This window comes from Nonomuraea sp. PA05, from assembly GCF_008086045.1.
In the GTDB taxonomy this organism is placed as follows: Bacteria; Actinomycetota; Actinomycetes; order Streptosporangiales; family Streptosporangiaceae; genus Nonomuraea; species Nonomuraea monospora.
The window spans coordinates 1-114477 of the sequence record NZ_VSEY01000028.1 but is presented as its reverse complement, the minus strand read 5'-3'; the positions used below and the strand labels follow the sequence as shown (position 1 = coordinate 114477).

Genomic DNA, 114477 nt, shown 5'->3' with positions numbered 1-114477 from the left:
CCTGGCCCGCGAGGACGCCGCGCTGGAAGGCCGCCCCTGGCAGGAGCCCGACGGCGGGTTCGCCGCGTCCGGACGCGTCGACCTGCACGTCGAGGTGGACACCACGGGCCGCACGAACGACCGCCGCGACGACTTCGACCACGTCTACGGTGACTGGGACGCCCTGCGCGAGCGCCTTGGCAGCACGGTCGCCGCCACCCCCAGCGACGTGCGGCAGGCGCTGAAGCGGGCCGAGGCCGACCCCGCGGGGCTGACGGACGCCGAGGCCGTGGCGCTGCTCGGCGCGGAGGGTGAGGCGCTGGACGAGCTGGCCGCCATCGCCGACGCGCTGCGCAGGGAGGCGGCGGGCGACGACGTCACCTACGTGGTCAACCGGAACATCAACTTCACCAACGTCTGCTACACCGGCTGCCGCTTCTGCGCCTTCGCCCAGCGCAGGACGGACGCGGACGCGTACACGCTGAGCATGGACCAGGTCGCCGACCGGGCCGAGGAGGCGTGGGCGGCCGGCGCGACCGAGGTGTGCATGCAGGGCGGCATCCACCCCGACCTGCCCGGCACCGCCTACTTCGACATCGCCAGGGCCGTGAAGGCCAGGACGCCGGGCATGCACGTGCACGCGTTCTCCCCGATGGAGGTCATCAACGGCGCGTCGCGGATGAACCTGTCGATCCGCGACTGGCTGGAGGCCGCCAAGGAGGCGGGCGTGGACTCGCTGCCCGGCACGGCGGCCGAGATCCTCGACGACGACGTGCGCTGGGTGCTGACCAAGGGCAAGCTGCCGGCCAAGGAGTGGATCGAGGTCATCAGCACCGCGCACCGGGTCGGCATCCCCACCACCTCGACCATGATGTACGGGCACGTGGACAACCACCTGCACTGGGTCAGGCACATCAAGCTGATCAGGAAGCTGCAGGAGGAGACGGGCGGCTTCTCCGAGTTCGTGCTGCTGCCCTTCGTGCACACCAGCGCCCCGATCTACCTGGCGGGCGTGGCCAGGCCGGGCCCGACCGCGCAGGAGAACCGCGCCGTGCACGCCCTGGCCAGGATCCTCCTGCACGGCGCGATCAGGAACATCCAGTGCTCCTGGGTCAAGCTCCAGGACGACCTGTGCCGCCAGGTGCTCCAGGGCGGGGTCAACGACCTCGGCGGCACGCTGATGGAGGAGACGATCAGCCGGATGGCCGGGTCGGAGAACGGCTCGTACAAGACGATCAGCGAGCTGCGCGCGATGGTCGAGGTCACCGGCCGGCCGGTGCGGCAGCGCACCACCGAGTACGGCGTCCCTGACGCGGAGCGGCTGGCGGCCTCGGCGGCCAGCGACGGCGTCTGCCAGAGCGTCAGAAGGGTCCTGCCGCTGGCCTAGTTGTAACATGTTCTAACAAGCACTTGCGCCCGCCCTGTGAGGCGCTGGGAGAATCGTTCCTCCCCGTGGAGAGAGGTTCACCGTGCGGTTGGGTCGGCACCGCGCCGCGTTAGCCCCCGAGCAGCGACGCAGGAAGGCGTTACAGCGCGGCATGCTGGCAGGGCTGACGGCCGTGGCCATCGTCGCGGCCGGCCTCGTCGTGATCTTCGGGGGCGGCGGGGTGCTGTGCAGCACACGAGAGCCTGTTCTGGTCAACGTGGCCGCCGCGGTGGACGTGGCTCCGGCGGTCATGGAGGCGGCGGGCCGGTTCAACGAGACGAAGACGGCCGTGGGCGGCCGGTGCGTGCTGGTCCAGGTGACCGAGCAGCCGCCGGCCACGGTCCTGCGCACGCTGATCGGCGACCGGGCGGGCGTGCTGGCCGAACGGCCCGACGGCTGGATCGCCGACTCCTCCGCCTGGATCAGGCTGGCCCGCCAGCAGGGGGCCAGCTCGCTGCCGGCGGGGGAGAGCGTGGTGGCGACCTCGCCGCTGGTGTTCGCCACCCGGTCGTCGCTGGCCCAGCGCTTCTCCGTGGGCAGGACCGAGATGAACTGGCGGATGGTCTTCCCCTCGACCGTGCGCGGGCGGCTGACGCCCAACGCCGACGAGCCGGACGTCGTCCGGGTGCCCGACCCCTCCCTGGCCGGGGCGGGCATCGCCACCGTGGCCGCCGCCAGGGACGTCGTCGGCACCGGCCCCGACGCCGACAAGGCGCTGACCGCGTTCGTGCGCTGGGCGCAGGCCGGGTCGGCGCCCGACTACCGCAGCATGCTGGCGGCCGTGGACGATCACACGTTCTGGCAGCGCCCGGTCGTCATCGTGCCTGAGCAGTCGGTGTGGAACCACAACCTGCGGCCCTCCTCCGACCCCGTCGTGGCCCTGCACCCGCGCGAGGGCACGATCAACCTCGACTACCCGTACGTCGTCACCGCCGCCGACCCCGACGTCGCCGAGGCCTCCACCGTCTTCGCCGACTGGCTGAGGGGCGCGCAGGCGCAGGAGATCGTGCGGCGGGCCGGCTTCCGCTCGGGCGACGGCACCCAGGGGCCCCTCTCGCCGGGGCCGCAGATCCCCTCCGCCACGCCGAAGACCAGGTCGTCGGTGTCGCCGCAGGACATCGACGAGGCGCTGCGGGCCTGGAGCCGGCTCGCCCCGCCGACCAACATCCTCGTCCTGGCCGACACCTCCAAGCACATGGCCGAGCCGCTCAACGGCCGGACCAGGGTCAGCGTGGCGCTCGACGCGGCCAAGATCGGGCTGCAGCTCTTCCCCGACTCCACCCACATGGGGCTGTGGGAGTTCGCCGACAAGGTGGGCGGCATCAGGAACCATCGCCAGCACGTCGGTCTCGGGCCCATCAACGAGCCCGAGACCGGGCAGGTCATCCGCCGCAGCCGGCTGGACCAGCTCACCAGCACCATCGCCGCCCACCCCAAGCGGGACAGCTCGCTGTACGACTCGATACTCAGCGGGTTCCGCACGATGAGCAGCGGCTACCGCGAGGAGATGAACAACGCGCTGCTGGTGATCACGGCGGGGCGGGACGACGGCAAGGGCACCGGCCTGGCTCAGGTCCTCGACCGGCTGAAGCGGGAGTGGAACCCGGACCGGCCGGTGCAGATCATCGTGATCGCGTTCGGCAAGGGGGTCGATCGGGCCAGCCTGACCCAGATCACCTCCGTCACCAACGGGTCCCTGCACGAGGCGGAGGAGCCCGGGGAGATCATCGACGTCTTCCTGGCGGCCCTGGCGCGGCGCCTGTGCCACCCGACCTGCAAGCCGACCGCCTAGGGCTCAACGGTTACGGCGGGCGATGGAGGCGTTGAGGGCGGTGGCGAACGCCGTCCACGCCGCGTAGGGCAGCAGGAGCAGCCCGGCCGTGCGGTCGGCGCACAGGGCCCGGCGGATCAGCACCACGTTGGACGCGTTGAGCAGCACGAGCTCCGCCAGGGCCAGACGCGGGGCTCTGGCGCGGAAGAACAGGGCGGGCCAGGCGGCGTTCAGCACCAGGTTGCCGGCCAGGGCGCGGGCCACGGCGTCGCGCTCCGCGCCGGGCTCCTGGTTCAGCGCGCGGGCTCCGCCGTACGCGATGAGCCCGTACAAGGGGGTCCACACCAGGGGGAACGCCTGCGAAGGGGGCTGCCAGGAGGGCTTGCGCAGCCGCTTGTACCAGGTCGTTCCCGGGGCGGTGGCCAGCGAGCCGGTCAGGGCGGCGGCGCCGGTCGCGAGCGCGGTGGCGAGCAGGGTCTTGTTCATGGCACGTGCCCCTGCCCGCCCCGCGGCGCTTTTATCGGTGTTACACGCGTGCCCAGAGGGCCGGCACGTTCGGCGGCTCCCAGCCCGCGAGCGCGGTGTGGGCCTGGAGGCACCGGTAGGTGGCGCCGTTGTAGGTGACGGTGTTGCCGGTGGCGTACGCCGTGCCGGCCTTCCACGTGCCGGAAGGCGTGGTCGTCGTCGGGGTCGGCGTCGGGGTGGGAGTGGGCGTGACGGTCGGGGTGGGCGTCGGGGTCGGGTTCCCGCCGCCGCCGCCGATGTTCAGGTCGATGCAGGAGTAGAAGGCGTTGGTGGTGTCGGAGATGTTCCAGATGGCCAGGACCTTTTGCCGGCCCGAGTAGCCGGAGAAGTTGACCGTGTGCGAGATCGTCGCCGGGGGCTGCTGGCCGTTGCCGGCGAAGCTCTTCACCAGGGTGTTGCCGATGTAGTACTCGTAGCTGGCCGTGGCGTGCCGGGCGGTGAACGTCCAGGTGAAGGTCACCGAGGTGCCGACGGAGGCGACGGGCCAGGCCTTGCTCTCGTCGCTGAGCTGGGCGAACTGGCCGAGGTTGGCGTGACAGCTACGCAGGCCCTTCGGGCCTTCCACGCTCTGCGGCTCGTAGATGATGTTGCCGCAGCCGGAGACCTTGCCCTGCGCGCAGTTGGCCTGGCGGGAGGGCGGTGTGAGCACGTAGCCGTGGGCGAACGCCGGGGTGGTGTTGAACACCGTGGTGGCGACCGCGATCACCACCACGGCGACTAACGTGAGGGTCCTTCTCATGAAGTGCTCCTTCACATGGGGGGTTGGCCCCAATGTAAAGGAAAGTTTCCTAACGGTAAACGCCTCGCTGACCGCCTGTCAGCGCGTGACGATGAAGTCGGCGGGATCGCGGGGCGCCCTGTCGCGCGGCGGCGCGGCGGCATGGCCCACGGCCACGCAGCCCATCGGATCCCACGACTCGGGCAGGTCGAGCACCTCGCGGACGACCGGGCGGCAGAACATCGTGGAGGACACCCACGCCGAGCCGAGCCCCTCGACGGCGAGCTGGATCAGGAAGTTCTCCACCCCGGCGCCGGTCGCCACGATGAACATCTCCCGCTCCGAGGCGTTGCGCCGGTCGTCCCTGTAGGTGTGCGAGCCCTCCATGACCAGGCACGGCACCACCAGGTAGGGGGCGTTGCGCAGCACGTCGCCGCGCCTGACCCGCTTGGCGATCGACTCCTCGGAGAAGCCGTCGCCGCGCAGGTCCTCGATCCACGCCTCGCGCATGGCGTCGAGCAGCTTCGTCCTGACCTCCGGCGTCTCCAGCAGCACGAACCGCCACGGCGTCGTGTGGTGCGGCGCGGGCGCCGCGATGCCCGCCGCGACCGCCCTGCGCACCGCCTCGGGATCGACGGGCCGCTCGGCGAACTCCCTGATCGTCCGGCGGGCGAACACCACGTCACGCGACCCGTAACGGAACAGGTCCTCGTCGGCGCCCCGCACCAGCGGCCGGACCCCCGGCCCGTCGTCGTCGGTCACCAGGTGGGCCAGCCCGCGCACGATCGCCACCGGCACCCCGGCGAGCTTGCCCTTGACCAGCTCGGCGGCGCTCGCGATCTCGTCGGCCAGGGCCGTGACCGTGGCGCTGAGCTGGTTGCCGTAGGAGTCGGAGGCGCCGCGGAAGTCGTCGAGCGGCTGCACGCCGGCCGCGCCGATGGCCACGTCGGTCAGCCCGTTGCGCCACGGCCGCCCGAACGTGTCGGACACGATCACCCCGACGCGCCCGCTTAGGCCCGCCCTGATGCGCCTGGCGGAGGCGTCGGAGTCGTCCGGCAGGAGCAGCACGGTGCCCGGCTCGGTGTTGGAGGCGTCGACCCCGGCGGCGGCCATCACGAAGCCGTGCCTGGTCTGGGAGATCACCGTCTCGCCGCGCCTGGCGACCACCCGCTCGGTCTCCTCCATGATGGCCGCCGTGCGGTCGGGCGCCTGGCGCACCCGGCCCTCGGCCTTGCTCACGATCTTGGAGGTGATCACCACGATGTCGCCGTCGCGCAGGTCGGCGCCCGCCAGCAGCGCCGCCACGTCGTCGCCCGGCCGGACCTCGCCGAGGCCGGTCACGGGGATCACCTCGACCCGTGTCACATCACTCACCGGAAAGCTCCTGGGCCAGGTCGAGGGTCGTGCGGGCGATGTCGGCCGCGGCCTGCGCGTCGTGCATGAGGATAGGACGGGCGAGCACGCGCACGCCGCCGAGCGACACCCCGGAGTCCTCCTCGGCGACCAGCCAGCCGTCGATCAGCTCCGAGCCGTACAGCTCCAGCACGGCCTGCGCGGTCGTCTCCACCCCGATGGCGGTCAGGCAGGCGTCGGCCATGCCCCGCACCGGAGCGCCCCCGATGATCGGCGAGACGCCCACCACGGTCTTCGGCGACAGCGCCTCGCGGATGCCCGGGACCTGGAGGATCGTGCCGATGCTCACCACGGGGTTGGACGGCGGCAGGATCACCACGTCGGCCTGCTCGATCGCCTCCAGCACGCCGGGGGCGGGCTTCGCGGAGTCGACCCCGACCAGGGCGAACGACTGGGCGGGCACCGAGGCGCGCAGCCGTACCCACCACTCCTGGAAGTGGACGGCGCGCTTGCCGCGCTCGTCCTCGATCACGACGTGCGTCTCGCAGCGGTCGTCGCTCATCGGCAGCAGCCGCACGCCCGGCTGCCAGCGCGCGCAGAGCGCCTGCGTGATCTGCGAGAGCGGGTAACCGGCCTCCAGCATCTGGGAGCGGACGATGTGGGTGGCGAAGTCGCGGTCGCCGAGCCCGAACCACTGCGGCTCGACGCCGTACGCGGCCAGCTCCTCCTTGACGACGTGGCTCTCCTTGGCCCGGCCCCAGCCCTGCTCCTCGTCGATGCCGTTGCCCAGGGTGTACATCACGGTGTCGAGGTCGGGGCAGACCCGCAGGCCGAACAGGGTGATGTCGTCGCCCGTGTTGCCGATGACGGTGATCGAGGCGTCGGGTGCGGCGGCCCGCAGCCCGCGGAGGAAACGGGCGCCGCCGATGCCGCCGGCTAGTGACACGATGTGCATGCGGCCCAGTCTTCCATCGGGCTCTGACAAGCCCGTCTCCGGACCGGTTTTCCGGTTTTCGTCAGCCGTGTACTGCCAGGTATTGGGCGATTTGATATGGAAGAGGTTCCTGGGACTCCCCGCAGGTGAGTCAGTGATGTGGCAAACTCCCTTCGGGCTAAAGGGTCCGATGGGGGTACTTGTGAGCAAATTTGACGTTGCCCGGCTCAGAGAGCCGGCCGCCTGGATCATGCTCGTCGCTGGCTTGCTGAACGTGGTGCTGGCGATCGGGCACATATTGATCGGCTCGTCCGGCTCGTCCTTCACGGAGCGTGCCGCCTCGAACTTCTCCGATCTGACCAGCCCGGTCGTGACGGCGTTGATGCTCGGTGCCGTGTTGCTGGTCACCAAAGTGGGCGAGCCGTCCGCCAAGGCCAAGCCCATCGCGTACGGCGCTGCGGCGGGGCTGCTGCTCGCGGCGGTGTTCGGCATGCTGGCGCTGCTGAGCGGGCTGTTCGCCGGCGCCGGGGCGCGCGTCACCATCGAGTACGTGCTGCTCGGCGTGCCCACCCTGGCGTTGACCGCCCTCGCGCTGGTCTATCTGCTGCCGCAGGTGCTGCCCGAGCGGCCCGCCGCCCAGGTGTACCACGGGCAGTTCGGGCCGCAGCCCGGGTTCTTCGAGCAGCAGCAGTACAACCCCCAGGGGCAGCCGCAGGCGGGGCCTGGTTACGGGCAGCCCGGCTTCCCTCAGGATCAGCCCTACGCCGCTCACGGGCAGCAGGCGCCGGCCGGGCAGCAACCCGGCTTCGGCGGGCCTCAGGACCCGCAGGCGGCCGGGGCGTACGGTCAGCAGCCCCCGTCCGGTCAGCAGCCCGGTTACGGCCCGCAGCCTCCCTCCGGCCAGCAGCCCCCGCCCGGCCAGTCGCCGTCCGGCCAGTCCCCGTCCGGCCAGGTCCCGTCCGGCCTGCAGTCTCCTGGTCAGCAGGATCCGCAGGCGGCGCCCGGTTACGGCCAGCAGCCCCCGTCCGGCCAGCAGCCTCCGCCCGGCCAGCCCGGCTACGGCCAGCAGCCCGCCTCGGGCTACAACCAGCAGCCGCCCTCGATGCCCGGTTACGGTCAGCAGCCCCCCTCGACCCCCGGCTACGACCAGCAGCCGCTCTCCGCCCCCGGCTACGGCCAGCAGCCGCCCAGCTACGGCGGCCAGCCCGAGCCCCAGGCCGCGGCGTACACCCCGCAGCCGGCGCCCCAGATCAGGGGCGCGCTGCCCGCCGCCCCCTCCGACCAGCAGCCGCAGCCCGAGCCTTACGCCCCCGAGAGTTTCGGCCAGTACGTCCCCGCCGACACGGCCCCCTCGACCCCGTCGGAGTACAACACTCCGCCCGCCGGCGAGTACACCCCCGCCCCTTACGTCCCGGCCGACAGCCAGCCGAACCTGTACGGCCAGCCCAGCCCGAACCCGTACGCGCCCCCCGCGAACGACCCGTTCCCCACGCCCGCGGAGCAGCCCGCCCCCTACGCCGCCGCGGACCAGCAGGCCAATCCGTACGCCCCTGCCGACCCGTACGCCCCTGCCGACCAGCAGCCCAACCCCTACGCGCCCCCGGCCGAGCCGGCCTACCCGTCGGGTGAGACGGCGCCGAACGTGCCGTACCCGCCGCAGGCCGCCGAGCAGCCACAGCCGTTCGGCCAGCAACAGCCCTACTTCGGGCAGAGCGCGTTCGACCAGCAGCAGCAACAGGGCGGGCAGCCGTTCACGGGGTACTCGGGCCACGAGTACGCCACGCCTCCCGCGTACCAGGAGCCCGACCCGCCGGTGGACCCGCGCTCGCAGCAGCTCATGGACGCCTACCAGCAGGCGGAGACGTACCAGTCGAACGTCGGCACCCAGCCCGAGCTGCGCGTCCCCGATTACGGCGCCCAGCAGAGCAGGCAGTACGACGACCCGTTCGGCCACCCGCAGCAGGCCCAGCAGGCCGCCGCCCCGCCGCACGCGCCCCAGCACGCCCAGCCGCAGCACGTCCAGCCCCAGCAGCCCCAGCACGGCGGCTACGAGCAGCCGGGCGGGTACGAGCAGCCGGGCCAGCCGCAGTACGGCGGCGAGCAGCCGGGTCAACCGCAGTACGGCGGCGGCGAGCAGCCGGGTCAGGTCCAGTACGGCGGCGGGTACGAGCCGCAGCAGGGCCAGTACCAGCCCACCCACCAGGCCCCCCAGCAGCAACAGCAGCAGGGCGGCTGGCCGGACGCGCAGGGTGGCGAGTCGACGATGCGGATCGACCCCGCGTCGCTGGGGGGCAACTTCGGTGGCGACCAGCGCCGTCCGGGAGACGACCCGATCGACCCGACCGCCATATACACCCCCAATGAGCCACGCAGGTAACGGACCGGCAATGAACGGCTAGAGAGAAGGTGGGCCACGGGCGGGTGTCTGTCTCGCCCTGGTACGGTTCCGACCGCTGAGAGCTTGAAAACGGGCCAGGCCGGCGCCCCGCTTGCGGGGTGCCGGTCCGGTGCGAACATCACATGCCGAGCACACCGGGGCGAGATCTGGTCTTTCCCCGGATAGCTGCATGCCGCTTGACGCCACGTGCGGCACACGCGTGTAATTACAACCATGTTGTTACGCCTTCCCGTGGGTGGGTAATAAGGAAGGCGTCCATGGGGGGCTCCATTGCGGGCGGGCGGCAGGGAGGTGTGCAGTGACCGATCCGGTCATCGCACAGGATCAGCTTGACGCTGAAGAACTCGGCTGGCAGGAGCGTGCGTTGTGCGCTCAGACGGATCCGGAGGCGTTCTTCCCGGAGAAGGGCGGCTCCACCCGAGAGGCCAAGAAGGTCTGCCGATCGTGCGAGGTCCGTGCAGAGTGCCTGGAATACGCACTCGAGCACGATGAGCGGTTCGGCATCTGGGGTGGGCTGTCCGAGCGGGAGCGCAGACGGATCAAGCGCCAGGCGGTGTAGCTATAGGGGGGAAGGGGTCACGCGGAAAGCCGTGTGACCCTTTTCGCATCTCCTGAACCGCTTGCACCTGTATGGTGGGGCCGCCTGATCTTCCCCCCAGGAGTCACCTGCCCATGTCGTCCCGTCCCTACGTGACCGCGATCGTCGTCGCTCATGACGGCGCGCGCTGGCTAGGGGAGACACTGCGCGCGCTGATCAACCAGAGCCGCAGGCCGGACCGCGTCGCGGGCGTCGACAACGGCAGCAGGGACGGCTCGGCCGACCTGCTGGGACAGACGCTCGGCCCCGGCAACCTGATCTCCCTGCCCCGTTCCACCGGTTTCGGCGAGTCGGTCGCCAAGGCGCTCGACCGGATGCCGTCCGCCGGGCGCGAGGAGTGGATCTGGCTGCTCCACGACGACTGCGCCCCCGACAGGCGCGCGCTGGAGATGCTGCTGAGCGCGGCCGAGCAGGATCCCAAGGCCGCCGTGCTCGGCCCCAAGCTGCGCGACTGGATCGACCGCAGGCGGCTGCTGGAGATCGGCGTCACCGTCGGGCGCACGGGGCGCAGGGACACGGGGCTGGAGCCGCGCGAGTTCGACCAGGGGCAGCACGACGGGACGCGGGAGGTCCTGTCGGTGTCCACGGCCGGGATGCTGATCCGGCGGGACGTGTGGGAGAAGGCGGGCGGGCTCGATCCGTTCCTCCCGCTGTTCAGGGACGACCTCGACCTGTGCTGGCGGGTGCGGTACGCCGGGCACAAGGTGGTGAACGTGACCTCCGCCGTCGCCTGGCACGCCGAGGCGGCGGCCCGCAGGCGGCGGCGCATCGCGGTCAGCGGCGACCATCCGCGCCGCCTCGACCGGCGCAACGCGATCTTCGTGGTGATGGCGAACCTGCCGTTCATGGCCATGTGGTGGGCGCTGCTCAGGAACGTGCTCGGCTCGTTCTTCCGTACGCTGCTGTTCATCGTCAGCAAGCAGCCCGCGAACGCGCTGGACGAGGTCGTGGCCATGGGCTCGGTGCTGGTGCACCCGTTCAGGCTGCTGCGGGCGCGGCGGGCCCGCCGTCACGGCCGCAAGAAGGGATATATCCGCATAAAGCGGTTTATGACCCCTCGGGGTGCGGCCTACCGGCGCGTCACCGACATGGTGCAGAGCTTCCTCGCCGGCGAGGCCCCGGTCGACGCGGCCGGACAGCACCACCACCACGTGGCCCACGGAGAGGAACAGGACGCCGTCCCGCCGTCCGACACCGGCGCCTTCCAGCGCTTCATCGGCAGGCCGGGCGTCATCCTCATGTTCGCGCTGACCGTCGTCTCCCTCGTGGCCGAACGGTCGGTGCTGGGCGGCGAACGGCTCGGCGGGGGCGCACTCGTCCCCGTGACGGGCGGCGCCGCCGACCTGTGGGCGTTCTACCTGGAAAGCTTCCACGACGTCGGCCTCGGCTCGACCGCGCCCGCGCCGCCGTACGTGGCCGTGCTCGCCGCCCTGTCCACGCTCGCCCTCGGCAAGACGTGGCTCGCCGTCTCCGTGCTCCTGCTGGGATCCGTGCCGCTGGCCGGCGCCACCGCCTACCTGGCCACCCGGCACCTCATCCCATCCGTGCCCGCCCGGGCCTGGGCCGCGGGGACGTACGCGCTGCTGCCGGTCGCCACGGGGGCCATCTCCTCGGGGCGGCTGGGGACGGCCGTGGTCTTCGTGCTGCTGCCCGTGTACGCGTGGTTGCTCGGGATCATCCTGCTGGCGCCGGATCGGCGGAGGGCTCGGCGGGCGGCCTGGGCGTTGGGGCTGTGGCTGGCTGTCGGGACGGCGTTCGTGCCGGTGGTCTATCCGCTGTTCGCGGTGCTGGGGGTTGTGGGGGCGGTTTGTCTGGGGGGTGTGGTCGGCGGTCTTCGGGGTCAGGGCGCGGACGATGCCGCAGAGGCGCGCGGCGGCAGTGGGGTCGGCGGGGCCGCCGGGCCTGACGCCGTCACCGGCGCAGCCGCCGGTCCTGGCGCCGCGTTCGGGCCGGCCGCTGGACCGGGCGCCGCGTTCGGGCCGGCCGCCGGTCCTGGCGGTGCCTTCGTCCCTGCCTCCGCCAGTGGCGCGGGCACCGTCACCTTGCCTGCGCACGGCGGCGGGCCGGTGGCGGTCGATGACGGTGGCAGTCGTCGTGGGCGAGGCGGCGGCAGGCGAGGACGAGGGCGCGGCGGCCCCCCGGCCGTCGGAACCCCGAGCGGCGGCCCCTCGGCCGCCGGGACCCCAGGCGGCGGCATCTCGGCCGTCGGGACCCCAGGCACCGGGAGCGGCGGGGCGCGAGGCGGCCGGGCCAAGGGCGGCGTGCGCGTCCGGGTGAGCCGCGAAGTCCTGATCTCCATGCTGATCACCCTCGCCGTCCCCCCGATCCTCCTGCTCCCCTGGACCTTCGCCCTCCTCACGAACCCCGGCAGGATCCTCCTGGAAGCGGGCCTCAACGACCCGTCCCTCGTGACCCCGTCCCTCGCCCCGGAGAGCCTCCTGTCCCTCAGCCCAGGCGGCCCCGGCCTCCCCCCGTTCTGGGTGACGGCGGGCCTGGTGGCGGCGGCGCTGGCCGCACTGCTCATGCGCCGCCAGCGCCTGATCGTCGCGATCGGCTGGGCGGTGGCCCTGTACGGGATCCTGGCGGCCATCCTGGTCAGCCGCATCACCGTCGAAGGGACGAAGGTGTGGCCGGGGGTGCCGCTGGCGTTCGCGGGCACCGGGCTGGTGGTCCTGGTGGGCCTGACCGCCCACCGCCTCGCCGAGCTGCGCGCCGGAGGCGGCATGCGGCGGCTGGGCGCGACGGCCATGGTGGTGGTGGCGTTCAGCACGCCGCTGCTGGCCGCCGGTCACTGGGTGGCGACCGGGGTGCGGGGGCCGCTCGTGGGTGACGCGCGCGACGTGATGCCCGCCCTCGCCGCCGCCCGTACGACGCAGGGGGAGCGCACCCTGGTGATCAAGGGGCCGGGGTTCACGGTGCTGCACGGGCGTACCCCGCTCATCGGAGAGGCGGAGCTGCCCGTCGCGTCGCAGACCCGCGACCGCGTCACCGCCGCCGTGCAGGGCCTGGTCGGCGGCCGGGGCGGCGACGCCGCCACGCTGGCCGCCCAGGGCATCGCGATGGTCGCCGTGGCGCCCCCGGTCACGCCCGAGCTGGCCAGAACCCTCGACTCCCAGCCCTCCCTGGAACGCATGAGCCTGTCGGACACGGGCGGCGGCCTGTGGCGCCTGGCCGAGCCGGTCACTCGCGTCCCCGTGCAGCCGGTGAGCGTCCCGCACGCGGTGTGGTTGTGGGTGCAGGGCGCGTTGCTGCTGGTGGTCGCCCTCCTGGCGTCACCTGGCCGCCGCCGTACCGAGCCCGCCGAGGCACCGGCCGTCGCGCTGGCGGGTGCGTGATGAAGAGGTTCGTGGACAACAGGTTCGGCCTGATGGTGCTGGTCGTCGTCTCCCTGGCCGCCATGTACGGCATCGCGTACGTCACCAGGCCCGCCGTCACCCCGCCCACCCCGGCGGGCCCGCGCAAGGTGGCCGTGGAGTCGGTCACGGCGGTGTGCCCGGGGACGAAGGGCGAGCAGGTCAACGTGTACCTGCCCGGCACCCTCAACGGCGAGACCATGGAGAGCGGGAAACCGTACGTCACCAAGGGGCCGGGCGGCCTGGAGGCCGGCTACCTCACTCGCGCCACCGCCGGCGCGGCGCGCGGCCTGGCGGGCGTCCGCTGCACGGAGCCCGCCCCGCAGACGTGGCTGGTGGGCCCCGGCCCGGCCAACGCCGACGTCCGCCTCCACCTCACCAACGCCGACAAGGCGCCCGCGCTGGCGGACGTTCAGGTGTACGCGGCGGAGGGCCGCATCTCCAGCGACGCGGGCCTCGGCCTGGAGATCGCGCCGGGCGAGCACAAGGAGATCGACCTCAGGACCTTGGCCCCGTCCGCCGACATCATGGCCGTCAGCGTCACCACCACCTACGGCCGCGTCGCCGTCGCCGCCAAGGCGACCCTGGAGACGGGCGGCGTGGACTGGCTCCCCCCGGCCGCCCTCCCCGCCACCCGCGTGGTCGTCCCCGGCATCCCCGGAGGCGGCGGCCTGCGCCGGCTCCTCGTCGCGACCCCGGGCGACACGGACGCCGTCGTCGAGATCAAAGCGGTCAGCCAGGACGCCCAGTACGCGATGAAGGGCAGGGAGACGCTCGACGTACCGGCGGGCAGCGTCACCGCCCTGGACGTCACCACAGGAGTGGCGGGCTCCGCCGCCGCCCTCGTCCTCACCTCACAGACCCCCATCGTCGCCGGCGTCATCGCCACCGGCACCGGCGAACGCTCCGACGTCGCCTTCACCGCCGGCACCCCGTCCCTCGCCCTCGGCAGCGCCGTCGCCCGCAACGCCACCGGCTCCCAACTCCTCCTCACCGCCCTCGGCACCCAGCCCGGCAAGCTCCGCGTGCAGGTGGTGCCGGGGAAGGGGGCGGCGGAGACGCCGTACGAGGTGGAGATCCCGGCGGGACGGACCAGGGCCGTGAAACTGAAGGCCAGGGGGGATTTCGCGGTGGTGGTGACGCCGGTGGCGGGGGAGGTCTACGGGAGCAGGCTGGTGGAGGAACGCCAGCGGACAGGTGTTCTCCTGACCACACAGCCGTTGGCTCCGGCTCGGATGTTCACGATGTTGCCGCCTTTGACGGACACGTACGAGGTGGTCCTGCCTTGAGCGAGGGGGCTCCGGGGGGAACTGCAAGGTCCTCCCCGGAGACGCGCTTCGCGCGACGGGGCTCGGGCAGCGCCCTGTGGGGGCACGCCCCCACACCCCCGGGCGAGGGGCCTGCCGGCCCCTCGCGCTCCCCGGACGCGAGCCCGTGTACCAGGGCCGGCTCAAGGTGACGATGGATCGACCAGCTCAGTTCGCGTCCGAAGCCGATCACCGGAAGGGCGCGGTCGGATCTCCTTGATACGAGCACGCGACATGGATTCTCGGATGTGGCGGCACGACCCCGAGGGCCCACCCTCCGGCCGCGTCCGGATTCGCCCGTGTGATGTTCCTCGTGGCGTAGGTGGGCGGGGTCGTGGTCGGATCAGCGTCCCCCGGCCATACTCCCCACCCGTTCCCCCACCAGGCGACCCGCCACAACTGCTCCTCGACCTTCGACGCCGGATCGTCCTCCCAGTCGTCGCAGGCCTCGGCCCGCTGCCACCACCATCTCCGGCGGCTCGGCTTGTAGAAGAACTCCTGCTCGCCGCCGTGCCGACGTCGCGCGCTGTGACGGAACATGTCCTGAGCATCGCAGACGGTAGCGGCCCGCGGATGACGCTTACGTCCGAGACGCCAGAAATCACGGCCGAGCCGCCTAACGTGGGAGGGCACGAGGACCGTCGACCGACATCGGGGAAGCCAGCGCATGAGCGACCTCAACACCCCACCCGGCGAGGAAACGATCGGACGGCGCATCGCCCAAGCGCGCAGACTGCGCGGCCTGACGCAGCAGCAACTGGCGGACCGGGTGCCCTGCTCGAAGAGCCTGGTCTCTCAGGTGGAGGCGGGACACAAGCCGGCCACCCAGGCACTGATCACCGCTGCCGCGCGCGCACTCCGGGTCGAGGTGGGCCACCTCACGGGGCAGCCGTACCGCGATGCCGACGAGCGGAGGGCGCGCGTGCATCGGCGGATTCCCGAGTTGCGCCGCGCGCTCCTGGCCTGGGATCTGCCTGACGAGGAGCTTCCCGCGCCGCCGGCCGAGCGGTTGCGGGCGGATGTGCGGCGGGCCTCGGCGCTGGGCAGGGACGCCCGTTACATCCAGCTCGGTGACATGCTGCCCGGACTGCTGGAGGAGCTGACCCGGGCCGTGCACGCGGCCGAGGGCGGCCGGCGTGAGGAGTTGTTCGCGATGCTGGCGGAGGCTTACACCGGGGTCACCGCCATCGCCTACACGCTCGGCTACTTCGACCTGCGGAGCCTTGCCATGGACAGGGTCGGCTGGGCTGCCACGGAATCGCAGGACCCGCTGCGCGTGGCCCGTACGCAGTGGCAGCGGTCGACGTTGTTCCTCGCGGCCGCCGCCCACGACAGGGGCCTGCTGTTGCTGGAGCGCATCCGTCACGGCATGGGGGACCATCTCGACCGGCTCACCGGCCCTGAGCTCAGCGTCTACGGTGCGACCCACCTGCGGTCCGCCGTGTTCGCGGCACGTGCGAACGACCGGCAGGGCGCGTTCGAGCACATCGAGCACGCGCGCAGGGCGGCACGCCTGCTTGGCGGGGACGCCAACCACTACGGGCTCGAGTTCGGGCCGTCCAACGTGGTGATGCACGAGGTCGCGGTGGCGGTCGAGATGGGTGACGGCGCGGGGGCCGTCGAGCGGGCGCGCCGTGCGGTCCTTCCGCCCACGGTCGCGCCTGTGCGGCTCGGGCACTTCCAGATCGATCTGGCCAGAGGCTGGCTTTATCACGGTGATCGCCGCAGGGCCCTTGAGGCGCTCTACACCGCCCGTCGGATCGCGCCTCAGCAGACGCGCAACCATCCCATGGTGCGCGAGACGGTCCGCATGCTGAACCAGCTCGAACGACGGCCGTCCCGGCTGCTGACCCGGTTCGCGGCCTGGCTGGACATGCCGTAGCGACTGCCGTAACGACTGCCGCAGCGAGTGCCGGGGCGGCGCCTCGGCGGCGGAGTTTCACGCGAGTGTGACACCTCGGCGCGGGTCTCAGGCGGGACGTTGTCCGACGTGTGCATCGAGTGCGCGCCACTCGCGGGACGGCCCGGTGCCGTCTTCCCCGCCGTCCGGCACACAGGCGCGGGCCGGGTTCCCTGCCCTTCCCGGCCCGCGCCCGCACCGCTCCCAGCCCCGCCCGAGGTTGGCTCAGGCCGGCCCGATGCCATCCAGCACAGTGCTCACCAGGTCGTCAACGAACTCCACGCGCACATCCGAAGCACCGGAGGCGCCATACAACAGCGCAGCCAGCACCGTCTCATGACAAACCCCCACGATCATCGCCACAGCCGCATCGACCTTCGCACCGGGGGAGAGCCGCCCCAACTCCACCTCACCCCGCAGATACTCACGAAGCTGATCCCGCCAGTCCTCCCCGGAGACCCCGCTGGCGTTGAACGCGTCGAGCACCTTCGGCTGCCCGATCAGCCCCGCGAACGCCGGCAGCACAGCCTTGTGAAACGCGATCCCGTACAGGAAATGCGCCCGCAGATTCGCGCGGACGGAGCCGTCGCCCGGCCGGGGCAGCTCGCCCAGGGCCTGCCCCACCGTCCGGAGGTGCGCCCGCACGGCGAGCGCCAGCAGTTCCTCCTTGTCGGCGAAGTGGTTGTAGAGCACGCCGTCGGCCACCCCGGCCTCGCGGGCGATGGCGCGGACGGTCAGACCGGTGGTGCCGCGTTCGGCGATGAGGCGTTCGGCCGTGGCGACCAGGTGTTCGCGCAGGCTGAGGTCGGTCCCGTGGAGTGCCGGCGCTTTTCTCGGTGACACCAGGACACCGTATCGGGGACGTAGGCCGCTGATGCCGCGAAAGGTCAGCGTTCGGCGCGTACCAGCCAGGCGGTGTTCCTGAGTCGCACGGCGGTGCCGTCCTCGAAGTCGCGGAACGCGGCCTCCAGGGCCGTGCGGACCGGTGCCGGGTCGGCGCCGCCGAGGTGGAAGTGGATCGGGCCCCAGCCGCTGAAGAACTCGGCCGCGTCCGAGGCGTTCCTGCCCATCTCGGCCACGGCCTCCGTGTGAGTCACGGTGATGTGGCCGAAGCCCGCCCGCGTGAGCACCTCGCGGATGCGGTCGGGGTCGGCGAGGGAGAGCGGGCCGGAACGGTCCGGGGTGGACGCGGATCGCCAGCCCGGTAGGAGGCCGGCGATCGCGGCGAGGACTTTGCCGAGGTCTGTGCCGTGCGGGTCCTGCATGGACACGAAGGCGAGGCGGCCACCGGGCCGGAGGGCCCTGGCGACGTTGGCGAAGGCGGCGACCGGGTCGCTGAAGAACATCACGGCGAACCGGCTGACCGCCACGTCGAACGAGGACTCGGGGAAGGGGTGGACCTGGACGTCGCCCTGCTCGAAGGTGACGTTCGTGACGCCCTGCGCGGCGGCGGTCGTACGGGCCCGCGCCAGCATCGGGCCCGACAGGTCCACTCCCACGGCGTGCTGGGCGTGGCGGGCGGCGAGCCGGGTGATCTGGCCGTTGCCGCAGCCGAGGTCGAGCACGCGATCACGCTCGCCGATGCCCGCGGCGTCCAGCAGGGGCTGGTTGAAACCGCTGTTCGTGGCGTCGTAGCGGTCGTGATGGTCGGCCCAGTGCCGGCCCTCGTAGCCGTTCCATGCCTCTGCCTGCCCGGTGTTGACGATCGACTCCATCGGTGCTTCCTCTCGTATGAACGCACGTTCATGAACCTATGTTCATAATGAGGAACAGGCGGGGCCGCGTCAACCGCACTAAGCTTTTGATCATGTCGATGCGGTTGAACCTCGCGAAGATCGAGGATGCGCTGCTGGCGTCCGTGCGGGCCGACCCCGCCGCCCTGATCGGCGCCGTCTTCCTCGACGACGGGCGGGCGCGGCAGGGGTTCTCCCGCGAGGCCGACATGTTCGTCGACGACTATCGGACGCTGATCGCCGTCGCGGAGGGCAGGGCCGAGGCCGAGCACGGCACCGTGCGGTGGAAGAAGTGTTACCCGTGGCTGGCCACGGCCACCGGCGAGAGCGGCGAGAACGACGTGGCCGGATCCGTGCTCGGCTACGGGCCGGCCTTCGTGCTCGATCCGGCCGGGGTCACGGCGGTGGCGCAGGGGCTGGTGGGCGAGGGGTGGGGGGTCGGAAAGGTCGGAACCGGCCGCTTCGAGGGCTTCGAGGCGCTCGTGCCGTTCTATGTGGAGGCGGCCCGCCAGGGCAGGGCGATCGTGGGTGGAGTGAGCTGATCGCTCAGGGTCTCGCGTCACCTGTGCGGTCAGAGATCCACCGCGACAGGGATAACCCAACGTAACCAGTTGTTCCTTGTGTGGCGCCGACTTGGTGACGGAGGGTGATAGTCCGCATACATGTCGAGGAGGTTCTCGTGCAGACTTTCCGCCTTGGGATCGCCGCCGCCACGACCGGGCTGGTGCTGCTGGGCCCGGCCGCCGCCGCCCATGCCGTGGTCGATCCGTCGAAGGTCGCGGTTCTGGAGTCGGTGCAGAAGATGGATCCGGTGGTGATGGCCAACTGCACGACCGGCACGGCCGCCGACCCTGCCGCCGCCGTGGTCGTTCCGCCTGAAGTTCCGCTCGTGTCCTGTCTGTCCCTCTGATCCGCCTCAGAGGCCCGGCTCGGTCAGCTCAGCGCCCGCCACCCGAGCCGGTCACTCGACGATCTCCAGCCCGTTGCCGTCCGGGTCCCGCAGGCTGAACATCGGCGGCACCCCCGGCCACAGCAGCAGCTCGCCCACCTGCACCCCGCGCTCCACCAGCTCCTTGTGCAAGGCCGTCGCGTCCCCGACGCTCAGCCGGATCCCCGTCTCCACCCCCGTCTTGGCGTCCGGGCCGGCCGGGACGAGGGCGATCGTGGTCGCGGCCCCCGCCGGCGCCACCTCGATCCACCGCCCGCCGAGCTGCTCCACCGGGGCGTCCAGCCGTTTGTCCAGGCCGAGGACGTCCACGTAGAAGGCGACGGCACGGTCCTGATCCGTGACCGGGACGCCAACGGTCCTGATGCCGGTTATCGCGGTGCTCACTTGCTCGCCCATCTCGGGCCTCCTGTCGTCGAGTCTCGTGGGTTGGACCCGCGAGGCCCGCGAAACTCATCGGCAGGGGCGGAGCAGGACGTCAGCGGCGGTCGTCGTAGCCGGGGTCGACGGTCTCCGGGGTCAGCCCCAGGAGCGTGGCCACCTGCTCGACGACGGTGTCGTGGACCATCGCCCCCAGCGTGTCCCTGTCTCTGGCCCTGGCCTCCAGCGGCCGGCGGTACACCACGATGGAGGCGGGCGTCTGGCCGGTGGCGGCGTCGGCGCGGCCGAAGGGGATCGGGTCGGAGTTGAGGCGGGGGCCGTCACCCAGCTCGCTCAGCGGCGGCACGTCCTCCACCGCGAACTCCACCGCCGACAACTGCCTCTCCCAGCGCGGCCTGAGGCGGTCGACCGCGTCGAGCACCAGGTCGTCGAATCGTTCGCTGCGGGACTTGGCCATGGGGACGTGGGAGGGGGCGAGCGGGCCGCGGAGACCGCGACCGTGGCGATCGCGCCGTCGGGGACCGCGCTTTGGAGTCACGGATGCAAGTGTACGGGGCCGCCCGCGCGGTCCCCGGAAACGTCGCCGGATAGATCGGGAGCGCCGCCGGGGGATCGGGAAGATCGTGGCGGGGCGCAGGATTGGGCAGGTCATGAGGTGGGGAAGCCGGGGAGGGCGATGCGGGGCCGGCCGGAGGAGGGTTCGGGGCATGTGGGTGGAAACGCTGCGACAGGTGTCCGAATTGTGGCGACACGCTCGTTAAGAGCGCTCAGGTAGTGGCGCCTCGCACTCTTACCAGATACGGTCCCTCCGTGAGCCCCGTCCGCCGCTGTTCCCGCACCGCCTGCAGCCAGCCTGCCGTCTTCACGCTCACGTACGTATACGCCGACTCGACCGCTGTTCTCGGCCCTCTGGCGACGTACGCGGAGCCACACTGTTATGACCTGTGCGCCGAACACGCCGAGCGGCTGACCGCCCCCCGTGGCTGGGAGGTGGTGCGGCTGCCGACGGACGGCGCCTCGCCCAGCTCCGACGATCTCGAAGCGCTGGCCAACGCGGTCAGGGAGGCCGCGCGGCCCACGTCGTCCGGTGGGGGTGAGCCGGTCGGTCAGGGCGTCGAGGTGAGCAGGCGCGGGCACCTGCGCGTTCTGAGATCGGCCCAGCAGCACCGCGACCGGTAGGCTCGTCCTGTACGGCGGAAACGACCTAGGGGCGGAGCTGGAGAGTGGGCGACCTCGCCAAGATCTTCAAAGCGTACGACGTTCGCGGGGTGGTGCCCGACGAGCTGGACGAGCCGACCGCCGAGGCCGTTGGGGCGGCGTTCGTCGAGGTGACCGGGGCCGGTTCCGTGGTGGTCGCGCATGACATGCGCGAGTCGTCCCCGTTGCTGGCCGAGGCGTTCATCCGGGGCGCCCGCTCGCGCCGTGCCGACGTGGTGCACGCCGGGCTGGGCTCGACCGACCTGCTCTACTACGCCAGCGGCAGCCTGGGGCTGCCCGGGGTGATGTTCACCGCCAGCCACAACCCCGCCCGCTACAACGGCATGAAGATGTGCCGGGCCGGCGCGGTGCCGATCGGCGGCGACACGGGGCTGACGGAGATCCGCGACAGGGCCGCTGAGCTGGTCGGGGCGGCGGCCGAGCCGGGCGGCTCACTGATCGAGAAGGACCTGCTCAACGGCTACGCCGACCACCTGCGCGGGCTGGTCGACCTGAGCGGCATCAGGCCGCTCAAGGTGGTCGTGGACGCGGGCAACGGCATGGGCGGCCACACCGTCCCCGCCGTGTTCGACGGCCTGCCCATCGAGCTGACCGCCCTCTACTTCGAGCTCGACGGCAGCTTCCCCAACCACGAGGCCAACCCGCTGGAGCCGGGCAACCTCGTCGACCTGCAGCGCGCGGTGGTCGACAGCGGTGCCGACCTGGGGCTCGCCTTCGACGGCGACGCCGACCGGTGCTGGGTGATCGACGAGCGTGGCGAGTCGGTCTCGCCGTCGGTGATCACGGCCCTGGTCGCGGTGCGCGAGCTGGCCAAGTACCCCGGTGCGACGATCATCCACAACCTGATCACGTCGCTGGGCGTGCCCGAGATCGTCCGCGAGCACGGCGGCGTGCCGGTGCGCACGCGGGTGGGGCACTCCTTCATCAAGGCCGAGATGGCCAAGTCGGGCGCGGTGTTCGGCGGCGAGCACTCGGCCCACTACTACTTCAGGGACTTCTGGTTCGCCGACTCGGGGATGCTGGCCGCCATGCACGTGCTGGCCGCACTGGGCGAGCAGGATCGGCCGCTGTCGCAGGTCGTCGGCGCCTACTCGCGCTACCACGCCTCCGGCGAGGTCAACAGCGAGGTGTCCGACCAGGCGGAGGCGCTGCGGCGGGTGCGCGAGGCGTTCGCCGGGCGCGGGGAGTTCGACGAGCTCGACGGGCTGACCGTGACCGGGCCCGACTGGTGGTTCAACCTTCGGCCCTCCAACACCGAGCCGCTGCTCAGGCTGAACGCCGAGGCGGCCGACGAGAGCAAGATGACGGCGATCAGGGACGAGGTCCTCGCCATTGTGGGAAAGGTGTCTGCGTGAAGATCGACGACTGGCTGCTGGAGATCCTGGCCTGCCCGGCGTGCAAGGCCCCGCTGCGGGCCGAGAACGAGGCGGAGGAGCTGGTCTGCACCGGCTGCGGCCTGATCTACCCGGTCCGGGATGACATTCCCGTCCTGCTCGTCGATGAGGCCAGGAAGCCGTGACCTGGGAGCCGGAGCGGCTTGACGACCAGCGGCACCTCGGCGAGGGCGATCCTGGCGGCATGCTCCCGGCCGTCGCGGCCTCCGCGGCGCACGTACGCACCGGCTACCGCAACGCCGTCGAGGCCCGCGTCGAGCGCCTGGCCGGCGGCGGGCGGCCGCGCGCCATCGTGGTCGCGGGCATGGGCGGCTCCGGCATCGCCGGCGACATCCTGGCGGCGGTCGTCGGCAGCGGCGCGCCGCTGCCGATCGTGACCGTCCGCTCCTACCAGCTCCCCGGCTGGGTGGGCGCCACGGACCTGGTCATCGCGGTCTCCGGCTCGGGCGACACGGAGGAGACGCTGTCGCTGGCCACGCAGGCGGTGCGGCGCGGCTGCACGCTGCTCGGCGTCGGCGCCCCCGGCACCCCGCTGGAGGCCATCGCCACGCAGGCGTCGGCCGTCTACGTGCCGGTGCCGATCACCGGCCAGTCCAGGGCCAACCTGTGGCTGCTGAGCATCCCCCCGATCGTGGCGGCGGCGGCGCTGCGGCTGGTGTCCGCGGACGCCGACCTGTTCGAGCGGGTGGCCAGGTCGCTGGAGGACATGGCGCACCGGTGCCGCCCGTCGAGCGAGTCGTTCATCAACCCGGGCAAGTCGCTGGCGATGGACCTGGCCGAGAGCGTGCCGATGATCTGGGGGTCGTCGCCGGCGGCGTCCGTGGCGGCGTACCGGCTGGTCTGCCAGCTCGGCGCGAACGCCAAGTACCCCGCCGTCCACGGCGAGCTGCCCGAGGCCGACCACCACCAGGTGGCGGCGTTCGACGGGCCGTGGGCCGAGCGCGACATCTTCGCCGACACCGCGAGCCGCACGCTGCGGCTCGTCGTCCTGCGCGACGTGGAGGAGCACCCGCAGGTGACGCGGCGGCGTGAGGCGTCGTTGCGGCTGGCCCGCGAGCGCGACGTGCCGGTCACCGAGCTGGCAGCCGAGGGAGTGCATCCGCTGGAGCGGATCGCGAGCCTGATCGGGCTCGGCGACTACGCGAGCACCTATCTGGCGCTGGGTTATGACATCGATCCGACCCCGGTGTCAGCGATCACTGAGGTCAAGGCAAGAATTTCCCCATAGGATCGCCTTTCAGGCCTTTGCAGGTGATCTTTTATGACTGGAGAAGTTCGGTGAGCGCGAGCGGCGGAACCAAAGCAATCGTTGCGGCCTTGACCGCGAACTTGGCAATTGCCGTGGCAAAGTTCGTGGCCGCGGCATTCACCGGGTCCTCCTCGATGCTGGCGGAAGGCATCCACTCGGTCGCCGACTCGGGCAACCAGGTGTTGCTGCTGGTGGGCGGCAAGCGGGCGGCCCGGGCCAGCACGAAGGAGCACCCGTTCGGGTACGGCCGCGAACGTTACTTCTACGCCTTCGTGGTGGCCGTCGTGCTGTTCACGATCGGCGCCGCGTTCTCGCTTTACGAGGGCGTCCACAAGATCCAGGAAGGGCACCCGGTCGAGCAGCCCGCCTGGGCGTTCGGGGTGCTGATCTTCGCGATCATCGCCGAGTCGTTCTCGTTCCGCACGGCGATCAAGGAATCCAACGCGGTCCGCGGCAATCAGTCGTGGTGGGCGTTCATCCGGCGCTCCAAGTCGCCCGAGCTGCCCGTCATCCTGCTGGAGGACCTGGGCGCGCTGCTCGGCCTGATCTTCGCGCTGTTCGGCGTGACGATGGCCGTCGTCACCGGCAACGGCGTCTGGGACGGCATCGGCACCCTGATGATCGGCGTGCTGCTGGCCGTGATCGCGATCGTGCTGGCCATCGAGACCAAGTCGCTGCTCGTGGGCGAGGGCGCCTCGCCCGACGTGGAGAACCAGATCAGGGCCGCGCTCGAAGGGGCGCCCGAGGTCGCGCGGGTCATCCACATGCGGACGCTGCACCTGGGCCCTGAGGAGCTGCTGGTGGCCGCGAAGATCGCGGTGGAGCACAACGACACGGCGGCCGAGGTCGCGCACGGCATCGACGAGGCCGAGCGCCGGATCCGCGAGGCCGTGCCGATCGCGCGGGTGATCTACCTGGAGCCCGACCTGGACCGTCTCAGGAGCACCTCCACCTCCGGCTGACAAGCCCGCGGAGAACGAAGCGCGGCTGAGCAGCCGCGAGAAGCGAGCCGTGGGCGGGCGGTGGCACGGTCGCCGCCGCCCACGTCAGCGGTTCCCGTTCGAAGTGCGCAGGAGGCGCAGCGCCTTCTCCTTCTCGAAGTCGAGCGCCCGCCGAGGCACCTGGATCCGTCCGATGCGAACCCCGAGATCCCGCACGGCCGCCGCCACAGACGGCTCACTCAGCACCCGCAACGCGAACGCCAGCTCAGCGGGAGACACGTCGAACCGCTTCTCCAGCTCCACCCCCTGAGCCACCGCGGCCAGCTCGTCAGGCCCGAAGCGCCGGTGCGCCCCCTGCTCCCGGACGGGCGGCAGCAGCCCGAGTGCCTCCCGGTATCGGAGCATTCGCGGGGACATGCCGAGCCGCTTGGCCGCTTCAGTGATGCGCATTCTTACATTCTTACGTCAGGTTCGCCCTCTGCGAGGTGCATCCCCGTACAACCGCCGCCTAGACTCGTCGGCGACAACCATCAGTGACGCGAGGGGAAACCCGATGGACTTCAAGGTCGCAGACCTTTCACTTGCCGACTTCGGCCGTAAGGAAATCCGGCTCGCCGAGCACGAGATGCCCGGCCTCATGGCGGTCCGCAAGGAATACGCGGCCTCCCAGCCCCTCCGCGGCGCGAAGATCATGGGCTCCCTGCACATGACGATCCAGACCGCCGTCCTCATCGAGACGCTGGTCGCCCTGGGCGCCGAGGTGCGCTGGGTGAGCTGCAACATCTTCTCCACCCAGGACCACGCCGCCGCCGCGGTCGTCGTCGGCCCCAACGGCACCGTGGACGACCCGCAGGGCGTGCCGGTGTTCGCCTGGAAGGGCGAGACGCTGGAGGAGTACTGGTGGTGCACCGAGCAGGCCCTCACCTGGCCTGACGGCGACGCCCCCAACATGATCCTCGACGACGGCGGCGACGCCACGCTCCTCGTGCACAAGGGCGCCGAGTACGAGAAGGCCGGCGCCGTCCCCGCCGCCACGGCCGACGACCCGGAGGAGTGGCACGTCATCATCGACCTGCTCACCCGCACGGTCGGCGCCGACAAGCGGTGGACCAGGATCGCCGAGAGCATCAAGGGCGTCACCGAGGAGACCACGACCGGCGTGCACCGTCTCTACGAGATGCACAAGAACGGCCAGCTCCTCTTCCCGGCGATCAACGTCAACGACTCGGTCACCAAGTCGAAGTTCGACAACAAGTACGGCTGCCGCCACTCCGTCATCGACGGCCTCAACCGCGCCACCGACGTGCTGATCGGCGGCAAGGTGGCCGTGGTCGCCGGCTACGGCGACGTCGGCAAGGGCTGCGCCGACGCGCTGCGCGGCCAGGGCGCCCGCGTCATCGTCACCGAGATCGACCCCATCTGCGCGCTCCAGGCGGCCATGGACGGCTTCCAGGTCACGACGCTGGACGAGGTCGTCGGCATCGCCGACATCTTCGTCACCTGCACGGGCAACTTCAACATCATCACCGCCGCGCACATGGCGAAGATGAAGCACCAGGCGATCGTCTCCAACATCGGCCACTTCGACAACGAGATCGACATGGCCGGCCTCGCCAAGCTGCCCGGCATCGTCAAGAACAACATCAAGCCGCAGGTCGACGAGTGGGTCTTCGCTGACGGCCACTCGATCATCGTCCTCGCCGAGGGCCGCCTGATGAACCTGGGCTGCGCCACGGGCCACCCCAGCTTCGTCATGTCCAACTCGTTCACCAACCAGGTGATCGCGCAGATCGAGCTGTTCGCCAAGACCTCCGAGTACCCGATCGGCGTCTACACGCTGCCCAAGCACCTGGACGAGAAGGTCGCCCGCCTGCACCTCGACGCCCTGGGCGTCAAGCTCACCGAGCTGTCCAAGGAGCAGGCCGCCTACATCGGCGTCCACGTCGAGGGCCCCTACAAGTCCGACCACTACCGTTACTAGTAAGAAAGAAGCTCCGGGGGGTGGTACATCGCCTCCCGGAGCTTTCCGTTTTTGATTCTTTACGGCGGGCCAGCACCCCCGCACGCGCCGACGTCACCTCCGCCTGTCATGGCCGGTCGTGAAGGCCAACGGGCCGGGCGCCGTGACGAGCGTGACCTTGGCCGTCTTCTTCGGTTTAAGGTTGGCCATGGACCTCAGTGAAAGCGGTGAGCGGCAGATCTCCTGGGCCGCCCGCTCGATGCCGGTGCTCACGGCGATCGGTGAGCGGTTCGCGGTGGAGCGGCCGCTCGACGGGCTGAGGATCGCGGCCTGCTTGCACGTCACCGCCGAGACCGCCGTGTTGCTGGGGGCGTTGAAGGCGGGCGGGGCGGAGATCGCGCTGGCCGCGTCCAATCCGCTGTCCACGCAGGATGACGTCGCCGAGGCGCTCCGGGGGTATGGGATCGCGGTGCACGCCCGTGCCGGCGTTGATCGGGCGACCTACTACCGGCACATTCATCAGGCGCTGGACCTTGGGCCTGAGCTGGTGCTGGACGACGGGTGCGACCTGGTGAACATCTTGCACACCGAGCGCACCGACCTGCTCGACGGGGTCACGGGTGGGTGTGAGGAGACCACGACCGGGATCATTCGATTGCGGCAGATGGCGGCGGAGCAGGCGCTGCGGTTTCCCGTCGTGGCCGTGAACGACACCCGGACCAAGCGCATGTTCGACAACCGGTACGGGACCGGGCAGTCGACGCTGGACGGGATCATGCGGGCCACCAACACCATGCTCGCCGGGCGGACCGTGGTCGTGGCCGGGTTCGGGTTCTGCGGCCGGGGGGTGGCCGAGCGGGCCAAGGGGTTCGGCGCGCGGGTGATCGTGACCGAGATCGACGCCGTGAAGGCGCTGGACGCGACCCTTCAGGGGTATGAGGTGCGGCCGATGGCGCAGGCGGCGCTGCTGGGCGACCTGTTCGTCACCGTGACGGGCAACCGCGACGTGATCAGGGCCGAGCACCTGTCGGTGATGCGGGACGGCGCGATCCTGGCCAACGCGGGGCACTTCGACGTGGAGATCGACGTGCGCGCCCTGGACGAGCTGGCCCACGAGGTGCACAGGGCGGTGCGGCCCAACACCGACGAGTACGTCATGCCGGACGGGCGGCGGCTCCTGCTGCTGGCCGAGGGGCGGCTGGTGAACCTCACCGCCGCTGAGGGGCATCCGGCGGCCGTCATGGACATGTCGTTCTCCGCCCAGGCGCTCGCGGTGGCGTGGCTCGCCGGCGAGCGGGCCAACCTGGCGCCCGGCGTCTACGACGTGCCCGAGGAGATCGACCACGAGGTGGCCAGGCTCAAGCTGGCCGCCGCCGGGATCGGCATCGACCTGCTGACGGCCGAGCAGGAGGACTACCTGCACTCCTGGCGCGTGGGCTCCTAGAGCCTCTTCGCAGGGTCGTCGGCCGGGCGGATGGCGGCGGCGAGGCGGGCGCTGAGATCGCGGAGGTGGCGGACGAGCTCGGGTGGCTCGTGCACCTCGAACGGCACGCCGAGCTGGGCGACCCACACGGCCAGCTCGTCCAGGGAGTTCGAGCCCGTGCTGAGGACGCAGGCGTCGTCGCCGGCGGGCTCGACCAGCGCGATCGTCGGCGGCATCCGGGCGGCGACCACGCCGGCGGGCGCGTGCACGGTGAACCGGCCGCGATAGCGGTAGGGGTTGACGGAGATCCGCTCCGAGACGTAGCGGACGAGGTCGTCGGCGGGCGGCCGGCGGGGCGTGAAGCGGGGCCCGTTGGGGGTCCGCAGGCGCAGCCGGTCGACGCGGAAGGTGCGCCAGCCGGCCCGGCCGGTGTCCCAGGCCACCAGGTACCAGCGGCGGCCCGAGTTGACCAGCCGGTACGGCTCGGCGGTGCGGGCGTCCTCGGCGCCGTCGTGGGAGCGGTAGTCGAAGCGCAGGCTTTCCCGGTCGCGCACGGCCGCGGCGATCGCGGTGAGCACGCCCGGCTCCACGGCCTCGGCCACGGACCCGGCCAGCGGGACCGTGACCGATCGCAGGGTGCCGACGCGGTGCCGGAGCCGGGACGGGAGGACCTGTTCGAGCTTGGTGAGGGCGCGCAGTGAGGTCTCCTCGATGCCTGTCACGCCGGAGACGGCGGCGGTGCCGAGGCCGATGGCGACCGCGACGGCCTCGTCGTCGTCGAGCAGCAGCGGCGGCAGCCCGGTGCCGGCGCCGAGCCGGTAGCCGGGCGCCCCCGCGGTGGCGTGCACGGTGTAACCGAGCTCGCGCAGCCGGTCGATGTCGCGGCGGATCGTCCGGGGTGAGACTCCGAGCCGTTCGGCCAGCTCGGTGCCCGGCCAGTCCCGGGGGGACTGCAACAGCGAGAGCAGTTGCAGCAGTCGCGCGGAAGTCTCCAACATGACGCTCATGCTAGGACCGATCCCGTCCTAGGTAGTCCCTAGCCTTGCTGACATGAACGAAGACACGAACATTCGTCCCTTCCGCATCGAGATCCCGCAGGCGCAACTCGACGACCTGCACGCCCGGCTGGCGGCGACCCGCTGGCCGGACGAGCTGCCGGGAGTGGGCTGGTCCTACGGGGTCCCCACCGGTTATGCGAAGCAGCTCGCCGAGTACTGGCGCACCGGCTTCGACTGGCGGGCCGCGGAGGCCAGGCTGAACGCCTTCCCGCAGTTCACGACCCCCATCGATGGCCAGAACATCCACTTCGTGCACGCCCGCTCGCCCGAGCCCGACGCGCTGCCGCTGATCATCACGCACGGCTGGCCCGGCTCCGTCGCCGAGTTCCTGAACGTCATCGGCCCGCTCACCGACCCGGCGGCACACGGCGGCGACCCCTCGGACGCCTTCCACGTCGTCGCCCCGTCGATCCCGGGGTTCGGCTTCTCCGGTCCCACCACCGAGACCGGCTGGGACCTGGAGCGGGTCGCGCGGGCCTGGGCACAGCTCATGGACCGGCTCGGCTACCGGCGCTACGGCGCCCAGGGCGGCGACAGCGGCGCGGTCATCTCGCCGATGCTCGGCCGCACCGCCCCGAAGCACGTGGTCGGCGTGCACGTCAACGGCGCGCTCGGGTTCCCCACCGGCGACCCGGCGGAGTTCGACTCGCTCACCCCCGCCGAGCTGGCCCGCCTCGGCCAGTACCAGGACCAGGACACGGCCGGCTACGCGATCATCCAGGCCACCCGGCCGCAGACCCTCGCGTTCGGGCTGCACGACTCGCCCGCGGGGCAGCTCGCGTGGATCGCCGAGAAGTTCAAGGAGTGGACCGACCCGGCCCGCGACCTGCCCGAGGACGCGGTGGACCGGGACGAGTTGCTGACCGACGTGAGCATCTACTGGTTCACCGGGACGGCGGCCTCGGCCGCCCGCCTGTACAAGGAAGGGCAGAAGGGCTGGGGTGGGGCGGCCGAGTACTCGGCGGTGCCGCACGGCGTCGCCGTCTTCCCCGGCGACGGCGGAGTCCGCCGGATCGCCGAGCGCGAGCACAACGTCGTGCACTGGTCGGAGTTCGACCGGGGCGGCCACTTCGCCGCGATGGAGGCGCCCGATCTGCTCGTCGACGACATCAGGACCTTCTTCCGCCCCCTGCGCTGAGCCCTGCTCAGGCCTGCTCAGGCCCGCTCGCCCGCCAGGAGCCGTTTGCGCTCAGGGGTGTAGTGCCACCACGGCAGCGCCGGCCCGCCCTCCGCCTGGCGTACGGCGGACATGAGGGTGTCGAGCAGGCACGGGTCCTCGGGCTCGCCGCGGGCGGCCGACATGCGCTCGTACAGGTCGAGCGGGTCCTGGCCCGCGAGCTGGTCGACGCGGGTGATGCCGAGGCGTTCGAAGCGGGCGGCCACGACGCGGCCGACGTTGAGCAGGTCGGTGAGGTTCGAGAGGCTCGTCTCCATGTGCGCGACGGTATGCGGGGCGGCGCCGTCGCGGCTTGCAGAAATCGGACGTCCGGCCCGAGAGATCAGGGGGTGGTCTGGATCTGCTGCATGCGCCGGATCTCGGCCGCCTGCTCCACGCTGACGTCGGTGGCCAGCTCCTCGATCCTGATGTGCGACCCGCCGATCAGCACCTGCTTCGACATCTCGATCGCGCCCAGGTGGTGGTTGATCATGAGCTGCAGGAACAGCCGGTCGAACTCCGCGCCCTTGGCCGCCTTCAGCGCCTCCAGCTGCTCCGGCGTCGCCATGCCGGGCATGCCGTCGTGGCGGGCGTGGTGGCCGGGCACCGTCTGCTCCTGCTCCCGCAGCCAGGAGGACATGTACTGGATCTCGGGGCCCTGCACGTCCTGGATCCGGTCGGCCAGATTCCTGAGCTTGACGGACGCGGCGCGGTTCGGGGCGAGCAGCGCCATGTCCACGGCCTGCCGGTGGTGCACGATCATGTCCTGGACGTACTTCACGTCGGCGGCGTTGGCCGTGGGGGAGGGCACGGCGGTGGCGGCCTCCTGCGGGGAGAGAGTCTTGGCCTGCTCGCCCGGGCGTCCCGGTGCGATCACGGGCGCCGACGAGCCGGCCCTGGGGGCCTGCGGGGTCGTGTCGGAGCTGCAACCCGGGAGGGCGACGGCCAAGGCCACGACGACGACGAGCGCAGCGCGCACTCAGCCTCCTGACTGAACTCGGTACAGCATGCGCACTCTAGGTGAAAGGGGCACAAATTCCTAGAGGTCGATTCGGAACAAAATTTGACAGGTTGGACGCTGGTCGGGTGTGGCCGTAAAGGGTGAGGATTGCGTAGATTTATGCCCCCTTTATAGGAGGTTCGGTGTTAACCCCCCGCAGAGCCCTCATCCTGGCAGCGGCGTTCGTCGCACTGGCGGGTGTCACGGCACCCGTGCAGGCGGCGGACATCCCGGCTCCTGGCGAGATCGTCATGAGCCCGAACATCAAGCACGTCACCAACGTGCCCAAGCCCCAGGCTCTGGCCAACATCAACACGGACATGGCCTTCCAGGGCGACTACGCCTATGTCGGCAACTACGATGGCTTCTCCGTCTACGACATCAGGAACCCGAAGAGGGCCTCGCTGGTCAGCTCCGTCGTCTGCCCCGGCGGTCAGATGGACGTGTCCGTCTACGGAAACCTCCTGTTCGGCTCCGTCGACTACGCGCGTGACAGCGACGCCTGCAGCAGCGCCGAGCAGAGCGCCACCGTCAAGGAGTCGTGGGAGGGCATCCGCATCTTCGACGTCTCCGACAAGACCAACCCGCGCTACGTCAAGGCCATCGAGACCGTCTGCGGCTCGCACACGCACACGCTGGTGCCCGACCGCCGCAGGGAGAACGTCTACGTCTACGTCTCCTCCTACGGCCCGAGAGACACCTATCCGGACTGCCGGCCGCCGCACGACCTCATCTCCATCATCAAGGTGCCGCTGAGGAACCCGCAGGCCGCCACGGTCATCGCCACGCCCAACCTGTTCCCCGACGGCGGGTTCCCCGGCGTGCCACTGCCCTACCCGGACGGCAAGTCGACCACCACGGGCTGCCACGACATCACGGCCTACCCGGAGAAGGGCATCGCCGCGGGCGCCTGCATCGGTGACGGCGTGCTGTTCGACATCCGCGACCCCGAGCGGCCCAAGGTCACCGCCACCGTGCGCGACGAGGTGAACTTCGCGTTCTGGCACTCGGCCACGTTCAACAACGACGGCACCAAGGTGATCTTCACCGACGAGCTCGGTGGCGGCACCCGGGCGACCTGCAACGAGGCCATCGGCCCGAACAGGGGCGCCAACGCCTACTACGACATCGTGCGCGGGCAACTGCGGTTCAGGAGCTACTTCAAGATCGCGCGGCACCAGGCCGACACGGAGAACTGCGTGGCCCACAACGGCTCGCTGATCCCGGTCAAGGGCCGCGACATCATGGTGCAGGCGTGGTACCAGGGCGGGATCTCGGTCGTGGACTTCACCGACTCCGCGCACCCGCAGGAGATCGCCTACTTCGAGCGCGGCCCCGACCTCACCGCCGGGCCGCTGTTCGCCGGCTTCTGGTCCGCCTACTACTACAACGGCTACATCTACGGCTCCGACTTCCATCAGGGCCTGGACGTGCTGAGGATCAACGATTGGCGTACGAACAAGGCCAACGGCGTCAAGATGCGCTCACTCAACGCGCAGACGCAGACGTCGTACCCCGAGCGCGGGCACGGCCACTGGTAGATCGTGCGGCGGGGGCTCCTACCGGGGCTCCCGTTCCCCTTTTTCATGTTCCGCATCCCACGCGCACGTTCTCAACCATGAACGTGATCAAGGAGGCTCCCGAGTGAAGCGCCGTTCCCTCGTCATGGCCGCGGCGGCCGCCGTCTTAGCGCTGTCCGGAATGCCGGCGCTGGCCGCCGACATCCCGCCGCCCGACACCGTGGTCACCAGCCCCAACGTGACCCACGTACTGAACATCCCCAAGCCCGACGCGATCGCGGCCACCATCAACACCGACATCGCCTTCCAGGGCGACTACGCCTACGTCGGCAACTACGGCGGCTTCTCGATCTACGACATCAGGAACCCGAGGAAGGCCACGCCGGTCAGCTCCGTCGTGTGCCCCGGCTCGCAGATGGACGTGTCCGTCTACGGCAACCTGCTGTTCACGGCCGTCGACTCCTCCCGCAACAACGACTCGTGCAGCAGCACGGCGCAGAGCGCCACGATCAAGGAGTCGTGGGAGGGCGTCCGCATCTTCGACATCTCCGACAAGACCAACCCGCGCTACGTCAAGTCCGTCGAGACCAACTGCGGCTCCCACACCCTGACCCTGGTGCCGGGCAAGGGCCGTGACCGCAACAGGAACGTCTACATCTACGTGTCGTCGTACCTGCCGGCCACGAACTTCCCCGACTGCCAGCCGCCGCACGACAAGATCTCGATCATCAAGGTGCCGCTCAAGGACCCGGCCGCCGCCGCGGTCGCGGCCACCCCGGTCGTCTTCCCCGACGGCGGCAACGAGACCCAGCCCGGCCTGCTCGTGCCGACCAGCGGCTGCCACGACATCACCACCTTCGCCGAGAAGGACCTCGCGGCGGGCGCGTGCATGGGCGACGGCGTGCTGTTCGACATCTCCGACCGGCTGAACCCCGTGGTCACCGCCAGGACGACCGACCCGAACTTCGCGTTCTGGCACTCCGCCACCTTCACCAACGACGCCAGGAAGGTCGTCTTCACCGACGAGCTCGGCGGCGGCGGGGCGGCGACCTGCAACGAGGCCACCGGCCCGAACCGCGGCGCGGACGCCATCTACGAGATCGTCAAGGGGCAGCTCGTCTTCAAGAACTACTTCAAGATCTCGCGCTACCAGGCCGACAGCGAGAACTGCGTGGCGCACAACGGCTCGCTCATCCCCGTCAAGGGCCGCGACATCATGGTGCAGGCCTGGTACATGGGCGGCGTGTCGATCTGGGACTTCACCGACACCGCCAACCCGAGGGAGATCGGCTACTTCGACCGCGGTCCCCGCTCGGCGGGCGGCGGCGGTGGTGTCTGGTCCGCGTACTACTACAACGGCTACATCTACGCGGCCGACTTCCACGAGGGTCTCGACGTCATCAAGATCAGTGACCGGCTGACCGACAGTGCCAGGTTCGTCCGTACCGAACGGCTGAACACCCAGACGCAGGAGTCGTTCCACGGCCGCCACCACGGCTGAGGTGGCGGCCCTCGCTCACTGAGGCGGCGCGAACCCGCCCGGAGTCGCCCTCGGCGGCTCCGGCGCGGGGGGCGGCGGAGGCGGAGGCCGGTGCGGGAGCGGCTGCGACTGTGGCTGCGGTTGCGGTTGCGGTTGCGGCGCTTGTTGCGGGTACGCCGGTTGTGCGTAAGGGCCCTGCTGGAGATGCGCCGGTTGGGCGTACGGACCCTGCTGCGGCTGGCCGTTTCCCAGGCGCTGCGCGAAACGCGCCTGCTCGCGGCGACGGCGCTCCGCTAGGACGGCGCTCAGGTACGCGTGCGCGGGCACCCCGCCGGGAGCCGCCGGCGAGACGAAGGCGGACACCTGCGTCGCGATGCGCACCCCCATCTCGTGCTGCACCTGCGGCGTGAGGTCGTGCCAGCGCGTCAGGTACTGCCTGGCCGCCTGCGCCACCTCGTCGGGCAACTGGGACAGCTCCAGCGTGGCCGCCCAGCTCGCGAGCTGCGGCGGCATGACGATGGCCTGCCCCGTCTCGCGCGGCCCCCGCTCGGAGATCACGATGGTGCCCGCGAACACGTCGCCGAGCCGCTTGCCGCGCTGCGAGACCAGCGACGCGATCAGCGCCGGCGCCCCCCAGAACATCCAGAACTCCAGGACCCCGGCCAGCCCACGGAACAGCGCCTGCCTGAAGCGCTCAGGGCTGCCGTCGTCGCCGACCACTCTGAGCCCCAGCGCCAGCTTGCCGAGGCTGCGGCCCCTGCTCAGCGACTCGAAGATCACCGGGTAGCCGACCAGCACCAGCACGACCAGAACGATCATCGCGGCGCCGAACATGGCGGAGTCCGTGATGACCGCGAACGCTCCTAACAGGGCGTAGGCGGCGATGAGCACGGTGAACTGCACGGCCATGTCGATGATGATCGCCAGGGCCCTGGAGGGCATCTGGGCCACCCGCACTTCGACGACGACGGCGTCGCCGGTCACAACCTCCGACATATGTGGAGCCTAACGGCAATGTCCCGGTGATCGAGCGGCCAGAATGTTCAGGTGGACATCGATGCGTTCGTCACAGCACACCGCCCCGTGTGGGACCGGCTCGATCACCTGGTCAAGCACCGCTCCTCGCTGACCGGCGCGGAGGTGGACGAGCTGGTGGAGCTGTATCAGCGGGTGGCCACGCACCTGTCCATGGTCCGCTCGTCGTCCAAGGACCCGGCGCTGGTCGGCAGGCTGTCGGCGCTGGTGGCCAGGGCCAGGTCGGCCGTCACCGGCGCGCACACCCCGGCCTGGCGCGAGGTGACGCGCTTCTTCACCGTGTCGTTCCCCGTGGTGGCCTACCGGGCACGGTGGTGGTGGCTGGCCATCTCGGTCGCGTTCCTGGTGGTGGGCTGGGTGATGGGCGCCTGGGTCGCGGCCAACCCCGACGTGCAGGCGTCCATCGCGAGCCCGGACGAGATCACCCAGCTCGTCAACGAGGACTTCGCCGACTACTACTCCGAGCACCCCGCCGCCTCCTTCGCCAGCCGGGTGTGGACCAACAACGCCTGGGTGGCGGCCCAGATGATCATGTACGCGGTGCTGCTGGGCCTGCCGATCCCGTACGCGCTCTACGCCAACGCCGAGAACGTCGCCGTCTCCGGCGGCCTGATGGCCTCCAGGGACAAACTGGACATCTTCTTCGGCCTGATCCTGCCGCACGGCCTGCTGGAGCTGACCGCCATCTTCCTGGCGGCGGCCGTGGGCATGCGCCTGGGCTGGACGGTCATCGACCCGGGGCCGCGCAGGCGGATCGAGGCGCTGGCCGAGCAGGGGCGGGCGGTGATGAGCGTCGCGATGGGGCTGGTCGTGGTGCTGTTCGTGTCGGGGCTGATCGAGGCGTTCGTGACGCCGTCCGGGCTGCCTACCTGGGCGCGGGTGAGCATCGGGGTGCTCGCCGAGGCGGTCTTCCTGGCGTACGTGATCATCTTCGGGCGCAGGGCGCTGCGGGAGAACGAGACCGGGGACATCGAGCAGGCGCCGGACGTCGCGCCGACCGCCTGACCGACCCGTCCGATTGAGCCGCCCGATCGCGCCGCTTGGCTTGCTTGCGCCGCCCGCTTGCGCCGCCTGACCGACCCGTCCGATTGAGCCGTCCGATCGAGCCGCCCGATCGCGCCGCCTAGAGGCGGCCGGCGGCCTTCAGCGCCAGGTAGGCGTCCGCCAGGGCGGGCGCGATGTCCTCCGGCGGCGCGTCCACGACCTCGACCCCGTGCCGCCGCAGCCTGGCCGTGATGCGCCTGCGCCCGAGCTGGGCCTGCTCGGCCGCCGCCGCGTCGTACACCTCGTCCACCGACCCGCGGCGGCCCGCCATGGCCGCGACCGACGGATCGGAGACACCGGCCACCAGCACCAGGTGCCGCGAGGATAGCTGCGGCAGGACCGGCATCAGGCCCTCGTCCAGGGCCGCCGGGTTCAGGTCGGTGAGCAGCACGACCAGGCAGCGCCGCTTGGCCCGCGACAGGATGGCGGCCACCATGCCCTGCGAGTCGGCCTCGATCAGCTCCGCCTCGATCGGCGCCATCACGTTGACCAGCGACGACAGCAGCTCGGTGCGCGAGGCCCCGCTCACCCAGGCGCGTACGGCCCGGTCGTAGGCCAGGAAGTCCACCTGGTCGCCGGCTCTGGCGGCCAGCGCGGCCAGCAGCAGGGCGGCGTCCATCGACCAGTCGAGGCGCGGCCAGCCGGGCGCGGGCCGGGGATCGGGCCGCAGGAACAGCCCGCCGCCGCCCGCCTCGGCCCCCGCCATGGGGATCGGCGCGGCGCCCACCCGCCCGGCGGAGGTGCGGCCGGTGTCGAGCACGATGAGCACGCGGCGGTCGCGTTCCGGCCGCCAGGTGCGCACGACGACGTCGTGGCGGCGAGCGGTGGCCCGCCAGTCGATGGAGCGCACGTCGTCGCCCACCACGTACTCGCGCAGCGAGTCGAACTCGGTGCCCTGCCCGCGCACCAGCGCCGGGTGTTGCCCGTCGAGCTCGCGCAGCCGGGCCAGCCGGGAGGGCAGGTGCTTGCGCGACAGGAACGGCGGCAGCACCCGTACCGTCCACGGCGCCTGGTGGTTGCCCTGGCGGGCGGCCAGGCCCAGCGGGCCGACCGAGCGGACGGTGATCGCCACGGAGGAGCGGTCGCCGCGCCTGGTCGGGGCGAGCGCGATGACGATCTTGCGGCGTTCTCCGGCGGGCACGTCCAGCTTCGCGACCCGGGGGTGCACGTTCGCGGAGGGCGGCCAGGCGTCCCTGAGCAGGCCGCGTACGCGCCTGCCGCCCGGGTTCTCGACCACCAGCTCCACCGTGGCCTCCTGGCCCAGCCGCACCAGCGTGTCGCCGGAGCGGTGCAGCCGCAGCAGGCGCACGGCCCCCGCGAACACCAGGTCGATCAGGATCCCGGCGGCCAGCAGCAGGCAGACCCCGGCCAGCGCGGCGCCGGGCTGCGGCGCGAGCAGCACCGCCACGATGCCGACCGCCGCGACCAGCCCGGCACGTCCCGTCAGAGCCATTCCCGCACCCCGCTTCCCGTGGCGGCCGTCAACGCGGGACCGGGACGGAGGCCAGGATGCCGTCGAGCAGGCCGTCGGCGGTCGCGCCCTCCAGCTCGGCCTCGGGCCTGAGCTGCACACGGTGCCGCAGCGCGGGCCTGGCCAGCGCCTTCACGTCGTCAGGGGTGACGTACGGGCGGCCCGACAGCCACGCCCACGCCCGCGAGGCCGCCAGCAGCGCCGTGGCGCCGCGCGGGGAGACGCCGAGCTGCAGCGACGGGGAGTTCCTGGTGGCGCGGGCCACGTCCACGATGTAGCCGAGCACCTCGGGCGCCACGTGCACCTGCGCCGCCGCCTCCCGGCCCGCCGCCAGGTCCTCGGCCGTCGCGACGGGCTTGATCTCCGACAGGTCGCGCGGGTCGAAGCCGCGGGCGTGCCGTTCGAGCACGGAGATCTCCTGCTCGCGCGGCGGCAGCGGAACGGTCAGCTTGAGCAGGAACCGGTCGAGCTGGGCCTCGGGGAGCTGGTAGGTGCCCTCGTACTCGACGGGGTTCTGCGTCGCGCACACCACGAACGGGTCGGGCAGCTCGCGGGCCGCGCCCTCCACGCTGACCTGCCGCTCCTCCATCGCCTCCAGCAGCGCCGCCTGCGTCTTCGGCGGCGTGCGGTTGATCTCGTCGGCGAGCAGCAGGTTCGTGAACACGGGGCCCTCGCGGAACTCGAACTCCGCGGTCTTCGCGTCGTAGATCAACGACCCGGTCACGTCACCGGGCATCAGGTCGGGCGTGAACTGCACCCGCTTGAAGCCCAGCGACAGCGCCGACGACAGCGTGCGCACCATCAGCGTCTTGGCCACGCCAGGCACGCCTTCGAGCAGCACGTGCCCCCTGCACAGCAACGCGATGACCAGCCCGGTCACCACCGCGTCCTGCCCGACGACGGCCTTGGCCACCTCGGCGCGCAGCGCGCCGAGCGCCTCCCTGGCCGAGTCGCCGTTGCTGGTCGGCACCCGGTATGTCTCATCGGTGTTCACTGATCTGCCTCTCCATGAAGTCCAGATATCCGGCGAGCCTGACGAGCCCCGCGTCGTCCGCCGGTGGTGGGCCGTAGAGTGCCGCGCCGACCTGCTGCGCGTCCTGTCCCGTACGCGCGGCCAGCGCCGGGACGATCTCCTGGCGGTCCGCGCCCGAGGCCAGCCCCAGCCTCGGGGTGAGCCGGTCGATCGTGCCCGCGCGCAGCGCGTCGGCCGCGCGCTCCCTGGCACGCCTGGCCCGGTAGAGCCGGCCGCGCCCCTCGACGGTCTCGGCGGCCCTGACGATGACGGGCAGCTTCTCCGTCACCACGGGCCCCAGCCGCCTGCCGCGCCAGAACGCGGCCACGAGGACGGCGATGATCGCCATGTAGACGGCCCAGCGGATGCCGGCCGGCATCAGGTCGTACATCGACTTGCCGCGCTCGCCCGGCAGGGCGACGGCGGGCGGCGTCTCCGGCGCCACCAGCCAGGTGACGGCCTTGCCCGTGCCGATCAGGTTCAGCGCCAGGGCCGCGTTGCCGTCCTCGGCCAGGCGCTGGTTGGTCATGAAGTCGCCGTCGGCGACGACCGTGATGACGCCGCTCGCGTACGGGAAGCTGACCAGCGCGTGCCCGTCGCCCGCCGGATAGCAGGCGGTCGAGCCGGACGGGCCGCGCAGCGGCGCGCCGCCCAGGAACGCGCTGCCGGCGGCGGTGGCGGCGGGCAGCCCGCACTCGGGCTCGCGGGAGCGGATCCGTGCACCGACCGGATCGGTGCGCACGCCGGGGGCCAGCGCCTCCAGGCCGAAGACGCCGCCGACGACCAGCCGGTCGCCGGGGATCCTGGCCAGCTCGAACTCGTCGATGTAGGTGGTGTCGGTGATCAGCAGCAGCCGGTCGCCCGTGGCGGCCTTGGCGGCGGCGGCCTCGACGGAGTCGACCCGGTCGACGGTGACCCCACGGTCGCGCAGTATCTCGGCCAGCGCCTTGGAGCCGGACAGCGAGGTGTCGTCGGGGTCGAGGTAGCGGGCCGGGGCCCGCTCGGGGCCGAGCAGGACGCCCAGGATCGACACGAGCACCACGATGGCGCCCAGCAGAACGATCATCCGGCTGGAACGCCAGGCGGAGCGGGCGGTGGGGGAGGTCGGGCGAGACTGCTCCGGAGCCGCCCCCGAAGCCGCCCCCGGAGTCTGTCCCGGAGTCTGCGCTGAGGCCTGCCCTGGAGTCTGGCCTGGAGCCTGGCCCGGAGGTGACTGGGGGGTCGTGGCGCTCATGCCCCGCCCTCACCCGCCGCGGTGCCGGCGCCGGTGGCGAGCGGCACCGGCCGGGCCAGGCGCAGGCGCTCGTCGAGGCCGGTCATTGTCTCGTAAGCCTCCCGTGTCCCCGGCACCCCGCCGTACGTCACGTCGTCGAACGAGCGGGCCGCCGCCGCCAGTTCCTGCGCGAACGCGGGCAGGGACACCGCCGCCTCGGCGGCCAGCTCGTCGGCCGTCCGGCCGGGCATGCCGTCGACCAGCGCGCGTTCCTCCAGGTCGCGGGCGATGGCGCGGAGCCGCTCCTGAATGGCCTGCGTCCAGCGGCCCTCCGTGGCCAGCCGCTCGGCCGCCTGCCGGTGCTCGGCCGCGCTCAGCGCCCTGGCGCCGAACAGCGCGCCGGGCGCGAGCGCGTTCCTGCGGGCCGTCTTGCGCAGCCGCCACGCGATCAGCGCGATCAGCCCGAGGAGGATGAGCGTGATCAGGATGGCCGCGATGATCCCGCCCGCCGAGCCGCCGCCGCCGGCCGTGTCGACGAGGTCGCCGAGGAACTGCATGACGTAGCGGTAGATCCGGTCGAACAGCGCTTCGTCCTGGTACTCCGGCTTGAGGAGCTCCGCCGCGGCCCTGCGCGCGGCCTCCTCCCTGTCGATCGGGCTCACGACCTGGCGGAGTTGGACGGGTGCCACAGCTCGTCGGCGGAGGCGTGCACCCAGCCCTGCCGCTGCTGCTCGATGGCCGCCGTCTGCAGCACGAGGTCGAACGCCTCACTGCGCATCCGCCGGTCGGCGTAGAGCAGGCCCGCGACGCCGGCCTCGAACGGGTAGGTGAACATCGCGCCGAGCGTGCCGCCGATCGCGATCAGCACGGCCGTCACGATGGTCGTGGCCGCCGAGCTGGCGCCGAACATCCCGAACAGGGTGCCCGCCAGCGTGAACGGCATCGTCAGGAGGCTCGCCACGAGGCCGACGAGGATCGAGGTGAGCAGCAGGATGCCGAACACCCGCCAGAAGTCGCCGGTCACCAGGTGCCATGAGCGGCGCATCGCGTCGACGGGGCCGCGGCCCTCCAGGACCACGGCCGAGGAGGCGAAGGCGAAGCGCGTCCTGAAGAACAGGTAGTAGGCGAGGTAGGCGATGAGGAACAGGATCGTCAGCCCCGCGATCCAGCCGAGTGCGGAGGAGTCGGAGGCGTTCATCGCGATCGCCACCAGGAGCAGCACGAACACGATCAGCGGCACGATCATGATCGCGGCCATCATGCCCACCACGCCGAACAGCGCGGGGACCCGGCCCTTGACGAGCTGCCAGGCCTCGCCGGCGCTGATGTTGCCGCCGAAGACGGCCCGGCCGAGGATGCGGGTCAGCACGCCGGTCAGCACGGTCACGACGACGAACGAGATCGCGGAGGAGATGAGCGTGCCGGCGTACTGGCCGAGGACGCCGGAGACGGTGGTGAGCTCGCTCTCGGCGGTGGCGAAGCTCGCGGGGTCGTCGAGCGGGCTGGGCATGGCGTCGAGCAGGAACGCCTGGCCGATGGCCACGGGCACGGAGGCGAGCAGGGCGGCCACGGCCGACAGGCCGAGCACGGCCTTCGGGTTCGACCGGATCAGCTTGATCGTGCCGTCCAGGATGTCGCCGAGACCCAGCGGGCGCAGCGGGATGATGCCGGGGCGGAGCGCCGGCGGCGGCATGTAGCCGTATCCCGGCTGCTGCTGCGGATATGGTGTCCGCGGAGCATGCCCGTAAGGCGGCTGCGGGGGCGGCGGTTGCTGGTGCTGCGCTTGTGCGGGCGGCACGTACGGCGGCTGTCCGCTGATCTGTCCGCTGTTCTGTCCGCTGGGGGCCTGCTGTCGCGCGCCGGGCGCGGTCCACGGGGAGGCCGGCGGGGCGCTGTAGGGCGGGGGCTGTTCGGCCGACCAGCCTGATGGCGTCTCGGGTGTGGGACCGTGACCGTCTGACATATCCCAATCCTGGCACGCTGGGCGGGGCATTGGTGTCACGGAGAGGATTCGCCGCCTCATCTTGCCCGCATTCACGGAGGAATCCGGGCAAGGTTCGCGGTCAGGGATGGCCGAAAGTCGCTTCGTTACCGCAGACTGAGATTGCGGTCGCGGGGGCGGACCTAAAATTCGCCTTTTGTAGGGCTCAGGTCACACTCATGGGTCAACCAAGGGTAACCTTCAGCGATCGTGCGGGTATGTCCCACAATGCGTAGAACGAATGAGGGGCCATGAAAGGTCGCGTGCTGGTCGTCGACGACGACGCCGCTCTCGCCGAGATGCTGGGGATCGTGCTGCGGGGGGAAGGCTTCGAGCCGTCCTTTGTCTCCGATGGCGACAAGGCCCTCGACGCGTTCCGGGATACACGCCCGGACCTGGTTCTGCTCGACCTGATGCTGCCGGGGGCCGACGGCATCGACGTCGCGCGCCGGATCAGGGCTGAGTCGGGGGTTCCCATCGTCATGCTCACCGCCAAGAGCGACACGATCGACGTCGTGCTCGGTCTGGAGTCGGGCGCCGACGACTACATCGTCAAGCCGTTCAAGCCGAAGGAGCTGGTGGCCAGGGTGCGGGCGCGGCTGCGCCGTACCGACGAGCCCACCCCCGAGATCCTCCAGATCGGCGACATCACGATCGACGTGGCCGGCCACTCGGTCAAGCGCGGCGAGGAGACGATCAACCTCACGCCGCTGGAGTTCGACCTGCTGGTGGCGCTGGCCCGCAAACCGCGCCAGGTCTTCACCCGCGAGGTCCTGCTGGAGCAGGTGTGGGGTTACCGGCACGCCGCCGACACCCGCCTGGTCAACGTGCACGTGCAGCGGCTCAGGGCCAAGATCGAGAAGGACCCCGAGCACCCCGAGATCGTCGTGACGGTCCGTGGCGTGGGCTACAAAGCCGGTCCCGCCTAACCCTCGCCCCGCCCCGCCGTGCCCCCGACGAAGAAGAAGAGAACCCGCAGACGGACGTTCCGCCAGATTCTCGGCGGCGTCCGCCGGCGGCTTCTGCGTGCGGCGGGCAGGATACGCAGCGTCTGGCGGCGCTCACTGCACCTCCAGGTGGTCACCAGCACGCTGGTGATCTCCGTGATCGTGGTGGTCGTGCTCGGCACGTTCCTGTTCCAGCAGATCAACAAGTCGGTCGTGGACAGCAGCCAGCGTTCCGCCGCCAGCGAGGCGTCCGCCGACCGGCTGCAGATACTCGACGCGCTGACCCCCGAGACCGACGACTCCGCCAAGCAGGCCGACGGCGTCGAGCAGGGCGGGGGCAACCTGCTCGACGAGGTCATGAACACCGTCACCGGCTCCGGCGAGAACGGCTCGGAGAAGCGCTACGAGGTGCTGGTGCTCAACCTGACGACCCCCGGCCAGTCGCGGGCGTCCGGCAGCGTGGTGCCCGCCGACGTGCCGCTCACGCTCCGGATGACGCTGCAGCGCAACATCCGCGAGTACAAGTGGGACAAGGTCACCGGCTTCACGCAGGTGATCACCTTCCGGGGGCAGAGCCAGCCCAGGCTGACGTACGTGGTCGGCGGCATCGTGCACCTGCCCACCAACGGCCGCACCTACGAGGTCTACCACTTCTTCCCGTTCGACGAGGAAGAGGAGCTGCTGTCCAACGTCCGGCTGGCCATCGTCGTGGTCGGGCTCGGGCTCGTGCTGCTGCTGGCCGCCATCGCCTACCTCGTCGCCCGCCAGGTCGTCTCGCCCGTCCGCCTCGCGCGCCAGGCCGCCGAGCGGCTGGCCTCCGGCAGACTGGACGAGCGGCTCAAGGTGCGCGGCGAGGACGACCTGGCCCGCCTGGCGAACTCGTTCAACGAGATGGCCGCCAACCTGGCGCTCAAGATCCACCAGCTCGAGGAGCTGTCCCAGGTGCAGCGGCAGTTCGTCTCCGACGTCTCGCACGAGCTGCGCACGCCGCTGACGACCGTCCGCATGGCCGCCGACCTGCTCTACGACGCCCGCGAGGACTTCGAGCCGATGGCCGCCCGCTCGGCCGAGCTGATGCAGGCCCAGCTCGAACGGTTCGAGTCGATGCTCGCCGACCTGCTGGAGATCAGCCGCTACGACGCCGGAGCCGCCACGCTCGACCTCGAACCCGTGGACATCCGCGACGTCGTGCTGCGCGCCATCGGCGACTCCGAGGCGCTGGCCGAGCGGCACGGCACCCGCTTCGAGCTGAGGCTGCCCAACGAGCCCTGCGTGGCCGAGATCGACAACAGGCGGGTCGAGCGCATCCTGCGCAACCTGCTGTTCAACGCCATCGAGCACGGGGAGGGCCGCGACATCGTCGTCACCGTGGGCGCCGACCGCGACGCCGTGGCCGTCGCCGTGCGCGACCACGGGATCGGGCTCAAGGCGGGCGAGGACACCATGGTCTTCGACCGCTTCTGGCGGGCCGACCCGTCCCGCGCCAGGACCATCGGCGGCACCGGGCTCGGCCTGGCCATCTCCCGCGAGGACGCCACCCTGCACGGCGGCTGGCTCCAGGCGTGGGGGCAGCCGGGCGAGGGCTCCCAGTTCAGGCTCACGCTGCCGAGGAGCGCGGGCGTGGATCTCAAGGGCTCGCCGCTGTCGCTGGTGCCGCCCGAGATCGAGATGCGCCGCACCTGGCGGACGGCGATGACGCCCGTCCTGCTGCCCGCCTCCGGGGACGGAGCCGAGCATGACGAGGAGTAGGCGCGTCGCCGCGGCGCTGGCGATGGTGGCCGCGGCGGCGTTCGGCGGCTCGGGCTGCACCGTCATCCCCGTGACCGGCCCGTACACCGTCGGCAACGACCAGGGCGCCGGCGACCCGCTCAACAAGCCGTTCCAGCGCATGATCGCCATCCCGCCGCAGCCCGGATGGGGCGTCGAGGACACCGTCAGAGGCTTGCAGGCCGCCATGGCCGCCTACGCCGACGACCCGTCGATCCTGCCCAAGTACCTGACGGCCGAGGCGCGGGCCAAGTGGTCGGCGGCCGGGCCCGTGACGGTGATCCAGGACGCGTACGAGGTGGGGGTGCCGCCGCCGCGCGAGTCCGAGACCGCGATGAAGGTCGGGCTCAAGGGGAACTGGGTGGCCCTCATCAACGAGGACGACTCGTACAAGCCGACGGCCGGGCCGTGGGAGCGGCCGTTCGAGCTGGTCAAGATGCCGGAGGGGTACCGCGTCAGCAACCTGCCCGCCGGGCTCGTGCTCACCGAGTCGGACGTGGCGCGCGCGTACCGGCCGACCAACCTCTACTACGTCAACCGCAGCACCCAGGACCGGCTCGTCGTCGACCGGGTGCGCCTGCGGCTCAACACGACGGAGACATTCGCGCAGACCGTGCTCGAACGCCTGCTCAAGCCGCCGACAGAGGCCCTGCGCGGCGCCGTCACCTCCAGCCTCCCCGCCGACACCAAGATCGAGTCGATCAGGGCCGGCGAGGACCGCGTGATCATCAACCTCTCCGGGCCGCTCGACACGCTCGACCTGAGCGCCGAGGAGACCCTCAGGGGCCAGATCAGGAACAGCCTCAACAAGAACGAGATCGCCAAGGGCCGCATCATCGAGATCCTGGTGGACGGCGAGGCCTACACCGTCGACCGGCCCGACTCCGACGACCAGTGGCTGGACGACGAGGTCGGCGACAGCGCGTACTACGTCGACAAGGGCGCCGTCCACTACCTGACCAAGGACGGCGCGGGAGGCGCCGTGGCGGGCGCGGCGGGCGAGCAGCGCGAGGGCTACAGCCACTTCGCCGTCTCCGCCGGCCCCAACCCGCTCATCGCCGCCCGCACCTCGACCGGCATCTCGGTCGCCGGGCTCGCCCCCGAGGCGGCCTGGCAGGAGGTCATCCAGGGCACCGACCTGACCCCGCCCACCTGGAACAGGGACGGGTCCCTGTGGACCTACGACGGCAAGAACGGCGTGCTGCTCAAGTACGACCCGGCCAGGACGCGCGTGGAGCCCGTCGAGGTGCCGGGCGAGCTCGACAAGCTGGACGTCAACCAGTTCAGGATCGCCAGGGACGGGGTGCGGGTGGCGGTGACCACCGGCGAGAACACCGTCCAGATCGGCGCGCTGACCGGCGAGGCGGGGACGAAGCTGGCCAACCTGCAGAGTCTGACCACGACGGAGACCGGCAACGAGATCCGCGACATCGCATGGCTGGACGACGAGCGCCTGCTCGTGCTGGTGCAGGGGACGGCGGGGCAGACGCTCAACGAGATCAACGTGGGGGACGGGGAGACCACGGGCGTGCCGTTGAAGGATCGGCTGGAGTCGGTGGCGGCGTTCCAGGATCAGGTGCTGGCCGACGTCACGACCGGGAACGGGACCAAGTTGGTGGCGTTGAGCCAGGATCGGCAGAGCTGGGACGTCAAGGTCGAGACCGACGCCGGGACGCCGGTGTTCCCGCTGGGCTGACTCCCGCGCTCATTGCCCTCGCGCGTCTCCATCGCGTGTCTCCATCGTGTGTCTCCATCGCGCGTCTCCACGGCTCTTCGCAACCGCGCGTCTCCACCGCCCTTCGCAACCGCTCTTCGCAACCGCTCTTCGCAACCGCTCTTCGCAACCGCTCTTCGCAACCGCTCCTCATCACTGCTCTTCGTCACCGCTCGGAAACTGTCAGTGGCGACCGGCATGCTGAGGCCCGTGCTGAACGTCGTCCTGGACCTCGTCCTTCCCCCCACCTGCGCCGGCTGCGGCGCCAAGGGGGCGTCGTGCTGTCCCCGCTGCTTCGAGTCCCTCACCCGCGCCCCCGCCAGGCGCGGCCCCGTCCCGAGCCCACCCGGCCTGCCCGATTGCTGGTCGGCGGCGTCGTACGAGGGCGCCGTGCGGCGGATGATCGTGGCGTACAAGGAGCGGGGAGCCGTGGCACTGGCCGGGGTGCTGGCAGAGGCGCTGACCCGCACGGCCCTGGTGGCGCTCGGGGGTTGGGCGAGCGGCCGGTTCGCCGTCGTCCCGGTCCCCAGTGCCCGCAGGAGCATCCGGGGCAGAGGCCACGACCCGGTGGGAAGGCTGGCCGTGCTGGTGGCCGCCAGGCTGCGGGCGCTCGGGGCGGGGGCCGAGGTGTGGGCCGGGCTGGGCCAGACCAGGCGGGTGGCCGACCAGGCGGGCCTGAGTCGCTCTCTGAGAGCCGTCAACCTCGCAGGGTCACTCCAGGTCCTACCCGCCGCGAACGGGCCGCCAGCGCCCGTTGCCGTGCTCCTGGACGACATCGTGACGACCGGCGCCACCCTCGCCGAGGCCGCCCGGGCCCTGCGAGCTGCGGGTATCGCGGTGCCGCTGGCGGCGACGGCGGGCGCGACACGCCGAAGATCTTGAAATCGTCATGGTCACGTTGGGTAAAGAAAGATCCAAATCGGGATCCTAGCCAGGAGGTCACATGTCACTTCCCCTAGACGGGTACCCGCACTGCTCAGTGAGCGGGAGCCCCGCACGCATAAGGGTTGCCGATCGGTTAAATGGGGCACCGGAATGCGCTTACCCACCAGGTCGACATCACGGACCGTGATCCTCCCGGCGAGGGCCCGGCTGACATTCGTGCTGGATGCGGATAGCGTTCCTACATGGCACCCGTTCGGGTCCGTGGTTGCGCAGGGTCGGGGTCCCCGGCTCTGCTAGCCGATGCCAGCCGCAGGCAAAACGGTCCACGTAAGGCGACTCTTTGTCGACCGATCACGGTGCGGCTTAGGGGTAAGTCCTGCCTTCCCGGGGGTCCAGATGTCCCCCGTCAGAAGAGAAGGGCAGTAGTGGCAACAGAGCTGCGAAATCCTCAGCAGGCGGATGTGGGGTCGAAGACCAGGTCGGCCGGGCGGGTGCCTTCCGAGTTCCCGGTGGCGCAATGTCGGAAGAGGGTAACCGTGACAGGAAGGCAGCCAGAAGACCCCGTCCGACGCGCACGTCGTCGTCGGGCGCTCTTGCTCAGTCGTTAGACCGAAGGGGGGCTGTTGCATGGACATCATCGTCAAGGGCCGGCACACAGGAGTAAGTGATCGGTTCCGAGACCACGTGACGACCAAGCTGGCCAGGATCGAACGTCTGGACAACAAACTCATCCGAGTTGATGTGGAGGTGTCGAAAGAGCGTAATCCGCGCCTCGCCGGACAGCGCGAGCGCGTCGAGCTCACCATTCACTCCCGAGGGCCGGCCATCCGCGCCGAGGCCTCGGCCGACGACCGATTCGCAGCCCTCGATCTAGCCCTCGACAAACTGGAAGGCCGCCTCAGGAGGCTGGCCGACCGACGCAAGGTGCACCACGGCAACCACTGCCCACCCTCGGTGGCAGAGATCACCGCGACGCTCCCTGACGCCGCCGATCTGGCGCCACTCAAGCAGCCCGACGTCCCCAAACAGGCCGAACCCGACGAGGACGAGCTGCAGCAGAAGAGCGACCAGCTCTATGACGACATCGTCCCGATCGAGATGGACGGCGACGGCCCGCTCATCGTCCGGGAGAAGTTCCACCGAGCCGAACCCATGACCATCGACCAGGCCCTGCTGGAGATGGAGCTGGTAGGACACGACTTCTACCTGTTCCGTGACAAGGAGAGCGGCCAGCCGTGCGTCGTTTACAACAGACGCGGCTACAACTACGGCGTGTTGCGGCTCATAGAGCCCTGATCGCGCGCTAAAAGATCTTCTCGACCACCCGAGAACCGCGGGTACATGCCATCATGGCGGTTCAGACGGCTCTGGCCCCCCGACGAGGAGGAGACGTGAGCGAGCTCAGTCAGGTAGGGATGAGCGAGCGAAGCGAGGCAACGGCAGGCGCGAGGCTGCCCGTCACGAGGCTGGTCGTCACGAAGCACACCAAGGAGGCTTCGTGACCGAGTCCGGCGAGGCCCGCGCTCAGGCGAGCGAGCCGATCCGCGTGCTGATCGTCGACGATCACGAGCTGATCCGGCGGAGCCTGGCGCTGGCGCTGGCTGCCGAGCCTGACATCGAGGTGGTCGGTGAGGCGAGCGACGGGCAGGAGGCGGTCGAACTGGCCGATCGCCTCATGCCTGACGTCGCCCTCATGGACGTGCGCATGCCCCGGCAGGACGGGATCGAGGCGACCAAAGGCATCAAGGCCTCCGTCCCGAGCACCCGCATCATCATGCTGACGGTGAGCGACGAGGAAGAAGATCTCTTCGAGGCCATCAAGGCGGGAGCCACCGGCTACCTGCTGAAGGACGTCCAGATCAACGACGTCCCGGCCGCGGTGCGCGGCGTGCACGAGGGCCAGTCGTTAATCAACCCGGCGATGGCGGCCAAGCTCATCAGCGAGTTCGCCAACATGAGCCGCAAGGAAGCCGAGCGCCCGCCCCAGCTTCCGGTCCCGCGGCTGACCGACCGGGAGATGGAGGTGCTGCGGCTGGTCGCCAAGGGCATGAACAACCGGGAGATCGCCAAGCAGCTCTTCATCTCCGAGAACACCGTGAAGAACCACGTGCGGAACATCCTCGACAAGTTGCAGCTGCACTCGCGGATGGAGGCTGTGGTTTACGCGGTGCGGGAGCGCATGCTCGAGATCACCTGATCTGCGCGCTCCGTGGCGGGGGCTGGGTGCTTTCGTTGCGGGGCGTTGGTGGGTGGTGCGGCTTTCTTGCGAGGACGAGCGCTGGTGGGTGGTGCGCTTTCCCTGCGAAGACGGGCGTTGGTGGGTGGTGCGCTTTCTCGCGAGGACGAGCGCTGGTGAGTGGTGCGGCTTTCCTGCGAGGACGCCCGGACGGTCTCTCCCCTGTGCGCAGTCCCGCGCAAGCCCTCGCGCCACGCCCTCGCGCCACGCCCCTGCGCCCACGCCCCTGCGCCCACGCCCCTGCGCCCACGCCCCTGGGCCCACGCCCCTGCGCCCACGCGCGCAGCTCCGAGCCGCCAGGTTGCGTCACCTGCCCACCCGCGCCTGGGCGGCGTCACGTGCCGACCCTGAGCGGCGTGGGCTGAGCGGGCCGCGTGGCTCGGACCAGCCTCCGACCGCTGGACCAGTCTCCGTCCGCCGGGTCAGTCTCCGTCCGCTGGACCAGTCTCCGTCCGCCGGGTCAGTCTCCGACCGGCGGGTCAGCTCCACGGTCGCTGAAGCCCGGTGCTACGGGGTCGCGTTCAGGAGGGGGAGCAGCTCAGGCGGGTCAGCGCGCTCAACGCGGACGGCGTCGCAGCCCACCCACTCGGCCGCCGACCACAGAGCCTCGCTCAGCGCGTCCCCCCACTTGGCGGGCGACAGGCCGGGCTCCAGGCTGAGCTGCCTGGCCACCAGAGTGGACCCCTCTCGCGCCGGATCGACCCGCCCGATCAGCCGCCCCCCGGCCAGCACCGGCATCGTGAAGTAGCCGTGCACCCGCTTGTGCTTGGGAACGTAGAGCTCCAGCGTGTAGGTGAAGCCGAACACCCGCTTCGTGCGCTCCCGGTGCCAGATGAGCGAGTCGAACGGCGACACCAGCGTGGTGCGGTGCCGGCCGCGCAGCTCGGACGCCAGCCCCTCGGGTGATGCCCAGGCGTTGGCCAGGCCCTTCTTGCCCGGCCAGCCGGCGACGGCCACGGGCACCAGGCCGGCCGCGCCGCTGAGCAGGACCTCGTCGAGGATCGCCGCGTAACGGCCTCTGAGGCGCAGGAAGTCGAGCAGGTCGGTGCGGTTGGCCACGCCAAGGGCGCGCCCGGCCACGCCGGCCAGCCGTACGATGCACTCCTCGTCGGACAGGTCCTCGGCCAGGAGGTCGGCGGGAACCACGCGCTCGGCCAGGTCGTAGACGCGGCGCCAGCCGACGCGGCGGCTGCACACCAGCTCACCGATGTCGAGCAGCCACTCCAGGCCGATCTTGGAGTCGGACCAGTCCCACCAGGGGCCGCCGTTCTTGGCGCCGCCCACGTCGGAGGTCGTCAACGGGCCCGACTCGCGAACCTGGTCGAGCAGCTTCTCCACGTTGTCGGGCACCTCGTGCCACCGGTAGCGGCGCTCGCGGTAGGCCCTTCTGCGGAAGGAGTAGAGCGGCCAGTGCTCGATGGGCAGGATGCAGGCGGCGTGGCACCAGTACTCGAAGCTCTGGGCGGGGTCGTGCCAGTAGGCGCGTTCGACCTTGGGGCGGCCCACCGCGCCGAGGCGGGCGTAGGCGACCAGTTCGTGGGAGCGGGCCAGGACCGAGATCGTGTCGAGCTGGATCGCGCCCAGCTTGCGCAGCATGGCGTGCACGCCGCCCTTGCGGGCGTCGGCGCCGATGAAACCCTGCGAGCGCAGGATGATCCGGCGGGCTTCGTCGGGGGTCAGGTCGGTCACGCCGGTCATGCCCGCGGCTCCGTATGGCGATGCATGCGAGCAATCTAGCGAGGGGGACCGACAGAATCGGCCGCGCTTACCGACAGAATCGGGCGGGCGGGCGTACCCGCAGAATCGGGCGGGCGTCGGGTGATCGTGCCGATTTGGTGGGGGTGCGCTCGGACGCTCCCGGCATGCGAACGGCGGGTCACCCGTGGCCGGGCGCCCGCCGTCGGAAAAGCGTGTGGTCTGAGCGTGCGGTCTAGCGGTGATCCTCAGCGCGCATGCCCACCCGCGGAGCGTCGATGACGACGTCGGTGAAGATGTCGAAGACGAGGGCGAGGATGCCGCCGACGACGAACAACCCGGCGCCGATCCAGACGAGCGTCCAGTTCGCGACCGTCAGGCCGAAGCCGGCCAGGACGGTTCCCACCAGCATGACGGTCACCGCGAGCCACGAAGACGCGCGCCCGCCGTGGCTGCCGAGATTCTCCGTATGCTCCGACTTCTTCCCCTCAACCATGACAAATCCTTCCTTTGCCGGTTTCCCGCTATTGGTGCGAGCCGGCTCTCCACCGGCATACCCTCTGCCTTACACCCATTCTCCCAGACGGGTTCTGCGCCCTCGTCGTCACGGTGGCTGTGTCTGGTTGCGGAACCGCCTACGATGGCTAACGGGGAAGTTTGTCTCGGCCTCTCCTCCTGGCGGCGCCGCCGGGGTAGACCTGCGAGGAGCTTTACATAAAGTGGCAGCCATTCTCGACAAGATCCTACGTGCCGGCGAAGGCAAGATCCTGCGCAAGCTCAAGCGGATCGCAGACCAGGTCAACTCCATCGAGGACGACTTCACGAGCCTGTCCGACGCGGAGTTGCGTGCGCTGACGGACGAGTTCAAGCAGCGCCATGCCGACGGCGAAAGCCTCGATGATCTGCTTCCCGAGGCGTTCGCGACCGTGCGCGAGGCGGCCCGCCGCGTGCTCGGCCAGCGGCCCTACGACGTGCAGATCATGGGCGGTGCCAACCTCCACCTGGGCAACATCTCTGAGATGAAGACCGGTGAGGGCAAGACGCTGACCTGTACGTTGCCGTCCTATCTCAACGCCATCGCCGGCAAGGGCGTGCACGTCATCACGGTCAACGACTACCTGGCCAAGCGTGACGCCGAGACCATGGGGCGCATCCACCGCTTCCTCGGGCTGGAGGTCGGCTGCATCGTCTCCGGCCAGCAGCCCGACGAGCGCCGCAAGCAGTACGAGGCCGACATCACGTACGGCACGAACAACGAGTTCGGCTTCGACTACCTGCGCGACAACATGGCCTGGTCGCTCGACGAGTGCGTGCAGCGGGGCCACTTCTTCGCGATCGTCGACGAGGTCGACTCGATCCTGATCGACGAGGCCCGTACGCCGCTGATCATCTCCGGCCCCGGCGAGCAGTCGGGCAAGTGGTACCAGGAGTTCGCCAAGATCGTGCCCCGCCTGCGCAGGGGCGTCGAGGCGAAGAACCCGGGCGAGGAGAGCACCGGCGACTACATCGTCGACGAGAAGAAGCGCACGGTCGGCATCCTGGAGGCCGGCGTCGAGAAGGTCGAAGACTGGCTCGGCATCGACAACCTGTACAAGCCGGAGCACACCCACCTCGTCGGCTTCCTGAACAACGCGCTCAAGGCCAAGGAGCTGTTCAAGAAGGACAAGGACTACATCGTCTCCGACGGCGAGGTCCTGATCGTCGACGAGTTCACCGGCCGCATCCTGCACGGCCGCCGCTACAACGAGGGCATGCACCAGGCCATCGAGGCCAAGGAGAGCGTGAAGATCAAGGACGAGAACCAGACTCTCGCCACGGTCACCCTCCAGAACTACTTCCGCCTGTACGGCAAGCTCGCCGGGATGACCGGTACGGCGGCCACGGAGGCGAACGAGTTCCACCAGACGTACAAGCTGGGCGTCGTCCCGATCCCCACCAACCGCCCGATGATCCGCAAGGACCAGCCGGACGTGGTCTACAAGACCGAGGACTCCAAGTTCGACGCGGTGGTGCTGGACATCAAGGAGCGCTACGAGGCCGGGCAGCCGGTGCTCGTCGGCACCACGTCGGTGGAGAAGTCCGAGCGGCTGTCGAAGGCGCTCAAGCGGCGCGGCGTCCCGCACGAGGTGCTCAACGCGAAGAACCACGCGCGTGAGGCGTCGATCATCGCCGAGGCGGGCCGCAAGGGCGCCGTCACCGTCGCCACCAACATGGCCGGTCGAGGCACCGACATCATGCTCGGCGGCAACTCCGAGTTCCGCGCCGACCTGGAGCTGCGCCAGCGCGGGCTCGACCCGGTCGAGACGCCGGAGGAGTACGAGAAGGCCTACCCCGAGGCGCTGGAGAAGGCCAGGGCGGCGGTCAAGGCCGAGCACGACGAGGTCACCGAGCTGGGCGGCCTGTACGTCCTGGGCACCGAGCGGCACGAGTCGCGCCGCATCGACAACCAGCTCCGCGGCCGTTCCGGCCGTCAGGGCGACCCCGGCGAGTCGCGCTTCTACCTGTCGCTCGGCGACGACCTGATGCGCCTGTTCAACTCGGCCAGGGTCGAAATGATCATGACCAGGCTGCAGATCCCCGACGACCAGCCGATCGAGTCCGGCATCGTCTCCAAGGCGATCGCCTCCGCCCAGCACCAGGTCGAGCAGCAGAACTTCGAAATCCGCAAGGAAGTTCTGAAGTACGACGAGGTCATGGACCGCCAGCGCAAGGTCATCTACGCCGAGCGCCACCGCGTGCTGGAGGGCGCCGACCTGCACGAGCAGGTGCGCGGCTTCATCGGCGAGGTCATCGACGGCTACGTCGCCGGCGCCACCGCCGAGGGCTTCGCCGAGGAGTGGGACCTCGACAAGCTGTGGAAGGCGTTCGGGGAGCTCTACCCCGTCTCCGTCCGGATCGACGACGTCGTCGAGGAGGCCGGCAGCCGCGAGGAGCTGTCCGCCGAGCTCATCGGCGAGAAGATCAAGGCCGACGCGCTGGCCGCCTACGACCGGCGCGAGGAGGAGTTCGGCCCCGAGACCATGCGCGACCTGGAGCGCCGCGTGATCCTCTCCGTGCTCGACCGCAAGTGGCGCGAGCACCTCTACGAGATGGACTACCTGCGCGAGGGCATCGGCATGCGGGCCTACGCGCAGAAGGATCCGAAGATCGAGTACGCCCGCGAGGGCTTCGAGATGTTCACCGCGATGCTGGAAGGCATCAAGGAGGACTCGGTCGGCTTCCTGTTCAACCTTGAGGTCGAGGTCCAGGAGAACCCGATCGTCGAGGAGGAGGACGCGGTTCTCGCCGAGACCCGCTCGATCATCGCGCGCGGGCTGCGTGGTCCTGAGCGGCCGGCCGAGCTGGAGTACTCCGCACCTGGTGAGCAGGGCGAGGTCGAGCACGTGCGGGTCCGTACGACGCAGGCCGAGCGGGCGGCGTACGGCAACGTGGAGCGTAACGCGCCGTGCCCGTGTGGGTCCGGCAAGAAGTACAAGCGTTGCCACGGCGACCCGAAGAACGCCGCCTGACGACGCGACCCTGGCGATTTCTGACCCCCACTTCCGGGTTCCGGAGGTGGGGGTCCGCCTTTTCCGGGGCGAGGGGGCTGGCCGCCGAGAGGGGAGCCGGGCCGTTCTGGACGGGCGGGGTGTGGCCGTGGCGGAGGGGCGCCAGGCCGTTCGGAAGGCGGTGGCGTGCTGGGCCGTTCCAGGAGGGTGGTGAGGGGTGAGGCCGTGCTGGGCCGGGCTAGGAGGGCGGTGAGGGGTGAGGCCGTCCTGGGCCGGTCGTCAGGCCGTTTCGAACTCGGTGCACAGCCACTGGCTGCCGTGGCGTTCCAGGCGCAGGGCCAGGACGTGGTTGCGGTCGCCGCAGTGGACGAGGGCGCACATCTCGATGGCGCCGTCCGTGGGCTGCTTCATGTGCACGCTGCCGGTGAACGGCGGGCGGCTGGCGTGGATCATCCGGCCGGCCCGTACCAGGTCCTGGTAGGCGCGCTCGGTGAGGCGGTCGGCCAGGATCTGGGGCGGGCGGCGGCCGGCCAGCACCTCCGCCAGGGCCTGGGTGAGGTGGCGCAGCTTGCGCTCGTCGGGTTGAGCGCCTGGCGGCCCCCAGGTCAAGGCGTTGAGTGCGAGGGCGCCATCGATCTCCGGGAACATGGGCTTCTCCGATTCTCTACCTGGAAGAAAGAGTCAATAGAAGGAGTTTTCGGTCCGGCTCAGGAATACAAAAAGCACCAACTTGTAAGCCTGCGGCCGGAGTTCGTCCGTCTTTGCGGGGATAGTTATCGCAAGTTGGCGGCGGTGCCGCGCCTTTCGGGCGCGGGAGCGGCGGGGTTTAGTGCGGTTCGGACGGCTCGCGCCCCGGGGTGGGTAGCTTGAGCCAGCGAATCAGTACCGTGAACAGGGCGTAGTAGAGCAGCAGGTACGCCAGGCCGAACCAGAGGATCAGGCCGAGGCCGTGCGTGTTGGACTTGCTGGCGTTCAGCAGCAGGTCGATGGCGCCGCCCGAGAACGTGAAGCCCAGGCGGGCGCCGAACTCGGCCATCACGGCCATCGACACGCCGGTCAGAAGCGCGTGGGCGGCGAAGAGCGCCGGGGCTACGAAGATGAACGCGAACTCCAGCGGCTCCGTGATGCCCGTGATGAAGGCCGTCAGCCCAGCCGACAGCATGATGCCGCCGACCGCCTTCCTGCGCTCCGGCGGGGCGGCACGCCACATCGCCAGCGCCGCCCCCAGCAGGCCGAACATCATGACGGGGAAGAAGCCCGTCATGAAGACGCCCGCGCCCTGCTCCCCGGCGAAGTAGCAGTTCAGGTCGCCTGTCGCGTCCCGGGTGGCGCCGTGCACGCCCGCGTGGCACTGCGGGACCGTGAACCAGACGATGGTGTTGAGAAAGTGGTGCAGGCCGATGGGGATGAGCAGGCGGTTGGCCACGCCGTAGAGGCCGGCCCCGGCCGTGCCGTGGGCGGAGAGCCAGTCGCCGGCCTGCTCCAGCCAGTCGCCGATCGGACGCCACAGCAGGCCGAACAGCACGCCCAGGAGCAGGGCGGCGACGGCGGTGATGATCGGGACGGAGCGGCGTCCGCCGAAGAAGGCCAGCCAGGACGGCAGCTTGACGCGGTGGAAGCGTTGCCAGAGAAGGGCGGCCGTGAGGCCGATGAGGATGCCGCCCAGGACGCCGGTGGGGTTCGGGGCTCCCAGGTCCAGCGCGGGGGCGCCGTCGCGGAGGACCACCGTGACCTTGGCGTGGACGGCGCCGCTGCCCGCGTCGAAGAAGAGGGTCTTGGTCACGTGGTCGAAGACGAGGTAGCCGACCAGGGCGGCGAGTGCGGTGGAGCCGTCCGACTTGCGGGCGAAGCCGATCGCGACGCCCACGGCGAACAGCAGCGGCAGGTTGCCGAACAGGGCGCCGCCCGCCGCCGCCATGACCTTGGCCACCGGCAGGAGCCACGGGAGCGCGCCGCCGAGGCCGGACGCGCCCAGCAGGTCGTCCTGGCCGAAGCGGTAGAGGAGGCCGGCGGCGGGCAGGACGGCGATGGGCATCATGAGGGAGCGGCCGATGCGTTGCAGCACGGCGAAGGCCGGCTGGGCCCGGGACGACGGCCGGGGGCGCGGTGGCGGGGCCGGTCGTTGCATGGCCGTGGTCACCCCCGCGGAAGTGCCGGACGTGGGGGTTCAGGGGATCACTACCCCGTGGTGGATCTCCGGGAAACGCCCGGGCGCGCGGCCCGCTCGGGTGCCTGGGTGGGTGGCACGGCTGGGCGGGCGTGCGGCTCGGGCGGGTGAGCCGCACGGCGGGCACCCTCGGGCGGGTGAGCCGCACGGCGGGCACGCTCGGGCGGACGGGTGAGCGGCGCGGTGGGCATGCTCGGGCGGGCGGGTGAGCGGCGCGGCGGGCATGCTCGGGCGGGCGGGCGCGTGGCCTGGCCGGGCGGGTGCGTGGCCCGTTCGGACGCGCTAGGTTTCGCCCGAGTCGAGGTCGGGCTCCGGTTCCCGGCCCGGCGTCATGAAGTTGAGCCTGCGGATCAGGAACGTGAACACGACGTAGTAGACCGCGCCGTAGACCACGCCGAGGATCAGGATCCCGGGCAGGTTCTCGGTGTTCGACTTGCTGGCGTTCAGGAGCAGGTCGAGCAGGCCGGCGGAGAAGCCGAAGCCGAGCTGCCCGCCGATCAGCGTGGTCAGCGCCATCGCCAGGCCCGTCAGGATGGCGTGGACGACCAGCAGCAGCGGCGCCACGAAGATGAAGGCGAACTCGATCGGCTCGGTGATGCCGGTCACGAACGAGGCCAGCGCCGCCGACAGCATGATGCCGCCCACGGTGGCGCGCCGGTGCGCGGGGGCCGCGCGCCACATGGCCAGCGCGGCGGCGGGCAGCGCGAACATCATGACGGGGAAGAAGCCGGCCATGAACTGGCCGGAGTGCGGGGCGCCGCCGAAGTAGCAGTTCCAGTCGCCGCCCAGCACCTTGCCGCCGACGTCGCACTGCGGCACCACGTACCAGACCACGGAGTTGACGAAGTGGTGCAGGCCGAGGGGGATGAGCAGGCGGTTGATCAGGCCGTAGATGCCGGTGCCGATGGGGCCGATGGCGGCCAGGGCCTCGCCGGCGTGGCGGATCCACTCGCCGATCACGGGCCAGAGCCAGCCGAAGGCCACGCCCAGGAGCAGGGCCACGATGGAGGTGATGATGGGCACGAAGCGCCGGCCGCCGAAGAAGGCCAGCCACGAGGGCAGCTTGATGCGGTGGAAGCGCTGCCACAGCAGCGCGGTGACCAGGCCGATGACGATGCCGCCGAGCACCTTGGTGGGGTTCTGGACGCCGTTGTCGACGATCTCCCTGATGCCCTGGGCGTCGGCCACCTTGACGGCGACGGTGTCCCGGATGTCGGAGCCGAAGAACATGACCTTGGTGACCCGGTCGAAGACGAGGTAGCCGACGACGGCGGCGAGTGCGGTGGAGCCGTCCGACTTGCGGGCGAAGCCGATCGCGACGCCCACGGCGAACAGCAGTGGCAGGTTGTCGAACAGCGCCGCGCCGGCGGCGGCCAGGACGGCGGCGACCTCGTTCATCCAGGCCATGCCGGCGACGTCGGCCAGGCCGCCCGGCTCCGCGCCGTTGGAGCCGAGCATGTCGGGCTGGCCGAAGCGTTGCAGCAGGGCGGCCGCGGGCAGCGCGGCGATGGGCAGCATGAGGGAGCGGCCCAGCCGCTGGAGCACGGTCATCACGCGAGCGAGCGGCGAAGGCCGGGCGGTGGCAGAGGGGGTTTCGTTCACGTGCTCATTCACCGGGCGTTCCTCCAAGGCGTGGAAGTGCCAGGAGTCATGTGAGGCGCCGGACGGGGCGGCTCGGCGGCCGAGTCTGGCGGAGATCGGGGCGGGGCTCAAGAGCCGCGCTTGGTCGAAGGTCGGGGACGACCTCAAGGGCCGCGCTTGGTCGAAGGTCAGGGACGACCTCAAGGGCCGCGCCTGGTGATGGTCAGGGACGGGGGTCAGCCACGGCGGCCGGGCATTTCGAGGATGGTGCGTAGCTGGTAGCGGTCGGCGCGGTAGGTGGAGACGCCCAGTTCGGCGCAGACCCCGCCGGAGAACGACCGCCGTTGCAGCAGCAGCACGGCCCCGCCGCGCGGCAGCTTCAGCAGGTCGGCGTCGCTGGGGTCGGCGATGCCGCCGTCGATGGTGAGCTCTCCGGCGTCCATGACGAGCCCGTAGCGCCGCTCCAGCAGCTCATACAGTGATTTGTCGGACAAGTCGTGGTCGGCCAGGTCGGGGGCGAGCTTGACCGGGATGTGAGCCCGTTCGATGGACAGCGGCTCGCCGTCGGCCGTACGCAGGCGCTCGATGAAGTGCACCTCCTCGCCCGGCTGGATCCCCAGCTCCTTGGCCAGGTGCGCGCTCGCCCGCACGACGCGGCGGTCGAGGTCGCGCGAGCCGGGGATCATGCCGCGCGCCCGCATGTCGTCGGTGAACGACGTGAGCTGCAGCGCCAGCTCGATCTTCGGCCGGGCCACGAACGTGCCCTTGCCGGGCACGCGGTGCAGGCGTCCCTCGGACACGAGGTGGTCGACGGCCTGCCGTACGGTCATCCTGGACAGGCCGAAGCGCTGGCAGAGCTCGCGCTCGGACGGGATGGCCGCTCCGATGCCGAACTCGTCGCTGTCGATGAGGTCCAGCAGGATCTCGCGAAGCTGGAAGTACTTGGGCACCGGGCTGTCCGGATCGATGTGCGCCACGGATCCTCCCCTCGTCTCTACCTGGGCAATGGGCTATGGTTCGTACTGGTCTAGTCCGGACTAGACCACATGTCGCGAAAGACGGTCAAGTCTGAACCCGAGGGATGAGCCGAAGATGACCACCAAGATGCGCAGCGAGATCGCCGAGCAGCCGACCGCGCTGCGGGCCACGCTGGACGCGCTGCTCCCCAAGATCGACGAGATCAGGGCCATGGGCGAGCAGACTCGCCAGTTGCTGTTCATCGCGCGCGGCACCTCCGACAACGCAGCAGTGTACGGCCGCTACCTGGTCGAATCGCACGCCGGACGCCTGTCCGCGCTGGCGGCGCCGTCGATCGCGACCACGTACAAGCGCAAGCTGGACCTCGACGGGGTGCTGGCCGTGGCCATCTCGCAGTCCGGCAGGACCGAGGAGATCGTCGAGACGCTGGCCTGGGCCAAGGACTGCGGCGCGCGGACCGTTGGCGTCACCAACGGCGGCGAGCGGAGCCCGCTGGCGCAGGCGGCCGACGTGGCCCTGTGCACGGTGGCGGGCGAGGAGAAGGCCGTTCCCGCGACGAAGACGTACACGACGCAGCTCGCGGCGCTGGCCGTGCTCGCGATCGGCCTGGGCGCCGACGTGGACGTGGACGAGCTGCGCCGGGTGCCCGAGGCCGTGGAGAAGCTGATCGCGGAGCCGGGTGACATCGAGGCCGTGGTCGAAGGGCTGGCCGACAAGCCGGGTGTGGTGGTGTCCGGGCGCGGGCTGGCGTTCTCGACGGCGCTGGAGACCGCGCTGAAGCTCAAGGAGGCCTGCTACCTGCACGCCATGGGCCTGTCGTACGCCGACCTGCTGCACGGCCCGATCGCCGTGGTGGACGCCGACACGCCGGCGCTGCTGGTGGCGGCCGAGCACAGCCCCACGTTGCAGGGCACGATCGCGCTGGCCGAGCGGGTGGTGGCGGCGGGGGCGGCGGCGTACACGATCGGTGGCGGCGGCGCGCTCGCGCAGGCGGGCACGGCCGCGCTGAACGGCCCCGACCTGCCCGAGTGGCTGGCCCCGATGGGCCTGATCATCCCAGGGCAGCTCCTCACCGAGGCGCTGGCCCGCCGGCTCGGCATCGACCCCGACGCGCCGCGGGGCCTGAACAAGGTCACCCAGACCGACTGATCTAGCCTGGTCAGAGTGCTAATCCTAGGGAGGTCCGGATGGCGGCGGACGTGAACGCGATCATCGCCGGGCTGGGCGGCGCCGACAACATCATCGACATCGAGCCCTGCATCACCCGCCTGCGTACGGAGGTGCGCGACGCCTCGAAGGTCGACCAGTCGGCCCTCAAGGCGGCGGGCGCCCACGGCGTGATGGCCGCGGGCAACGTGGTGCAGGTCGTCGTCGGGCCGGAGGCGGACACGATCGCCAGCGACATCGAGGATGTCATCGGCTGAGGGCGAGACCATGACGACTGTTCTCGCCCCGATGGAGGGGACGGCTGTGGGGCTGGCGGCCGTGCCCGACCCGGTGTTCTCCGCGGGCATGGTCGGGCCGGGAACGGCGATCGACCCGCTGCGGGGGCCAGGCAAGGCCGTGGCTCCCATAGCGGGAAAGATAATGAAACTGCACCCGCACGCGTACGTCATCGTGGGGGACGACGGCAAGGGCGTGCTGGTGCACCTGGGGATCGACACGGTCCAGCTCAAGGGGTCGGGCTTCCAGCTCCTGGCCGCCGAGGGCGACCGGGTGAGCGTGGGCCAGCCGGTGGTGGCGTGGGATCCGTCGGCCATCGAGGCGGGCGGCCGATCGCCGGTCTGCCCGGTCGTCGCGCTCGACGCGCTTTCCGACGAGCTTACGGGGGTAGCTGAGGGGTCGGTGCACGTCGGGGACGAGCTCTTCAGATGGGGGTAGCGGCCGTTCGCCCGAGATCGGGTTCACCCGGCACAATGAACGGGTTGTCCGTGTTTACCGCGATGACGGATGAAGTCCGGCCGGTATGGACCGGTGTGAGAAGGAGGAGCAGCAAGATGGGTGAGCGCAAGGTCACCGTGGCGGCGGAGGTAGGGCTGCACGCCCGCCCCGCGGCGACGTTCGTCCAGCGGGCCAAGCTGGCCCCGATGGACATCACGGTGGCGAAGTCCCACGGCGGTGGGCCGGTCAACGGCAAGAGCATTCTCGCGATCATGGCGCTCGACGTCCGTCAGGGCGAGTCCGTGGTGATCAGCGCGGAGGGCGACGGTGCCGACGAGGTGCTGGACGAGCTAGCGAAGATCGCCAGTACGCCATGAACCTCAGGGGGGTGGGGGTCAGCCCGGGAATCGGGCACGGGCCCTCGTACGTTCTGACCGTCTCTGTGCCCGAACCCCCCGAGGGCGCCACCTACACCGGTGAGGCGGAGCAGGAGAAGGAGCGCGCGATGGCCGCGCTCACGCAGGTCGCGGGCGAGCTGGAGGCCCGCGGCAACCAGGCGGGTGGCGAGGCCGAGGAGATACTCAAGGCCCAGGCGCTGATGGCCGAGGACCCCGGCCTGGTCGTGAAGGTGAGATCACTGATCGACCGCGGTCTGGCCGCCCCCAGGGCGGTCTTCGAGGCCTTCACGAAGTACCGCAACGTGCTCCAGGGCTCCGGCGGCTACCTGGGCGAGCGGGCCGCCGACGTGGGCGACATCAGGGACCGGGTGATCGCGCTGCTCAACGGGCAGGCCATGCCGGGGTTGCCGCTGGCGCCTGAGGAGCCGTACGTGCTGGTCGCCAAGGACCTCGCGCCCGCCGACACCGCGCTGCTGTCCAGGGACGACGTGGTCGCGTTCGTCACCGAGGAGGGCGGCCCGACCAGCCATACGGCGATCATGGCCAGGGCCATGGGGGTGCCCGCCGTCGTGGCCTGCCCGGGCGCGACGAGCGTCCCGCCGGGCGTGCGGGTGATGGTGGACGGCACCTCCGGCGACGTACGCGTGGAGCCCGCCGACTCCGACGTGGCCGACGCGGTCGGCGCCGCCACGGCCAGGCAGGCCGCGCTCGCGTCGTGGACAGGACCGGGCGGCACGGCCGACGGGCACCCGGTGCCGCTGCTGGCCAACGTGGGCGGCCCGGCCGAGCTCGACGCCGCCGTGGCCGCGGGGGCCGAGGGCGTCGGTCTGTACCGGACCGAGTTCCTCTACCTCGACCGGCCCGAACCGCCCTCCGCCGAGGAGCAGGAGCGTGCCTACCGGGCGGCGCTGGAGGCGTTCCCCGGCGGCAAGGTGGTGGTGCGGACGCTCGACGGCGGCGCCGACAAGCCGCTGGCGTTCCTGCCCGCGGCCGCCGAGCCGAACCCGGCGCTGGGAGAGCGGGGGCTGCGCAGGTTCGCGCGCCACCCCGAGGTGATGGACGTCCAGCTCGGCGCGCTGGCGGCGGCCGGCGGGGTGTCGGTGATGGCGCCGATGGTGGCCACGGCCGAGGAGGCCGCCTGGTTCGCAGGGGAGTGCCGCGACAAGGGGCTGACGGACGTCGGCGTGATGATCGAGGTCCCGTCCGCCGCGCTGCGCGCCGCCGACCTGCTGGCCAGGGTGGACTTCGTCTCGATCGGCACCAACGACCTGAGCCAGTACGCCTTCGCCGCCGACCGCCAGCTCGGCGCCGTGAGCGGGATGCACGACCCGTGGCAGCCCGCCCTGCTCGACCTGATCGCCACCACCGCCTACGCGGCGGCGCGGGCGGACAAGCCGTGCGGGGTCTGCGGCGAGGCCGCGGCCGATCCGGCGCTGGCCTGCGTGCTGGTCGGGCTCGGCGTGTCGTCGTTGTCGATGGCGCCTTCCGCGCTGGCCGCCGTACGCGCGGGGCTGGCCGCGCACACGCTGGAGCAGTGCGAGGCGGCGGCCGACGCGGCACGCGCACGATCTTCGGCGGCTGAGGCGCGGGAGGAGGCCCGCGCTCACCTGCCAGGACTCGGCGGTCTGGGGTTGTAGCCGAATGAGAGCGCGGCCCCGGCGGGGTCGTCGTCTGGATACCTTTGGAGTCATGCTTCGACGGATCGGCACGACAGGGCTTCTGGTGATCGCGCTCACCGCGTGCGGCGGTGGCGGCGGCTCGGCGGAGGTGACGCCGAGCGGAGGCAAGGCCGCCCCGCCGGCGCAGAGCACCGCCCCTGCCCCGAGCACCGCCCCGGCGCAGAGCCCCGTGCAGCGGGTGCTGGCGAGGATGAGCGTCGAGGAGAAGGTCGGCCAGCTCTTCATGCCCGTCCTGTACGGCACCGCCGCCGACACCGTCTCCGGCGAGAACCAGGCCAGGTACGCCGCCCAGACCCCGGCCAAGGTGATCGCGAAGTACCACCTGGGCGGCGTCATCCTGTTCCCGCAGAACGTCAGGAGCACCGGCCAGGTCGTCGGCCTGACCAACGGCATGCAGCGGGCCTCGAAGAAGGTGCCGCTGCTGATCGGCACCGACCAGGAGAACGGCCTGGTCTCCAGGATGTCCGCGCTGATGACCGACTTCCCGGGCGCGGCGGAGATCGGCGCGACCAAGGACACCGGCCTGGCGCGGGAGGTGGCCGAGGCGACCGGTGAGGAACTGCGGGCGCTGGGCGTCAACCTCGACTTCGCCCCGGTCGCCGACGTCAACGTCAACCCGCGCAACCCGGTCATCGGCCGCCGCGCCTACGGCGATGATCCGCAGAAGGTGGCCAAGATGGTGTCCGCGGCGGTCAAGGGGTTCGCCGACGCGAAGATCGCCGCCACCGCCAAGCACTTCCCCGGCCACGGTGACACCTCCGTCGACAGCCACACCGGGCTGCCGGTGATCAAGCACACCAAGGCGGAGTGGGAGCGCATCGACGCGCCGCCGTTCAAGGCCGCGATCGCCGCCGGGGTGGACGCGGTGATGAGCGCCCACCTCGTCTTCCCCAAGCTCGACCCGTCGGGCGACCCGGCGACGCTGTCCAAGCCCATCCTGACCGGCCTGCTCAGGGAGAAGCTCGGGTTCAAGGGCGTGATCTCGACGGACGCGCTGAACATGGCGGGCGTGCGCAAGAAGTACAACGACGGGGAGATCGCGGTGCGGGCCGTGCTGGCCGGAGCCGACCTGCTGCTCATGCCGAACGACCTGCCCAGGGCGTACAACGCGGTGCTGGCGGCGGTGAAGTCGGGCCGGATCTCCAAGGAGCGCCTCGACCAGTCGGTCACCCGGCTGCTGACGTTGAAGCAGACCAGGGGGCTGCTGACCGAGGCGCCCGTGGCCTCCGCGGAGCGGGCGGCCGAGGTGCTGCGCTCGCCGGAGCACCGCAAGCTCGCCGCCCGCGCCTGAGAGGGGGTCAGTGCGAGCCGTGCAGGCCGCTGGCGATGTACATGGCGGCGAGCATGGCGAACAGGAACGCCTGCAAGAACATGATGAACATCTCGAAGGCGGTGATCAGGACGGTCATCGCCACCCCCAGCACGCCCAGGGCCGCGCCGAGCGGCGACAGTTGCTCGAACAGGAACCAGAAGCCCACCGAGGCGAAGAACGCCACGAGGAGGTGGCCCGCGAACATGTTCGCGAACAACCGGATGAAGTGGGTGAACAGCGAGGTGAGGAAGACCTCGGCGAGGATCAGCGGGGCGTAGATGCCGTACGCCCAGCCGGGCAGGCCCTCCAGGTACACGACGCCCCGCAGGTACCCGCGCACGCCGTGGTGGCGCACGCCGAGGTAGACCTTGATGGCGTACACGGTGAACGCCAGCACGGCGGGGAAGGCGATGTAGGCGGCGGCGGGGAACTGGATGAGCGGGATGACGCCCATCAGGTTCCAGACGAGCACGGTGAGGAAGATCGTCAGGAGCAGGCCCATCCAGCGGTCGGAGTCCTTGCCGAGGTTGGGCTTGGCGACGTGCTCGCGTACGAAGTCGTAGGCGTACTCGCCGAGGTTCTGCCAGCCCCGTGGCACGATCTTCGGTTTGGCGAACGCGGCCCAGCAGAGGGCGATGACCACTACCGAGCTCAGCATGACGATGAGGACCGGTTTGGTGAGCCATTCCGGTCCGCCGGGGATGATGGGGGCGAATTCGAAGAGTTCGGTGCCCGGAGCGGTCCACTCTTCAGGGGAGGTGATCAGGATCGTCGTCCGCACGGCGGTCCCTTCTGGGTAGCGACTAACGCTGGAAGGTCACCTTAACGGGATATTTCAGACGTCCTTTTTTAAGGGTTATTTCGGGGTAATTGTAGGTGCATTCCGGTAAAAGTCGTATCTGTGACGCTCTACCCTAGAACGATGGTTACGGGTGTGCTCATCGACTGGGGCGGCGTGCTGACGACCAGCCTCTCCGACTCCATCGCCCGATGGATCGCGGCCGACAGGATCGACGCCGACCGCTACTACACCGTGATGCGCGAGATGATCGACCACGCCTACCAGGGCGGTGACGGGGAGAGCCTCGTGCACGCGCTCGAACGGGGCGAGATCGACGGGGCCGCCTTCGAGAGCGACCTCGCCGCCCGGCTGCTGACCGTGGACGGCGTGCCGCCGGTCGCCGCAGGGCTGCTCGACCGCATGTTCGCCGGCTTCGAACGGGTCGAGGCCATGTACGACATGCTCCGCGACGTGCGCGGCAACGGCGTCAAGACCTGCCTGCTGTCCAACTCCTGGTCCAACACCTACCCGCGCGACGACTGGGACGAGGTCTTCGACGCCGTCGTGATCTCCGGCGAGGTCGGCATGCGCAAGCCGGAGCCGCGCATCTTCCAGCACGCGCTCGGCCGGATCGGCCTCACCGGCGAGGACTGCGTGTTCATCGACGACATCGAGGCCAACATCGTCGCCGCCCGCGCGCTCGGCATCGCCGGGATCCACCACCGCGACGCGGCCACCACCATCGCCGAGATGGAGACCCTGCTGCGGCTCACGTTGCGCAGATAACCTGTCGATGCCGTTGTGACCAGGCCCTATCAGTAGGGTGACGGGTATCTGGTGCGCCCACGATGATGGAAAGGTTCGTCATGCGCGTCTATCTGCCGTGCACTCTTCCGGCCCTGGCCGCGGCGGTCGAGGCCGGGGAGCTGGGCCCCGCCCCGCTGACCGGCTACGCGGTGACGCCCGCGCTGATCGAGTGGTACGCCTCGGGCGACACCGAGGAGCTCGAGTATGTCGCGCTCACCGAGGCGGCCCGCGCCTCCCTGCGCATGCTCGCCGCCGACCGCGCCGACGGCGTCGAGGCCGCGCCCCGCCGCGTGGTGGTCGCCGCCGAGGTGCCGGAGCGCTCCGCCACGGTCGGCGTCGAACTGGAGGAACGCGCCAGGGTACGGCTCGCCGCGCCGATCCCGATGGCCAAGGTGGCCGCCGTGCACGTCGACGACGAGTATGCCGTGGCCGACATCGAGGCCGCCGTCGCCGCGCTGCCCGCCTCCGACGAGGGCGACGACGACGCGCGGTTCACCGTGGACGGCGCCGAGGCGCACGAGCTCATGTGGTACGCGACCCAGGAGATCCCCGACCTGCTGCGGCCATAACGGTGCGATTACGGACGGGCGTGGTTTCCGATACCGCCGGGCCGGATCTCGCTAGGGTCACGACCCAGCAAGATTTGTCTGACTGAAGGAGTCGGTTCCACGTGATGCGTCGAGTCGCAGCGATCGCTGTGGGTGCGGTGACGCTCCTGGCCGGTACGACAGCGCAGGCCCAGGCGGCCACGCTCAAGCCGTACGACCACCAGGACCCCTACCGGTCGGGTTGCGGCAACGCGGCCAGGGTCGTCAAGAGCGCGAAGATCAACAGTCGGGCCAACGGCCAGGTCGGCACGATCAAGCTCATGTGGTCCGGCAAGTGCCAGACCAACTGGATCGAGGTCAAGACGGCCACCTCCGCGAGCGGCACCATCAAGGTCTACACCGCGGACGGCCGGTCCGGCTCGTTCAGGTTCAAGGCCGGCAACGGCGGCCGCCACTGGGGCGACATGCTCTGGGCCAAGGACATGTGCGCCTGGGGCAGCGTGTTCGTCCAGTGGAACGGCGGCAATGGCGGCCAGAACGGCTCCGGCACCACGGGCAAGGCCTGCAGGTAGCGGCGACGGGGGCTGTGGCCGCGCCGTCGCAGCCCCCGGTTCATCAGATTGTCACACCGGCCATTTAGGCTGGGAGGTGACATGACAAAGCACATCATCTGGGATTGGAACGGCACGCTCTTCCACGACTCCCACGCCGTGGTCGCAGCCACAAACGAGATCTTCCGACCGTACGAGCTGCCTGAGCTGACACTGGACGGCTTCCGCGCCGTCTTCACCCGCCCCATCTGGGTCGCCTACGAGCGCCTGCTCGGCCGCCCGCTCGCCGACGGCGAGTGGCAGCTCCTCGACGACGGCTTCCACGAGCACTACTTCAAACTGTGCGACGTGTGCGAGCTGGCCGCGGGCGCCGAGGTCATCCTCTCCACCTGGACGGGCACGCAGTCGCTCTGCTCGATGGCCCCGCACGCCCACCTGGTGCCCAAGGTCGAGTCGTTCGGCATCACCCGGCACTTCACCAGGATCGACGGCCTCACCGGCGCCACCGGCGGCGGCAAGGCCGCCCACATGACCGCGCACATCGAGGCCATCGGCGTCGATCCAGGCGAGGTCCTGGTGATCGGCGACAGCGTGGACGACGGCCTCGCCGCCAAGCACGTCGGGGCCAAGGCGGTGCTCTACACCGGTGGCATGACCACCAGGGCCGAGCTGGAGGAGACGGGGCTGCCGGTCGTCGACCGGCTCGCCGACGCGCTCGACCACGTCTGAGCATCGCCCGACCTGCTCGTGAGCGTCGCTCGACCTGCTCGTGAGCGTCGCTCGACCACGCCTGCGCATGCCGTAATCGCTCAGGCGGGGGCCGGGCGGCGGCGCCGGCCTTACCCTTGCAGGGACCCCTCAGGAGGCTGCCATCAACCGCCTTGTGCTCTGGAACGTCGATCTGACGCTCGTCGACGTCGCCATCGTGACCAGAGACGCCTACGCCGAGGCGTTCCGCGTCGTGACCGGGCGGCCCCTGGTCAAGCTCGTCCCCCCGGCGGGCCGCCCCGACTCCGAGATCGTCTTCGAGACGCTCGCCGTCAACGGCATCGTGGCCGAGGACGACCACCTGCCCCGCTTCCTGTCCGCCCTCGCCATGGCCTTCGCCGACCGGCGCGGGCGGCTGGCCGAGGACGGGCGGATGATGCCCGGAGCCAAGGCGGCGCTCAAGGCCGTGTCGCGGCTCGACGGGGTGACGCAGACGGTGCTGACCGGGACCATCAGGGCCAACGCCGTGCACAAGCTGAAGGCGTTCGGGCTCGACAAGTACGTCGACTTCGAGCTCGGGGGGTATGGCGAGGAGGTCTATCCCAAGGCGACCCTGCTGCAGGTGGCGCAGTCGCGGGCCAAGCAGCGGGTGGGGGCGGTGTTCACGGCGGCCAACACCGTGGTGATCGGGGACTCTGCGCGGGACGTGCAGGCTGCCAAGATCGGTGGGGCCGGGATGATCGGGGTGGCCTCGGGGCGGTCGATGGCGTCCGAGTTGCGGGAGGCCGGGGCCGATGTGGTGCTGCCCGATCTGTCGAACGCGTCCGAGGTGGTGGCGGCGGTCGCGGCCCTGACGGCGCCGCTGGACCGCGCGGCACGCTGACGGCCTGCGCCCCCCCGCGCCCCCGCGCCCCCGCGCCCCCGCGCCCCCGCGCCCGCACGTCCTGCCCGGCACGTCCTGCCCGCACGCCTTGCCCGCACGCCGCGCCCGCGTGGGGCGTCGGGCTCAGGGCAGGGCGCGCAGGAAGCGGGCCGCGATCGGGGCGGCGACGGCCGACCCCGCGCCCCCGCCCTCGACGATGACCGAGAACGCCACATCCCCCTGATACCCGATGAACCACGAGTGCGCGGGCGGCTCCTTGCCGGACCCGTACTCCGCCGTTCCCGTCTTCCCAGCCGTGCCGGCGGGAAAGCTGCCCCCGTGGGCGGTGCCGTCCGTGACGACGGCGGGCATGAGCCGGCGCAGGGCCTTGACCACGGAACTCTCCAGCGGCCGGGGATCGGCCGGCTGCCCGCCGGGGACGGGCTCGCCGGTGACGAGCCGGGGCGGGATGTAGGAGCCGGAGGCGATGGCGGCGGCGACCGAGGCCATGTTGAGCGGGCTCGCCAGCACCCGCCCCTGCCCGATGGAGGCGGAGGCGAGGTCCGTGTCGTCCTTGGGGTCGGGGAACTCGGCGCGCACGGCGGGCACGCCCGGCGTGATGGCGGTGCCGAAGCCGAAGCTCCTGGCGACCTGGCCGAGCCGCCCGCCGTTCAGCTCGGCGACGCTCATCTCGCCGAACGTGGTGTTGCAGGAGTGCGCGAACGCGTCGCGGAACGACAGCGTGCCGAAGTCCTCGAAGCCGGCGTTGTGGAAGGGGAAGCCGCCGATGTTCTTCTCGGCAGGGCAGGCGACCTGCCGGTCCGGCTCGACGCCGTCGGCGACCAGCGCGGAGGCTGTGACGACCTTGAAGGTGGAGCCGGGCGGGTACTTGCCGAGCAGCGCCCGGTTGAACCCGCCCGGCGCGTTGACCACGGCCAGCATCTCCCCGGTCGAGGCGCGCAGCGCGACCAACGAGGCCGGCTTGTCTACGCCCTGCAGCGCCTCGGCCCCCGCCCGGTGCACCTTCAGGTCGATGGTGGTCTGGATGGGCTCTTTGCCCGCCTGTTGCGCGGCGACGGTCTTGACGGGCTTGTCGCCCTGGTAGAGGTCGATCCTGGTGCGGGACAGCGCCGCGAAGCGGTCGGGGAAGGTCTGCTTCATGCCTTCGACGAGCTGCTGCGCCGAGCCGGGCGCGTTCGCGTCGTTGAGGTTCGTGCCGTCGGCGGCCAGGACGCGCACCGGTTCGCCCTGCTGCGTGATCAGCTTGAGCGACATGCCCTTCTTCAGCAGGGGGTGCAGGGTGGCGGGGCTCCAGGCGACCTTCCAGGCGCGGTCACGTTCGACGAGCTTGAGCTTGCCGTCGTAGGTCCAGGCGCGGCCGCCGGCGAGGGCGGCCTGGAAGGGGACGGCGTCGCCGTCAGGCTCGCCGTCCGGGCGGAAGGCGGCACGGTTGGCCTTGAGGTCGGTGAGGAAGCGCCGGTGCAGGCGTTCGAAGTCGGTGGGCGGGTCCGCGACCAGCGCCCGCATCGCCGCGTAGTCCTGGACGGACCAGGCGGCCAGGTACTGCTCGGCCGTCTCCTCGGGCGAGCCCTCGACCCGCAGTGCCCAGATGACGCCGCCCGCCACGAGGGCCGGGATCAGGAGCGCCGCCACGAGCCACGGCCACCGCCTTCGCCGCCGTCTGCCATAGATTCTCCCCGTTTGTGGTGCCATGCCGGAGAGAACACCAGAGGTCCCAGCGTGGTGTCCAATATTGATATGACCGCTTCATAGATATAAATCTGGATATAGTGGCTGGTCATGGACCTGGTCCGGCATCTGCGCTACTTCATCGTGGTCGCCGAGGAACTGCACTTCGGCAACGCGGCGATCCGGCTCGGCATGGCCCAGCCGCCGCTCAGCCAGCGCATCAAGCGGCTGGAGGAGGAGCTGGGCGTGCGGCTGTTCGACCGCTCGGCCCGCCAGGTCAGGCTCACCGAGCCGGGCCGCCTCCTGCTCGGCGAGGCCCGCGAGATCGTCGGCCGCGTGGACCGGCTGCACGAGCTGGCCAGGCAGGGCGGCCGCGGCACGGTGCTGAAGGTCGGGGTGCCGCCCGACCTGGCCGCGACGGTGCTGGCCGCCCTCGTCGCGGCCTTCCGCGAGAGCAGCCCCGAGGTACGCCTCGCGCCCGCCGAGGTCTGGACCGCCGACCAGGTGACGGCGCTGGCCGAGGGCACGATCGACGTCGGCCTCGTCCGCCACCCCGTGGCCGCGCCCGGCCTGACGTTCGGCAAGGTCCTGGTGCAGGCGCAGGGCGTGCTGCTCGCCGAGCGCGACCCGCTGGCGGGCGTCGGCGAGGTACACCTGGCCGACCTGGCGGGCCGCGACCTGCTGATGCCGCCCAAGGAGGGCGAGCCGGGCTGGCGCGCCGAGGTGCTGACCGAGTGCCGCCGCCACGGCTTCGTGCCCGCCCAGGTGCACGACGGCGCGGGGCTCGGGCTGGTGCTGGCCGGGGCGGCGGTGGCGTTCGGGCCGAGGATGGAGCTGCCGGGGCTGACCTGGAGGCCGCTGCTAGGCTCGCCGATCACGAGCCGGGTCTCCACCGCCTGGCGCGCGCTGACGCCCGCGTCCGCCGACTTCTCGGCCGCGGCCGTACGTACGTTGAAGGAGAGCGCCGGGATGACCGACGAGGGCGCCGCGCCCGTGCGGCGGGTCAGCCGCAGGCCGGGGATGCTGGCATGAGCGCGCCCGTGCGGCGGGTCAGCCGCAGGCCGGGGATGCCGGCATGAGCGCGCCCGCCTTCGACCGGCTCTTCCGGGCCGCCGGCGTCACCGGCTGGCTGTACGCGGCCGACATCGACACCGGGCACGAGATCGGCCACGGCGCCGACGACCCGATGCCCACGGCCTCGATGTACAAGGTGCCGCTGCTGGTGACGCTCGCCCGGCACGCCGACGCCGGGCTGCTCGCGCTCACCGACAGGGTCACCGTGACCTCGCACGACCGGGTGTCCGGGCCGACCGGGCTCTCCCCGATGTGCGACGACGTGACGATCTCGCTGCGCGACCTGGCGTACCTGATGATCGCCGTGAGCGACAACACGGCGGCCGACAAGCTGCTGGCCCAGGTCGGGCTGGACGCGGTCAACGCCACCGTGCGGGAGCTCGGGCTGGACGGCACCCGGGTCGTGCAGAGCGCCAGGGAGATGAACGACAGCATGGGCCGCGACACCGGCCACGCGTGGCCGTTCGTGGACCCGGACGACATCGCCAAGCTGAGCGCGCTCGACCCCGCCCGCGCCAACCGCAGCACCGCGCGGCAGATGGCGGAGCTGTTCGGGATGATCTGGCGGGACGAGGCGGCCACCGCGCGGTCGTGCGCGTGGATGCGCGGCGTGTTCAACATGCAGGTGTGGCCGCACCGGCTGGCCTCCGGCTTCCCGTACGACGACGTGGCCGTCAGCGGCAAGACCGGCACGCTGCCGACGCTGCGCTGCGAGTCCGGCGTCGTGGAGTACCCCGACGGCGGCCGGTACGCGGTCTCGGTCTTCACCCGTTCCTTCAGCACCGCGCTCAACCAGCCGCGCGCCGACGCGGTGATCGGCACGGCCGCGCGTATGGCGGTGGACCACCTACGGAGGTAGCAAGTTATGGGGAAGGCCGGGTATGACTTTCCCCCTAACGGGCGACAGGATGAGGCATATGGTTGCTGAGGGCGAGCTTCTCTGGGAGCCGAGCGAAGAGATCGTCGAGTCCGCCAGGCTGACCCACTACCTGCGATGGCTGGGCCGGCCCGTCGACTACGAGGACGCGTGGCGGTGGTCGGTCGATCACCCCGGCGACTTCTGGACGTCGATCTGGGACTACTTCGAGGTGATCGGCGACCGGGGCGACGGCCCGGTGCTGTCGGGGGAGATGCCCGGCGCCACGTGGTTCGCCGGGAGCACGCTCAACTACGCCGAGAACGCGCTGCGGCGCACCGAGGGCACCGCGCTCGTCTTCGTCTCCGAGGACGGCGGCCGGCAGGAGCTGTCCTGGGCCGAGCTGCGCGAGGAGGTCGCCAGAGTGCGCGCCGGGCTGGTGCGGCTGGGCGTCGGGCGCGGCGACCGGGTGGCCGCCTACCTGCCCAACATCCCGCAGGCCCTGATCGCCTGCCTGGCCACCGCCTCGCTGGGCGCGATCTGGTCGGCCGGCTCGCCCGACTTCGGGGTGCCGAGCATCGTCGACCGGTTCAAGCAGATCGAGCCCAAGGTGCTCATCGCCGTGGACGGCTACCACTACAACGGCAAGAGCTACGACCGCTCGGCCGCGGTCAACGAGATCGCCGCCGAGCTGCCCTCGCTGCGGGCCACCGTGTGGATCCCGTACCTGGCGGCGGTCGCGGAGGGACGCGCGCCGCAGCAGGCCGAGCCGGGCATCGGGCACACCGAGGAGGTGCCGCACGGCGAGGTGATCGGCTGGGAGGGGCTGCGGGCCGAGGAGGGGCCGCTGGAGTTCGAACGGGTGCCGTTCGACCACCCGCTGTGGATCCTCTACTCCAGCGGCACGACCGGCCTGCCCAAGCCGATCGTGCACGGGCACGGCGGCGTGGTCCTCGAACACCTCAAGTCGCTCGCCTTCCACCAGGACCTGGGCGAGGACGATGTGTTCTTCTGGTACACCACCACGGGCTGGATGATGTGGAACTACCTCATCGGCGGCCTCCTGGTGGGGGCCACGCCCGTGCTGTACGACGGCTCCGCCACCCACCCCTCGCCCGCCGCGCTGTGGCGGATCGCCGACTCGGAGGGCGTGACGTACTTCGGGGTCGGGGCGCCGTACATCATGGCCTCGCTCAAGGCCGGCATCCATCCCGAGGGGCTGGAGCGGCTGCGCGGGGTCGGCTCCACCGGCTCGCCGCTGCCGCCGGAGGGCTTCGCCTGGGTGACCGCCGAGCTGCCCGGCATCCCCGTCGGGTCGTTCTCCGGCGGGACGGACGTGTGCACGGGGTTCGTCGGGGCCACCATGCTGCACCCGATCAGGGCGGGGATCATCCCGTGCCGGTCGCTGGGGGCGAAGGTGGAGTCTTACGACCCGATGGGCAAGCCGGTCGCCGGCGAGGTGGGGGAGCTGGTGCTGAGCCTGCCGATGCCGTCCATGCCGGTCGGCTTCTGGAACGACCCCGGGGGCGAGCGGTACACCGAGAGCTACTTCGACGTCTATCCGGGTGTGTGGCGGCACGGCGACTGGATCAAGATCAACGAGGACGGGAGCTGCGTGATCTACGGCCGCTCCGACTCGACGCTCAACCGCGGCGGCGTGCGGATGGGGACCAGCGAGTTCTACCGGGTCGTCGAACGGTTCGACGAGATCGCCGACAGCCTCGTCATCGACACCGGGCAGCTCGGGCAGGAAGGGCGGCTGCTGCTGTACGTCACGCTCGCCGAGGGCGCCTCGCTGAGCGAGGCGCTGGAGCGGGAGCTGTGCGACGCGCTGCGGGCCGAGCTGTCGCCGCGGCACGTGCCGAACGAGATCCGGGTGGTTCCTGGCATTCCCCGGACGTTGTCCGGCAAGAAGCTCGAAGTTCCGGTGCGGAAGATCCTGCTCGGCACGCCCGTGGCGGACGCGGCCAATCCTGATGCGATGGCGAATCCGGAGGTGCTGCGGCACTTCACGCCATGAGGATGGTGACCTTGCCGCGCAGGTCGCCCGCTTCCGCCCTGCGGTGGATCTGAGGCAGCTCGGGCAGCGGGTGCCCCTCGGCGATCTCGACCGCCAGGCCGTCGTCGTCGATCAGGCCGGCGAGGGTGGTCAGGTGGCGCGGGTCGTAGCGCATGACGAAGTGACCCTCGCCGCCGGCGATCGATACGACGGTGCGGTTCTCGCCGGATGGCCCGTTCGCGCCCGGGATCAGGTTCAGGAGCACGTCCGTGCCGGCGGGCAGCGGCGTCGTGGTGTAGTCGATCACCTCGTCGGCGCCGAGGCGGCGGACCGCGGCGGCGCTGCGCGGGCTCGCCGTGGCCACCACGCGCGCGCCCGCCAGCTTGGCGAGCTGCACGGCGAACAGCCCCACCCCGCCGCCCGCCCCGTTGACCAGCACACTCTGCCCCTCGGTGACACGGGCGTGCTCGTGGACCGCCTGCCAGGCGGTGAGCCCGGCAACGGGGACGGCGGCGGCGTCGGCGAGCGGAACGCTCCGGGGAGCGTGGGCCAGGACGCGCACCGGGGCGACCGCGTACTCGGCCGCCGCGCCGTCCACCATGCCGAACACCCGGTCGCCCGGCGCGAACCCGGTGACACCCGCGCCGGTCCCGACGACCGTGCCGGACACGTCCCAGCCGAGGGTGTGCGGCAGGCTCGCGCCGAACACCTCCGGCAGCAGCCCGGACCGCAGGCCGACCTCGGACGGGTTGAACGAGGTGGCGGCCACCTCGACCAGCACCTCTCCCGGCCCGGGGCGGGGCACAGGGACCTCGTCGACCTGGATCACCGAGGCGTCCCCGAACGCGTGGATCCGCGCCGCCCGCATCACGGACCGGGACGGCCGCCGCGGGGTGCGGAAGGCGCCGGCGTGTTCCGCCGCCCACTCCAGGAACGAGCGCGGCGGAGCCTTCGTGACCTCCTCCACCACCGGCGTCACCGCGGCGGGCCTGCTCACCAGCGCCGCCTGCGCCCGCAGGACCTCCTCCGCCACGCCGGGCGGCCAGCCCTCGGCCAGGAGCCCGATCCTGGCCTGCTCGGGCGCGAGCTCCTCCCACCGCGCCGGGATCCCGGTGACCTCGGAGACGATCCGCACCTGATCCGCCTGGGAGATCGTCTCGGGCCCGGTCAGCTCGTAGGCGGCCCCGTGATGCCCCGGATCCAGCAACGCCCGTACGGCGACGGCCGCGACGTCCCGCTCGTGCACCACCGGCATGCCCGCCGCCCCGTGAGCGCCCCGCACCACGCCCGCCCGCACCTGCCGCGCCCACCGCAGGGCGTTGGCCGCGAACGCGTGCGGCCGCAGGAACGTCCACTCCCCGGCCGTCTCCTCGACCAGCCGCTCGACCTCGCGCTCGGGCCCGCGCCGCGCGGCGGACGACAGGTAGACCACCCGCCGCCCCGCCAGCTTCTCCCGCAGCACCTCCCGGGCGCCCTCGGCCGTGTCGAACGGCCACACCAGCAGCACCGACGTGACCCCGTCCAGCGACGGCATCGCCGCGAGGTCCCGCAGATCGCCGGTACGCCTGCTCAGCGCCACGACCTCAGCCCCGGCCTCCCGCAGCAGCTCCACCGCGTGCCGCCCCACCGTGCCGGTCGCCCCGGTCACCAGAATTCGTTTCACCCTCGCAACCGTAGAGGGGGAGCTGAAGATGGCCAATGCGTTCAGATCTTCTATTCATACGTCAGCGTCTCGCACGCTAGAGTCCTCGACATGGACGTGCTCAGTGACGTGATCTCCGTCATGCGGACAGGGCGGCCCCGATCGGCCCGCGTCGAGTGGCGTGCCCCCTGGGGCCAGCGGTTCCCCGCCGCGCCGGGTTCTGCGGGCTTCCAGGTGGTCCTGCGAGGGTCGGGCTGGCTGCTGCCCCCGGACGGGCCGCCGATCGCGCTGTCCACGGGCGACGTCCTGTTCTTCCCGCACGGCCACGGCTACGCCATCGCCGACAGCCCGTCCACACCGGTGGCCGACCCGCGGTGCGACCCGTACACCGACGAGGCCGGCCTGTTCGCCACGGCCACGAACGAAGGGCCCGGCGCGGCCACGGTGCTGCTGTGCGGCGGCTACCGGCTCGACCCGAGCCGCGCGCACCCGCTGCTGCGCGAGCTGCCCGAGCTGATCCACCTGCCGGCGGGGCCAGGGCTGCACGCCGAGGTACGCGCCGCCGTCGAGCTGCTGGGCGCCGAGATGCACCGCCCAGGGCTGGGCGCCGACACGATCGTCTCGTCCCTGCTCGACATGCTGCTGCTGTACATCCTGCGCACCTGGTTCGTGGCCGAGCACGGGAACTGCGAGGTCACCGGCTGGTCGGCGGCGCTGGCCGATCCCGCCGTCAGCGCCGCGCTCGACGCCATGCACCGCGACCCGGCCCGGCCGTGGACCGTGGCCGAGCTGGGCGCGCGGGCCGGGCTGTCGCGGGCGGCGTTCGCGCGGCGGTTCGGGGCGCTCGTGGGGCAGCCGCCGCTGGCGTACCTGACGTGGTGGCGGCTGTCCAGCGCCGGTCGGCTGCTGCGCGAGAGTGACGCGCCGTTGAGCGAGATCGCCGCCCAGGTGGGTTACGCGTCGGAGTTCGCGTTCGCCAACGCGTTCAAACGCGAGTACGGCCTCGCCCCCGGCCGGTACCGCCGCACGGCCTGCCGGCCCCCTGCGGAGGCCGCGCTCGCCCCCTGAGCCGGGGTGCTCAGCCGCGTTCGCCCGGGACGACCAGCCCCGACTCGTACGCCGTGACCACGGCCTGGGTCCTGTCGCGCAGGCCGAGCTTGCTCAGCACCCGGCTGACGTGGGTCTTGACCGTCTCCTCCGTCACCACCAGCCGATCGGCGATCTCCAGGTTGGACAGCCCCTCGGCCACCAGCCGCAGCACCTGCGTCTCACGCGGCGTCAGCGCCGACAGGGCCGCGCCAGGACCGGCGGGCCGGGGCGTCAGGCGGGCGAACTCGCTGATCAGGCGGCGGGTGACGGCCGGGGCCAGCAGCGCCTCACCACCGGCGATCACGCGGACCGCCTCGAAGAGCCGCTCCGCCGTGACGTCCTTGAGCAGGAAGCCGCTGGCGCCGGCGCGCAGCGCGTCGTAGACGTACTCGTCGAGGTCGAACGTCGTCAGAATGAGCACCCGCGGCCCGCCGGGGCCCGCCAGCAGCCGGGTGGCTTCGATGCCGCCCATGCCCGGCATGCGCACGTCCATCAGCACCACGTCGGGGGACAGCTCGCGGCACACCCGCACCGCCTCCGCCCCGTCGGGCGCGGTGCCGACGACCTCGAAGTCCGGCTGGGTGTCGAGCAGCTCGGCGAACCCCGTACGGACGACCAGGTGATCGTCGGCGATGACGACGCGGATCACGCGGCGTCCCTGCCCGGCAGGCGCGCCTCGACCAGGAAACCGCCGCCCGGCGCGGACCCGACGCGCAGCTCACCGCCGACCGCCGCCGCCCGCTCCCGCATACCGGACAGACCATGCCCGCCGCCCTGCCCGCTGCCCTGCCCGCCGCTCTGCCCGCTGCCCTGTTCGCCGGGCGCGTCGCGGGGGCCGGGGCCGTTGTCGCGGATGAGCACCCGCAACGTCTCGCCCGTGTAGTCGAGCTCCACGTCCACCGCCGCCCCCGGCGCGTGGCGGCGGGCGTTGGTGAGCGCCTCCTGCACGATCCGGTACGCGGCCAGCTCCACACCCGGATCCAGCTCCACCGGCGCACCCCGCAGGATCAGCCGGGTGCTGCTGCCCGAGGCGTCCCTGGCCTCGTCGAGCAGCTCGTTCAGCTCGTCCAGGCGCAGGCCGGGCTGCGGGTGCCAGGTCGTCTCCGCCTGCGCGTCCTCCCGCAGCACGCCGAGCAGCCTGCGCATCTCCGTCAGCGCCGACCTGGCGGTGTCGCCGATCGCCAGCAGCCGCTCCGCCCCCGCCGCGGGCATGCCGGGGACGGCCAGCCGGGCGGTCTCGGCCTGGACGGCGACCATGGAGATGTGGTGGGCGACCACGTCGTGCAGCTCCCTGGCGATGCGGGCGCGCTCGCCGCGCGCCGTGTGCTCCAGCAGACTGTCGGCGATGACCTGGCGGGCGGCCGTGTCGGCCCTGGCCTGGTGGCGGGCGCGGCGGGCGATCCCGGCCAGCGCGGCGGCCGGGGCGAGGCAGCCGAGCAGCAGGACGAGCAGGCGGATCGAGCCGCCGGACCGGCCGGACGCCTCCAGCAGCACCGTGAGCACGGGGAACGGCACGGTGAGGGCCACCGCGCGCCACGGCGGCCCGTCGAACCGGTAGGCGGCGACGAGCTGGGCGATCAGGCCGGCGGGGGTGAAGGTGTGGAAGGCGGTGATCGACAGCAGACTCGCGCCCGTGACCAGGAGACCGGCGGTGACGGGCTGGGTCCACAGGAGGGCGAGGGGGAGGGTGGTGGCGAGGGCGAGCAGCGGGAAGGCCGCGGCGCGCACCCGCGGATCGGGGTCCCCGCCCGCGCCGTCCGCAGGCAAGGGCATGCCGGCCGCCGCGTCGCCGTCCACGGGCAAAAGCGTGCCCGTCGCGTCGCCGGACGTCGGGACCGGTGCGCCGGCCGAGTCGTCGCCCGCGGGCACCACCTCGGTCTGTGACAGGGCGAAGCTCCCGGGCCCGGCCTGCGCGACCGCCTGCGCCACCCCGGCCAGCGCCAGCGACGCGAGGAGCGCGACGGGCACGTACCGGGCGCCGGCGAGCCGCCGGACGACCCTCGCCCACACCGCCTGCCACCCGTACGCTCGCTCCACGACCCTCATTGTTTCCCGCCACCCCCCGGCACGGCATCCCTCCCAGGAGGGACGGCCGCTCACGGGCGAGAGTGATCCGGACAATCGCTCCCAGGCGTGACGACCGGCAGGCCCCCCGCTGCCTAGTGTGCCTGCCCATGGAAGCAACCATCGAAGTCACCGGCCTGCGCAAGCAGTTTGGCCGGACGAGGGCGCTGGACGGGATGACGTTCACGGTGCTGCCGGGCCAGGTGACCGGTTTCGTCGGGCCGAACGGCGCGGGCAAGTCCACGACGATGCGCGTGGTGCTCGGCCTCGACGCCCCCGACGAGGGCAGCGCGCTGGTGGGCGGCCGGCCGTACCGGAGCCTGTCGCGCCCGCTGAGTCACGTCGGCGCGCTGCTGGACGCCGGCGCGCTGCAGCCGGGCCGCACGGCGCGCAACCACCTGTTGTGGCTGGCGCACTCGCAGGGGCTGGGTGTGCGGCGCGTGGACGAGGTTCTCGACCAGGTGGGGCTGGCCGGGGTGGCGCGGCGCAGGGCGGGCGGGTTCTCGCTGGGCATGCGGCAGCGGCTGGGGATCGCCGCGGCCCTGCTCGGCGACCCGCCGGTGCTCATGCTGGACGAGCCGTTCAACGGGCTGGACCCGGAGGGCATCGTGTGGATCCGCGCCTTCCTGCGGTCGCTGGCGGGGGAGGGGCGGGCGGTGCTGGTGTCCAGCCATCTGATGAGCGAGCTGGAGGACACGGCGGGTCATCTGGTGGTGGCGGGCCGGGGCCGGGTGGTCGCGGACATGGCGGTGTCGGAGCTGATCGCTTCGGCGTCGCGTGACCGGGTGACGCTGCGTACCACGGCGAGGTCGGCGGCGATGGCGGCGCTGGCGGGGGCCGGGGCGACGGTGACGGCCAGCGAGCGGGACACGCTCGTCGTGTCGGGGCTGCCAGCCGAGGGCGTGGTGCGGCTGCTGGGCGCGCACCAGGTGCCGTTCTCCGAGGTGAGCGCGCACCGGGCGACGCTGGAGGAGGCGTACCTGGAGCTGACGAGGGACGCCGTGGAGTACAGGGGGGCGGCGCGATGAGCCGGCGTCACGTGCTGCTCGCGGAGTGGACGAAGCTGAGGACGGTACGCGGCTGGATGGCGGGCATGGTGGTGGTCTGCCTCGCCGTCGTAGGGCTGGGCCTGCTGTTCGCCACCGGCAGCCACTCCTCGTGCAGCAAGGGCCCCGTCGAGGTGCCCTGCCCGGTGCCGCCGACGGGCCCGGACGGCACGGCGGTCGATGACCGCTTCTACTTCGTCAGCCTGCCGCTGGACGGCAACGGCGTGATCACCGCGCGGGTCGGCTCCATGACCGGCCAGATCCGCCTGCCCGACGCGACCCCCGGCGTGCGGAACGTCGTACCCGGCGTGGTTCCCTGGGCCAAGGCCGGGCTCATGATCAAGGCGAGCACCGAGCAGGGGGCCTCGTACGCGGCGGTGATGGTCACCGGCGCGCACGGCGTGCGCATGCAGCACGACTTCACCGAGGACGTGGCGGGCAGCCCGCAGAAGGTGTCGGCGCAATCGCCGCGCTGGCTGCGCCTGAGCCGCGAGCGGGACACGATCGTCGGCGAGGAGTCGTCCGACGGCGAGCAGTGGACCAGGGTCGGCACCGCCCGGCTGGCGGGGCTGCCCGCCACGGTGCGGGTGGGCCTGTTCGCCGCCTCGCCCCCCGACGTGCGGGTGGAGACCAACCCGCTCGGCGGCACGGCCACGGCAGGGCGCTTCAGCGAGGTCACCGCGCTGATGGACCAGGTCACCGTGGGCGGCGCGACGTCCGGTAAGTGGCAGCAGAACGACATCGGCGTGGAGTACGACGCGGACGGCACCCCGCACCACCCCGGCGGGCTCGCCAGGAACGGCGACACGTTCGCCGTCACGGGGACCGGCGACATCGCCCCCAACACGGCCGAGGGCACCGTCGAGCGCACGCTGACCGGCTCGCTGATCGCGCTCGTCGTGGCGATCGTGGTGGCGGTGCTGTTCGTGACCGCCGAGTACCGGCGCGGGCTGATCCGCACGACGCTGCTGGCCAGTCCGCGGCGCGGCCGGGTGCTGGTGGCCAAGGCCGCGGTGGTGGGCGCGGTCACGTTCGCGGCCGGGCTGGCGGGCGCGGGCGTGACGGTGCCGCTGGCGGTGCGGATCCTGCGCGGCAACGGCATCTTCACGCTGCCGGTGAGCACGCTCACGGAGCTGCGGGTGATCGCGGGCGCGGCGGGGGTGCTGGCCGTGTCGGCCGTGCTCGCCCTCGCGCTGGGCGCCCTGTTCCGCCGCAGCGCGCCGGCGGTCATCACGGCCATCCTGGTGCTGATCGTCCCGTACGTGCTGGGCACCGCGTCCATCCTGCCCGACGAGGTCTCGCGGTGGCTGCTGCGGCTCACCCCGGCGGCCGGGTTCGCGATCCAGCAGAGCGTGCCGGAGTACGAGCAGGTGACCTCGCACTACGTGCCCGCGATGGGGTACTTCCCGCTGCCGCCGTGGGGCGGGTTCGCGGTGCTGTGCGCGTGGGCGGCCGTCGCGCTCGGCCTGGCCGTGCGCAGGCTGAACGGGAGGGACGCGTGAGGCGCGAACTGCACGCCGAGTGGACGAAGCTGCGCACGGTGACGGGGCCCGGCTGGTTGCTGCTCGGCATCGTGGTGCTGACGGTGGCGGGCGGCGCCGCCGCCTCCGGCGCGATGACCTGCCCGTCGGCGGGCTGCGGCCAGGACGCCACCCGGATCGCCCTGTTCGGGGTCCAGCTCGGCCAAGGGCTGGTGGCGCTGCTGGCCGTGGTGGCGGTCTGCGGCGAGTACAGCACGGGGATGATCCGCACCAGCCTGACGGCGATGCCGCGCAGGATGTCCGCCCTGGCCGCCAGGACGGGCCTGCTGGCCGGGCTGACGCTGGCCGCGGGGACGCTCGGCGTGCTGGGCTCCCTGCTGGCGGCGCGGCTGCTGCTGCCGGGCAACGGCTTCACACCGGAGCACGGCTATCCGCCGCTGTCACTCTCCGACGGGCCCACGCTGCGGGCGGCGGCCGGCTCTGTGCTGTATCTCGCGCTGATCGCGGTGCTGAGCGCGGGCGTGGCGACGGCCGTGCGGGACTCGGCGGTGTCGGCGGGCGCCGTGCTGGGGCTGATCTATCTCTTCCCGATGCTCGCCCTGCTGATCCAGGACGAGGACGTGCAGCTCGTGCTGTGGCGGCTGTCGCCGATGAACGCGGGGCTGGCCGTGCAGGCCACCACGAGCCTGTCCGCCATGCCCATCGGCGCGTGGGCGGGGCTCGGCGTGGCGGCGGCGTGGGCCGCGGCGGCGCTGGCGTGCGGCGGATGGTTGCTCAGCATTCGAGACGCCTAAATACGAAATAACCGATATTGGCGGGATCCGGTTATTAGCCGGGGCTTTGCTTGACAAAAGCCATGAATTCTCAGCGGTGCGGGTAGGCGTTGATTTATGAGGATAAAGCTTCAAACAATAGCCGCCCTTGGTGTCAGCGCCGCCGTTGTCTGCGGGCTCCCGGCTCCCGCGTCCGCCGACCACACGGACTCGACCGGACAGGTGGAAGGCGTCGTGCTGCGGCCCGGAGCCCGCGGGGAGGCCGTCAAGCTGCTGCAGGAGCGGCTGCACCGCGGCCACTACTACTTCGGGAAGATCAACGGCGTCTACGACGACCAGACCAAGATGGCGGTCTGGGCGCTGCAGAAGCACCGCAAATTGATGCCGCAGGCCGAGGTCGGGTCGCGGGTGTGGACGGCGCTGGAGCGGCCGTCGCGGCGGCGCCCGCTGGTGCCGAACGGCGGCGCGGACCGGGTGGAGATCAACCTGCGCGACCAGCTCCTGACCGTCTACCGCGACCGCAAGCCCGCGCTGATCACGCACATCTCGTCCGGCGCCGAGGTGCGCTACTGCGAGGACGGCCGCTGCGGCAACGCCATCACGCCGGTCGGCGACTTCCGAGTCTCGCGGCGGGCGCCGGGCTGGACGACGGGGCGGCTCGGCTCCATGTTCAACTCGCTGTACTTCGTCGGCGGCATCGCCATGCACGGCTCGACCAAGGTGCCGCTCCGCCCCGCCTCTCACGGCTGCGTGCGCGTGCCGCTGACGGCGTCCAAGCGCCTGTTCCAGATGGTGCGGATCGGCGAGCCCGTTTATGTAAGGGGCTCGATCATGTGACCCGCCTCAACCGGAACAGGCGCCATTCTTCTTCGTCCATTCACGCGCGCGCGATGCCGACGCGGGAAAGCCGCGGCACGCTTTCTCCCGCCTTCTTCATCACTCCGTCCTTGACCAGTCGCAGCGGCTTGCCCGCCGGCTTGGGCGCGCCGCCGTGGTCGCCGCCGGTGGTCTGCGCCAGCCGCAGCGCCAGCGCCGGGCACATGTCGACCGCCCGCCGCGCGTCCTTGGCCATGAACGCGGGGATCTGGCGGAACGACGGGAACCCGTAGTCGTCCAGGTCCACGAACTCCGGCAGCAGGTGCGCGCACAGCCCGTGACCCTGGCAGCGGGACCAGTCGACCTCCAGCCGGTACTGCGCCTCGGCCTCGCGCTCCGGCATCGGCAGCACCCCGCGCACGGGGCGCCCGCAGGAGCCCTGCTCCAGGTGCGTGGCGATCTCGACCTCGAACGCGTCCAGCGCCGACAGCACGAACTTGGCCGTGCCGTCCGGGTGGAAGCACGCGCCGCGCCGCTCGACGCCGCGCACGCACCGCCGTACGGCGTCGATCGAGCCGGTGCCCTCGACGAGCGCGTACATGGCCTTGGCGATGTCGGGCAGGCCGAGCCGGCACGGCCCGCACTGTCCCGCGGACTCGGCCGCGAGGTAGGCGGCGACCCTGGCGGCCTCGCCCAGTGCGCAGGTGGACTCGCCGAGCGGGACGATGATCCCGGCGCCCAGCGTGGCGCCGGCCTGCTTCATGCCCTCGCGCGAGAGCACGGCGGTCTCGACGACGTCCGCCGACAGCCACGCGCCGTGGTAGCCGCCGATGAGCACGCCGTCGCCGATCTCCGCCTCGCACAGTCCGAGCACGTCCGACAGGTACGTCCCCGCCGGCGCCTCGATGACGGCGCCGTGGGCCGCGCCGCCGCTGACCGTGAGCAGGATCGTGCCGGGCTCCTTGGCGGTGCCCACCTCGGCGTACTTCTCCGGCCCGTACTCGGCCAGCAGCGCGAACTGCGCGTACGTCTCCGTGTTGGACAGCAGCGTCGGCAACCCGTCCACACCGCTCGTCGCGGCGCGCTTCTTCCTGCCCGGCGGGATGCCCTCCTCTCCGTTCACGGCCTTGACCAGCGCGCCGCCCTCGCCGGAGATGAACCGCTCCTTGATCCCGACCACTCTGATCGGGACCCGGCTCTCGGCTCCGCCGGACACGTTGGCGGCGCGGCGCTCGTTCACGGCCGCGGTGACGGACGCCTCGGCGACCTCGCCGCCTGCCGTGGCCACGACCACCTCGCGGGCGCCCAGCGCCTCGGCCGCCAGCACTGCGCCGTCCAGCACGAGATGCGGGTTGCGGGTGAGCAGCATGGCGTCCTTGGAGCTGGCGGGCTCGCCCTCGGCGCCGTTGACCAGCACGACGCACTCGCCGGCCGAGCGGGCCGCGTCGGCCACGGCCCGCAGCTTGCGGGCGAACGGGAAGGCCGCGCCGCCCCTGCCGCGCATGTCCACCTCGTTGGCGTACGAGATGAGCTCACCCAGCTCCCTGGGCTCCACGACGCCGTGGAGGGTGCGGTGGGCGGGCAGGTCCAGACGACGGCAGTGGTCCAGCCCGGCGGTCAGCCGGGCCGGACCCATGCGTAACACCCGTGGCACTCTGGCCGGAATCACATGTGCTCCTTGCGAGGTGCGGGAACCGGTCGGGCCACCAGCGGGTTCATCCTGCCTCCCGGTATCTGCGGCGGGCCTCGGCGAGGCTCACGGGGCTCGGCATCCCGGCGGACGCTCCGGCCGCCACCTTCTGCGGGGCGCGCTGGGGAGCCTGCTGGGGAGCCTTCTGTGGCCGCTCTGACGGCACGCCCATGGCGGCCGGCGCGGTAACGGCGGGTGTTTCGACCTTCTCGGGCACGACCGGCGGCCTGCGGACCGTCGCCAGCACGCGGACGATCAGCGCGCCGCCGACCGCCGCCATGCTGGCCACGTACGACCAGGCCACCCAGCCGGCCGGCGGGCGGCCGGCCGTCAGTCCGTGCATGATCCCGACCGGCCAGGCCAGGTACGCGGCGGAATGCAGGATCCGCCACATCCACGGCCTGGTCCGCGTCGCGAACCGCCCCCTGAGCATCCCCGTCACCACGGCCACGACCATCAGGTCGAAGGCCAGGGTGCCGAGCCCCACGGCGATCCCGGCGACCGGCACGACCGCCGCCCCCGGCGGCACGTGCCCGAGGCTGATCATGAGGGTGATGTGCGTGATCAGGTAAGCCAGCCCGATGAGCGCGGTGGCCCGGTGGGCGAGCTGGGCCTTGACCCGGTTGGCCGGTGACAGGAAGACGCGTTCCGTGGTGAGCAGGCCGAGCGCGACGGTCGCGGTCAGCAGCACCAGGGCGAACACGCCCGCGTAGAACTCGAGGAAGCCGACCCCTCGGCCGAGCAGCGCGATCCCGCGTTCCGTCCTGGTCAGCGCGAACACTGTCAGCACGAGGGCCGCGATGGAGGCGCTCGCCCCCAGCCGGACGTTCCTGGTGTCCAGCAAGGTGGGGGCGTGCCTGGGGTGTCGTCTGTGGAGCATCTATTTCCCTCCAAGGTCGGGTGAGGGTGCGACTCGGAGAGCTGCGTTGCCCAAGAGGGCGACGATCAGGTCAGCAACGGCGGCCGCGGTTGATGCATGAGACGACGAACTGCATCAGCCGGTCGGGCATCACGTTGGCGAAGTCCGCGTGGTCGGTGACCGGGTTGTGCTTCTGTTCCGGGAAGGCGTCCAAGGCGAAGGACGGACCCTGCGGCACGGTGTACGTGAGGGTCATGCGAAGCTGCGGAATCGCCCTGGTGCCCTGCGGACAGGCGCCGCCCTGGCCGGGGAAGACCACGTGCGTGCGGTGATTGGCGCTGTCGGTGTTCTGACCGTCCCAGCAGCTGGGGAAGTCCAGGATACGAACGACCTGGCTGCCGCGCGGGCAAAGCGGATATTTATCGGGAGTTATGCGATTTTGGAATCCCGTGCAGGTCCAGGCCGCCCTGGCGTTGGCGGTGCCGTTCGTCGCGGCCTTCGCGTCGCCGGTGATCAGCCTGAGGAACCTCGGCATGGCCACGACCCTGGAGGAGGCGTTGCCGCGGAACTCCAGGGACACCGAGCGGGCCCGCAGCACCTGGCCGACGTTGCCGTCCGGGTCGTTGGCGTTCGCGTCCGACCTGCGGTCCCGCAGGACCGGCCAGAAGTACGTGGACAGGTCGCCCCGCTGGCAGGTCGTGCCCGCCGCCGCCAGGCTCTCGTCGGTGGAGAATCCGTCCGTCGACAGGTTGCCCACGTAGTCGTGCAGGTGGTGCGCACCGTTGCTCACGCCCGGGGCGACGATGAAGTTGTCCGGGTTGTTGTGGCCGTTCTGGTTGGTGCCGCAGCGGGAGACGAACGTGCCGCGCGAGCCGTTCCTGTTGAAGCGCACGTTGTTGTTGACCCGCCCGACCTGCCGGATGTCGACGAAGTCCTCGGGGAACGGGCCCAGGTCGGCGCACTGCTCCTCCTCGCCGCCGCCCGTCGCGGTGGGGGAGGGCGAGGCCGAGCCGGTGGGCGAGGCGGTGGGGCTCTGGGTCTGGCTGGGGCTCGGGGTGGGCGTGCGGGTGGACTGGTTGCCGCCGCGGCGGCGCCCGAAGGTGCTGGCGGTCTCCTCCGGCGCGGCCTCCGGGTTGTCGGCCCCGGTGCCGTTGTCGGTGCCGGTGTCAGCGCCGGTGCCGTTGTCGGTGCCGTCGCCGGCGTCCGCCTCGGGGGACTGCGCGGGGTCGAGCAGCGCGATGCCGCCGCCCTGGGGGGCCTGCTGGTCGTCGTTCTGCCCGGTGCCCTGCTGATCCTGTTGCTGGTCCTGTTGCTGTCCCTGCTGGTTCTGATCCTGTTGCTGGCCCTGGTCCTGGTCCTGGTTCTGTCCCTGGTCCTGGTTCTGATCCTGGTCCTGGTTCTGGTTCCGGCCCTGCTGGGTCTGGCTCGACGAAGGTGACGCCGAGGGTGACTGGGTGGCCTCCGCCGGGTCGCAGTGGTCGGCCAGAACCGGGCCGACGCCAATGACGGCCGCGGACACCAGGCCACCCGCCACCACCGCGAGGGTGGTCACGGCCGCGGCCATGCGTCTGGATCTCATGATGTGTGTCTCCTCTTTTCAACCGCCAGTGCGACGGGTGGAGCGGGTGAGGGCGTCGGGGGTTCGGGCAGCTGGTTGTGATCGACCAGCCCGGTGGACTCGAGGTAACCCATGTGGCGCATCACGTAGTTGATGCCTTCCTGGGCGAACTTCCTGATCTCGGAGTTGCGGGTCCCGGACCGTACGCCCGCCACGACGGTGAAGACCTTGCCGTGCGCGGCACGCAGCAGGTTCGCGAAGTCCTTGTCGAAGGCCGGCCCGCTTTCGGCCGCCAGCTGGGCCATCCAGCTCTGCTGGTCGGCGTTGGGCTCGTCGGGCAGGGCCACGCCGAGCTTCTTCGCGGTCTGACGCGTGATCAGGTCGAGGTCCATGTGCTCTTCCATGATCAACTTGCCGACTTCCTTCACACGCTGGGACTCGGCGCGGGTCTGGGCGTACTCGCCGACGGGCATCTCCCAGAGCCCCGCCTGGCGTACCTTGATCAGCAGATCGCGGTCAGCGGCCGTGAGCGGCCCTGATGAGGTCTGCGTCCACTGGGCGGCCGCGGGATCGATCGCCGGCGGCATGACCAGCGCGATCGTCACGGCGGCGGCTACCACGAAGCCGCCGAGCATGAACAACTCGCCGCGCAAAAGCCTGTGCATGGTCGGAGGTACGCGGCCGTCTCGGTCCAGGTTCACGCATGGCCGGGAATAGTTAGAAATGACTGGAGTTATCGGAGTGGCTACCGCTTGGATAACGAAGGTGTAAAGATGTGCCCCGTGCTAGGTCACCTCGACGGCAGGTTCGAGAGTGCGGATGCCGAGGCGGAGCATCGCATCGCGGTGCTTTACCAGGAGTTCGGCGGCCCTCTGCTGCGCCACGTACGCAAATCAACAGGTAACGACCTTCAGTGGGCTGAAGACGTCGTGCAGGAGACGATCGTCAGGGCCTGGCGGAACTCGGCAAGACTGCAATGGGAACCGAGCCTCATATGGGCGTGGCTGCTGACAGTGGCCCGTCGCATAGTCATTGATGGTCGTCGGCGGAAGAGTGTCCGGCCGCAGGAGGTCGAGCCACCCGAAGTCGACATGATGTCGGTGCCCGATGGATCGGAGCGAGCGTTATCGGCGATGGTCGTCGCTGACGCGCTGCGGTCCCTGTCCGAAGAACACCGCGAAGTCATTGAGCAGACCTACCTCCGAGACCGTACGATAAGTGAGGCGGCGGAGATTCTGGGGATCCCACCGGGCACGGTCAAGTCCCGGCTCTACTACGGGATCCGGGCTCTCCGCGAACTGCTGCGGGACAAGGGGGTAGCCGGCTGATGCATGACGGGGTGGCCGCCTACGTCCTCGGCGTCCTCGATGAGGAGGAGCACGAGGCCTTCGAACGCCACCTCGACACGTGTGAGCGGTGCCAGGCGGAGCTGATTGAGCTTGCCGAGCTGCCCGACCAGCTCGACGAGCTCAAGAACGACCCCTCCTCGACCTCCGGTGACGATCCCCCCATGTCGATGTCACGTTGACGTCTATGCCCTTTTCGGGTGGTATCGATAAGGCAAGGCGTTGCGCCCGGTCCCGCGTGACCGGGCGGTCAGGGGGAGGTGTTCGGTGGGCATCAACGGTGATGCTTCCGGTCCCCCGCGCCGGCAGTTCGGCGAGGAAGGCGGTCGGCTGTCGTACGGCGGCTACCTCTGCCTGCCCGAGCTGCTCGCCCAGCAGCAGCCGCAGTCGCAGGCTCCCGACGAGCTGCTCTTCATCACCATCCACCAGGTCTACGAGCTGTGGTTCAAGCTGCTGCTCCATGAGCTGGAGAGCGCGCGCGAGGCGATGTTCGCGGGCGAGCTGTGGAAGGCCAGGCACCTGTTCAAGCGGGTGCACGCGGTCGAACGGGTGTTGATCGAGCAGGTCGAGGTCCTGGAGACGATGACGCCTCAGGACTTCATGGAGTTCCGCGCCAAGCTGGCGCCCGCGAGCGGGTTCCAGTCGGTGCAGTTCCGCGAGCTGGAGTTCCTGTCAGGGCTGCGGGACGAGCGGTATCTCGGCTCGTTCCGGCACGCCTCGGAGGAGGAGCTGGCCCGGCTGCGCCGCAGGCTGGCCGAGCCCACGCTGTGGGATGCTTATCTGACAGCCCTCTCCCGGCGTGGCCTGCCGATCTCCGACGACGAGATCATGGCTTCGCTGCTGGCCGTGGCGAGAAACCGCGGGTCCTACGACGACCTGTGGCAACTGGCCGAAGACCTGCTGACGCACGACGAGACCGCCGCGTTGTGGCGGATGCGTCATGTCCAGATGGTCGAACGCCAGATCGGCACCAAGTCGGGCACAGGCGGCTCGACCGGCGCCCCCTACCTGCGCGGTAGGACCCGCCTGCACTACTTCCCGCTGCTGTGGGAACTTAGGGCCTGGCTATGAACACGTTGGCAAACCCTCACAAAGGAGTGAGAGCGATATGCCGCTCGACGAGGCCAAGGATGAGCTGCTCCAGCGAGCCGCCGAGAGTTGCGCGGTGGGCAGTGACCATGTGAGCCCCGAGGAGGCCCTGTCCTTCCTACGCTTCTACTACCGGCATGTCGCACCGGAGGACCTGCTCGACCGCAACCCCGTTGACGTGTACGGCCCCGCCATGTCACAGCGGCGGCTGGCCGAGGTGCGCCCGCAGGGCAGGGCCGTGGTCAGGGCCTACACCCCGACGCTGGACGAGAACGGCTGGGACCCTGGCCACTCGGTGGTCGAGGTGGTCACCGACGACATGCCGTTCCTGGTCGACTCGGTCACGATGGAGCTCGACCGGCACGACCTCGGCGTGCACCTGGTGGTCCACCCGCAGATGAGGGTGCGCCGCGACATGACGGGCCGGATGCTCGGCCGGGGCCAGGAGGACGTCACCGGCCAGATGCTGGTGGAGTCGTGGATCCACATCGAGATCGACCGCCAGGCGGACCCCGAGGCGCTCAAGGCGATCGAGGCCGACCTGCAGCGCGTGCTGACCGATGTGCGGCACTCGGTCGAGGACTTCAGGAAGATGCGGGCGCTGGCCGTGCAGACCGCGGAAGACCTGAGCATGAACCCGCCGCCGCTGGAGCCGGCCGAGGTCGAGGACAGCATCGACCTGCTGCGCTGGCTCGCCGACGGGCACTTCACCTTCCTCGGCTACCGCGAGTACCGCCTGGAGGACACCGACGAGGGCGAGACGCTGCGCGCGCTGCCCGGCGCCGCGCTGGGCATCCTGCGCGACGACAAGGTGGGCTCGGAGAGCTTCGCGGCGCTGCCCGCCGAGGTGCGGGCCAAGGCGCGCGAGAAGCAGCTCATGATCATCACCAAGGCCAACTCCAGGGCCACCGTGCACCGGGCCACCTACCTCGACTACATCGGGGTCAAGCTGTTCTCGCCGGAGGGCGAGGTGGTCGGCGAGCGGCGCTTCCTCGGCCTGTTCACCCACGTGGCCTACAACGAGTCGATCTCCCGCATCCCCGTGCTGCGGCGCAAGCTGGCCGGGGTGCTGAACGAGGCAGGGCTGGCGCCCGACAGCCACGACGGCAAGGACCTCATCGAGATCCTGGAGACGTTCCCGCGCGACGAGCTGTTCCAGACCTCGGTCGAGCAGCTCATGCCGATCGCCATGGGCGTGCTGCGGCTGCGCGAGCGCAAGCAGGTCAAACTGTTCCTGCGGCGCGACGACTACGGCCGCTACATCTCCTGCCTGATCTACCTGCCGCGCGACCGCTACACCACCAAGGTGCGGCTGAAGATGCAGGAGGTGCTGACCAAGGCGCTCGGCGGCCGGTCGCTCGACTACAGCGCCATGATCGGCGAGTCGGTGCTGGCCCGGCTGCACGTGGTCGTCAGGGGCGAGCGGGGCATCCCGCTGCCGCCGCCCAGCGTGGACGTGGAGGAGCTGGAGGCGCGGCTGGCCGCCCTCACCCGCTCCTGGGAGGACGACCTGGCCGCCGCGCTGACCGAGATGACCTCCGAGGAGGAGGCCCCCACGCTCATCAGGCGCTACGCCTCCGCCTTCCCCGAGGGCTACAAGGCCGACTTCCCGCCCAAGGTGGCCGTGGTCGACCTGCGGCGGCTGGAGCAGATCGTCGAGGCGGGCGACGGCGAGCAGGTCGGCATCAACCTCTACGAGCCGTACGACGCGGCTGAGGGCGAGCGGCGGCTGAAGATCTACAAGGTCGGCTCGCCCATCTCGCTGTCCCAGGCGCTGCCGCTGATCCAGCGGCTCGGCGTGGAGGTCGTGGACGAGCGCCCGTACGAGGTGGACCGCGACAACGACCCCGGCACCAAGAACGCCTGGATCTACGACTTCGGCCTGCGCTACACGCCCTCGGAAGAGGTCGACAGGAACGACTTCAAGCGGCTCTTCCAGGACGGCCTGGCCGCCCTGTGGAAGGGCCGGGTGCAGGACGACGACTTCAACGCGCTGATCCTGCGGGCCGGGCTGACCTGGGAGCAGGTGGAGATCCTCCGGGTCTACGCCAAGTACCTGCGGCAGGCGGGCAGCACGTTCTCCCAGCCCTACATGGAGCGGGTGCTGCGCGACAACGTGCGGGTGGCGCGGCTGCTGGTGCGGTTGTTCGAGGCCAAGCTCGACCCGCGCCGGGGCGAGGACGTGCGGGTGGACCTCGTGGAGGCGCTCAACGAGGAGATCCTGCGGTCGCTGGACGAGGTGGCCTCGCTGGACGAGGATCGCATTCTCCGGGCGTACCTGGAGATGATTCAAGCGACATTGCGCACCAACTACTTCCAAACAGTGGATGGAGAGCGCAAACCGTACATTTCTCTCAAAGTCGATCCGCAGGCCATCAGCGTGCTGCCGTTGCCGCGGCCGAAGTTCGAGATATTCGTTTACTCGCCACGGGTCGAGGGCGTGCATCTGCGCTTCGGGAAAGTGGCGCGCGGCGGGTTGCGGTGGTCGGACCGGATGGAGGACTTCCGCACGGAGATTCTCGGCCTGGTCAAAGCACAGATGGTGAAAAATACCGTTATTGTGCCGACTGGGTCTAAGGGTGGATTTGTCGTTAAGCGTCCGCCGAAGTCTGGTTCGCGGGAGGATCTGCTCGCCGAGGGCGTCGCCTGCTACCGGATGTTCATCTCCGGCCTGCTCGACGTCACCGACAACCTCGTGGACGGCAAGGTCGTGCCCCCGCCCGACGTCGTCCGGCACGACGGCGACGACACCTACCTCGTCGTCGCCGCCGACAAGGGCACCGCGACCTTCTCCGACATCGCCAACAGCGTGGCCAAGGAGTACGGCTTCTGGCTCGGCGACGCCTTCGCCTCCGGCGGCTCCATCGGCTACGACCACAAGGCCATGGGCATCACCGCCCGTGGCGCCTGGGAGTCGGTCAAGTACCACTTCCGCACCATGGGCGTGGACGTGCAGACCACCGACTTCACCGTGGCCGGCGTGGGCGACATGTCCGGCGACGTGTTCGGCAACGGCATGCTGCTGTCCCAGCACATCCGGCTGATCGCCGCGTTCGACCACCGGCACGTGTTCGTGGACCCCGCGCCCGACGCGGCGCGCTCCTACGCCGAGCGGCAGCGGCTCTTCGAGCTGCCGCGCAGCTCGTGGGAGGACTACGACGCCAAGCTGATCTCCGCCGGCGGGGGCGTCTTCCCGCGCACCGCCAAGTCCATCCAGATCACCCCCCAGATGCGCGAGGCGCTCGGCATCCCGTCCGGCGTCGCGTCCATGGCGCCGAACGATCTCATCAGCGCCATCCTGCGGGCTCCGGTCGACCTGCTCTGGAACGGCGGCATCGGCACCTACGTCAAGTCGAGCGGCGAGTCCCACTCCGACGTGGGCGACAAGGCCAACGACGCGCTCCGGGTGAACGCCGCCGACCTGCGCTGCAAGGTCATCGGCGAGGGCGGCAACCTGGGCTTCACCCAGCTCGCCCGGATCGAGTTCGCGCTGAACGGCGGGCTGGTCAACACCGACTTCATCGACAACTCGGCCGGGGTCGACACCTCCGACCACGAGGTGAACATCAAGATCCTGCTCGACCAGGTCGTCCGCGACGGCGAGCTGACCGACAAGCAGCGCAACCAAGTCTTCACCTCGATGACCGACGAGGTGGCCGACCTCGTGCTGCGCGACAACCACGCGCAGAACGTGGTCCTCGACGCCGCCCGCACCCAGGCCGTCGAGATGCTCCACATCCACGCCCGCTACCTGCGCAAGCTGGAGCGCGACGGGCTGGTCAACCGGGAGCTGGAGTTCCTGCCCTCGGACAAGACGCTGGCCGAGCGGCGCCAGGCCAGGCTCGGGCTCACCTCGCCCGAGTTCTCCGTGCTGCTCGCCTACACCAAGCTGGTGGCCGACGCCGAGCTGCTCGGGTCCGACCTGCCCGACGACCCGTACCTCGCCTCGTGGCTGGTCTCGTACTTCCCGTCGGCGCTGCGCGAGCGGTTCCGGACGTACATGGACGAGCACCCGCTGCGGCGCGAGATCATCACCACCTGCGTGGTGAACGAGCTGGTCAACTCCGCCGGCACCACCTTCATGTTCCGCTTCGGCGAGGAGACCGGCGCCTCGACGCCCGACATCGTCCGGGCGTACCTGGTGGCGCGGGAGGTCTTCGAGCTGCCCGCCTACTACCGGGCCGTCGAGGAGCTGGACAACAAGGTCGACACCAGCACCCAGATCGCCATGCTGCTGGAGGCCCGCAAGCTGGTCGAGCGCGGCGCCCGGTGGCTGCTGGTCAACCGCCGGCCGCCGCTCGACCTGGCCGGATCCGTCAGCTTCTTCGTCAAGGGCGTCAACGGGCTGCTCGGGCACATCCCCAAGCTGCTGACCGGGCCCGACCTGGCGGCCTACGAGGAGCGGCGCGACTCGTTCGTGGCCCGCGGGGTGCCGCTGGAGCTGGCCGAGCGGGTGGCCGGGATGGTGCCCGCCTACTCGACGCTGGACCTGGTGGAGATCTCGTCGCTGACGGGGCGGCCCGTCAACGAGGTCGCCGAGGTCTACTTCGACCTCGCCGACCGGCTGCAGCTCGCCCGGCTGCGGGAGCGGGTGATCGCGCTGCCCCGCGACAACCGGTGGAACTCGATCGCCCGGTCCGCGCTGCGCGACGACCTGTACGCGGCGCACGCGTCGCTCACCCGGGACGTGCTGGCCCACAGCAAGCCGGGGCTGCCGCCGGAGGAGCGGCTGGCGCGGTGGTCCGAGGCGAACTCGGCGGCTGTGTCGCGGGCTCGGCAGACGCTTTCCGAGATCTGGGAGAGTGACAACTTCGATCTGGCCACGTTGTCGGTGGCGTTGCGGGCCATCCGTACGTTGGTGGCGGCCAGCAACCTGCCGCACACGGAGGCCTGACACCGCAACGCGTCTGCGGTCGGCCGCCCGCCGGCCGCAGGCGGAGGCCTGACGCCATGACGTGCCACGGTCGGCCACCCGTCGGCCGCGGCGCGCGTGCGCCGGTGCGGCGGTCGTGGTGCGGTGCCCGGCCTGCCCGTCGCGCGCGGCACGCCCTGGGCCTGGGCGCGTCACGCGTGGGGAGGGGTGCTCACCAGCCCTCGTCCGCCGCCGCCTCCCGGGCCCGGCGGGCCAGGTCCGATCGGTCCGCCCCCGCCAGGCCGAGGGCGCGCGGGACGGTGCCCACCTCGGCCTCAAGCAGCCCGAGCAGCAGGTGCACGGGCCTCAGGTCACGCTTGCGGGCGGCGTGGGCGAAGCCGCGTTCGAGGGCGAGCCGGGCCGACGCCCCCATGCTCACCTTACGGTCGGGATCCGGGCTGGGCCGGGGCAGCCCGAAGGCGGCGGCGGAGACCCCGACCGTGCTCAGGCTGTGCTCGAACTCCCGGTCCAGCGCCGCCCGGATCGAGGCGCGATCGAGCCCCGCCGCCACCAGGACGGCGCGGGCCACCGTGTCCTGCCTCGCGGCGATCCCCATCAGGACGTGGTGGGCCTCGATCGCCGCCGACCCGTCCTCGCGCGCCTCCTCCAGGCCGTGCGTCAGGATCTCGTTGATGTAGTGGTCGATCGCGCTCACGTGCGCCTCCTCAGCGTGACGCCGGCCGCGATGAGCCGCTTGGCGTGCTTCTTGTGGACGGCCTGGCGGGTGATGCCGAGCGCCTCGGCGACCTGCGGCCAGCTCCATCCCGCCCGCATCGCCTGCTCGACGGCGGCGTCTTCGAGCTGGTCGGCCAGGCGTCGCAGGGCCAGCACGGCCGCGAGCGCGTCGGCGGGGTCCTGGGGAGCGGGAACGTCCGGCATATAGGCAACTGTAGTTGACTAATGTCGGAGGGGTAAAGGTTACTCGCCAGAGGCCCGGGTCAGCGCGCCGTCGTGGGCGATCACGGGCGCCGCCGACGGGGTGGTGAGGGGCGGGACCGCGGCGGCGTACTGGTGCGTCTCGATCAGCTTGAGCGAGCGGCGCAGCACCGACGAGCTGATCGCCCACCGGGCCTGGTCCGGAACCGGGATGTAGTCGTCCTCGGCCGTCTTCGTCGTCGTGGAGGTGGTGCGGGACAGTGAGTACTGCACCAGCGCGCCGCCGTCGCCGGTGCGCAGGGCGTAGACGGGGAAGTTGTCGGCGCTGAAGATCGAGTCGTAGCTGAAGCCCTCGTTCTTGGCCTTCTCCCGGTTGCCGGCGATCTGCTCGGCCACGTCCGTGGTGAGAGGGCCGGTCGCGAGCAGGCCCGCCGTGACCCCGGCCGTGCCCGTCTCGGCCACGCTGGCGTGCACGGGGCCGAGGAACTGCGGGCTGATCGTCACCGTCTTGTCGTCGGCGGCGACCACCGAGGCGTAGCCGTCGGCGTCCAGCTTGATCTTCGGAAGCTCCTGGCCCGGCACGAGCTCGGCCGCCGAGCTGATCCGCCAGCGATCGGACCTGGCGAAGATCAGCAGAGTGGGACGGCCGTCGCGCGGCGCCAGCACGCTGAACCAGGGCGCGCTCTCGCCCTGGCGGAACCTGGGCACGTAGAGCGTGGGCGGGCCCCACCTGCGGCGTGGCGGCGCGGAGCCGGTGGACAGGTAGGCGGCCTGGGTGAGCGGCCACTGCCCGCCCGTCGTGATGTCCTGGACCTCCCTGAGCCGCCCTTCGTAGGGGCTCTCGCCGCGCAGCGCGTTGTCGGTGAGCGTGAAGGCGGTGAACTCCTCCGCCGCCTCCGCCAGCGTCACCTCGGGCTCGTCGGGGGAGGGCGACGCGCTGGTGGTGACGGCCGCCGCGGGCGTGGTGGCGGGCGGCCGGGCATCGCCCGAGCAGGCGGTCACCGCGGCGAGCAGGCCGGCGGCGAGCGCCAGCATCCTACGCCGACCGTATGCACGCACCTCGCCATGTTATTCGGGCCCGCGAGGGTCGCGTACCCTTGGGAGACGTGGCAGGCATCGATCCGGCAGAAGAGATCAACGAGCTCCGGGGCACGCTCCGCAGCATCCAGGACGTGCTCGACCTCGACGCGATGCGCAAGCAGATCGCGGAGCTGGAGCAGCAGGTTGCCGCGCCCGACCTCTGGGACGACCCTGAGCAGGCCCAGAAGGTCACCAGCAAGCTCTCCCACCTCCAGGGCGAGCTCAACCGTGTGGAGGGTGTCGCGCGGCGCCTGGAAGACCTCACGGTCCTGTACGAGCTGGCGGCCGAGGAAGCCGACGACGACACGCGCGCCGAGGCCGACAAGGAGCTCGAAGGACTGAAGTCCGACATCGGAGCTCTAGAGGTGCGCACTCTGCTCTCGGGCGAGTACGACGCCCGCGAGGCGCTCGTCACGATCAACTCCCAGGCGGGCGGCGTCGACGCGGCCGACTGGGCGGAGATGCTGCTGCGCATGTACCTGCGCTACGCCGAGCGCAAGGGCTACTCCACCGAGGTCTACGACACCTCCTACGCGGAGGAGGCCGGCATCAAGTCGGCCACCTTCACGATCAAGGCGCCCTACGCCTACGGCACGCTGCGCGGCGAGCACGGCACCCACCGGCTGGTCCGCATCAGCCCGTTCGACAACCAGGGGCGGCGGCAGACCTCGTTCGCGGGCGTCGACATCGTGCCGGTCGTCGAGCAGACCGACCACATCGACATCAACGAGGACGAGATCCGCGTCGACGTCTACCGCTCCAGCGGCCCCGGCGGCCAGGGCGTCAACACCACCGACTCGGCCGTGCGCATCACGCACCTGCCGAGCGGCATCGTGGTCTCCTGCCAGAACGAGCGCTCCCAGCTGCAGAACCGCGCGACGGCCATGAACGTCCTTCAGGCCAAGCTGCTGGAGCGCAAGCGGCAGGAGGAGGCCGAGAAGATGTCGGAGCTGCGCGGCGCCACCACCACCTCGTGGGGCACGCAGATCCGCAACTACGTGCTGCACCCGTACCAGATCGTGAAGGACCTGCGCACGGGCACGGAGGCGGGCAACCCGACGGCGGTGCTCGACGGCGATCTCGACGAGTTCATCGAGTCGGAGATCCGCTGGATGCGACGCCAGGAGTCGGGCGCCGAGTAGGGCCGATCGGCCCGCAAAGGTCGGACGGCTGATCGCGACAGGTCGGACGATCGGCTTCCGGCCGGGCCACGGCGTCGCGGGCCTACGCGCTCGGCTGCGGGATCATGCGCGCCGGGCCCGCATGCAGGCCGGGCCCGAATGCAGGCCGGGACCGTGCGCAGGCTGGGACCGTGCGGAGGTCAGGCCCGTGTGGAGGCCGGGCTGAGGCTGTGAGCCGGGCAGGCGCGGCGGGCGCAGCGGGCGTGGGAGGCCGGGCGGGCGCGGGTCGGGCGGGCCTCGAAGGGCCGGGGGCCGTGTCCGGCCGGGCGTAAGGGTCAGGCGCCGAGCAGGTGCTGGGCCGCGAGGCTCAGCAGCAGCAGGACGACGAGGAGCAGGGCGATGAGGGCGGGTGACAGCCCGGCGAAGCCGTGGTTGTGCATCCGCTCCCGGTTGGCGCGGCAGACGGGGCAGCGCCCCTCGACCACGGGGTGAGCGCACTGGGCGCATACGAGGTGTTCGCAACTCATGACAGCCCCAAGTCTAGCCGCACAATCGTTTTGTTTCCGTTATGGACGTTCCATGCCAGTCTTCCCCCTAGACTGTCGTCTGGCCAATCGGAACGTCGATCATCAGTAAAGTCAACGCCCCCGATCGGCCGGTGGCGGGAAGTGGGCATGTGCCACCCTCGCTTCCGTCCTGACCCCTAGACTGGCATGCCGTGATGCTCTCGTGATCCATTTCGATAATGTCACCAAGGTCTACGCGAACCAGAACCGGCCCGCCCTCGACCACGTATCCGTTGACGTGGACAAGGGCGAGTTCGTGTTCCTCGTCGGTCCCTCGGGATCAGGCAAGTCGACGTTCCTGCGTCTGATCCTCAAGGAGGAGCGGCCCAACTCCGGCGCGATCCACGTCGCCGGCAAGGACCTGGCCCGCCTCTCCAACTTCAAGGTGCCGCACCTGCGCCGCCGCATCGGCTGCGTCTTCCAGGACTTCAGGCTGCTCCCCAACAAGAACGTCTACGAGAACGTGGCGTTCGCCCTCGAGGTCATCGGCAAGCCACGGCGGTTCATCCGCAAGGTGGTGCCCGAGGTCGTCGAGCTGGTCGGCCTGGAGGGCAAGGCCCACCGCATGCCCGACGAGCTGTCCGGCGGCGAGCAGCAGCGCGTCGCCATGGCCCGCGCGTTCGTCAACAGGCCGATGATCCTGCTGGCCGACGAGCCCACGGGCAACATCGACCCCGCGACGAGCATCGGCATCATGAAGGTGCTCGACCGCATCAACAGGACTGGCACCACGGTCGTCATGGCCACGCACGACGCGGCCATCGTCGACTCCATGCGTAAGCGTGTCGTGGAGCTGGAGGACGGCAAGATCGTCCGTGACCAGTCGCGTGGCGTGTACGGCCAGGCGTACTGACAGGGAGCTGCAGACAAGACATGCGGGCGAATTTCATCTTCTCCGAGGTCTGGATCGGCCTCCGTCGCAACCTGACCATGACGATCGCCGTCGTCATCACCGTGGCGGTCAGCATGGCACTCCTGGGCGTCGGCCTGATGATCAACAGCCAGGTCGGGCTGATGAACGGCTACTGGGCCGACAAGGTCGAAGTCTCGGTCTTCCTCTGTAAGAAGGGGACGGCCATGCCGGCCTGCAACGGCAAGGCGATCTCGCCCGCGCAGACCAAGGCGCTCCAGGAGCACATCAAGAACACCCCCGGGGTGAAGGGTGTGCTCTTCGAGGACGAGACAGCCGCGTACGAGAACTTCAAGCAGTCGTTCTCGTCCAACAAGGCCCTCGTCGACGCGACCAAGGTCGAGGATCTGCCCCAGTCGTTCAGGATCAGCCTCCAGGACCCCGACAACTACCAGCCCGTCATCGACGCCATGAAGGGCCAGCCCGGCGTGGCGCAGGTGATGGACCAGAAGCAACTCATCTCCCCGTTCTTCAACCTGCTCAACACGCTGGCGATCGCCGCCCTCTCGGTGGCCATCGTGCTGGTGCTGGCGGCGGCCCTGCTGATCGGCAACACGGTGCGGCTGTCGGCGTTCAACCGGCGCAGGGAGACGGGCATCATGCGGCTGGTCGGCGCCTCCAACCTCTACATCCAGCTTCCGTTCGTCATGGAAGGCGTCATCGCCGGCCTGGTCGGCGGGGTGTTCGCCGCGGTCATCCTGATCCTGGCGAAGGTGTTCCTGTTCGACGAGGTCGTCACCTTCTTCGGCACCGGGCTCGGCTGGAACGACCTGGCGCAGACGATCACGCTCACTATGATCATCGGTGTCGTGATCTGTATCCTGGCCTCGTTCGTGACGCTGCGCCGCTACCTCAGGGTGTAGGGGTGCGCTTGGGTCGTGACCGCCCCGGTCGCCGGTAAAGTCGAAGCATGCCACGTGAGACCGGGCGGAAGGTCATCGCCCAGAACAAGCGCGCTCGGCACGACTACCACGTCGAGGACACGTTCGAGGCGGGTCTGGTGCTGCAGGGCACCGAGGTGAAGTCGCTGCGCGAGGGCCGCGCCTCGCTCGTCGACGGCTACGCCAGCATCGACGGCAACGAAGCGTGGCTGCTCAACGTGCACATCCCCGAATACTCGCAGGGTACGTGGACCAACCACACGGCGCGCCGCAAGCGCAAGCTGCTGCTGCACCGCAAGGAGATCGACAAGCTCGCCGCCGCGACGAAGGAGGGCGGGCTGACGATCGTGCCGCTGACGCTCTACTTCAAGGACGGCAGGGCCAAGGTCGAGATCGCCGTGGCCCGGGGCAAGAAAGACTGGGACAAGCGGCAGGCGCTGGCGGAGCAGCAGGCCAAGCGGGAGATGGCCCGGGCGCTGCGGCACCGCAACCGATGAGAGTGTGACACCGCAACCGATGAGACGCGCCCGCCGCACCTTGGCCGCGACCGTCACCCTGGCGGTCGCGAGCACCACGCTGACCGGCTGCTTCGAGGAGCCGTCACCGCACGACGCGGTGCGCGACTTCCTCGTGGGCTGGCAGACGGAGGACTACGACCTGGCCGCAGGCCGCACCGACGGCGACGTGGCGACGGTGCGCCAGGCGCTGGCCGACGCCAAGCTGGAGCTCGACGCGGCCTCGTTCCGCTTCAAGATCTCCAGCATCAGCGTGACCGGCGAGGAGTCCAAGGCCGACTTCCACGCCGAGGTCGACCTGGGGGAGAACAACCCCCTGTGGCAGTACGAAGGCGTGCTGCCGCTGCATCTGGTCGACGGCGTCTGGAAGGTGCGCTGGTCGCCCTCGGTGCTGCATCCGCAGCTCAAGGAGGGGCAGCGGTTCGCGGTCGCCACCGAGCCGCGGCCGCGCCAGCCGGTGGTCGACAGAGACGACGACCCGCTCCAGAGCGACACCGTGCTCTACGTCGCGGGCGTCTATCCCAACCAGCTCGGCGGCCAGGCGGAGAGCGTCGTGGCCCAGCTTTCCGAGGTCACCGGCTACGCCCAGGACCGGCTGCTGAGCCGGGTCAGGTCCTCGCCGCCCGACGACTTCGTGCAGCTCGTGACGTTCGGGCGCTCGAGGTACCTGTCGATGCAGGCGAAGCTGGAGGCCATCGACGGGCTGGAGGTCAACCCGCAGAAGCAGCCGGTCGAGCCCGACGCGCCGCGCCAGATCGTGGGCAGCGTCAGCGCGCTCACGCCGGAGACGGAGCAGAAGCTCGGCGGCCCGCAGCGGGCCGGCGACTCGGTGGGCAGGAACGGCCTGCAGCAGGCCTACCAGAACTACCTGACCGGCTCCACCGAGACCACGGTGATCACCCTCGACCTCAAGACCGGCCAGCAGGTCGCGGAGCTGAAACAGTGGTCGGGGCGGCAGAACGCCTCCGTCAAGACCACCATCGACCGGGTCACGCAGGCCTCGGCCGAGCAGGCGGTGGCCGACACCGAGACGAGCGCTCTGGTGGCGGTGCAGCGCGACACCGGCGAGATCCTCGCGGTCAGCGCCAAGGGCCTGCACCAGGAGCGCGACGCGCTGGCCGGTAAGTTCCCCGCCGGCACGGCGTTCTCGATCGTGGCCGCCGACGCGCTGCTGAAGAAGGGCGTGAGCCCCAAGCAGAAGCTGGCCTGCCCGCAGGAGCGCACGGTGGGCGGGGCCAAGTTCGTCTACGCCGGCCAGTCCACGGGCGTCACGACGTCGGCCACCCTCCAGGAGAACTTCGCCAAGGGCTGCGTGACGGCGCTGGCCTCGCTGGCCCGCCGGGTCACGGCCGACGAGCTGAACAGGAGCGCCAAGGCGTTCGGCGTGGGGCTGCCGTGGCGGCTGCCGCTGAAGTCGTTCAGCGGGTCGCTGCCCGAGCTGTCCAGCGACGCCGACAAGGCCAAGGCGATCGCGGGCCAGAACGTCGAGATGAGCCCGCTCAGCATGGCCCTGGTGGCGGCGGCGGTGGGGTCGGGCACGTGGCGGCCGCCGGTGCTGGTCACCTTGCCGAAGTCGCCCGACCCGGCCGCGGAGACGACGCCGGCCGTCCAGCCTGCTCCGGTGGCGATGGACCCGAAGGTGCGCGCGGCGCTGATGACCATGATGCGTGCCGGCGCGGCCGGCACGCCCGCCCAGGCGGGCAAGGGTCGCGTCTACGGCGTCAGGGCGTCGGCGGGCAACCAACAGGGCTGGTTCGTCGGCTGGCAGGGCGATGTGGCCGTCGCGGTGCTGACGAAGAACTACGACGCGGCGGCCGTCGCGGGCAGCTTCTTCGCGGGCCTGCGCAACTCTCCGTGAAATAGTCGCGACGCGGAGCAACCATTCGAGGTGCGGGTTGCGTCTTACTGAATGACTGGGCCCGCTCGGGGGGTTGCGGTCCCAGTCGCCGTGATGAGACAGGACTTCATCTCGGGGGAAGTCCTGCCGTCCGGACCGGCTCGACCCTGCCGGTCGGCCCCCGGGAGCGCGTGCCTCAGCGCCGCGCTCCCGGGGGTTTCGGCGTCCTCGGGTACACCCGGAATTAAGTTGGCGTTGAGGGTGTTGTCCCATGTACATTCATCAATGCGCGACCCCGTCCAGGCGGGGGCGTGTTGATAACTGCACAGGGGGTGACTGGCTTCGACTTTGACCTTGCAAGCCAGGTGAAGCGGGCCGAGGACTGCGGACATAACCTCGTTAATCCTGTGACCGTAAACAACAAGTGCCAATTCCAAGAGCACTGTGGCTGCCAGGGACTCCCTGGCGCTCGCTGCCTAAGTAGCGAAACCACTGTCAGCCCGGGAGTGCCTTCGGCCCGGTGTCTGGCATCGCTAGAAGGCTCAACCGATCAACCCGGCCACGGGGGCGATCGGGAAACCAAACAGTGGCTGAGCCCGTCGGCGACTCGCCTGTGTGATCGCCGGGGCTGAGAAAAGCACAACAGGCTGCGCCCGGAGAAGCCCTGACTTGGGGTTGAAGGACGCGGGTTCGATTCCCGCCACCTCCACCACAGACCGCCTCTGACCTGCGGATATACCGCAGGTAGGGGCGGTTTTTTTCATGTCCTGGCCCCGTCGCCGGTGGAACCGCCGGTGAACCGCGGGCGAACTTTCAAGATCAACCACGTGGGATGCCACGCCCTTCTGCTTGGATCTCTTTGGCCGAAATTTGCCATCGAGCATGACCGAAAGTGAGGGGCCCATGGCGACCTCGGACGAGGCCGACTTCCTGGACAGATTCGCCGAGCTGCGAGAGGTCGCGGCAGCGGCGAACGGCCTGGTCAAGGTGGAAGTCGATGGCACCAGCGACCTGGTGGGGCTGGTGATCGACCCCAGGGCGATGCGGCTGCCGTCCGAGGAGCTGGCCGCCGCGATCAAGGAGGCGTTCGGGCAGGCCCGCGCCGTCGCGCAGGAGCGCGCCATGCGGGCCGTCCCCGAGGCCCTGCGGCAGGAGACGCCGGAGCTGACCGCCCTGCTGAAGGGCATCGAGGCCGACGCCCGCGGCAACATGAACGAGATCCTCCTGGCCGCCGACGAGCTGACCGCGCGGCTGGACCGGCTGATGCGGCAGGGCACGCAGCGATGAACGGCAACGGTGACGGGATCCAGGTCGTCCACGGCAGCCGCGTCGTCTCCGCGGGCCGGCTCAGGGATCAGGCGGACAACCTGGAGCGGGCCCTGGGCGGCGCGCTCGGCAGGGCCGAGTACGCCGGAGGCGCGGGAGCGCCGCCCGAGCGGCCGGGAGCGCAGTTCGACGTCGAGTTCGCGGGGCTGACCGAGCTGGTGCGCGGCGCCTTCGGGACCACGGCGCGGACGCTGCGCGACCACGCCGCCAAGGCCGAGGCGTCGGATCGCAACTACTCGCACGCGGAGCAGACCGGCATCGAGGCCGCGAACAACCTGCGAGCCCGCCTGGAGGGACTGTGAGCTGGGAGATGCCGCCGGGCCTGCGGGCCGTGCACGGGCTCGTCGCGTCGGACGCCCCGTGGCCGCGCGCCGACGAGACGCAGCGCATGGACGGGGCCGGATCGTGGCTGGACCTCGCCTCCGCCACGCAGGGCGGCCAGGCGGAGTCGGCCTCGGCCGTCTCCCAGGTGCGGGCGTCGGGCAACTACAGCGGCGACGTGTCCGTCTTCGAGAGCTCCTGGGGCGGCACCGAGGAGCGGATGAGCGACGGTGCGCTGGCCAACGCCCTGGTCGGCACCGGGACGACCGCGGTCGTGGTGTTCCGCACCGTGTGGAAGTACGTCGTCGTGCTGGCCCTCCTCGCGCTGCTGCTGTCGATCATCCGGGCCTTCGCGCTGGGCCCGGCGCTGGGCGCGCTCTTCACCAGGATCCGGACGATGGGGACGCGCAAGGCGCTCCAGGCCACCCTGGCCCAGATCGAGCGGAACATCGGCTCGAACGCGGTCGAGGCCCTGCGCCTCGCCAAGCGCATGCTGGCCCGAGGCATGATCGTGCCCGGCTTCCAGGCGGCCCTGGTGACGGCCGACGCGCTCACCCTCAACCCCTTCGACGACAATTCGAGCGCCCGCGAGGCCGCCGAGATGGTGCTGAACGAGACGCCCGAGGGGCGGGCGGCGCTCGCGTACGCCAAGGAGCACGGCATCACCACCCTGTACCAGAGCGAGCGGAACCAGTACGCCTCCGGCTACGACAGGAACCTCAACGTCATCCGGATCGGCGGCGCCGGCTGGTCCTCCTCCGAGGCCATGGCGGGCGAGTTCGTCCGTCAGGTCGAGATCGCCAGGAACCGCTGGGACCCGAACCCCCTCGGCATGGATTCGCAGGAGTACTACGAGGCGCGGACCAAGGAGGACCAGGCGGCCAACCGGGCGGCGTACCGCTTCGGCACGCAGCTCGGCTACGAGGAGGACGCCCGCGCGACCTACGGTGCGAACAACTTCACCGAGTACGGCGTGGACGGCGGGGACTACGTCCACGAAGACAGGGAGGCGCTGAAGCGGGCCATCGCCAACGGCCCTTTCAGGCTGTTCAACGACGGCCCGCTCGACTACACCCGCTGATGGCCCGTCCCCCCGCCCCCGGGCGGGGGGACGGGCGGGCGTCAGGCGCTGGACGCGAACGTGGCGAAGAAGGCGCTGTCCGCCGGGGCTCCGCCCGGGGCGAAGCAGGCCACGGTACGGGCCACGGCGTCGGTGCCGCTGATCGTCCACAGGTCGGAGAGCTGGCAGTAGACCGGCCGGCCGCTGTAGGCGGTCACCTGCATGTGGGTCTCGCGGACGCCGACCCCTGGATAGACGACGTCCCACTGGCCGGGGGCGACCTGGGCGGCCACGTTGGGCCCGGCGACGGAGTTGTAGTTGGTGTCGGGCATCGGCGCGCCGGACACCGGGTGCAGGAGGTAGCCGAGGTGGATCGGCGGGCCAGGCACCCCGTAGACCGTGCGCTTGTGGTGGTGCGACAGGGTGAAGCCGCTGTCGGCGTCGCGGCCCGCGCGGTCGGCGCAGGCCAGGTAGATCAGGTAGCCGTTCTGGCCGAGCGACCAGTCGGCGACCCGGCAGTGGCGGGGCGTGCCGCTCCCCGCGACCGCCGTCACCTGGAAGTCACCCGTGTAGGCGCGCGGGTTCGGGACGGGCAGCTCGACCCGGTAGCGGCCGGGGGCCTGCTGGACGACCGTGTTGGCCAGGCCGGTCGAGTTGAAGCCGGTGATGAGCGTCCCGGCGGCGTTGGCGTGCACGTACGCGTGGCTGCCGGCGGGCGAGGAGCCCGTGCTGGCGGTGTAGAGCACCGTGAAGCGCCTGTCGGCCAGAGCGCCGGCGGCGTCGAAGCACCACACGTAGACCAGCTCGTTGCGGCCCGAGGCGCCCCAGCGGCCGGCCTGGCAGAAGCCGCCCGTGGCGTCCACGGCGGTCACGTGCACGATGCCGGCGCCGTAGCCGCCGGTGCACGGGAAGGTGACCTGGTAGAAGCCGACGGACGGGTTCGACACCTGCCCCCAGGCGGCCGGGCAGGCGGCCTTGTAGCTGCCGGACTGGTGGGCGGTGCTCATGATGTACCCCGGTGGCGGGGTGGCGTTGTCCACGTAGGCGAAGGCCCACACGTCGGGAACGGCCGCCTGCGCCGACCCCGCCCCTGACAGCAGCGCGGCCAGGCCGAGCAGCAGCCCGGCCAGCAGCCTCGATAACTTGCCCATGAAATCCCCCTTGCTCTGTCCTGAAGGCCCAGGGTTCCGGCTGGCCGCGCGGGCGGGCCATACGGAGAAGTACGTAGTGCGCAGAAGTACCTGGACGGCTGGCTCGCGGTGTGCTGGCATGCCCCGCTATGGATGTGTCGCGGCGGGACTACGAGCGCGTGCTCGTTCTGGTGGTCGAGCTCATGGTCGGGGTGGCCATGCAGTTGGAGCCTGAGCTGAAGCGACCGGCGGCCGGGCCCGCCGACGGGCTGCGCTGCCCGCTCTGCCGTCCGCCGCGCGAGGAGACCACTGAGCGGGCCAGGATCCGGCCGCTGCTCGTCACCGCGGAGAAGCGGCTGCGCCACCTGGTCCGGTGGCGGGAGTCGCTGCTGGCCCTCGCCGACGACCCGGACCGGCAGGCGGGGCTCGGGGTCACGCCCAGGGAACTGGGAGTGCTGGGGCTGCTGGCCGAGGGGCTGACCGCGAGCACGATCGCCCGGCGGCTGGGCATCTCGCCTCGTACGGTCAGCAAGCACCAGGAGAACCTCTACCGGAAGCTGGAGGCCACCAACCGGGTCACGGCGATCCGGCACGCGCAGTGGCTCGGCCTGCTGCCGGAGGCGGATCCGCCGCCGCTTTGAGCGATCGTTCGCGGGCGCTGAGTTACAAATCTGCCACTCTGTCACCAAACATAGCTCTACGTGTGCTTAGGTGTTGCTTTGACATTCCTGTGTGTTAAGTGGGGTTGAAGCGTGTCAAGGTACGACTGGCGCCACTGGGCGTTCGCGCCGATAGTGGGGCTGCTGGTGTCCGGGGTGCTGCTGATGGCGGGGGCGGTGGGCGCCCTGCTGAGGTTCGTGGGCGCGGCGACGGCTCCCGCGGCGGCCGAGCTCGTCGTCACGCTCGTCGTCGCGGTCTTCCTGACCACGGTGCTGAGGATCGTCAGGGCGGTGCCCGACATCCGGCGGGAGAGCGCCGCGACGGAGCGGGCCGTGGCGAACATCGGGTCGGTGCGGCCCGGCGAGGACACGCTGGTGGCGCGGCGGCTCAAGCTGTTCAAGGAGGCCGCGGAGGCCGGCGGCGACTGCGAGGCCGTGCTGAGCGCCCGCTCCGCGCTGGACGAGAGCGACCTGGCCAACAGGCACCACCTCGACCACGCGCTCATCTGGGCGCTGCCGGTCTTCGGGTTCATCGGCACCGCGCTCACCATGGCGGCGATGGTCGGCTCCTTCGGCGACGCGCTGGACGGGCAGGGCGACCCGAGCGTGCTGATCGCCGCGCTCAAGCAGTACGTGCTGCCCGAGCTGGCCTCCGCGTTCGGCGTCACAATGGTCGCGCTGTTCCTGAGCGTGCTCGCGTTCGGCGCGATGGCCCTGGTCGAGCGGGGTGAGCGGGCCAACGTCGGAGCGGCGGACGAGGTGTTCCTGATCTACCTGGCGCGGCTGCCCGGCAGGGAGGCGGCGCCCGCCCAGGCGGGGCTCAGCCGCGAGCTGGCCCAGGGGCTGACCAAGGAGCTGTCCCAGGTGCAGGGTCTGACGCAGGAGCTGGCCCACACGCGGGGCAGGACCGAGGAGCTGGTGAAGGGGCTGGACGCGCTGCGTACCGCCGTGGAGCGGCTGACCGCGGCGGAGACGAAGCCGCAGCGGTACTCGCTGGTGAGGGAGCAGTGAGGAAGCGGGCTCCCCGGTCGTTCGCGCCCCCGCTCGACCTGCGCTTCATCGACCTGTTCATGGCCATCGTGCTGGCGCTGTCGTTCGTGGCGATCATGCTGACCGTGGTGACGCGCATGCTGCCGACCGACGACGCCACGCCGCCCGCCCGGCAGCAGCGCAGCGTGGCCCAGCTCGAACGGCAGCTCGCCGCCGCCGAGCAGGCCAAGCGCGCGGCGGAGGCGGAGCTGCGCACGACGCGGGAGCAGATCTCGGAGCAGACCGCCTTCGCCCTGCCCTGGTGGCTGATCGGCTTCTGCGCGCTGCTGGGCGTGCTGGCCGTGTTCATGAACTGGCGGGTGCGGCTGTGGAACAAGGGCAACCTGCCGCCGCTGTGGAGCTGGGGGCTGGTCACGTTCGTGGTGGCGGTCGTCACGGTGGTGATCAGATCGCTGAGCGACGGCCAGGGATACCTGCTGCTGGCCGAGATCCCGTGGTGGGCCGCCGACGTCCTCTGCCTCGGGCTGCTGCTGGTCGCGCACGTGCTGATCTCGGACATCCGTGATCGGCAGGCCACGCTCGGGAAGATCAAGGCACAGAGCCGATAATTCAGACGAACGTCACTCCTGTCACACCTTTCCCGCATACCGTGACACGCGTCTCGACCATCCCCGTAAGGAGATGCGATGTTGCGTCGTACCCTGGGCGTGCTGGCTGCCGCCGGCGCCCTGCTGCTGACGGCCGTCCCCGCCTCGGCGACGGCCGCCGAGCCCCTTCCCCGGGCCCACGCGCACAACGACTACGAGCACGAGCGCCCGCTGCTGGACGCCCTCGACCACGGGTTCACCAGCGTCGAGGCCGACATCTACCTCGTGGACGGCGAACTGCGCGTCGGGCACGACCCCGAGGACCTGCGGCCCGGCCGTACGCTGCAGTCGCTCTACCTGGACCCGCTGGCGCGGCGCGTGCGTCACGGCAGCGTCTACCCGCGCAGCCGCCAGCAGCTCCAGCTCCTGGTGGACATCAAGAACAACGGCGCCGCCACCTACGCCGAGCTGGACAAGGTGCTCAAGAGCTACAGGAAGATGCTCACCGCCTACCACAAGGGCAAGGTCAAGCCCGGCGCCGTCACCGTGGTGATCAGCGGCGACCGGCCGCGCGACCTCATGGCCGCGCAGGAACGGCGCTACGCCTTCTACGACGGCCGCATGGCGGACCTGGGCCAGGGCAACCCGAGCCTGATCCCGCTGATCAGCGACAACTGGACCAATCACTTCAGCTGGACCGGCGCGGGCGAGATGCCCGCCGCCGAGCGGGACAAGCTCCGCCAGATCGTCGCCACCGCCCACCGTGACGGGCAGCGGGTGCGCTTCTGGGCCACGCCGGACACCGCCGGGGCGGCCAGGGACGCGCTCTGGCGGGAGCTGGTCGCCGCGGACGTCGACCACATCAACACCGACGACCTGGCGGGGCTGGAGGCCTTCCTGCGCGCCGAGGACGGCAAGCGCGAAGCTGCGTGACTCCCGCCGCGCCGGTCGCCGGCGCCCGGTGAGGCGGTACAAATCCCATCGCGCTCGCCGGGAACCGCCGGTAAGGTCCGGAACCAGACTGGCCGCGGGACTTCGGTACGACTTCCGGAATCCGCCTGTACAGCGAACCTCTCGCAGTTCGTGCCCCCATTCCCCGGCCAGTCCCCACGACCCCCGGGGGAGCCGATGGAGACCTACGCCGACCTGATCGGGTGCGAGGACGTGCTGCTCTTCGCGAACGCGGCGATCACCTCGACCGGCCAGCGCGAGTTCCACGGCGCGGCCGGCGAGCAGCGGCTCTCCCTCGCCTTCCTGCACAGCTACATCCACGGCAACTATCCCGACCTGTACGCCGCCACGCTCGCGCTGGACATCAACGACCACAACGCCGCCCTGATCATCGCCAACCTGCTCAAGCGCAAGGGCGGCCACCAGGGCGACGCGCGGCTCATCGCCCGGCGGCTGGGCCGGATGAGCCCGCCCCGCGTCTACCGGCTCTTCAAGGAGCTGCGCGGCGCGGGCGTGAACAACCGGCGTACCCGCGCGCTCATCCGCGACTGGCTCGCCGCCCGGCCCGACCTGGCCTTCGACGCGGTCAAGTACCGCACGGCGGTGAAGTCGGCGGTGCGGCACGCCCACCTGCGGCCCGAGGGCGAGCTGGGCGCCTTCCTGTTCGCGCCGTTCAGCCGCGCCCGGTACGACACGCCCGTCCTGGAGGCGTGGCGGCGGGCGCACTACGACAAGAACGCCCTGTACGACCTGCCGTACACAGTCGCCGAGGGCTTCGCCGCCCGCCACGGCATCAGCCGGGCCGTCTTCCTGGAGCGGGTCGCGCCCCGGCTGACCAGGCTGGAGCGGCTGCGGCTGAGCGGGGCCGCCGCGCGCGACGGCGTCCGCACCGAGGCGGACCTGGCCGCGATGCCGCTGGTCAGGCTGGCCTCGTACGTGCTGTCGCTGGCCGCCGACGCGCGGGCGCGGCGGCGCGACGAGCTGGTCGGCGCCCTGCGCGCGTCGGCGGCGCGGGCCGCCGGAGCGCGGGCCGGCTCGTGGGGCCTGGTGACGGCGGTGCTGGACGACAGCTTCTCCGCCTTCGGCTCGCCGGTGAAGCGCCACCGGCCGCTGGCCGTCGCGCTGGCCTGCCACTACCTGCTGGAGACGCTGGCGGGCGGCTACCGCGCGCTGTGGCTGTCCGGCCGCTCCGACCCGCTCCAGGCCCGCCCGACCGGCCCCACCCCGCTGGGCCGGCGGATCCTCGACGGCCTCGAAGGGCGGCCCGACCTGCTCGTCATCGTCTCCGACGGCTGGGACAACGCGCCTCCCGGGCTGGCGGGCGAGGTGCTGCGCGTCTGGCGGCGCAAGCTCGATCCGGCCGGCGAGGTCGGGATCGTGCACCTGAACCCGGTCTACGACGCCGAGCAGTTCGAGGTGCGGCGGCTGTCCACGGTGGCGCCGACGGTCGGCATCCGGGACGCCGAGGACCTGCCGGCGCTGGTGGAGCTGGCCAGGTTCGCGGAAGGGCGGACGGGGCTCGCGGAGCTGCGGGCGTACCTGGAGGACCGAGCCCGATGATCGTCGACCTGACGGGGCTGGAGACGCGCCCCGCGCAGACCTGGGGCGCGATGCGGCTGGTGCCGCTCGTGCGCCGCGAACCCATCCGGGACCTGCGGCTGCACGCCAAGGTGTACGGCGACGAGATCAACGTGGTGTCGCTGCCTGACCACACGTGTTACACGGCGTACGTGCCGCACGCCTTCGTCGCGTCCTGGACCACCGACGGCACCTGCGCGGCGGCGTACGGCACGCAGCTCGGGCAGCCGCTGCGGCACGTCCCGGTCAGGCGGCGGCGCAGGATGGCCCGCCGGGCGGGGACGAACCGGCTCAGGTTCCTGCCGCTGCACCTCGCCCTGGAGGGCTACCTCGCGCTGCACTTCGGCGGCCCCGAGATCGCGTGGGAGGAGTGGTCGCGCGAGGCGATCTCACGCGGCCTGTCGCCGCGGGCCGAGGACGCCTACACCGGCGCCGAGGTGCGCGGGCTGGACGACGCGCTCAAGGTGTTCGAGATCCACCCGGGGCAGTGCGGGCTGCTGCTGTACGCGGGGGACACGCTGGCCGGGGCGTTCGTGGTGCCGCACCCGGAGGACTACCGGGCGCTGCACCCCACCCTCGTCCGCGACCTGTACGGCGAGCTGATCCACGAGTACGCCCTGTTCTACCCGGCCAGGGACTTCCCCGCGGTGATCGACGACAGCGCGGTCACCTCGTTCGCCGACCTGCGCGCCGAGGCCCGGCGGCACGAGCGGGAGTGGGCGGGCTTCCACGACTCGGTCATGGCGGCCGGGCTGCTGGGCGCCCCGGCGAGGGTGGAGCAGGTCTACCGGATGGGGCCGTACACGCTGAGCCGGTTCCTGCCCTCGTTCGAGCGGAAGAGCGAGAACCACATCGGCGAGACCATCACCGGCGCGGACGGGCGGCTGGCGTACCTGAAGACGTTCAGATTGTCGGAGGCGCAGTGCCGGCGCGGCCACCTGCTGAGCGAGCTGGCCGCGCACGGCTGGAGCATGGCCGCCACCGCGGCCGCGCTCCGGATCGACGTGCCCCGGCTCGCGGCGCGGCTGGAGCGGGCGGGGTTCGGCTCCTTGCTGCGGCAGGACGTCCTCGACGGCTACCGCAAGGCGCTCAATGAGCGCACCCGGCGTACTCGTCGAGGCGGCGCAGCATCGCCACCAGCATGAGCGGGAACATCACCACGTGCGAGACCAGCATCAGCCCGTCGGCGTCCATGACGCCCGTCCACAGCAGCGGGAAGAGCGGGACGGCGGGCGCGAACATGATCGCGCACATCTCCAGCGTCGGAGCCCAGCCGTGGCCGCGGAACCGCATCCACGCGGCCATGCCGATCGACATGTTCAGCGCCATAGACAGGTACCAGAGCTCCGGCTGCTCGGCGTGGGAGACGCCGAGGCCGACGGCCGACTGCAGCATGCCGAGCGCGAACATCCCGACGAACATCGCGATGATCATTTCGAGGTAGTGGAGGGCGAACCTGCCCCAGCGGCGTCCGGTCTTGGGGGTCGTCGTCGTTGTCATGCCCCGACTGTGTCCGGCACGGGCGGCGGCGGCCAAGGAAGACGACCGGGAAGGTCCGGAAACTTGGGATCTGCGTCCTTCGCACCTACAGTCGGGGCCATGGACCGACGACGGGTCGTGATCGTGGCCTACGAGGCTTCGGAACTGCTCGAGATCGCGAGCATCACCTCGACACTGGAGAGCGCCAACTGGCACGGCGCGCAACCGTACTACGAGTACCGCGTCGCCACCCCCGGCGGCCACCCCATCTCCACGGCCACCGCGCTGACCCTGCACGCCCAGCTCGTCCTGGAACGGGTCACCGGGCCGCTCGACACGCTCGTGGTCGCGGGCGGCATCGGCCACGAGGACGCCGCCGCGAACCCGCTGATCGTCAGCCACGTCCGCCGGCTCGCCAAGGAGAGCCGCCGCGTCTCCTCCGTCTGCACAGGCGCCTTCATCCTGGCCGCCGCCGGCCTGCTCGACGGGCGGCGCGCCACCACCCACTGGCACCAGGCGCAGCGCATGGCGGAGCTCTACCCCGACGTCGTCGTGGACCCCGACCCCATCTTCATCAGGGACGGGACCGTCGCCACCTCCGCCGGCATCACCGCCGCCCTGGACCTCATGCTGGCCTTCGTCGAGGAGGACAACGGCACCGAGCTGGCCAGGACCGTCGCCAGGAACCTCGTCACCTACCTGCAACGCCCCGGCGACCAGGCGCAGATGAGCATGTTCGTCAGCGCCCCCTCACCCGCCAACAGCCTGGTCAAGCGGACCCTCGAACACATCTCCGCCCACCTGCGCGACGACCTGAGCACCGCCACGCTGGCCGTCGAGGCGGGCGTCAGCGAACGGCACCTCACCAGGCTCTTCCTCAAGCACCTCGGGCAGACGCCCGGCCGCTACGTCAGGCAGGCCCGCACCGAGGCCGCCGCCCACCTGCTCGCCTCCACCTCCCTGCCGATGGCGGCGGTCGCGGTCCGCTGCGGGTTCGGCACGGCGGAGACACTGCGGCAGGCCTTCATCGACCGGTACGGCATCCCGCCCTCCCGCTACCGGCTGGCGCAAGCGGTGGGTTGATCCCGGCTCTGGCTAATGTGTCTGCGATGAACGGTGACCGGGTCATAGGCGGCTACACGCTGCGGCGCCTGCTCGGGCGCGGCGGCATGGGCGAGGTGCACCTGGCCGCCACGCCCACGGGCGGCCTGGCCGCGGTCAAGCTCATCCACCCCGCCCTGGCCGGCGACCCGGCGTTCCTGCGCCGCTTCGAGCGGGAGGTCGCGGCGGCGCGGCGGGTGGCCAGATTCTGCACCGCGCCCGTTCTGGACGCCGGGATCGACGGCGGGGTCGCCTACCTCGTCACCGAGTACGTCAAAGGGCCCGACCTGGCGCGGGCCGTCCGCGAGCAGGGGCCGCTGACGGGCGGGAACCTGGAGGCGCTCGCGGTGGGCGTCGCGACCGCGCTGAGCGCCATCCACGGGGCCGGGGTGATTCACCGCGACCTCAAGCCCGGCAACGTGCTGCTGTCGCCGCTGGGGCCGCGGGTGATCGACTTCGGGGTCGCGCGGCTGGTCGACCACGATGCCCTGTCCAGCCAGGTGATCCTTGGGACGCCCGCGTTCATGGCGCCCGAACAGGTGCGCGGCGAGCCGTTGACGCCTGCCGCCGACGTGTTCGCGTGGGGCGGGGTGATCGCCTTCGCGGGGACGGGGCGGTTGCCGTTCGGGGGTGGGACGGGTGGGGAGGTGTTGTGGCGGATCGTGCACGAGGAGGCTCGGCTGGACGGGCTGGACGATGAGATCAGGGGGGTTGTGGAGCGGGCGCTGGCCAAGGATGCTCGGGTGCGGCCGACGGCTCAAGGGGTGTTGGCCGAGTTGGTGGGGGGTATGCGGTTGGCTGCGGTGACCGAGGTGGTTGAGCGGGCTTGGACGGGGAGTGTCACGGCTTCCGTGCGCGGTGCCACCGCGCCCGCCCCGCCCACGCCCGCCCCCCCCCCCCCCCCCCCCCCCCCGCCCGCCCCCCCCGCGCCCGCCCCGCCCACGCCCGCCCCACCCGCGCCCGCCCCGCCCACGCCCGCCCCCCCCCCCCCCCCCCAGCCCCCCCCCGCCCCCCCCCCCCCCGCCCCCCCCTCGCCCCCCCCCCCCCCCCGGGGCCCCGCGGCC

Annotated in this window: 106 protein-coding genes and 1 other RNA gene (1 of these 107 only partly in view); 67 read left to right on the top strand and 40 right to left on the bottom strand. The window is 71.0% G+C overall.

Going from position 1 to position 114477, the window contains the following annotated elements; genetic code table 11:
- On the top strand, positions 1–1366 hold the 3' portion of the coding sequence (locus tag FXF51_RS37520; protein ID WP_148439457.1) for a bifunctional FO biosynthesis protein CofGH. Its footprint begins 1181 nt before the window's first position; the window shows 1366 of its 2547 coding nt (coding positions 1182–2547); the start codon falls outside the window, past its left edge; the stop codon is at positions 1364–1366.
- Positions 1367–1448: 82 nt separating this feature from the next.
- The gene (locus FXF51_RS37515; RefSeq protein WP_262380083.1) at positions 1449–3197 is read left to right on the top strand and encodes a substrate-binding and VWA domain-containing protein; all 1749 of its coding nucleotides are present in this window, start codon (positions 1449–1451) and stop codon (positions 3195–3197) included.
- A 3-nt stretch (positions 3198–3200) separates the two neighbouring features.
- Here FXF51_RS37515 and FXF51_RS37510 read toward each other — a convergent pair whose 3' ends face one another.
- The 4 genes from FXF51_RS37510 to cofD all read right to left on the bottom strand — a co-directional run bounded on the left by FXF51_RS37510 (position 3201) and on the right by cofD (position 6727).
- Positions 3201–3662, bottom strand: coding sequence for a TspO/MBR family protein (locus FXF51_RS37510; RefSeq protein ID WP_148439456.1), 462 nt, complete (start codon positions 3660–3662; stop codon positions 3201–3203).
- A 40-nt stretch (positions 3663–3702) separates the two neighbouring features.
- A complete protein-coding gene (locus FXF51_RS37505) occupies positions 3703–4440 on the bottom strand; it encodes a lytic polysaccharide monooxygenase (protein WP_148439455.1) in 738 nt (245 codons plus the stop codon).
- Positions 4441–4518: 78 nt separating this feature from the next.
- Complete coding sequence (locus FXF51_RS37500) at positions 4519–5793, bottom strand: coenzyme F420-0:L-glutamate ligase (RefSeq protein ID WP_411268416.1); 1275 nt, start codon at positions 5791–5793, stop codon at positions 4519–4521.
- Positions 5786–6727: a 2-phospho-L-lactate transferase gene (gene cofD, locus FXF51_RS37495; protein ID WP_148439454.1), complete on the bottom strand. Its 942-nt coding sequence runs from the start codon at positions 6725–6727 to the stop codon at positions 5786–5788. The genes FXF51_RS37500 and cofD overlap by 8 nt, the downstream gene beginning before the upstream one ends.
- A 181-nt stretch (positions 6728–6908) precedes the next feature.
- On the opposite strand from cofD, the gene FXF51_RS37490 reads away from it, so the two are divergent.
- The 4 genes from FXF51_RS37490 to FXF51_RS37470 all read left to right on the top strand — a co-directional run bounded on the left by FXF51_RS37490 (position 6909) and on the right by FXF51_RS37470 (position 14344).
- Entirely contained in the window at positions 6909–9083 is a 2175-nt protein-coding gene (locus FXF51_RS37490; protein WP_148439453.1) for a hypothetical protein, read from the top strand.
- Positions 9084–9402: 319 nt separating this feature from the next.
- Positions 9403–9663 (top strand): WhiB family transcriptional regulator, encoded by a 261-nt coding sequence (locus FXF51_RS37485; RefSeq protein WP_020546325.1) that lies wholly within the window; start codon positions 9403–9405, stop codon positions 9661–9663.
- Positions 9664–9776: 113 nt separating this feature from the next.
- A complete protein-coding gene (locus FXF51_RS63000) occupies positions 9777–13037 on the top strand; it encodes a glycosyltransferase family 2 protein (RefSeq protein ID WP_262380081.1) in 3261 nt (1086 codons plus the stop codon).
- Positions 13037–14344, top strand: coding sequence for a DUF5719 family protein (locus tag FXF51_RS37470; protein ID WP_148439452.1), 1308 nt, complete (start codon positions 13037–13039; stop codon positions 14342–14344). Before FXF51_RS63000 ends, FXF51_RS37470 begins: the two co-directional genes overlap by 1 nt.
- Positions 14345–14551: 207 nt before the next feature.
- Here FXF51_RS37470 and FXF51_RS37465 read toward each other — a convergent pair whose 3' ends face one another.
- Positions 14552–14902, bottom strand: coding sequence for a hypothetical protein (locus tag FXF51_RS37465; RefSeq protein WP_148439451.1), 351 nt, complete (start codon positions 14900–14902; stop codon positions 14552–14554).
- A gap of 127 nt (positions 14903–15029) precedes the next feature.
- On the opposite strand from FXF51_RS37465, the gene FXF51_RS37460 reads away from it, so the two are divergent.
- A complete protein-coding gene (locus FXF51_RS37460) occupies positions 15030–16244 on the top strand; it encodes a helix-turn-helix domain-containing protein (protein ID WP_148439450.1) in 1215 nt (404 codons plus the stop codon).
- Between the two features lie 243 nt (positions 16245–16487).
- On the opposite strand, the gene FXF51_RS37455 is transcribed toward FXF51_RS37460, so the two are convergent.
- Both FXF51_RS37455 and FXF51_RS37450 read right to left on the bottom strand, forming a co-directional pair.
- A complete protein-coding gene (locus FXF51_RS37455) occupies positions 16488–17105 on the bottom strand; it encodes a TetR/AcrR family transcriptional regulator (RefSeq protein WP_148439449.1) in 618 nt (205 codons plus the stop codon).
- Between the two features lie 44 nt (positions 17106–17149).
- Complete coding sequence (locus tag FXF51_RS37450; RefSeq protein ID WP_148439448.1) at positions 17150–17977, bottom strand: class I SAM-dependent methyltransferase; 828 nt, start codon at positions 17975–17977, stop codon at positions 17150–17152.
- Positions 17978–18069: 92 nt separating this feature from the next.
- Here FXF51_RS37450 and FXF51_RS37445 point away from each other — a divergent pair, with 92 nt between their 5' ends.
- Both FXF51_RS37445 and FXF51_RS37440 read left to right on the top strand, forming a co-directional pair.
- On the top strand, positions 18070–18537 hold the full coding sequence (locus FXF51_RS37445; RefSeq protein WP_148439447.1) for a hypothetical protein: 468 nt from the start codon (positions 18070–18072) through the stop codon (positions 18535–18537).
- Positions 18538–18674: 137 nt separating this feature from the next.
- The gene (locus FXF51_RS37440) at positions 18675–18905 is read left to right on the top strand and encodes a hypothetical protein (protein ID WP_148439446.1); all 231 of its coding nucleotides are present in this window, start codon (positions 18675–18677) and stop codon (positions 18903–18905) included.
- Between the two features lie 51 nt (positions 18906–18956).
- Here the strand turns inward: FXF51_RS37440 and FXF51_RS37435 are convergent, their stop codons facing one another.
- Together FXF51_RS37435 and FXF51_RS37430 are read right to left on the bottom strand one after the other, a co-directional pair.
- Entirely contained in the window at positions 18957–19340 is a 384-nt protein-coding gene (locus FXF51_RS37435; protein WP_148439445.1) for a VOC family protein, read from the bottom strand.
- 79 nt (positions 19341–19419) lie between these two features.
- Positions 19420–19779, bottom strand: a complete 360-nt coding sequence (locus FXF51_RS37430) for a metallopeptidase family protein (protein WP_316247656.1) — start codon at positions 19777–19779, stop codon at positions 19420–19422.
- A 353-nt stretch (positions 19780–20132) separates the two neighbouring features.
- Between FXF51_RS37430 and FXF51_RS37425 the strand changes: the two genes are divergently transcribed.
- From FXF51_RS37425 to FXF51_RS37405, 5 genes are read left to right on the top strand one after another with little or no spacing between them, the layout of a single operon-like run.
- Positions 20133–20501 (top strand): DUF3499 domain-containing protein, encoded by a 369-nt coding sequence (locus FXF51_RS37425; RefSeq protein ID WP_080042876.1) that lies wholly within the window; start codon positions 20133–20135, stop codon positions 20499–20501.
- Positions 20502–20545: 44 nt separating this feature from the next.
- The gene (locus FXF51_RS37420; RefSeq protein WP_148439443.1) at positions 20546–21895 is read left to right on the top strand and encodes a phosphomannomutase/phosphoglucomutase; all 1350 of its coding nucleotides are present in this window, start codon (positions 20546–20548) and stop codon (positions 21893–21895) included.
- Positions 21892–22059 carry a Trm112 family protein gene (locus FXF51_RS37415; protein ID WP_080042874.1) on the top strand — a complete coding sequence of 56 codons (168 nt, stop codon included), beginning with the start codon at positions 21892–21894 and terminating at the stop codon, positions 22057–22059. Before FXF51_RS37420 ends, FXF51_RS37415 begins: the two co-directional genes overlap by 4 nt.
- Positions 22056–23162: an SIS domain-containing protein gene (locus FXF51_RS37410; protein WP_148439442.1), complete on the top strand. Its 1107-nt coding sequence runs from the start codon at positions 22056–22058 to the stop codon at positions 23160–23162. The genes FXF51_RS37415 and FXF51_RS37410 overlap by 4 nt, the downstream gene beginning before the upstream one ends.
- A gap of 50 nt (positions 23163–23212) precedes the next feature.
- A complete protein-coding gene (locus FXF51_RS37405; protein WP_148439441.1) occupies positions 23213–24145 on the top strand; it encodes a cation diffusion facilitator family transporter in 933 nt (310 codons plus the stop codon).
- A gap of 84 nt (positions 24146–24229) precedes the next feature.
- Here FXF51_RS37405 and FXF51_RS37400 read toward each other — a convergent pair whose 3' ends face one another.
- Positions 24230–24574 (bottom strand): MerR family transcriptional regulator, encoded by a 345-nt coding sequence (locus tag FXF51_RS37400; RefSeq protein WP_148439440.1) that lies wholly within the window; start codon positions 24572–24574, stop codon positions 24230–24232.
- Positions 24575–24677: 103 nt separating this feature from the next.
- Between FXF51_RS37400 and ahcY the strand changes: the two genes are divergently transcribed.
- Both ahcY and FXF51_RS37390 read left to right on the top strand, forming a co-directional pair.
- Positions 24678–26105: an adenosylhomocysteinase gene (gene ahcY / locus FXF51_RS37395; RefSeq protein ID WP_148439439.1), complete on the top strand. Its 1428-nt coding sequence runs from the start codon at positions 24678–24680 to the stop codon at positions 26103–26105.
- Between the two features lie 187 nt (positions 26106–26292).
- Positions 26293–27528, top strand: a complete 1236-nt coding sequence (locus FXF51_RS37390) for an adenosylhomocysteinase (protein ID WP_148439438.1) — start codon at positions 26293–26295, stop codon at positions 27526–27528.
- Here the strand turns inward: FXF51_RS37390 and FXF51_RS37385 are convergent.
- Positions 27525–28505: a helix-turn-helix transcriptional regulator gene (locus FXF51_RS37385; RefSeq protein WP_148439437.1), complete on the bottom strand. Its 981-nt coding sequence runs from the start codon at positions 28503–28505 to the stop codon at positions 27525–27527. The two genes, FXF51_RS37390 and FXF51_RS37385, sit on opposite strands and share 4 nt — an antisense overlap.
- A gap of 52 nt (positions 28506–28557) precedes the next feature.
- On the opposite strand from FXF51_RS37385, the gene FXF51_RS37380 reads away from it, so the two are divergent.
- Positions 28558–29703 carry an epoxide hydrolase family protein gene (locus FXF51_RS37380; RefSeq protein ID WP_148439436.1) on the top strand — a complete coding sequence of 382 codons (1146 nt, stop codon included), beginning with the start codon at positions 28558–28560 and terminating at the stop codon, positions 29701–29703.
- Between the two features lie 17 nt (positions 29704–29720).
- Here FXF51_RS37380 and FXF51_RS37375 read toward each other — a convergent pair whose 3' ends face one another.
- Positions 29721–29999, bottom strand: coding sequence for a helix-hairpin-helix domain-containing protein (locus tag FXF51_RS37375; protein ID WP_148439435.1), 279 nt, complete (start codon positions 29997–29999; stop codon positions 29721–29723).
- 65 nt (positions 30000–30064) lie between these two features.
- Entirely contained in the window at positions 30065–30700 is a 636-nt protein-coding gene (locus tag FXF51_RS37370; protein ID WP_148439434.1) for a DUF305 domain-containing protein, read from the bottom strand.
- A gap of 164 nt (positions 30701–30864) precedes the next feature.
- Between FXF51_RS37370 and FXF51_RS37365 the strand changes: the two genes are divergently transcribed.
- Positions 30865–32262: an LVIVD repeat-containing protein gene (locus tag FXF51_RS37365; RefSeq protein WP_148439433.1), complete on the top strand. Its 1398-nt coding sequence runs from the start codon at positions 30865–30867 to the stop codon at positions 32260–32262.
- 124 nt (positions 32263–32386) lie between these two features.
- Complete coding sequence (locus tag FXF51_RS37360) at positions 32387–33742, top strand: LVIVD repeat-containing protein (RefSeq protein WP_148439507.1); 1356 nt, start codon at positions 32387–32389, stop codon at positions 33740–33742.
- A gap of 15 nt (positions 33743–33757) precedes the next feature.
- Here the strand turns inward: FXF51_RS37360 and FXF51_RS37355 are convergent, their stop codons facing one another.
- Positions 33758–34717 (bottom strand): RDD family protein, encoded by a 960-nt coding sequence (locus FXF51_RS37355; protein WP_148439432.1) that lies wholly within the window; start codon positions 34715–34717, stop codon positions 33758–33760.
- Positions 34718–34768: 51 nt separating this feature from the next.
- Here FXF51_RS37355 and FXF51_RS37350 point away from each other — a divergent pair, with 51 nt between their 5' ends.
- On the top strand, positions 34769–35761 hold the full coding sequence (locus FXF51_RS37350; protein WP_148439431.1) for a stage II sporulation protein M: 993 nt from the start codon (positions 34769–34771) through the stop codon (positions 35759–35761).
- A 118-nt stretch (positions 35762–35879) separates the two neighbouring features.
- On the opposite strand, the gene FXF51_RS37345 is transcribed toward FXF51_RS37350, so the two are convergent.
- The 5 genes from FXF51_RS37345 to FXF51_RS37325 form a co-directional block, all read right to left on the bottom strand.
- On the bottom strand, positions 35880–37253 hold the full coding sequence (locus tag FXF51_RS37345; RefSeq protein ID WP_148439430.1) for a DUF58 domain-containing protein: 1374 nt from the start codon (positions 37251–37253) through the stop codon (positions 35880–35882).
- A 28-nt stretch (positions 37254–37281) separates the two neighbouring features.
- Positions 37282–38265, bottom strand: a complete 984-nt coding sequence (locus FXF51_RS37340) for an AAA family ATPase (RefSeq protein WP_187414778.1) — start codon at positions 38263–38265, stop codon at positions 37282–37284.
- On the bottom strand, positions 38252–39349 hold the full coding sequence (locus FXF51_RS37335; RefSeq protein ID WP_187414777.1) for a DUF4350 domain-containing protein: 1098 nt from the start codon (positions 39347–39349) through the stop codon (positions 38252–38254). The genes FXF51_RS37340 and FXF51_RS37335 overlap by 14 nt, the downstream gene beginning before the upstream one ends.
- Positions 39350–39513: 164 nt before the next feature.
- Positions 39514–40158, bottom strand: coding sequence for a DUF4129 domain-containing protein (locus FXF51_RS37330; RefSeq protein ID WP_148439429.1), 645 nt, complete (start codon positions 40156–40158; stop codon positions 39514–39516).
- Positions 40155–41189, bottom strand: a complete 1035-nt coding sequence (locus tag FXF51_RS37325; protein WP_262380079.1) for a glycerophosphoryl diester phosphodiesterase membrane domain-containing protein — start codon at positions 41187–41189, stop codon at positions 40155–40157. The genes FXF51_RS37330 and FXF51_RS37325 overlap by 4 nt, the downstream gene beginning before the upstream one ends.
- A 539-nt stretch (positions 41190–41728) precedes the next feature.
- Between FXF51_RS37325 and mtrA the strand changes: the two genes are divergently transcribed.
- From mtrA to FXF51_RS37295, 6 genes are all read left to right on the top strand, one after another.
- Positions 41729–42406 carry an MtrAB system response regulator MtrA gene (gene mtrA, locus FXF51_RS37320; protein WP_043620615.1) on the top strand — a complete coding sequence of 226 codons (678 nt, stop codon included), beginning with the start codon at positions 41729–41731 and terminating at the stop codon, positions 42404–42406.
- Between the two features lie 18 nt (positions 42407–42424).
- The gene (gene mtrB / locus FXF51_RS37315) at positions 42425–44173 is read left to right on the top strand and encodes an MtrAB system histidine kinase MtrB (protein WP_148439428.1); all 1749 of its coding nucleotides are present in this window, start codon (positions 42425–42427) and stop codon (positions 44171–44173) included.
- Positions 44160–45887: an LpqB family beta-propeller domain-containing protein gene (locus tag FXF51_RS37310; protein ID WP_148439427.1), complete on the top strand. Its 1728-nt coding sequence runs from the start codon at positions 44160–44162 to the stop codon at positions 45885–45887. The genes mtrB and FXF51_RS37310 overlap by 14 nt, the downstream gene beginning before the upstream one ends.
- Positions 45888–46115: 228 nt before the next feature.
- Entirely contained in the window at positions 46116–46787 is a 672-nt protein-coding gene (locus tag FXF51_RS37305; protein WP_148439426.1) for a ComF family protein, read from the top strand.
- Between the two features lie 630 nt (positions 46788–47417).
- Positions 47418–48086 (top strand): ribosome hibernation-promoting factor, HPF/YfiA family, encoded by a 669-nt coding sequence (hpf, locus tag FXF51_RS37300; RefSeq protein WP_148439425.1) that lies wholly within the window; start codon positions 47418–47420, stop codon positions 48084–48086.
- A 202-nt stretch (positions 48087–48288) separates the two neighbouring features.
- On the top strand, positions 48289–48987 hold the full coding sequence (locus FXF51_RS37295; RefSeq protein WP_043620599.1) for a response regulator: 699 nt from the start codon (positions 48289–48291) through the stop codon (positions 48985–48987).
- Positions 48988–49533: 546 nt separating this feature from the next.
- On the opposite strand, the gene FXF51_RS37290 is transcribed toward FXF51_RS37295, so the two are convergent.
- Positions 49534–50724 (bottom strand): winged helix-turn-helix domain-containing protein, encoded by a 1191-nt coding sequence (locus FXF51_RS37290; protein ID WP_148439424.1) that lies wholly within the window; start codon positions 50722–50724, stop codon positions 49534–49536.
- 232 nt (positions 50725–50956) lie between these two features.
- On the bottom strand, positions 50957–51217 hold the full coding sequence (locus FXF51_RS37285; protein WP_148439423.1) for an HGxxPAAW family protein: 261 nt from the start codon (positions 51215–51217) through the stop codon (positions 50957–50959).
- A gap of 223 nt (positions 51218–51440) precedes the next feature.
- On the opposite strand from FXF51_RS37285, the gene secA reads away from it, so the two are divergent.
- On the top strand, positions 51441–54230 hold the full coding sequence (gene secA, locus FXF51_RS37280) for a preprotein translocase subunit SecA (RefSeq protein ID WP_148439422.1): 2790 nt from the start codon (positions 51441–51443) through the stop codon (positions 54228–54230).
- Between the two features lie 258 nt (positions 54231–54488).
- Here secA and FXF51_RS37275 read toward each other — a convergent pair whose 3' ends face one another.
- From FXF51_RS37275 to FXF51_RS37260, 4 genes are all read right to left on the bottom strand, one after another.
- Positions 54489–54857, bottom strand: coding sequence for an Rv3235 family protein (locus FXF51_RS37275; RefSeq protein WP_148439421.1), 369 nt, complete (start codon positions 54855–54857; stop codon positions 54489–54491).
- 178 nt (positions 54858–55035) lie between these two features.
- The gene (locus FXF51_RS37270; RefSeq protein WP_148439420.1) at positions 55036–56337 is read right to left on the bottom strand and encodes a PTS transporter subunit EIIC; all 1302 of its coding nucleotides are present in this window, start codon (positions 56335–56337) and stop codon (positions 55036–55038) included.
- 321 nt (positions 56338–56658) lie between these two features.
- On the bottom strand, positions 56659–57978 hold the full coding sequence (locus FXF51_RS37265) for a PTS transporter subunit EIIC (protein WP_148439504.1): 1320 nt from the start codon (positions 57976–57978) through the stop codon (positions 56659–56661).
- A 215-nt stretch (positions 57979–58193) separates the two neighbouring features.
- Complete coding sequence (locus tag FXF51_RS37260) at positions 58194–58934, bottom strand: GntR family transcriptional regulator (RefSeq protein WP_148439419.1); 741 nt, start codon at positions 58932–58934, stop codon at positions 58194–58196.
- A 115-nt stretch (positions 58935–59049) separates the two neighbouring features.
- On the opposite strand from FXF51_RS37260, the gene FXF51_RS37255 reads away from it, so the two are divergent.
- The 6 genes from FXF51_RS37255 to nagZ all read left to right on the top strand — a co-directional run bounded on the left by FXF51_RS37255 (position 59050) and on the right by nagZ (position 64184).
- On the top strand, positions 59050–60084 hold the full coding sequence (locus FXF51_RS37255) for an SIS domain-containing protein (protein WP_148439418.1): 1035 nt from the start codon (positions 59050–59052) through the stop codon (positions 60082–60084).
- 38 nt (positions 60085–60122) lie between these two features.
- Positions 60123–60359, top strand: a complete 237-nt coding sequence (locus FXF51_RS37250; protein ID WP_148439417.1) for a glucose PTS transporter subunit EIIB — start codon at positions 60123–60125, stop codon at positions 60357–60359.
- Positions 60360–60369: 10 nt separating this feature from the next.
- Positions 60370–60816, top strand: a complete 447-nt coding sequence (locus FXF51_RS37245; protein WP_148439416.1) for a PTS glucose transporter subunit IIA — start codon at positions 60370–60372, stop codon at positions 60814–60816.
- Positions 60817–60932: 116 nt separating this feature from the next.
- Positions 60933–61193: an HPr family phosphocarrier protein gene (locus tag FXF51_RS37240; protein ID WP_148439415.1), complete on the top strand. Its 261-nt coding sequence runs from the start codon at positions 60933–60935 to the stop codon at positions 61191–61193.
- On the top strand, positions 61190–62851 hold the full coding sequence (gene ptsP / locus FXF51_RS37235; protein WP_148439414.1) for a phosphoenolpyruvate--protein phosphotransferase: 1662 nt from the start codon (positions 61190–61192) through the stop codon (positions 62849–62851). Before FXF51_RS37240 ends, ptsP begins: the two co-directional genes overlap by 4 nt.
- A 52-nt stretch (positions 62852–62903) precedes the next feature.
- On the top strand, positions 62904–64184 hold the full coding sequence (gene nagZ / locus FXF51_RS37230; protein WP_148439413.1) for a beta-N-acetylhexosaminidase: 1281 nt from the start codon (positions 62904–62906) through the stop codon (positions 64182–64184).
- Positions 64185–64191: 7 nt separating this feature from the next.
- On the opposite strand, the gene atpB is transcribed toward nagZ, so the two are convergent.
- Positions 64192–64986 carry a F0F1 ATP synthase subunit A gene (gene atpB, locus FXF51_RS37225; RefSeq protein WP_148439412.1) on the bottom strand — a complete coding sequence of 265 codons (795 nt, stop codon included), beginning with the start codon at positions 64984–64986 and terminating at the stop codon, positions 64192–64194.
- A 141-nt stretch (positions 64987–65127) separates the two neighbouring features.
- On the opposite strand from atpB, the gene FXF51_RS37220 reads away from it, so the two are divergent.
- The 5 genes from FXF51_RS37220 (at position 65128) to FXF51_RS37200 (ending at position 68483) form a co-directional block, all read left to right on the top strand.
- Complete coding sequence (locus FXF51_RS37220; RefSeq protein ID WP_148439411.1) at positions 65128–65772, top strand: HAD family hydrolase; 645 nt, start codon at positions 65128–65130, stop codon at positions 65770–65772.
- Between the two features lie 80 nt (positions 65773–65852).
- A complete protein-coding gene (locus tag FXF51_RS37215; protein ID WP_148439503.1) occupies positions 65853–66362 on the top strand; it encodes a DUF6912 family protein in 510 nt (169 codons plus the stop codon).
- Between the two features lie 104 nt (positions 66363–66466).
- Positions 66467–66913 (top strand): DUF2690 domain-containing protein, encoded by a 447-nt coding sequence (locus tag FXF51_RS37210; protein WP_148439410.1) that lies wholly within the window; start codon positions 66467–66469, stop codon positions 66911–66913.
- Between the two features lie 81 nt (positions 66914–66994).
- Positions 66995–67621: an HAD family hydrolase gene (locus FXF51_RS37205; protein ID WP_148439409.1), complete on the top strand. Its 627-nt coding sequence runs from the start codon at positions 66995–66997 to the stop codon at positions 67619–67621.
- 154 nt (positions 67622–67775) lie between these two features.
- A complete protein-coding gene (locus tag FXF51_RS37200; RefSeq protein ID WP_148439408.1) occupies positions 67776–68483 on the top strand; it encodes an HAD family hydrolase in 708 nt (235 codons plus the stop codon).
- A 123-nt stretch (positions 68484–68606) separates the two neighbouring features.
- Here the strand turns inward: FXF51_RS37200 and FXF51_RS37195 are convergent, their stop codons facing one another.
- Positions 68607–70115: a penicillin-binding transpeptidase domain-containing protein gene (locus tag FXF51_RS37195; protein ID WP_262380078.1), complete on the bottom strand. Its 1509-nt coding sequence runs from the start codon at positions 70113–70115 to the stop codon at positions 68607–68609.
- A 147-nt stretch (positions 70116–70262) separates the two neighbouring features.
- Between FXF51_RS37195 and FXF51_RS37190 the strand changes: the two genes are divergently transcribed.
- The 3 genes from FXF51_RS37190 to FXF51_RS37180 are packed head-to-tail and all read left to right on the top strand — an operon-like array spanning position 70263 to position 74101.
- The gene (locus FXF51_RS37190) at positions 70263–71183 is read left to right on the top strand and encodes a LysR family transcriptional regulator (RefSeq protein WP_148439406.1); all 921 of its coding nucleotides are present in this window, start codon (positions 70263–70265) and stop codon (positions 71181–71183) included.
- A gap of 43 nt (positions 71184–71226) precedes the next feature.
- The gene (locus FXF51_RS37185) at positions 71227–72084 is read left to right on the top strand and encodes a serine hydrolase (RefSeq protein ID WP_148439405.1); all 858 of its coding nucleotides are present in this window, start codon (positions 71227–71229) and stop codon (positions 72082–72084) included.
- Between the two features lie 58 nt (positions 72085–72142).
- The gene (locus FXF51_RS37180; RefSeq protein ID WP_148439404.1) at positions 72143–74101 is read left to right on the top strand and encodes an acetoacetate--CoA ligase; all 1959 of its coding nucleotides are present in this window, start codon (positions 72143–72145) and stop codon (positions 74099–74101) included.
- Here FXF51_RS37180 and FXF51_RS62995 read toward each other — a convergent pair.
- The gene (locus FXF51_RS62995) at positions 74091–75743 is read right to left on the bottom strand and encodes an alcohol dehydrogenase catalytic domain-containing protein (protein WP_262380077.1); all 1653 of its coding nucleotides are present in this window, start codon (positions 75741–75743) and stop codon (positions 74091–74093) included. The two genes, FXF51_RS37180 and FXF51_RS62995, sit on opposite strands and share 11 nt — an antisense overlap.
- A gap of 90 nt (positions 75744–75833) precedes the next feature.
- Here FXF51_RS62995 and FXF51_RS37165 point away from each other — a divergent pair, with 90 nt between their 5' ends.
- Positions 75834–76790: an AraC family transcriptional regulator gene (locus FXF51_RS37165; RefSeq protein ID WP_148439403.1), complete on the top strand. Its 957-nt coding sequence runs from the start codon at positions 75834–75836 to the stop codon at positions 76788–76790.
- A 10-nt stretch (positions 76791–76800) separates the two neighbouring features.
- Here the strand turns inward: FXF51_RS37165 and FXF51_RS37160 are convergent, their stop codons facing one another.
- Both FXF51_RS37160 and FXF51_RS37155 read right to left on the bottom strand, forming a co-directional pair.
- Positions 76801–77460 (bottom strand): response regulator, encoded by a 660-nt coding sequence (locus FXF51_RS37160; protein WP_148439402.1) that lies wholly within the window; start codon positions 77458–77460, stop codon positions 76801–76803.
- Positions 77457–78848 carry a sensor histidine kinase gene (locus FXF51_RS37155; protein WP_222871625.1) on the bottom strand — a complete coding sequence of 464 codons (1392 nt, stop codon included), beginning with the start codon at positions 78846–78848 and terminating at the stop codon, positions 77457–77459. Before FXF51_RS37155 ends, FXF51_RS37160 begins: the two co-directional genes overlap by 4 nt.
- A gap of 137 nt (positions 78849–78985) precedes the next feature.
- Here FXF51_RS37155 and FXF51_RS37150 point away from each other — a divergent pair, with 137 nt between their 5' ends.
- From FXF51_RS37150 to FXF51_RS37135, 4 genes are all read left to right on the top strand, one after another.
- Entirely contained in the window at positions 78986–79903 is a 918-nt protein-coding gene (locus FXF51_RS37150; RefSeq protein ID WP_148439401.1) for an ABC transporter ATP-binding protein, read from the top strand.
- Complete coding sequence (locus FXF51_RS37145; RefSeq protein WP_148439400.1) at positions 79900–81423, top strand: ABC transporter permease subunit; 1524 nt, start codon at positions 79900–79902, stop codon at positions 81421–81423. The genes FXF51_RS37150 and FXF51_RS37145 overlap by 4 nt, the downstream gene beginning before the upstream one ends.
- Positions 81420–82196, top strand: coding sequence for an ABC transporter permease (locus tag FXF51_RS37140; RefSeq protein ID WP_148439399.1), 777 nt, complete (start codon positions 81420–81422; stop codon positions 82194–82196). Before FXF51_RS37145 ends, FXF51_RS37140 begins: the two co-directional genes overlap by 4 nt.
- A 213-nt stretch (positions 82197–82409) precedes the next feature.
- Positions 82410–83012: a L,D-transpeptidase family protein gene (locus FXF51_RS37135; protein WP_187414775.1), complete on the top strand. Its 603-nt coding sequence runs from the start codon at positions 82410–82412 to the stop codon at positions 83010–83012.
- Between the two features lie 40 nt (positions 83013–83052).
- Here the strand turns inward: FXF51_RS37135 and FXF51_RS37130 are convergent, their stop codons facing one another.
- The 4 genes from FXF51_RS37130 to FXF51_RS37115 all read right to left on the bottom strand — a co-directional run bounded on the left by FXF51_RS37130 (position 83053) and on the right by FXF51_RS37115 (position 87751).
- Positions 83053–84627, bottom strand: coding sequence for an NADH-quinone oxidoreductase subunit NuoF family protein (locus FXF51_RS37130; protein ID WP_148439500.1), 1575 nt, complete (start codon positions 84625–84627; stop codon positions 83053–83055).
- Between the two features lie 79 nt (positions 84628–84706).
- Positions 84707–85561, bottom strand: a complete 855-nt coding sequence (locus FXF51_RS37125) for a hypothetical protein (RefSeq protein ID WP_148439397.1) — start codon at positions 85559–85561, stop codon at positions 84707–84709.
- 70 nt (positions 85562–85631) lie between these two features.
- Complete coding sequence (locus tag FXF51_RS37120; protein ID WP_148439396.1) at positions 85632–87119, bottom strand: DUF1996 domain-containing protein; 1488 nt, start codon at positions 87117–87119, stop codon at positions 85632–85634.
- Entirely contained in the window at positions 87116–87751 is a 636-nt protein-coding gene (locus FXF51_RS37115) for a DUF4142 domain-containing protein (RefSeq protein WP_187414774.1), read from the bottom strand. Before FXF51_RS37115 ends, FXF51_RS37120 begins: the two co-directional genes overlap by 4 nt.
- A gap of 129 nt (positions 87752–87880) precedes the next feature.
- On the opposite strand from FXF51_RS37115, the gene FXF51_RS37110 reads away from it, so the two are divergent.
- The 4 genes from FXF51_RS37110 to FXF51_RS37095 all read left to right on the top strand — a co-directional run bounded on the left by FXF51_RS37110 (position 87881) and on the right by FXF51_RS37095 (position 94427).
- Positions 87881–88426, top strand: coding sequence for a sigma-70 family RNA polymerase sigma factor (locus FXF51_RS37110; RefSeq protein WP_080047242.1), 546 nt, complete (start codon positions 87881–87883; stop codon positions 88424–88426).
- Positions 88426–88626 carry a zf-HC2 domain-containing protein gene (locus FXF51_RS37105; RefSeq protein WP_148439394.1) on the top strand — a complete coding sequence of 67 codons (201 nt, stop codon included), beginning with the start codon at positions 88426–88428 and terminating at the stop codon, positions 88624–88626. Before FXF51_RS37110 ends, FXF51_RS37105 begins: the two co-directional genes overlap by 1 nt.
- Before the next feature lie 85 nt (positions 88627–88711).
- Positions 88712–89515, top strand: a complete 804-nt coding sequence (locus tag FXF51_RS37100; protein WP_222871624.1) for a tryptophan 2,3-dioxygenase — start codon at positions 88712–88714, stop codon at positions 89513–89515.
- 37 nt (positions 89516–89552) lie between these two features.
- Positions 89553–94427 (top strand): NAD-glutamate dehydrogenase, encoded by a 4875-nt coding sequence (locus tag FXF51_RS37095; RefSeq protein ID WP_148439393.1) that lies wholly within the window; start codon positions 89553–89555, stop codon positions 94425–94427.
- 190 nt (positions 94428–94617) lie between these two features.
- On the opposite strand, the gene FXF51_RS37090 is transcribed toward FXF51_RS37095, so the two are convergent.
- The 3 genes from FXF51_RS37090 to FXF51_RS61190 are packed head-to-tail and all read right to left on the bottom strand — an operon-like array spanning position 94618 to position 96380.
- Positions 94618–95100, bottom strand: coding sequence for a Clp protease N-terminal domain-containing protein (locus tag FXF51_RS37090; RefSeq protein ID WP_148439392.1), 483 nt, complete (start codon positions 95098–95100; stop codon positions 94618–94620).
- Entirely contained in the window at positions 95097–95324 is a 228-nt protein-coding gene (locus FXF51_RS37085) for a hypothetical protein (RefSeq protein ID WP_148439391.1), read from the bottom strand. The genes FXF51_RS37090 and FXF51_RS37085 overlap by 4 nt, the downstream gene beginning before the upstream one ends.
- A 39-nt stretch (positions 95325–95363) precedes the next feature.
- Positions 95364–96380: a hypothetical protein gene (locus FXF51_RS61190; protein WP_187414773.1), complete on the bottom strand. Its 1017-nt coding sequence runs from the start codon at positions 96378–96380 to the stop codon at positions 95364–95366.
- Between the two features lie 47 nt (positions 96381–96427).
- Between FXF51_RS61190 and prfB the strand changes: the two genes are divergently transcribed.
- Positions 96428–97543 (top strand): peptide chain release factor 2, encoded by a 1116-nt coding sequence (gene prfB / locus FXF51_RS37075; RefSeq protein ID WP_148439390.1) that lies wholly within the window; start codon positions 96428–96430, stop codon positions 97541–97543.
- Between the two features lie 314 nt (positions 97544–97857).
- Here prfB and FXF51_RS37070 read toward each other — a convergent pair whose 3' ends face one another.
- On the bottom strand, positions 97858–98049 hold the full coding sequence (locus FXF51_RS37070) for a hypothetical protein (protein ID WP_148439389.1): 192 nt from the start codon (positions 98047–98049) through the stop codon (positions 97858–97860).
- Between the two features lie 202 nt (positions 98050–98251).
- Between FXF51_RS37070 and ftsE the strand changes: the two genes are divergently transcribed.
- From ftsE to FXF51_RS37030, 8 genes are all read left to right on the top strand, one after another.
- Positions 98252–98941: a cell division ATP-binding protein FtsE gene (gene ftsE / locus FXF51_RS37065; protein ID WP_043620538.1), complete on the top strand. Its 690-nt coding sequence runs from the start codon at positions 98252–98254 to the stop codon at positions 98939–98941.
- Positions 98942–98961: 20 nt separating this feature from the next.
- Complete coding sequence (gene ftsX, locus FXF51_RS37060; protein WP_148439388.1) at positions 98962–99861, top strand: permease-like cell division protein FtsX; 900 nt, start codon at positions 98962–98964, stop codon at positions 99859–99861.
- A 47-nt stretch (positions 99862–99908) separates the two neighbouring features.
- Complete coding sequence (smpB, locus tag FXF51_RS37055) at positions 99909–100376, top strand: SsrA-binding protein SmpB (protein ID WP_148439387.1); 468 nt, start codon at positions 99909–99911, stop codon at positions 100374–100376.
- A 19-nt stretch (positions 100377–100395) separates the two neighbouring features.
- A complete protein-coding gene (locus FXF51_RS37050) occupies positions 100396–102252 on the top strand; it encodes a penicillin-binding transpeptidase domain-containing protein (protein WP_148439386.1) in 1857 nt (618 codons plus the stop codon).
- Positions 102253–102559: 307 nt separating this feature from the next.
- Positions 102560–102943: a transfer-messenger RNA gene (gene ssrA / locus FXF51_RS37045) on the top strand.
- A 191-nt stretch (positions 102944–103134) separates the two neighbouring features.
- The gene (locus FXF51_RS37040) at positions 103135–103518 is read left to right on the top strand and encodes a YbaB/EbfC family nucleoid-associated protein (protein ID WP_187414772.1); all 384 of its coding nucleotides are present in this window, start codon (positions 103135–103137) and stop codon (positions 103516–103518) included.
- The gene (locus FXF51_RS37035) at positions 103515–103859 is read left to right on the top strand and encodes a hypothetical protein (RefSeq protein WP_148439384.1); all 345 of its coding nucleotides are present in this window, start codon (positions 103515–103517) and stop codon (positions 103857–103859) included. Before FXF51_RS37040 ends, FXF51_RS37035 begins: the two co-directional genes overlap by 4 nt.
- Complete coding sequence (locus tag FXF51_RS37030) at positions 103856–104959, top strand: hypothetical protein (protein ID WP_148439383.1); 1104 nt, start codon at positions 103856–103858, stop codon at positions 104957–104959. Before FXF51_RS37035 ends, FXF51_RS37030 begins: the two co-directional genes overlap by 4 nt.
- A gap of 41 nt (positions 104960–105000) precedes the next feature.
- On the opposite strand, the gene FXF51_RS37025 is transcribed toward FXF51_RS37030, so the two are convergent.
- Entirely contained in the window at positions 105001–106089 is a 1089-nt protein-coding gene (locus FXF51_RS37025; RefSeq protein ID WP_148439382.1) for a hypothetical protein, read from the bottom strand.
- Between the two features lie 128 nt (positions 106090–106217).
- On the opposite strand from FXF51_RS37025, the gene FXF51_RS37020 reads away from it, so the two are divergent.
- The 6 genes from FXF51_RS37020 to FXF51_RS36995 all read left to right on the top strand — a co-directional run bounded on the left by FXF51_RS37020 (position 106218) and on the right by FXF51_RS36995 (position 111978).
- Positions 106218–106709 (top strand): helix-turn-helix transcriptional regulator, encoded by a 492-nt coding sequence (locus FXF51_RS37020; RefSeq protein ID WP_148439381.1) that lies wholly within the window; start codon positions 106218–106220, stop codon positions 106707–106709.
- Positions 106710–106820: 111 nt separating this feature from the next.
- Positions 106821–107738, top strand: a complete 918-nt coding sequence (locus tag FXF51_RS37015; protein WP_148439380.1) for a hypothetical protein — start codon at positions 106821–106823, stop codon at positions 107736–107738.
- Positions 107735–108325 (top strand): hypothetical protein, encoded by a 591-nt coding sequence (locus tag FXF51_RS37010; protein WP_148439379.1) that lies wholly within the window; start codon positions 107735–107737, stop codon positions 108323–108325. Before FXF51_RS37015 ends, FXF51_RS37010 begins: the two co-directional genes overlap by 4 nt.
- Positions 108326–108403: 78 nt before the next feature.
- A complete protein-coding gene (locus FXF51_RS37005; RefSeq protein ID WP_148439378.1) occupies positions 108404–109237 on the top strand; it encodes a phosphatidylinositol-specific phospholipase C/glycerophosphodiester phosphodiesterase family protein in 834 nt (277 codons plus the stop codon).
- A gap of 195 nt (positions 109238–109432) precedes the next feature.
- Positions 109433–110815: a hypothetical protein gene (locus FXF51_RS37000; protein ID WP_148439377.1), complete on the top strand. Its 1383-nt coding sequence runs from the start codon at positions 109433–109435 to the stop codon at positions 110813–110815.
- Entirely contained in the window at positions 110812–111978 is a 1167-nt protein-coding gene (locus FXF51_RS36995; protein WP_148439376.1) for an ARPP-2 domain-containing protein, read from the top strand. Before FXF51_RS37000 ends, FXF51_RS36995 begins: the two co-directional genes overlap by 4 nt.
- Here FXF51_RS36995 and FXF51_RS36990 read toward each other — a convergent pair.
- The gene (locus FXF51_RS36990; protein ID WP_148439375.1) at positions 111923–112333 is read right to left on the bottom strand and encodes a hypothetical protein; all 411 of its coding nucleotides are present in this window, start codon (positions 112331–112333) and stop codon (positions 111923–111925) included. The two genes, FXF51_RS36995 and FXF51_RS36990, sit on opposite strands and share 56 nt — an antisense overlap.
- A 99-nt stretch (positions 112334–112432) precedes the next feature.
- On the opposite strand from FXF51_RS36990, the gene FXF51_RS36985 reads away from it, so the two are divergent.
- Together FXF51_RS36985 and FXF51_RS36980 are read left to right on the top strand one after the other, a co-directional pair.
- Positions 112433–113395, top strand: coding sequence for a GlxA family transcriptional regulator (locus FXF51_RS36985; protein ID WP_148439374.1), 963 nt, complete (start codon positions 112433–112435; stop codon positions 113393–113395).
- Between the two features lie 26 nt (positions 113396–113421).
- The coding region (locus tag FXF51_RS36980; RefSeq protein ID WP_148439373.1) for a serine/threonine-protein kinase at positions 113422–114477 on the top strand (1056 nt) is incomplete at its 3' end.

Bases quoted from the DNA above. Each gene is read 5' to 3' on its own strand.
- FXF51_RS37375 (WP_148439435.1), bottom strand. From the start codon at position 29,999: ATGGAGACGAGCCTCTCGAACCTCACCGACCTGCTCAACGTCGGCCGC.
- FXF51_RS37510 (WP_148439456.1), bottom strand. From the start codon at position 3,662: ATGAACAAGACCCTGCTCGCCACCGCGCTCGCGACCGGCGCCGCCGCC.
- FXF51_RS37505 (WP_148439455.1), bottom strand. From the start codon at position 4,440: ATGAGAAGGACCCTCACGTTAGTCGCCGTGGTGGTGATCGCGGTCGCC.
- FXF51_RS37430 (WP_316247656.1), bottom strand. From the start codon at position 19,779: ATGGCCAAGTCCCGCAGCGAACGATTCGACGACCTGGTGCTCGACGCG.
- FXF51_RS36985 (WP_148439374.1), top strand. From the start codon at position 112,433: ATGGACCGACGACGGGTCGTGATCGTGGCCTACGAGGCTTCGGAACTG.
- FXF51_RS37020 (WP_148439381.1), top strand. From the start codon at position 106,218: ATGGATGTGTCGCGGCGGGACTACGAGCGCGTGCTCGTTCTGGTGGTC.
- FXF51_RS37390 (WP_148439438.1), top strand. From the start codon at position 26,293: ATGGACCTCAGTGAAAGCGGTGAGCGGCAGATCTCCTGGGCCGCCCGC.
- FXF51_RS37095 (WP_148439393.1), top strand. From the start codon at position 89,553: ATGCCGCTCGACGAGGCCAAGGATGAGCTGCTCCAGCGAGCCGCCGAG.
- FXF51_RS37255 (WP_148439418.1), top strand. From the start codon at position 59,050: ATGACCACCAAGATGCGCAGCGAGATCGCCGAGCAGCCGACCGCGCTG.
- FXF51_RS37435 (WP_148439445.1), bottom strand. From the start codon at position 19,340: ATGGGCGAGCAAGTGAGCACCGCGATAACCGGCATCAGGACCGTTGGC.
- FXF51_RS37460 (WP_148439450.1), top strand. From the start codon at position 15,030: ATGAGCGACCTCAACACCCCACCCGGCGAGGAAACGATCGGACGGCGC.
- FXF51_RS37220 (WP_148439411.1), top strand. From the start codon at position 65,128: ATGGTTACGGGTGTGCTCATCGACTGGGGCGGCGTGCTGACGACCAGC.
- FXF51_RS36990 (WP_148439375.1), bottom strand. From the start codon at position 112,333: ATGACAACGACGACGACCCCCAAGACCGGACGCCGCTGGGGCAGGTTC.
- FXF51_RS37240 (WP_148439415.1), top strand. From the start codon at position 60,933: ATGGGTGAGCGCAAGGTCACCGTGGCGGCGGAGGTAGGGCTGCACGCC.
- FXF51_RS37165 (WP_148439403.1), top strand. From the start codon at position 75,834: ATGGACGTGCTCAGTGACGTGATCTCCGTCATGCGGACAGGGCGGCCC.
- FXF51_RS37085 (WP_148439391.1), bottom strand. From the start codon at position 95,324: ATGCCGGACGTTCCCGCTCCCCAGGACCCCGCCGACGCGCTCGCGGCC.
- ahcY (WP_148439439.1), top strand. From the start codon at position 24,678: ATGGACTTCAAGGTCGCAGACCTTTCACTTGCCGACTTCGGCCGTAAG.
- FXF51_RS37325 (WP_262380079.1), bottom strand. From the start codon at position 41,189: ATGCCGCCGCCGGCGCTCCGCCCCGGCATCATCCCGCTGCGCCCGCTG.
- FXF51_RS37335 (WP_187414777.1), bottom strand. From the start codon at position 39,349: ATGATCGTTCTGCTGGGCGCCATCGTGGTGCTCGTGTCGATCCTGGGC.
- FXF51_RS37105 (WP_148439394.1), top strand. From the start codon at position 88,426: ATGCATGACGGGGTGGCCGCCTACGTCCTCGGCGTCCTCGATGAGGAG.
- FXF51_RS37035 (WP_148439384.1), top strand. From the start codon at position 103,515: ATGAACGGCAACGGTGACGGGATCCAGGTCGTCCACGGCAGCCGCGTC.
- FXF51_RS37400 (WP_148439440.1), bottom strand. From the start codon at position 24,574: ATGCGCATCACTGAAGCGGCCAAGCGGCTCGGCATGTCCCCGCGAATG.
- FXF51_RS37005 (WP_148439378.1), top strand. From the start codon at position 108,404: ATGTTGCGTCGTACCCTGGGCGTGCTGGCTGCCGCCGGCGCCCTGCTG.
- FXF51_RS37285 (WP_148439423.1), bottom strand. From the start codon at position 51,217: ATGGTTGAGGGGAAGAAGTCGGAGCATACGGAGAATCTCGGCAGCCAC.
- FXF51_RS37275 (WP_148439421.1), bottom strand. From the start codon at position 54,857: ATGTTCCCGGAGATCGATGGCGCCCTCGCACTCAACGCCTTGACCTGG.
- FXF51_RS63000 (WP_262380081.1), top strand. From the start codon at position 9,777: ATGTCGTCCCGTCCCTACGTGACCGCGATCGTCGTCGCTCATGACGGC.
- FXF51_RS37450 (WP_148439448.1), bottom strand. From the start codon at position 17,977: ATGGAGTCGATCGTCAACACCGGGCAGGCAGAGGCATGGAACGGCTAC.
- FXF51_RS37250 (WP_148439417.1), top strand. From the start codon at position 60,123: ATGGCGGCGGACGTGAACGCGATCATCGCCGGGCTGGGCGGCGCCGAC.
- ftsX (WP_148439388.1), top strand. From the start codon at position 98,962: ATGCGGGCGAATTTCATCTTCTCCGAGGTCTGGATCGGCCTCCGTCGC.
- FXF51_RS37380 (WP_148439436.1), top strand. From the start codon at position 28,558: ATGAACGAAGACACGAACATTCGTCCCTTCCGCATCGAGATCCCGCAG.
- FXF51_RS37150 (WP_148439401.1), top strand. From the start codon at position 78,986: ATGGAAGCAACCATCGAAGTCACCGGCCTGCGCAAGCAGTTTGGCCGG.
- FXF51_RS37040 (WP_187414772.1), top strand. From the start codon at position 103,135: ATGGCGACCTCGGACGAGGCCGACTTCCTGGACAGATTCGCCGAGCTG.
- FXF51_RS37000 (WP_148439377.1), top strand. From the start codon at position 109,433: ATGGAGACCTACGCCGACCTGATCGGGTGCGAGGACGTGCTGCTCTTC.
- FXF51_RS37360 (WP_148439507.1), top strand. From the start codon at position 32,387: ATGGCCGCGGCGGCCGCCGTCTTAGCGCTGTCCGGAATGCCGGCGCTG.
- FXF51_RS37290 (WP_148439424.1), bottom strand. From the start codon at position 50,724: ATGACCGGCGTGACCGACCTGACCCCCGACGAAGCCCGCCGGATCATC.
- smpB (WP_148439387.1), top strand. From the start codon at position 99,909: ATGCCACGTGAGACCGGGCGGAAGGTCATCGCCCAGAACAAGCGCGCT.
- FXF51_RS37130 (WP_148439500.1), bottom strand. From the start codon at position 84,627: ATGGGTCCGGCCCGGCTGACCGCCGGGCTGGACCACTGCCGTCGTCTG.
- FXF51_RS37125 (WP_148439397.1), bottom strand. From the start codon at position 85,561: ATGCTCCACAGACGACACCCCAGGCACGCCCCCACCTTGCTGGACACC.
- mtrA (WP_043620615.1), top strand. From the start codon at position 41,729: ATGAAAGGTCGCGTGCTGGTCGTCGACGACGACGCCGCTCTCGCCGAG.
- FXF51_RS37245 (WP_148439416.1), top strand. From the start codon at position 60,370: ATGACGACTGTTCTCGCCCCGATGGAGGGGACGGCTGTGGGGCTGGCG.
- FXF51_RS37210 (WP_148439410.1), top strand. From the start codon at position 66,467: ATGCGTCGAGTCGCAGCGATCGCTGTGGGTGCGGTGACGCTCCTGGCC.
- FXF51_RS37120 (WP_148439396.1), bottom strand. From the start codon at position 87,119: ATGAGATCCAGACGCATGGCCGCGGCCGTGACCACCCTCGCGGTGGTG.
- hpf (WP_148439425.1), top strand. From the start codon at position 47,418: ATGGACATCATCGTCAAGGGCCGGCACACAGGAGTAAGTGATCGGTTC.
- FXF51_RS37355 (WP_148439432.1), bottom strand. From the start codon at position 34,717: ATGTCGGAGGTTGTGACCGGCGACGCCGTCGTCGTCGAAGTGCGGGTG.
- FXF51_RS37270 (WP_148439420.1), bottom strand. From the start codon at position 56,337: ATGCAACGACCGGCCCCGCCACCGCGCCCCCGGCCGTCGTCCCGGGCC.
- cofD (WP_148439454.1), bottom strand. From the start codon at position 6,727: ATGCACATCGTGTCACTAGCCGGCGGCATCGGCGGCGCCCGTTTCCTC.
- FXF51_RS37190 (WP_148439406.1), top strand. From the start codon at position 70,263: ATGGACCTGGTCCGGCATCTGCGCTACTTCATCGTGGTCGCCGAGGAA.
- FXF51_RS37025 (WP_148439382.1), bottom strand. From the start codon at position 106,089: ATGGGCAAGTTATCGAGGCTGCTGGCCGGGCTGCTGCTCGGCCTGGCC.
- FXF51_RS37205 (WP_148439409.1), top strand. From the start codon at position 66,995: ATGACAAAGCACATCATCTGGGATTGGAACGGCACGCTCTTCCACGAC.
- FXF51_RS37310 (WP_148439427.1), top strand. From the start codon at position 44,160: ATGACGAGGAGTAGGCGCGTCGCCGCGGCGCTGGCGATGGTGGCCGCG.
- FXF51_RS37215 (WP_148439503.1), top strand. From the start codon at position 65,853: ATGCGCGTCTATCTGCCGTGCACTCTTCCGGCCCTGGCCGCGGCGGTC.
- FXF51_RS37345 (WP_148439430.1), bottom strand. From the start codon at position 37,253: ATGGCTCTGACGGGACGTGCCGGGCTGGTCGCGGCGGTCGGCATCGTG.
- FXF51_RS37470 (WP_148439452.1), top strand. From the start codon at position 13,037: ATGAAGAGGTTCGTGGACAACAGGTTCGGCCTGATGGTGCTGGTCGTC.
- FXF51_RS36995 (WP_148439376.1), top strand. From the start codon at position 110,812: ATGATCGTCGACCTGACGGGGCTGGAGACGCGCCCCGCGCAGACCTGG.
- nagZ (WP_148439413.1), top strand. From the start codon at position 62,904: ATGCTTCGACGGATCGGCACGACAGGGCTTCTGGTGATCGCGCTCACC.
- FXF51_RS37445 (WP_148439447.1), top strand. From the start codon at position 18,070: ATGTCGATGCGGTTGAACCTCGCGAAGATCGAGGATGCGCTGCTGGCG.
- FXF51_RS37465 (WP_148439451.1), bottom strand. From the start codon at position 14,902: ATGTTCCGTCACAGCGCGCGACGTCGGCACGGCGGCGAGCAGGAGTTC.
- ptsP (WP_148439414.1), top strand. From the start codon at position 61,190: ATGAACCTCAGGGGGGTGGGGGTCAGCCCGGGAATCGGGCACGGGCCC.
- FXF51_RS37145 (WP_148439400.1), top strand. From the start codon at position 79,900: ATGAGCCGGCGTCACGTGCTGCTCGCGGAGTGGACGAAGCTGAGGACG.
- FXF51_RS37180 (WP_148439404.1), top strand. From the start codon at position 72,143: ATGGTTGCTGAGGGCGAGCTTCTCTGGGAGCCGAGCGAAGAGATCGTC.
- FXF51_RS37185 (WP_148439405.1), top strand. From the start codon at position 71,227: ATGAGCGCGCCCGCCTTCGACCGGCTCTTCCGGGCCGCCGGCGTCACC.
- FXF51_RS37070 (WP_148439389.1), bottom strand. From the start codon at position 98,049: ATGAGTTGCGAACACCTCGTATGCGCCCAGTGCGCTCACCCCGTGGTC.
- FXF51_RS37385 (WP_148439437.1), bottom strand. From the start codon at position 28,505: ATGTTGGAGACTTCCGCGCGACTGCTGCAACTGCTCTCGCTGTTGCAG.
- FXF51_RS37050 (WP_148439386.1), top strand. From the start codon at position 100,396: ATGAGACGCGCCCGCCGCACCTTGGCCGCGACCGTCACCCTGGCGGTC.